Consider the following 91,647-nt stretch of genomic DNA (forward strand, 5'->3'; position numbering starts at 1 on the left):
CCTGAGTCGTCGCCAAGCCCAGTATTTGGTACGCCAGGTGTGATTTGGTCTGCATTAACGCTCGCAATTTTAACGCTGCCTGTTGTTATTGTTTCGACAGAAGAAGGTTTATCACGTATACCAAGTACGGTTCGTCATGGTTCATTAGCACTTGGCGCAACAAAAGCAGAAACGCTATGGCGCATCATCATTCCGATGGCAAGCCCTGCGATTATGACAGGTTTAATCCTAGCGGTTGCACGTGCAGCCGGTGAAGTAGCACCACTAATGCTTGTTGGTGTTGTTAAGATGGCACCAACACTGCCTCTTGACGGTAACTTCCCATACATACATTTAGATAGAAAATTTATGCACTTAGGTTTCCATATTTACGATGTTGGTTTCCAAAGCCCTAACGTAGAAGCGGCTCGTCCGCTGGTATATGCCACGGCATTCTTACTGGTATCAGTAATTATCGCCCTGAATATCACCGCGATTGGTATTCGTAACCACTTACGCGAAAAGTTTAGAGCTCTTGAGCATTAATACAGAATTTTTATAGGTAGACAGAGATGATTACAGTTGCACCACAAGTAAACCAAGCGAAAAGCGCGGCAAAGCTAGATTTAGATAACCTAACTGCAGAGCAAACAGCGTTAGAGATTAAAAACTTAGATCTATACTACGGTGATAAACAAGCGCTTAGCGGCGTAAATATGAACATCCCGAAAGGTCAGGTAACAGCATTTATCGGTCCATCGGGTTGTGGTAAATCAACACTTTTACGTTGTATCAACCGTATGAACGACCTTGTTGATAGCTGTCGTATTGATGGTGAGATCTTACTACATGGTCACAATATCTATGATAAGAATGTAGATGTTGCTGCACTACGAAGAAATGTCGGGATGGTATTCCAACGTCCTAATCCATTTCCAAAATCAATCTACGAAAATGTCGTTTATGGCCTACGCTTACAAGGTATTAAAGAAAAGCGTAAACTAGACGAAGTGGTTGAACAATCTTTACGTGGCGCGGCGTTATGGGATGAAGTTAAAGACCGTTTACACGATAGTGCATTTGGCCTATCGGGTGGTCAGCAACAGCGTCTTGTAATTGCTCGCTCAATTGCTATCGAGCCTGAAGTACTACTTCTGGATGAGCCTACATCGGCACTAGATCCAATTTCTACTTTAGTTATCGAAGAGCTAATTAACGACTTAAAGAATAAGTTTACCGTGGTAATCGTTACTCACAACATGCAACAGGCTGCTCGTGTATCAGACCAAACTGCGTTTATGTACATGGGTGAGTTGATTGAGTATTCAGATACCAATACGTTATTTACAACACCAAGCAAGAAGAAAACAGAAGACTACATTACAGGCCGTTACGGTTAGTTAATAAAGTTACTTGGTACCGTAAACGAAATTTATAGAGGTAGACAATGGAACATAATATCAATAAACACATTTCGGGCCGCTTTAATGAAGAGCTTGAAAATGTGCGTAACCATGTATTAAACATGGGTGGTTTAGTTGAACAACAATTAAACAGTGCACTGGATGCTGTTAGCAATGGTGATGCAGATCTTGCACAGAAAGTTCGTGAAAACGACTATAAAGTAAATGCAATGGAAGTGAATATTGACGAAGAATGTACACGCATTATTGCTCGTCGTCAGCCGGCAGCGAGTGACTTACGTCTTGTCATTGCCATTGCAAAAACAATTGCCGATTTAGAGCGTATTGGTGATGAAGCTGAGCGTATTGCTAAAGTTGCGCTAGACTCATTCACTAAAGATCAGCAAGACTTACTGGTAAACATTGAAAACATGGGTCGCCAAGTATCGAAAATGCTTCATGATGTACTTGATGCATTTGCACGTATGGATGTGCAATGTGCGTTTGAAGTACATAAAGAAGACGCTAAAGTTGATCGTGAATACGAAGCAATTACCCGTCAAATTATGACATATATGATGGAAGATCCACGCTCAATCCCGAAAATTATGGATTTAGTGTGGTCAGTACGTTCATTAGAGCGTATTGGCGATCGCTGCCAAAATATTGCTGAATACATCATCTATTTTGTTAACGGTAAAGATATTCGTCATACATCTCAAGCAGATATAGAAAAGTCGCTGTAATTAAGCCGCTACTTTTCATTATTAAATCGAGCGGCCCTAGGGCCGCTTTGTGTTTTATTGCTGATGTAAGGCAGAAAAAGCGTTCACAATCGAACACAATGCTGTAAAATTCGCAGCTGCCAAAGCATACTAATTTATAAAGGGTCAGTTATGCCTACAAATGCATTTTTAGGGGTTTTTGCTAAATCACCTATTAAGCCTATGGAAGATCACATTAAGAAAGTACATCAAGCAAGTAAAGCATTGATCCCTTTCTTTAATCACGTGTTTAAAGAAGAATGGCAAGAAGCGGAAGAAATCCGTTTAAACATTCGTAATTTAGAGCGTGAAGCTGATGAAATGAAACGTAACATCCGCCTTCAACTACCTCGTGGCTTATTTATGCCAGTTGAGCGTACCGATTTGCTAGAGCTTGTTACTCAACAAGACAAAATTGCTAACAAAGCAAAAGATATCGCAGGTCGTGTAGTTGGTCGTGAGATGATCATACCTACCGAAATCCAAACAGATTTCCTTGCTTATGTAACTCGTTGTGTTGATGCGACTAAACAAGCGTCAAAAGCAATCAATGAGCTAGATGAGCTGCTTGAAACGGGCTTCAAAGGTCGCGAAGTGACTTTAGTTGAAAAAATGCTCGTTGAATTGGACGCTATTGAACAAGACACGGATGACATGCAGATCAAAATTCGCCGTCAATTGCGCGCCATCGAAAATGAACTTAACCCAGTCGACGTGATGTTCTTATACAAGATCATTGAGTGGGTGGGCGAGCTTGCAGATATTGCAGAGCGCGTAGGTTCTCGTCTTGAGCTGATGTTAGCTCGTTAATTAAAAATCAGTTCAAACACGAAAAAAATTAAAGGTTCACACAATGGATATCATTGCAAATTACGGCACGTTATTGGTTTTAACTGCCGCCGCAGTCGGTTTCTTTATGGCTTATGGTATTGGTGCAAATGACGTTGCCAATGCAATGGGTACATCAGTAGGCTCAAAAGCACTTACAATTAAACAAGCAATCATCATCGCGATGGTGTTTGAATTCGCTGGCGCATACCTTGCCGGTGGTGAGGTTACATCTACAATCCGTAAAGGGATTATCGATGCCACGCCATTTATGGACATACCTGAGTTAATGATACTCGGTATGATTGCCGCGTTATTCGCTGCAGGTAGCTGGTTATTAATTGCCTCTTTCTTAGGCTGGCCAGTATCTACGACTCACTCAATCATTGGTGCCATCATTGGTTTCGCATTGGTTGCAGTAGGTAGTGAAGCAATCCAATGGAACAAGGTAATGGGTATCGTAGGTAGCTGGATTGTTACCCCTGCTATCTCTGGTTTTATTGCTTATTTGATTTTCATGAGTGCGCAAAAGCTAATTTTTGACACTGATGCACCACTTAAAAATGCTAAGCGTTACGTGCCTATCTATATGGGTCTAGCGGGCTTCATCATGTCACTTGTAACAATCAAGAAAGGCTTGAAGCATATCGGTATTAACTTAGGTGCTGTTGAAGGTTATGCGCTTTCTATCGCGATTGCTGTTGTAGTTGCTATCATCGGTAAGATTGCGATTGCTCGCCTTAAAATCGATCCTAAAGCTGATAAGAAAATGCAGTTCAACAACGTTGAGAAAGTGTTCGCAGTACTTATGGTACTAACAGCATGTTGTATGGCATTCGCACACGGTTCAAACGACGTTGCTAACGCGATTGGTCCATTAGCTGCTGTTGTAAACATTGTTGAGCACAACGGTGAAATCGCTAAGAAAGCGGCTATCGCATGGTGGATTTTACCACTAGGTGGTTTAGGTATTGTTGCTGGTCTTGCTATCTTAGGTAAGAAAGTAATTAAAACAATCGGTGAAGGTATCACACACTTAACACCAAGCCGTGGTTTTGCTGCTGAACTTGCTGCTGCTTCAACAGTTGTTATCGCATCAGGTACTGGTTTACCTATTTCTACTACGCAAACACTTGTAGGTGCGGTACTAGGTGTTGGTATGGCACGCGGTATTGCGGCTCTTAACATGGGTGTTGTAAGAAACATTGTAGTTTCTTGGGTAATTACATTGCCAGTTGGCGCAGCCCTTGCTATTGTTATTTTCTATGTACTGAGAACTGCCTTCGGGGTATAAAAAGTACTAAAAGACTTTTAGCTTGAAAAGATCTCAATGCCTTAGGTATTGGGGTCTTTTTATTTGCAGGTAGAGAATGAATAACTTACCAAGTATTAAACAACTACAGTATTTATTAGCAGTCCACCAACATCAACACTTTGGCCGCGCAGCAAGCGCTTGTTTTATCGGTCAATCAACCTTAAGTAGTGCAATTCAAAACTTAGAAGAAACCTTAGGTTGCCAACTTATAGAGCGTGAAAACCGCAGCTTAATGTTTACCGCAATTGGTGAAGAGGTTGTCGAAAAAGCACGTAAGATTATTGACGACACCCTTAGCCTTAAAGAGCTGACAAAGAGTTTTTTAACGCCTTTGAGTGGCACTCTCACGCTTGGTGTGATCCCGACGATTGCCAGCTTTATTGCTGCACCTTTATATCATTTCTGCAAACAGACCTTTACCGAGTTAGAGCTAGTGCTAGTTGAAGACACCAGTGACAAACTGCTCGACAAACTTGAACATGGGCAAATTGATATGGCATTGCTGGCTTTACCGTATGACACTGAAAAGTTTCATACACAAGTACTTGCTAAAGACCACTTCAGTCTAGTGCATCATAAAGATTATACTCCAGCAGATGGTGTGGAAGATTTTAATCTTTTACCGGATGCGAGTGTGTTCTTACTAGAACGTGAGCACTGCATGACTGGCCATGCACTAAGTGCTTGCCATTTGAATCGCTCAAGTTGTATTAACCCATTTGAAGCGGCAAGCTTACATACGCTATTAAGTATGGTTGAACACCAGCTTGGTGTTACTTTTTTACCACAAATGGCTATCAATGCGGGCATTTTAGATAAAAAAGAGATGGTCGCAACACCATCGCAAAATGATGCATACCGAGATATTGGTATCGTGTGGCGTAAAACCACGGGCCGGATCAGAGACTTTAGGCTATTTAGCCAGCAGCTAGAGCTGTTTCTCAATAAGCAATGTAGCTTAGACGGTCAATGAACAAAAAACCCCAAATAAAAAATATTTGGGGTTTTTTATAATTTAAGCAAACTATTTTTTTCCTTCCCTCGACTAACATAATAACAAAACCATTAAAGGCAGATCAGATGACGAGGCTAGCGTGTTTTTTCAATCACTTGAGACACTAATTGCTAAAGCGCAACAGGGTAATAAACGGGCGTGGTTGAAATTAGTCAAGCAGCACGAAACACAGGTATATAACTATTGCCTAAGGATGTTAAGTCACCCTGATGATGCAATGGATTTAATGCAAGAAGTGTTTATTTCTGTTTATAAAAGCTTACCGAGCTTTCGTGGTGAATCGAGTTTCAATACTTGGCTCTATCAAATTGTGCATAGGCGTAGTGTTGAATATTACCGCCGCCGTAAGCTGCATCAAGGTTTAGACGATATACCAGAAGAAAGCTGCGAGCATAGTGAGTTAGAAACCAATCAACTGCAATCTGAGCAGCATCATGAACTCAAAGCAATGATGAACAATTTACCCTGGGAGCAACGCTTGGTGGTGGAGTTAAAGTTTTTTCAGCACTGTACATTTGAAGAAATAGCTGAGCAATTGGGTATTTCAACCAATACAGCTAAATCAAGACTATACAGTGCGCTTGGTAAGTTAAAAGTGCATTTGGAGGCCGTAGATGGCTAATTTAGATTCATTATTTACCGCATGGTTAGAGGGTGAAAGCCTAACTGATGAGCAAATTGCGTTGCTACAAGCCAATGCTGAGTATGCATCAATGATGAACAATGCAATGCAGTGGCAACAACAAAGTCAACATTATGAAACGGTACCCGTACCAAATTGGGATCGAGAGTCTACGATGCCCAAAGTACAAAAACAAAGTCTGTTTTTTGGTGCTGGGGTGTGGGCAGTGGCTGCGTCAATAGTATTTTGCGCGTGGGTTTTTGTTAGTAATCCGCAGCAAGGAAACCAGCAGTTACTAGAGCAAGTGGCTAAGCAAACTAATTTATTAGAGTCACAACAAAAGCAAATTGATCAGTTACAAAATATCATTACTGCGCAAAACGAAGTGCAGCAACAGCAGATGTACCAACTGGCCAAAGAAGCGATTAAAACCGGGCGAGTAGAGCGCCAAGAAGATATTGCCAGCGTGCTGGCTTATATCAAAACACAGCGTGCCCAAGACCAAGCATACTTACGTATGCAGTTAAATGATTTAGCAGAGCAAGTGGAAGGCGGACCATTGCCAACCGTTGCCAACAATTTGGAGTATTAAGATGTCAAAATACAAATCAACTACGGCTGCATTATTGCTTTGCGCAGCAGTAAGTGTGCAAGCACAAGCAAATGATGAATTGGATAAAATTCAGCGTGAAGTCGGGATTATGGAAAAGATTCTCTCAGCGGCGTTAAAACAAGATACTGATAACAAGGTAAGGAATGTCTCTTCGAGTTATTTGCAGCATCAAGGCGTGGTGTTTAGCTTTGATGTACGAGGCAGTTCACGCTGGTCTACAGTATTTGCCTCTGTGCCCGATGCGCCGTTGCCACCCATGCCTGATATTGATTTTGAAGAACTCACTGAAATAGAAGTACTAGGCGAGCATGTGCAAGTGATCAGCGATGCGGTGGTAGTGAAAACGCAAGAAGCCTACCAACAAGCTATGGAAGTGATGCGCGAAAGTGCAGAGCGAGTACGTGAAGTGGCTGAGCAAGAGCGCGATGTAAGCCGTGAAATTCGTGATCTTGAACGTGAAAAGCGCGACCTTGAATTTGATCGTCGTCACGATAAGGATGCCAAAGAGCAAGAGCTCGAAAAACGTAAACAAGCATTACAAGCATCGATTAAAGAGCTTGAAAAGCAACAGCTAAAGTTATCACAAAAGCAGCAGCAAATGCGCAAAGAGTTAGCTGAGAAAAAACAAGCCCGCGTAAAAGAGCAAAAGCAACAGCTAGCAGCCCTAGCACAGCAAGTAGATAAAAGCTTATCTCTGACTCTATGTGATTATGGTAGCGGTTTAAGAAGCCTGCCTAACGATGAACATGTGAGCTTTATCATCCGTGGTGTTAGCGAAGGTAAAACTGAAAAAGTAAAAGTGTTTAAAAAGTCTGACATTAAAAAGTGTGTGGTTGGCGATATAAAAGCCGCGCAATTACTCGAAAAAGCATCAACTTATAGTTTTTAAAGTCTCCCAACTAAAAAAGCAGCCTAAAGTGGCTGCTTTTCATTCATTGAAAATGGTTTTAAGTCGGGTAAAAACAACAAGTAAACCCACACGACTAAGTTAAAGTAAGGTACTAAACCTAACCCTGTAAAGGTTTTTACCGGATACCCTTTTAAGCTCGCATTACGGTAACATTGATACGCTATCCCTAGATTTACAATCAGCAACAAAACGATTAGTTGTGTCATCACTTTTCTCCATTATACCGCCAATACATGGACTTAACGATGTTAAGTTATGCTTAGTATGTTTAATATAATAAGTAATGTCATGTTTATTATAGATAATCACCATAAAAACACGACATTTAACCTTGCTGTGGATTTAAGTATAGATGAGTATTGTCAGTATGGAAGCAAAATTTCTTAGAAAAAATGTTTAAAAATGTATCAAGCTTTGCTCTAAATAGGCTAGATAATTGTTAGTTAAACAGATTATTTTCAGATATTTTTTTAAGTTCAGCCGTTATTTTTTCAACAGGCATCGGGCGAGCAATGAAGTAACCTTGCCCATAATCTACGCCGATATCTTTTAGCGCTAAAAATATCTCTTGATTTTCAACATATTCAGCAACAGAGCGTTTATCAAGGGAACGGCTAATATCATTAATTGCTTTTACCAGCGCTAAATCGATTGGGTCGTTCAGCATGTCGCGAACAAATGAACCATCAATTTTTACATGTTGAGCCGGTAATTGTTTAAGGTAGTTGAAGGTACTAAAGCCTGTACCAAAGTCATCAATTGAGAAGTGACACCCTAAGCCGTTCAAACGCTCGATCATGGCACGGGTTGCAACCAGGTTATTAATACTCGCAGACTCTGTGATCTCAAAAATGATACGTGTTGGTTCAACAGCATATTCTTTTAAGCTCGACTCAATATGAGGCAGTAAGCGTTCATCTAAAAACGACTGTGCTGATAAGTTAATTGCTATTTGATTGAGCTCCGGGTACTCGGCAACACTCTTAATTGCATTACGAATAACACATTGATCCATTAAAAATGTATCGTTTAGAAGTTCAAGAGCTGGGATAAATTGATTTGGGTAAACAATTTCATCGTTTAATTTTAAGCGTAATAGCGCTTCAAAATAGGCAACATGGCCGCGCTTAAAGTCCCAAATAGGCTGATAGTGAAGCTCGATAGCATCGTGCTGTAATGCCTGACGAATACTGTGCCCCCACTCTAAACCCGCTTGTAAGCTATTGTGGCTGGAGTCTTCTTTAGAGTAGCAATGAACGAGGTTACGTCCTAAGCTTTTTGCTACATAAAGAGCGATATCAGCTTGTTTTAAGCATTCACTTGGATCGTTATTTTGCTCAGTGATTTGTGTTAAACCAATTGAACAGCTAATTGAGTACTCTTGGCCTTCTGAATGAAAACGGTGTTTTTCAATCGCCATGCAAATGCTTTCTGCAACCAAGTGTGCATCGAGTAGGTTCGTATTTTTTAAGATCACGGCGAATTCATCACCACCGATGCGGCACACCAAGTGCTCATCACTGATATTCGCTGTAAATAACTGAGCAACTTCTTTTAGAACGATGTCGCCTTGTTGGTGACCTTTACTGTCGTTGATGATTTTAAAGTGATCTAAGTCGATATAAATCAGGGCATGCTCTGTATCGTTACTGGTGTACTTGGCTTTACAAATACGTTGTAATTGTTGGTCAAAGTAATAACGGTTATGCAGCTCTGTGAGCGTATCGTGCAAGGCTAAATGACGAAGTTGTAGCTCTGCCTGTTTACGCTCATGAATGTTATCGATAGTGGCGGTAATAGTCGCTGAGTTTTGGCTATTTTTTATTAGTTGTAAGCGACATTCAACCCAAATGGCATTACCATTTTTATGTTTTAGCTGGATCTCTACCTGTTGCTGTTGCTCACCACCAAGCAAAATACGCTGAATGGTATCTTGTAGCTTTGTTTTGCACTCAGGTAAGCAAAAGTCTGTTAGTGACTTTGCTAAACTAGATTTAATGCCATAGCCCGTTAAATGCTCCCAAGCAGGGTTAATAAAGCGAATATTACCCTCTTGGTTAAACTCAAGTACCACCGTATTTAGGTGTAATAAAATACGTTGGTGGGCAGAAAACAGCTCTTTATAACGGCTTTGACTTTGGCTTAGTTGTTCTACTTTTTGTGCAAACTCTGCGTAGCTCACCATGAAATCTTCACGACGAGCAGCGTGGTCACACACTTTGCTTAATAACGAGTGATCGTAAGGGGCGCGAATAAAATCAGTAACGCCAGAAAGTAACAACTGCTCCGCGTAATCTGCATCATTGTTATCAATGATGGTTACAATCGCTTGTTTTGGGTTGTGTTGTAATATTTCGCTAATTAACCCAGCTGCGGTATCAGAATGAGACTCGGTGGCGTCAATCAATACAATGGCAAATTTTTGTTGTAAAAAAGTAGCTAGCGTCGCTTTTGTAGACGTGGTGTGAGTAATAGCAAAACTGAGTTTAAGCTGCTCGCTAATATCTTTTGCTTTGCGACTATCGGTTTCAAGTAGCAATAAATTAAGGCGACTACTTTTCTCAAGATGGGTTGATAACACGTTGGCTAACATTTGCGGCAGCATATCTTGGCGTTCAAATGGCAATACGGCATCAATGCCATAGCTGCGAGCCGTGGTTTCGGCTATACGTTCACAATAAATTGGTGGAGTAAGTAAAATAGGTGTGTTTTTTGGTGTTTTTAATAACCCTGAACGGATCATGCGCGAAAAACGCCAACCATCAATCTTACCAACCTCAAGACCGGTAATGATAATATCCACTGGGTGGCTTTTAAGAATTTTTAGCGCATCTTGAGAGTCACTGGCTTCGATAAACGTGAAGACATTAAGTTTGTTTAATGTGGTCTTAATTGTTTCACGCTCAGCAACGCTTGCGTTTAAAATTAGCAGTTTCAACTGCTTTGCCATGGCGCTACTACCTCTTACCTAACCCATGTTTATTGAATAGGCTAGAATAATGACATTTTGCCTAATCTACAAGCAAACTTTACCTAAAAGCGGTTAATAAGCACTTAAGTGTGTAAACCTGTAAACGGCCATTCACTTGGCCTAGGGCTTTGCTTGAGGTAGTAGGCGTATCAGAGTAAACTTGGCGCGTTTTTATTAATGAGAGATATGCTCTATGCGCGTAGCTGATTTTAGCTTTGACCTTCCTGATGAATTAATTGCTCGTTTTCCGAAAGCAGATCGAACTAGCAGTCGTTTACTGACGCTTGATGGCCCATCAGGGCAAGTTGAGCATAAAGTATTTAGTGATATTTTATCGCTCGTTAATGAAAATGACTTATTAGTTTTTAATAACACCAAAGTGATCCCTGCTCGCATGTTTGGGCAAAAAGAATCAGGCGGTAAGCTTGAGGTGTTAGTAGAGCGTGTACTTGACGAACACCGTGTGCTTGCGCATGTACGAGCTAGTAAATCGCCAAAACCAGGCTCAAAAATCATTCTAGAAGGTAAAGCAGAAGCAACCATGGTTGCGCGTCATGGCGAGCTTTTTGAGCTTGAATTTGCCAAAGACGAAAATGTACTCGATATCCTAAACGACATCGGTCATATGCCATTACCACCTTATATTGACCGCCCTGATAATGAGTCAGATCGTGAGCGTTATCAAACTGTTTATGGTGAAAAGCCAGGTGCCGTAGCCGCGCCAACAGCTGGCCTGCATTTTGATGATAAATTAATGGCAGCCTTAAAAGACAAGGGCATTAACATGGCCTTTGTGACCTTGCACGTGGGCGCTGGTACATTCCAGCCTGTGCGCGTTGACTCAGTTGATGAGCATGTTATGCACTCAGAGTACATCGAAGTACCAGATGAAGTGGTTAAAGCGGTAGCCGAAACGAAAGCAAAAGGTGGTCGTGTAATCGCTGTAGGGACTACATCAGTCCGCTCATTAGAGTCAGCAGCTAAAGTGCACGGCGGCAAACTAGATACTTACTTTGGCGATACCGATATCTTTATTTATCCGGGTTATCAGTTCAATGTGGTTGATGCCATGGTGACAAACTTCCATTTACCTGAATCAACCTTAATCATGTTAGTAAGTGCCTTTGCAGGTCAAGAGAACATAATGGGTGCTTACCATACGGCTATTGAGCAGAAGTATCGCTTCTTTAGTTATGGTGATGCGATGTTCTTAACGCGCAAATAACGTTAAAAAGCCCAGTTTTTGAACTGGGCTTTTTATTTTCGAATTTAGCTCAATTAATAGTAATAAACCTGCAAACAGGGTAGAATCGAGCGGTTAAATTATAGCTTGTTGGACTGTTTTTCCGACACTGAGGATAATATGAAATTTGAATTAGACCGCACTGACGGTAAAGCGCGCCGCGGCCGCTTGATTTTTGAACGTGGTGTTGTAGAAACGCCAGCATTTATGCCGGTAGGTACTTACGGTACTGTAAAAGGTATGACGCCTGACGAAGTGAAAGATACTGGTGCACAAATTTGCCTAGGTAACACTTTCCACTTAATGCTGCGTCCTGGTACAGAAATCATTAAGCAGCACGGTGACTTACACGACTTTATGAATTGGGATCGTCCAATCCTAACTGATTCAGGCGGTTTCCAAGTATTCAGCTTAGGCGCAATGCGTAAAATCACAGAAGAAGGCGTGATGTTCAGCTCACCAGTTAATGGTGAAAAAATCATGCTTTCGCCAGAAAAAGCGATGCAAGTTCAGCGTGATCTAGGCTCTGACATCGTGATGATCTTTGACGAATGTACGCCATACCCTGCGACTGAAAAAGAAGCGAAAGATTCTATGGAGTTGTCACTTCGTTGGGCTAAACGCTCAAAAGAAGGTCATGGTGATAATCCAGCTGCGCTGTTTGGTATTATCCAAGGTGGTATGTACCCTGAGCTTCGTGCACAATCGCAAAAAGGCCTAGAAGAAATCGGCTTTGATGGTTATGCATTAGGTGGTTTATCGGTTGGTGAGCCGAAAAACGAGATGATCAACATTCTTGACCACTGTGCTTACAAAATGCCTGAAGACAAGCCTCGTTACTTAATGGGCGTTGGTAAACCAGAAGACTTAGTTGAAGCGGTTCGCCGTGGTATCGATATGTTTGACTGTGTGATGCCTACGCGTAACGCCCGTAATGGTCATTTATTCGTAATTGGCGGCATTGTTAAAATTCGTAATGCAGTACATAAAACAGACACCGGTCCATTGGATCCTGAGTGTGATTGTCATACGTGTAAAAACTATTCACGTGCATACTTGCATCATCTTGATAAATGTAATGAAATCTTAGGCGCACGTCTAAACACGATTCACAACTTACGTTATTATCAACGCGTGATGGAAGGCTTACGTAATGCCATCAGTAATGGCAAACTAGAAGAATTTGTTGCAGATTTTTATGCACGCCGCGGCCAAGAAGTGCCAGAGCTTGCAGATACATCAGATTAAATTTTTAGAAAAATTAAAGAGGAAGTGAAATGAGTTTATTCATCTCAAACGCCCACGCAAGTGCGGCAGGTGCAGCACCAGCAGGTGGTGGCATGGAAATGCTAATCATGTTGGGTATTTTCGGTCTGGTATTTTATTTCTTAATCTACCGTCCACAAGCTAAGCGTGTAAAAGAGCATAAAGCCCTAATGAGCGCAATGGCGAAAGGCGACGAAGTACTAACGCAAGGTGGTTTAGTAGGTAAGATTGCTAAAATCGCTGATGACAAAGACTTCATCGTGATTTCATTAAACGACCAAGCAGAAGTAACAGTACAAAAATCAGCTGTTTCTGCAGTATTGCCAAAAGGCACTATGAAGTCGCTATAACAATAAAAATAAGGACTCACACGTGTTAAACAAGTTTCCATTATGGAAGTATTTACTTGTTCTTGTAGTGTTAGTCGTTGGTATTTTATATGCCTCTCCAAATTTGTATGGCCGAGATCCGGCCATACAAGTATCGGGCACTAAAGGTACTGATGCTGACCTCAGCGTACTCGATAAAGTAAATGCGACTCTCAAAGAACATAACGTTACTGTTAAATCAAGCAAACTTGAAGACGGACAAATCCTCGTTCGTTTTAAGAATGTTGAAGATCAACTAAAAGCGCAAGATCTACTGCGTGATTCCCTTAGTGAAGATTATATCTCTGCAATCAATATGGCGCCTGCTCAACCAGAGTGGTTAAAGTCATTGGGTGGTAACCCAATGAAACTAGGCCTAGATTTAAGCGGTGGTGTTCACTTTACTATGGAAATCGACATGGCGACGGCGGTTGATACTCAGCTTGAGCAAATGGAACAAGATTTCAAAAGTGACTTACGTGAAGAAAAACTGCGTTATCGCACCATTCGCCGTGTAGCGAACAGCGAGCGATTACGTGTTGAAATGCGTAACGAAGAAGATAAAAGCGCAGCAGAGCGTTTCTTATCAACTCGTTACCCATTAAACGTTTACGTTGATGATAGCAGCAGCGACAATGCTTTTTACGTGAGCATGAGCGAGCAAAAGCTAAAAGAAATTCGTGACTACGCTATCAAGCAAAACGAAACAATTATCCGTAACCGTATTAACCAAATCGGTGTTGCAGAGCCTAACGTACAGCGCCAAGGTGCTGAGCGTATCATCGTGCAACTTCCGGGTGTACAAGATACAGCGCGTGCTAAAGAGATTCTTGGTGCAACAGCAACTCTAGAGTTCCGTGAAGTTGACGAAAACGCAGATGCAAGTGCAGCCCTGCAAGGCCGTTTACCGCCTGGTACAGAAATGATCATGGCGCGTGAAGGTTACCCAGTGGTTCTTAAGCAGCGCATCATTCTTGAAGGTAGCCACATCACTGGCGCGCAATCAGGTATGGATGAGTATCAACGTCCACAAGTTAGTATTACGCTAGATAGCAAAGGTGGCGCAAAAATGAATGCGTTCACTAAGCGTGCTATCGGTAAACGCATGGCTACAGTATTTATCGAATACAAGCCATCAGGTAAAACAGATGAAAACGGTAAAGCACTTCCGCCAATTAAAGTTGAAGAAGTGATTAACGTGGCGACCATTCAAGCGCGTCTTGACCGTTCATTCCGTATTACAGGTATCGATAACCCAGCTGAAGCACACAACCTTAGCCTATTACTTCGTGCTGGTGCACTGGTTGCGCCAATTCAAATCGTTGAAGAACGTACGGTAGGTCCAAGCCTAGGTCAAGAGAACATCGAAGCGGGTATGACTGCCGTTGTGCTTGGTTTCGTGTTTGTACTGGTATTTATGCTTGTTTACTACAAAGGTTTCGGCATGGTGGCGAATATCGCTCTGGGTGCCAACCTAGTATTAATTGTTGGTGTGATGTCGCTTATTCCGGGTGCTGCGTTAACGTTACCGGGTATTGCTGGTATCGTATTAACCGTAGGTATGGCGGTTGATGCCAATGTACTTATCTTCGAACGTATTCGTGAAGAACTTGCTGATGGCCGTAGTCCACAACAAGCCGTTCATTTTGGTTACGACAGCGCGTTTAGCACCATTTTAGATGCTAACATCACAACGCTTATCGCAGCAGTGATTCTATTTGCAGTGGGTACAGGTCCTATTGCTGGTTTCGCAGTAACGCTAGCGATTGGTATTATCACCTCTATGTTTACAGCCATTGTTGGTACCCGTGCGGTAATCAACTTGTTCATTGGCGGTAAGCGTATTGATAAGTTGTCGATTTAGGAGTCAGCATGCAAATTTTAAAACTCGGTGGTAAAACACTCCCGTTTATGAAGTTAAGAAAGTTTGCCATGACATTATCAACTTTGTTGATTTTGGCTTCTTTCGTGTCGTTTTTTACTAAAGGCTTAAATTTTGGTCTCGACTTCACTGGCGGTACCGCTGTTGAGGTAGGCTTTACACAAGCACCTGATCTTAAAGAAGTACGTGATGCAATCACTGAAAGTGGCTTTGAAGATTTCTCAGTGCAACTGTTTGGCTCAAGTAAAGAAATTCTAGTGCGTCTTGCTCCGCAAGGTGCTGGCGTAAAAGCAGAAGTAATTGGCAACCAAATCATTACGGCATTACAAAAAGTTGAGTCGACAGTAGAAATGCGTCGTATCGAATTTGTTGGCCCAAGTGTTGGTGAAGATCTAAAAGAGCAGGGTGGCCTTGCCATGTTAACTGCGCTTATCTGTATCTTGATTTACGTGGCGTTTCGTTTTGAATGGCGTTTTGCGGTAGGTGCTGTATCAGCACTATTACACGACGTTATCATCACACTAGGCTTATTCTCTGTACTTGGCCTAGAGTTTGACTTAACGATTCTTGCGGCGATTTTGGCGGTAATAGGTTACTCACTCAACGATACCATCGTTGTATCTGACCGTATCCGTGAAAACTTCCGTAAAGTGCGCATTGATGACACGATTGAAATTATCGATATTTCATTAACGCAAACGTTAAACCGTACCCTAGTAACATCAATCACCACTATCCTAGTATTGATTGCGTTATTTGGCTGGGGTGGTCAAACGATCCACGGTTTCGCAACCGCATTACTATTTGGTGTGTTCATCGGTACTTATTCATCTGTTTATGTTGCTTCAGCTGTAGCAATTGCAATGGGTGTAAGTAAAGAAGACTTAATTCCTGAAGTAATTGAAAAAGAAGGCGCGGATCTCGATCCTATGCCTTAATCAGTGATACAAAAAGAAACCGCCCTAGGGCGGTTTTTTTATTTTTAAACTTACTCTGCCTGATACTACTTGGCCTTATAACTACTTAACACCGCCTCCATAATCTGCTCAATTGCCACTCCCGCATAGAGTTGGCTGATGTAATATTTATATTCATTACAAAATGACTCGTTCTCAATAATTGAGCCGAAAATGCTCGGTTGCTCAAGAAAAGCAAGTGGTGAAATGCGTGATGCATGAGCAGCCTGCTGTAATGTTTCAGCCATATCATCGATAACCTCTAAAGGCTGACCTTGTTGAGATGAATGCGTGTCGCTGTATAAGCACCAAGCTGCAATTACTAAATTAGCAATCGCACCATTCTCACCAATTTTAAGGTTCTCTACTATCGTAGGTACTAAAAAGGTGGAGACTTTACTTGCGCTTTGAGAGCAAATTCGTGCAAGGCTATCCTTGATGTTAGGGTTTGCAAATCGAGCTATCAGTGTTCGCTTATAATCACTTAGATCAATACCAGGTACGTCATCTAAAATCGGTGTTACTTCGTTATCCATGAAGTTGCTTACCACTGTAGCAAATAAGGGATCTGAAATTGTTTGCTCTATGGTTTGATAGCCACGCAAAGATCCGAGTATTCCCATAACAGTATGGCTTGCATTTAATAAGCGAATTTTCATGGTTTCATAAGGCGTTACATCATTGACTATTTGCGCACCTACTTTCTCCCAAGCTGGGCGTTGTTGACAAAATTTATCCTCGATGACCCATTGGTGAAAAGGCTCACACGTGACAGGCCATGAATCAATCACTCCCAGCTGTTCTGCTAGAGCCATATCTTTATCTGTGGTTGCAGGCGTAATACGGTCGACCATTGCATTAGGAAAGCTAACTTGATTTGCGACCCAATCAGCAAGCTCTGAGTCATATGAACTAATGTAAGTAACTAACATTTTTCGTATGACATCACCGTTGTGTTGAACATTATCACAAGACTGAACTGTAAACGGTTTTTGACCACTCTTTCTGCGGCGATCTAAAGCAGCAGCAAGGTAGCCAAAAATCAGCTTTGGCTTGTTTGGGTTTGCTAAGTCATGTTGTATATCGGGGTTTGAAAAATCGAACTCGCCGGTTGATGGATCATAGTTATAACCCCCTTCGGTTATTGTTAATGAAACAATCTGGGTTTCCTCAGCGGCCATTTTATTTATAACAGCTTCTGGATCATCTGGCGCTAAGAGAAAATCGGTTAAACAGCCAATTATTTGCGTATCAGTTTTGCCATTTGGGTGCTTTACCAATAGGGAGTACAGATAATCTTGTGCTTCTAAAGATTGCTTTATAGCCCGATCAGCCTCGCGTAAGCCTATACCGCAAATGCCCCAACTTAGATCGCCAGTATGGTTGATGTAGTTATCAGTATAGAAAGCTTGATGAGAGCGGTGAAACCCGCCCACACCAACATGGACAATCCCAGCTTTTAGTGATTGTCGGTTATAACGCGGCACTGATATAGATGTAGGAAAAGAGCCCAGTGTTGAGTTATTTAAAGAAAGTGCGCTCATGTTTTGCCCCCGAGCAGTTAAACGGCTGAAAATTGTTTTTTACGCTGCATAGCCCAATACGCACTCGCGAAGTAAATGATGGTACAAGCGAATCCACTATTGAAAAATAACGTTCTATTATGTTCATAGGAAGCAACATCTGGTGAGTTGAACATGGCATTTGCTGCTAGCACCACAGTAACACCTAGACTTAACCAAGCAACCGCAGTGAGTACTTTGGTTAACAGGCGCTGATCAAGAATAAATACTGGCTCATTGGCTGCTTGTTCGGCGTGAAATCTTTCTACTTTTTTATCAAAATTAGCTAGCTCTGCTTCTTCTTCAGGATACTTCTGCGCAGCGCCATTGCGTTTTGCTAATAAAATATATACGACAATACTGAATACCCAAGTTGGTAAGAAAAGGTAGTAGAATGGGATTATATTGATCGCGTTTAGTGTAAATCCGAACACTAGGCCAAGTGCCCACGCAATAACAGCCGCAGAGCTATGCTCAAGCTTTTTGTAGGTGACCCAATAACGAGTTAGACCTATCTTTGGAAATAAAAAATGTTCAGCAAAAACGATAGCGCCAACAGGTACGACTAAAAGTCCTGCGTATGTAAGAAGTGGCAGTAGCTTAGTAAATACAAATGGAAAGCAAGCAATTAAAACAGTAACAATGCCCACTAAAAATGTCGTTCTGGTACGCGAAAGGTTACTAAATATAGCTTGTGCAGCAAGACCAGCTCGGTATAAGTTTGCATTTGCTGTAGTCCAACCTGCAACAATAACAATAACTAACCCAGATAACCCAAGTGCATGGAACGCAACATCGCCAGGATCTAGCTCAGTAATCGACTTTTTCACCAAAACTGCTGTACCCGCACCCATAATGCCTGCAGAGATCCAAGCGATATAGTGACCAAATAACATACCGGCTGATGTGCATAAGCCATAGCTTTTTTTCTTCGCGTAACGCAGCAGAGCCATGTCTATTAAACCAAAGTGAGTGATGGTGTTTGCTGCCCAAGAGAAACCAATGACTTCTAATAGCCCTATGCCTGGCTCACCATTGGCATCTAACCCAGTCCATACAGAGACACTGCCAATGTGCATGAAGTCTCCCCAACTCGAGACAGAGGTTTCACCAATGACCGAATTGGCAAGTTCAGGCATGAGTACTAATGGACCGCTGATGAACATAACAAATAACCACGGAGCACAAATACCTGAGAATTGCGATACAGCGTTAAAACCATACATAGCAACCAATACAACGATAATGCCTACGGCAAGAACGACCATGACAAACCATGCGTTTGTTGGATACCAATTTAATTGCGCGGGAATATCAAGTGCAAAGCGAACAGCCGTTGCAGAAACGGTGATCATAGCAGCAGAAATAACCGTAAAGATTATGACGTTCGCCCAGTTATATAACCGGGTCATTGAGTTTCCTGCTATTTTTTGAAGGTAAGTATATAGACTCAGGCGTGTTTCAACAGCAATTGGGGTGGTGATTAGTGTCCAGCTTAGCACGGCGAGAATATTACCAATTAGCAAGCCAAGCAGAATATCCGTCATGGTTGCGCCAAGTGCGACAAAGGTTGCGCCAAATACAAATTCAGTAGCAGCAACATGCTCTCCTGCGTATAAACCTAAAAAATGTCTCCATCCTTTGAGCTTATGTTTTGCAATAGGTAATTGCTCTTCTTCTATATGGTTTAGGTCTTTATGATTAGTATTCATAAGTAACGATCCCAGTACTTTTTAGGCATGCTGATTTGTAAGCAAATAGCTTAACTGCATCTTTATTTGTGTGTTCATTGTTTAACACTAAAACTTTTTATTAGATAAATAGAAAATTTCAAAAATCAACACGCCCATGATTGTTGTCATTGAGTATTTACATAAAGTAAATCTTCCTGTTTGGGCAAATGGGTTGCACGTGGGCATAATCCTATTTTGATTGCTGTTTGTCAATGTTAATGAATCAGTCTATTTAACCGGCTGATTGTCATTAATAAGTCGAAGTAATTGCTCTTGTTCTGGAATTAAAGCTTCATTAAATCAATCTTGATAAAGTTGTTATTTTTTAGTTGGTTATGCTGGTTTTTGATTTTTCATGAAATGGTGTTCATATGAAAGAGGATTAGTTTTATCCATTTTAATTTCTCTTTCACAGATTCTAATTTCTTTTAATTAGAATTTGAGCTCTATTTTTTGATGTTGACAAATATATTCTGTGTTAGGAATATGCTCATGTTTATGTCATTTGCTCTTTCTTGGGCGTTGAATACTAAGATGTTGATCAGCTAGGGCAAATTAAAATGGAGAACACGCATATGAACACAAATCAACAACCAAAGTTTTGTCGTACATGGAAAGGGGAAAGTGAACGCTATTTAAACGTCGCTCGGCTTAAATCTATCGCAGCCATTATGTTGCTGTATTCTCAGTCAGGTTATGCAGATGAAAGTTTTGATGTTCACAGCCATCTAAGTGGCGGTTGGTTAGGGGCAAGAGATAAGCTAGCAGAGCAAGGTGTGGATGTTCGCTTAGGCTACTTCAGTCAAACAGCTCACAACTTAAAAGGGGGAGAAAGTACAGAAACGGCTTATGCCGATCAGTTTTTTGCCGGTGGCTACTTTAATTTAGAAAAATTGCTTAATTGGTCGGGTGCCGAATTTAAGGTGGAGCTTACCAACCGTAATGGCGAGCTTATTAATGAAAAAGCAAACCTGCCAGTTTTGCTGCAGTCGCAACAAATTTATGGTCGTGGCAATGTAACGCGTTTAACTCAATTCTCTCTAACTCAGCATTTATTTGAAGATCAACTTAGCATTAAAGTGGGTCGAATTTACCCAAGTGCTGATTTTTTTGCCATGAGTTGTGCCTTTCAGCACCTAACATTTTGCAGTGGTGGCTCATCCAATTATTTGAGTAGTAGTTGGTATGGTGACCCCCTTAGTGCACTAGGCGTGCAACTAACATACAAAGTCACTGATAATTTGCTTTTTAAACTAGGCAGTTATGATGCAAACCCTGCAACCATGTCATTAAATCAAGGGTTAAAATTAACAACATCAGGAGAGGTTAACGGCACGACCTTGGTAGGTGAGTTGGAATATAAACGCCAATACAAGAATGGGTTAGATGGAGATTATCGATTTGGCGTTGTCCGCAGCAGTTTAGATAAAACTAAACTAGTCAATAATGCGGGTTACCCTGCTGGCACGACAAGTGATATGGCCGCTATAGAAGATACTGATAATGCATTTTATTTTAATATTGAACAACAGCTAACTCGAAATAGTTCTGGAGGTGGCTTACGTATCTTTGCGAGTATGATTCACGCAGATCAAAGTGTCAGCGCTATAGGCGAAGTTTTGGCTTTTGGCGGATATATTGATGCACCTTTAGTTAGTAGACCACACGACCGTATTGGTTTTGCTGTGGGCCGAAACAGTGTCAGTAATGAGCTTAGTGACGCTCAGCGCTTTTATAATACGAATTTTTCAGATGATGAAGTACTCGTAAGGGATCATGAGTACCCGATTGAGTTAAATTATAACTATGTTGTTACCCCAGCAATACAGTTAATGCCTAGTATTCAGTATATCATCGACCCTAATGGTGATAATGATGCTGAGAATGCAATGATTGCAGGTTTGCAGCTAAGTTTAAATTTTTAGTTAAAGCTTAAACCGACGTTATTTGGCAGCGAGTGCACGACTTTTGTTGTGCCGCTGAGAAGGGCTTGCGGTTATTGTCTCTTTGTGAAATACATAGGCACCTCACTAATATTTAACAAAATTTAGTAAGGTGTCTTGTTAGTTTAGAGTGTGAACCCTAAAATTGTTATTCATGACAGATTATGTATAAAATAGCCGCTGAATAGCTGATTTTTCTAATCATTTACCTCATTTATTGTTCAAACAGGCGTATAAAATGGCTTCAATTCCTAGCAATGATAATCAAAAATTAGAGGAAGCAGCGAGGGCTGGCTGGCTCTACTATGTTGCTGGTAAAACACAAGATGAAATAGCTAAGCAACTTAATACGTCTCGCCAATCTGCGCAAAGGCTTGTTGCTTTAGCAGTATCTCAAGGGTTAATAAAAGTACGATTAGAACATCCAATTCGACGCTGTATGGAGCTTGCTGATGCGCTACAAAATCGATACGGTTTGCTTAGTTGTGAAGTGGTGCCTAGCGAGAGTAACGATATTAATTCTACCATTGGTTTGGCTCAAGCGGGTGCCGCAGAAATTGAAAGACAACTAAAGCAGCGCCATGCAAAAATCATTGCGTTTGGTACTGGAAGAGTGTTGCGCGCATGCGCAGAAGAGCTACCTACGATGCAATGCCCACACCATCGTATTGTATCTTTAGTTGGAAATATTGCTCAGGATGGCTCAGCAAGTCGCTATGAAGTAGCTATTCATGTTGCAGAAAGGGTTGGTGCGCAACATTTCCCTATGCCAGTTCCAGTTATAGCAGAATCTGAAGCTGATAAAGCAGATTGGCAGCAATTAACGCATGTTAAAAATGTACATCAACTGGCATCACAAGCGGATGTTTCATTTGTTGGTGTTGGAGATTTAGGAATAAATTCTCCCCTTCATTTAGACGGCTTTGTTACTCGGCATGAACTAGCTGCGCTTGACGCTATTGGTGCAACAGGTGAAGTAATTAGCTGGATTTTCGATAGTGAAGGTCATCTCGTCGAATCAGAAATAAATAATCGCGTGACGAGTGCGGTACTTTCTCCATCAAATGATAAACGTGTTATTGGGATTGCTGCGGGTGACAGTAAAGTGCCAGCCATTGCAGGAGCGATCGAATCAGGAATGATCAATAGTCTCATTACAAATGAACTAACAGCAGAAGCACTGTTGCTGAGGTAAGTCTTGGTATGACTAAACTGACTAAATTGGTAACAAGTGACAGTTTTACAGCTGTTTATGATTTTTAAAAACGAGTCTAACTATACTCTCGGAGACATTATGAAACACCTGATGTTTAGCGTGTTTATACTTTTAATGCTCAGTGCTTGTGAAGATAAGCCAGAGCCAAAACAGACAGAAGTACAGCAAACACCTGAGGTAACACTTCAGCAGCAGTTCGACAGCTACCAAGGTTTAGCTTGGCAAGTTGTAGAGGCACTACAAAACCAATCAGCTGCTCAGCAATTACAAGACCTGACGTTCAAGTTAATTACTTCATCAACAGGTTTGTTTTTAAACCTAAAAGCACAATTGCCAGAGTGTGAGGCAAGTTTGCATGCGCTGGCAGACGCAACAGAGTTTCAACAACAAAGTGATGACGCAGATGCATTGCAGAATGAAATGACAATTAATGTAGAGCCAGAACTACCTGAGTTTGCTGCACCAAGCTGTTATCATGCACAAAAGTTATTACTTAATCCACTTGCAGTTTATAAATTAGCGCAACAAGCTGATTTAGCTACGAGTGATTACCAAAATGCTAAATTAAAAATGACTGATAGTTTTGCCCGCATTAAGCAACTTGAGCTCATCACCGCTATTGAGTAGTCTGCACTCGTCATAGCCTTGCCATAAAATTGTCATACAAGGTTGATAATTTACCCACCTATTTGTATTACTAACGCTAGGTGTAAGGTGAACGCACAACTACAGCAGATCTTAGATAACAGTGCAATTGAGACCTTGTTTCAACCTATCTTTGATATTTCTAATCAACATATTTTGGGCTATGAGGCATTAAGCCGCGGCCCAAAAGGGTCTGAATTAGAAATGCCGAGTGCATTATTCAGCGCAGCAATTGCTTGCCATAAGATCTCTGAATTGGAGCTACTTTGCCGCAGTAGAGCAATTGAGAACTTTGTGAAACTCAATTTACAAGGCAAGTTATTCTTAAATGTAAGCCCTAAAACCTTACTCGACCCTTGCCATCCTAAAGGTGAAACATTACACCTAGTTGAACACTTTGGCCTTGCAACTAACCGGGTAGTAATTGAAGTTACAGAGCAAGAAAAAGTCGATGATGGCTTTTTATTGTTAAAAACCATTGCTCATTATCGTGAGTTAGGTTTTTCGATTGCCATTGATGACTTAGGGGCTGGCTATTCGGGCTTAAAGCAGTGGTCTGAGCTATGCCCTGAGTTTGTAAAAATAGACCGCTACTTTATCGACCACTGCGATCAGAGTGTGGTTAAAAAAGAGTTTTTAAAGTCAATTATAGAGCTTGCAAAAGCCACCAATACGCAAGTTATCGCAGAAGGCATAGAACGGGCAGAGGAGCTTCGTTTACTCGAAAGCTTAGGTGTGCAACATGCACAAGGCTTTTTACTTGAAAGGCCGAGCTTACAGCCAAGTTACGAAATAAATATTCACTGCTTAAAGCACTTAGAGTCATCAGATAATAGCAATACTTTTGAGCAGTCTATGGCGATTGGTTGGTTGGCGGTCGAGCACGCCAGCATAGAAGCAACAACCCGCTGTAAAGATGCCCACAGTATCTTTGAGCAAGATAAAACGCTAACTAGTCTTGCCGTATTAGAGCACAATATTCCTGTTGGTTTATTACACCGAGATCAACTCACTGAAGTGTTTGCTGCTCCCTATGGCCATGCACTTTATGATAAGCAGCCAGTTACTTCTTTAATGGATAAACAGCCGTTAATCGTTGACGAAAACGAGTTACTCGATACGGTGAGTCAGCAAATTACCGAGTTTGAGTTTGATATTCGACGCCATATTGTGATCACTCGAAATGGTGAATACTTAGGTTTGGCGCCATTGCGTAATATCTTAAAACACATTACCGAAGAAAAAATCCGCCATGCACAACATGCCAACCCGCTGACTATGCTGCCGGGTAATGTCGCGATTAACGAAGCAATTGAGCTGAGACTTCGTAATAACTATCCGTTCTCACTCGCATACGTTGATTTAAACCACTTCAAACAATTCAATGACCTGTACGGTTATGCCAGTGGTGACAGCGTTATAAAATTACTTGCTGAAGTCATCGTCGAGGCCTGTAGTACTAGCAAAGGGTTTGTCGGGCACATTGGCGGTGATGACTTTATGGTGGTGTTTGATAAAAATGATGCAGAGCAAGTTTGCCATAACATTATTAGTAAGTTTGAGCTGCAGTCTCGGGCCTTTTTCACACCAGAACATATTGAGCAAGGGGGTTATTGGGCAAGCAATCGAGAAGGTAAAAAGCAGTTTGTGCCACTGCTTACATTATCAATCGGTTTAGTTAAGCCTGATTTAGAGCTATGTATTAACAGCCACCAAGTCGCAGCGCTGGCAACTGATGCGAAAAAAGAGGCCAAACGTTATCAGAGTAGCCACTTGTTTGTATGTAAACGTAGCCGGCCAGCCCCCGCAGTGGTACGTTTAAGCAGCCATAAAGATGAAGCGATATCTGCCCGCTCATGAAGAAATTTTAAGTTTGCTTAATTTTACTTGTGTCCCTGTTTAACTGGGTGTAGCTTAAAAAAAACACAATAAACAAAATAACAATGAAGCGACTATGTAGTGCAATCCTAGTATTGCTAAGCCTAGGATACAGCCTTACCACAGAAGCTAAAAATGTGGTCAATTTAGCGATTGAACAACGCCCACTTTATAAACGCGATTATTACCTTCATGAATTGCTGGCAGCGGCTTTACGCGCCAGTAATTATCAAGCAGAAATCAACGAAGTTCTGGTTCACCCTCATCAACAGCGCACTTTGCTGATGCTCGATGAAAAGCAGGCCGATGTGTTTTGGAGTATGACAAGCCCCGAGCGAGAACACCTTGCAATAGCAGTCAAAGTATCTCTGTTTAAAGGCTACATTGGTAAACGCGCATTACTCACTAAACGAGCGTTTCTACCGCGTTTTAAAGATGTAAAAACGAAACAAGATTTAGCGCAGTTTAGTGCCATTCAAGGCCATGATTGGCCTGATACAAAAATCCTTGCGCAAAACGGCTTAACAGTCAGGCCACTGGCAAATTATCAAGCGATGTTTAACTTAGTGATTAGAGGGCGAGTAGATTATTTTCCACGTTCGTTTATTGAAGTCATGTCTGAAATTGAACAAATCAAAAGTGACGAGCTGGTTATAGTGCCTAACCTTTATATTAGTTATCCAACAGCATTTTACTTTTTTGTCAGTAACCACAAGCCTGAACTAGCTGAGGTATTATTAAAAGGGCTCAACACGATGAAAAGCTCGGGCGAATTTGAGCAATTATTTGCCAGTTACTTTGCTGAAGACTTAGCTAAGTTGCCATTTAAAGAAGGTGAAGTCATAGAGATAAAACTCGACAACGATTATTTTCAGCCACAAAAAAAGGAGCCTTAGCTCCTTTTTTGCATTTTTACATTACAACCGCTATTAGCGAAGTAGTGACTCAGTTAACACTGGGCGAATTTCACGAATGATCGCTTGAGTTAACTTAGGTGCACCACAAATGATGTTGCCGCTTTGGTTATAGTTAATACCACCTGCGAAATCAACAACCATACCGCCAGCTTCTTTAACTAAAAGCTCGCCTGCTGCTGTGTCCCATGGCTTAAGGCCAATTTCAAAGAAACCATCAACACGACCCGCTGCAACATAAGCCATATCTAATGCAGCAGAACCTGCACGGCGGATATCAGCAGTGTGCACGAAAAGTGCTTTAAACGCTTCAGAGTATGCGTCTAAGTGGTGCTTTTGTTTGAATGGGAAACCAGTTGCGAGTACAGAACCAGCTAATTCGTTAGTTTTAGTTACGCGTAAACGCTTGCTGTTAAGCTGTGCGCCTTGACCACGAGAAGCAGTGAATAATTCACCACGGATAGGGTCATAGATAACAGCTTGGTCTAAACGACCTTTAACTTTAAGTGCAATAGATACTGCGAAATGAGGGATACCCTTGATGAAGTTAGTAGTGCCATCAAGTGGGTCTACAATCCATTGGTAATCTGCATCTTTACCTTTATGTTCACCAAGCTCTTCACCTACGATAGTGTGATCAGGGTAAGATTTTAAAATGGTATCACGAATTGCGGCTTCAGCTTCTTTGTCGATGTTAGTCACTAAGTCGTTAGTGCCTTTTTGTTGTACATCAACTTTTGATAAGTCTTCACTTGCGCGAAGTAAAATTTTGCCTGCGTTACGCGCAGCGCGAACCGCAATGTTTAACATTGGATGCATAGCATTACCTTTGGGTTGTAAAAGAACGAATATATTTAAGCCGGCGTATTCTAGCGATTTCTAGCGTAAAGTAAACAATAAACTCGAATAAATTAGTTTGTTTTTTATACAGTTCTGATTTTGTTATTGATTTAATTTCAGAAGAAGGGGTTAGTGGTCAGCCGTCAGCCGTCAGCCGTCAGCCGTCAGCCGTCAGCCGTCAGCCGTCAGCCGTCAGCCGTCAGCCGTCAGCCGTCAGCCGTCAGCCGTCAGTTTGAAATTTGCATTCTGAAAAATTCGTGCCTATATAAAGTTTTTATACTTAAAAGGATGCAAGTATGAATTTTGAGAAATTAGAGGTATGGAAGCGATCAGCAAGATTAAGTGCTGAAATCTACAAAGAAACGACAGATCTAAATGATTTTGGTTTTCGCAATCAACTCACACGTTCTGGTTTATCAATACCGAGTAACATCGCAGAAGGTATGGTGAGAATCAGCAAAAAAGAACGGGTGCGTTTTTTAGATATATCAAGATCGTCCATAGCAGAAACACGAACGCAAATTTATATCGGAATTGAGATTAAATATATTGATGCTGCCATAGGTAGAGCTTGGGTGAGTGAAACGGAAGAGCTATCAAAAATGTTGACATCTCTTATGCATAAGATCGAAGCTGATAGCTGATAGCTGATAGCTGATAGCTGATAGCTGATAGCTGATAGCTGATAGCTGATAGCTGATAGCTGATAGCTGATAGCTGATAGCTATGTTATAATCCCCGCAATTTTTGACTTTCAGTAAGTAACAACGCAATGACACTTGATGATATTCGTATCGTATTAGTTAACACATCACATTCTGGTAATATTGGCTCAGCGGCACGTGCTATGAAAACGATGGGCTTATCAAATTTATATCTTGTTGATCCTGCTTGTGAAATTGACAGTCATGCGAGTGCGCTTGCAGCCGGTGCAACAGATGTTTTAGGTAAAACAGTGGTTGTTGATACACTGGCAGATGCGATTGCTGATTGTGGCTTAACAATTGGTACCAGCGCACGCTCACGTACTTTATCTTGGCCTATGGTTGAGCCGCGTGAATGTGGTGAAAAATTAGTGGCTGAGGCTGAACAGGGTCCTGTTGCACTCGTGTTTGGTCGTGAAAATAGTGGTTTAACGAACGAAGAACTACAACAATGTAACTACCACGTATGTATTCCTGCAAACCCTGAATACAGCTCACTAAATCTAGCAATGGCCGTGCAAACGCTGTGTTATGAAACACGTATGGCGTATTTAAACAAACAGCCAAAAGCACAAGAAGAAGACGAAGCAACCTATCCAAATGCAAAGCAAACTGAGCTGTTCTACGAGCACTTAGAGCAAACGCTAAACGACACAGGTTTTATCATCAAGCAACACCCTGGCATGGTGATGACTAAACTACGTCGCTTATTTAACCGCGCACGTCCAGAAGAAGCTGAGATGAACATTTTACGCGGTATTCTTACCTCTATTAATAAGTCTATTAAATAATCACAGGTTATAAGTATAATACTTGACTAAATTACTCAGGTAATTACAATGTACCCAGTACTTGACTGTTTTTGTCAAGTATTCGGTTTTATCAATGGCAAGTATCAATTTTTATCAAGTGATAATACTTGACTATTTTGGTCTGGTAATTAAAATTTGCACACCTTAGCGTGCAGTAACATCGGGGGCTCCATGAAGTTAACATCAAAAGGCAGATACGCAGTAACCGCCATGTTGGATGTTGCACTACATACAAATGTGGGTGCAGTGCCTCTTGCCGATATTTCTGAACGCCAAGAGATTTCGTTATCTTACCTTGAACAACTATTCGCCCGTTTACGTAAAAACGGCCTTGTGACCTCTGTGCGTGGCCCAGGTGGCGGATATTTACTAGGTCGAGAAGCGAACGAAATTTCTGTCGGCGATGTGATTAACGCCGTTGATGAGTCTGTTGATGCAACACGTTGCCACAATGCAACGGGTGGCTGCCAAAGCGGCATGCGTTGTTTGACTCATACCTTATGGTCGGACTTAAGCGCACGTATCGAAGAGTTTTTAAATAGTATTACCCTTGCTGAATTGGTGGAAAAGTCAGATGTGAAAGAAGTCGCATCGCGCCAAGATAACAGCATCAACAATGCAATTAAGCAACTGGAAAACATTCAAGTAAGCTGTCAACTGTAGCTTGACGAAAGCGGAGAGAGAAATGAAGTTACCGATTTATTTAGATTACGCAGCAACCACGCCTGTTGATGAACGTGTGGCAAAAGAAATGATGCAATGCCTGACTATGGACGGTAATTTTGGTAACCCTGCATCACGCTCACACCGTTTTGGTTGGCAAGCAGAAGAAGCCGTTGATCAAGCACGTACAGACATTGCTGATCTGATCAACGCTGACCCACGTGAAATTGTTTTCACTTCAGGTGCTACAGAATCAAACAACCTAGCAATTAAAGGCGCTGCGCAGTTCTATAAAAAGAAAGGCAAGCACGTTATCACGGTTAAAACAGAGCACAAAGCAGTGCTTGATACGTGTCGTGAACTAGAGCGTCAAGGTTTCGAAGTAACCTATATGGACGTTGAAGAAAACGGTTTACTTGACCTTAAAAAGCTTGAAGCTGCAATGCGTGACGACACAGTACTTGTGAGCGTAATGCACGTAAATAACGAGCTAGGTGTTATCCAAGATATCGCGACAATCGGCGAAATGTGCCGTGAGCGCAAAATTATGTTCCACGTAGATGCTGCACAAAGCGCAGGTAAAGTACTTATCGACGTGCAACAGTTAAAAGTAGATTTCATGTCGTTTTCTGGCCACAAAGTATATGGCCCGAAAGGTGTCGGCGCACTTTATGTTCGTCGTAAGCCACGTGCACGTTTAGAAGCGCAAATGCACGGTGGTGGTCATGAGCGTGGTATGCGTTCAGGCACACTAGCTACTCACCAATTAGTTGGTATGGGTGCGGCATTTAGAATCGCTAAAGAAGATTTCGAAAAAGACCATGCACACATCAGCGCACTTCGTAAGCGCCTGATCGATGGCATCATGGCTGATATGGACGAAGTTTACTTCAATGGTGAACCAAGTCACTCAGTTCCAGGTATTGTAAATATCAGCTTCAACTTTGTTGAAGGTGAGTCGTTATTAATGGCTGTTAAAGACATTGCTGTTTCATCAGGTTCTGCCTGTACCTCAGCAAGCTTAGAGCCTTCTTATGTACTACGTGCATTAGGCCGTAATGACGAGTTGGCACACAGCTCAATTCGTTTCAGCATTGGCCGCTTTACGACTGAAGAAGAGATTGATTACACCGTTGAACTAATCAAAAACTCGATCGGCCGTTTACGTGAGATGTCTCCTCTATGGGAAATGCATCAAGAAGGTATTGATTTAGATTCAGTTGAGTGGGCGCATCACTAATCAGTGATCGCCGCCGCTAGCAGGTAGTGAGGATAGTATTATGGCTTATAGTGATAAAGTAATCGATCATGTTGAAAATCCACGCAACGTGGGTGCTTTAGACAAAAATGATCCGTCAGTTGCAACAGGTATGGTGGGTGCACCAGCATGTGGTGACGTAATGAAATTGCAAATCAAAGTATCACCAGAAGGTGTAATTGAAGATGCAAAATTCAAAACATATGGTTGTGGTAGCGCAATTGCTTCTTCTTCACTTGTAACTGAGTGGGTAAAAGGCAAAACATTAGATGAAGCTGCAACAATCAAAAACACTGATATCAGTGCTGAGCTTGAATTACCGCCAGTGAAAATTCACTGTTCAATTTTAGCAGAAGACGCGATTCAAGCAGCAATTGCTGACTACAAAAGCAAACAAGCGAAGTAAGAGATAAATTCATGGCAGTGACATTGACAGATGCGGCAGCAAACCGCGTAGAATCATTTTTAGCAAATCGCGGCAAAGGCATTGGCCTACGCGTTGGCATTAAAACGACGGGCTGTTCAGGTCTTGCTTATGTTCTTGAATTTGTTGATGAGTTAGCAGACGGCGACGAAATTTTTGAAAGCCGTGGTGTGAAAGTGATCGTTGATGCCAAAAGCTTAGTCTATATTGATGGTACTGAGCTTGATTACACCAAAGAAGGTTTGAACGAAGGGTTTAAGTTTAACAACCCGAACCAAGCCGATGAGTGTGGTTGCGGCGAAAGCTTCACCGTTTAAGCTTATAAAACTTTCTTTGCTTGAAGCCCTGCCTATGTAGGGCTTTGTTCTTTCCTGTTTACCGAGTTGGATTATGTAATGCGTTACTTTGAGTTATTTGCAATTCCAGTAGATTACAACATTGATTTAGCGACTATTAATAAACACTACCTTGAGCTGCAACGCGCAGTTCACCCTGATCGCCACGCAAGCTCTAGCAGCCGTGACAAATTACTTGCTGTGCAAAATGCAGCAGAAATCAATGATGCATTACAAACTTTAAAACACCCGGTAAAACGTGCTGAGTACATGCTAAGCGAGCTTGGTGTTGATATTCGCGCCGAGCAACAAACATTACAAGACCCGCTATTCTTAATGCAGCAAATGGAGCTGCGTGAAGAATTAGAAGAACTTGAAAATGCCGCAGATCCTGATGCAGCAATTGCCCAGTTTGAAGCGCAAATTAAACAACTCGATAAGCAATACAGCAGCGAATTAGCCGCTCAGCTAGCAAGTAATGATGAGCAACAATGGCAAGCTGCCGCTGACAATATTCGTAAATTGAAGTTTGTTTATAAGTTACGCGATGAACTAGAGCGTATTGAAGACAGTTTATTTGATGATTAATCGTTAGTTGTTACACAACAGCTATTTAAGAGTTTAAAAAGAGCATTATGGCATTATTGCAAATTGCTGAGCCGGGGCAGAGCGCGGCACCACATGAGCACAAATTAGCAGTCGGTATTGACCTTGGTACAACTAACTCGTTAGTTGCAACAGTGCAAAGCGGCGAAGCGCGCACACTGACTGATTTAGCAGGCAATGCGATGCTACCATCGGTTGTTCAATACCAAGCAGATAGCATTGTGGTTGGTGAGCGAGCGGCTGCAGCCGCTACTCAAGACCCTGCAAACACATTAATCTCGGTTAAGCGTTTTTTAGGTAAAACTCAGGCTGAAATCGAAAAAAGCTATGGTCAACTACCGTACGAATTTTGTGAGCATGATGGCTCATTAGCAATCAGCACAGTTGCAGGTGCAATTAGCCCTGTTACTGCATCGAGTGAAATTTTAAAAGCATTAAAACTGCGCGCAGAAGACAGCTTTGCAGGTCAAGACATCTTAGGCGCGGTTATTACAGTGCCAGCTTATTTTGATGATGCTCAGCGTCAAAGCACTAAAGATGCCGCCGAGCTTGCTGGTATTAAGGTATTACGTTTATTAAACGAGCCAACGGCTGCGGCTGTTGCTTATGGCCTTGATTCAGGCCAAGAAGGCATTATCGCCGTATACGATTTAGGTGGCGGTACCTTCGATATTTCTATTTTACGTTTACACCAAGGTGTATTCGAAGTGCTTGCGACTGGCGGTGACTCAAGCCTTGGTGGTGACGATTTTGACTCGCTATTAGTTGAATACTTTAAAAAACAAACGGGTGTGAGCGAGCTTTCTGCATCGGTATTGCGTTTATTCATCAATAAAGCAAAAGCGTGCAAAGAAGCACTAAGCCAATACCAAACTGTGAATGTAGGTTTAGAGTTTGACGGGCAAAGCCACAAAGTTGAAGTAACCCGCGAAACGTTTGATGAGCTTGCTCTTAGCCTTGTGAAGAAAACGCTACGTTCTTGCCGTCGTGCGGTTAAAGATGCGGGTATCGAGAACGAAGAAGTACTACAAGTTGTAATGGTTGGCGGCTCGACTCGTATGCCAATTGTACGCTCTCAAGTTGCTGCATTTTTTGATAAAGAGCCACTGACTTCTATCGACCCAGATCGCGTAGTTGCACTCGGTGCAGCACTGCAAGCAGATGTATTGGTTGGCAATAAGCCAGATTCAGACATGTTGCTATTAGACGTATTGCCACTGTCGCTAGGTCTTGAAACCATGGGTGGCTTGGTTGAAAAAATTATTCCACGTAACACCACGATCCCTGTTGCACGTGCACAAGAGTTTACTACTTTCAAAGATGGTCAAACTGCTATGTCACTGCATGTATTACAAGGTGAGCGTGAGCTAGTTGACGATTGTCGTTCATTGGCTAAGTTCAGCTTAAAAGGTATTCCGGCCATGGCAGCCGGTGCTGCGCATATTCGCGTAACCTTTAAAGTAGATGCTGATGGCCTATTAAGTGTATCGGCAATGGAAAAATCAACGGGTGTGCAAGCTGAAATTCAGGTCAAACCATCGTTTGGTTTATCGGACGACCAAGTTGCAAACATGCTTAAAGAGTCAATGACTAACGCTAAAGACGACATGCAAGCGCGTATGCTTAAAGAGCAGCAAGTTGAAGCGTTACGTGTTGTTGAAGCACTTGAAGCATCACTGGCAACCGACAGTGCATTACTTGACGAACAAGAATTAGGTGCGTTAAAAGCAGAAATTGCTAAACTTGTTGCCGTACGCGAAAGTGCAACAACACCTGCAGAAATTAAAGCAGCGATTGAAGCTGTAGACAATGCAAGTAGCGAATTTGCTGCTCGCAGAATGGATGCATCAATCAAAAAAGCGCTGCAAGGGCAGTCAGTAGACGAAGTTTAACGAGGTAAGGTATGCCACAAATTATTTTTCTTCCACACGAAGAGTTATGCCCAGAAGGCGCTGCTATTGAAGCTCCTACAGGTGAAACTGTATTAGATGTTGCACTAAAAAATGGTATTAGCATTCCACATGCTTGTGAAAAATCATGTGCATGTACAACATGCCACTTAATCATTCGTGAAGGCTTTGACTCTTTAGATGAGAGCGATGAGCTTGAAGACGATATGCTAGATAAAGCATGGGGTCTTGAGCCTGAGTCACGCCTTGGTTGCCAAGCGGTGATCAAAGATGAAGATTTAGTGGTTGAAATTCCAAAGTATAATCTCAATATCGTTAATGAAGAGCATTAATTTTTAACGGCTTTGATTTCGTAAAAACCGCTGTAGTTGCTTGGTCTCTACAGCGGTTTTTTGTTTTTAGAGCTGATAGCTGATTTTGGAGGTTCTATGTCTGATTTGGTTTTTTCTGATTCGTTTATCGACGGTGACTTTTACTCTACGAGCCAGCGTTTTAGTGTAGATAACCCCGCAACCGCAGAGGTGATTACTCAGGTCTCTGATATTGATGAAGCTGGGGTTGAGCAGGCTTTAAAAAGTGCTGACGAGGCATTTAGTAAGCTAAAGCAAACAACTGCAACCGAACGTAGTGAAACGCTGCGCCGTTGGTATGAGTTGGTTATTGAGCACAAGCAACAGCTTGCTGAGTTAATGACTAAAGAGCAGGGTAAGCCTTTAAAAGAAGCCTTGGGCGAAGTGGAATACGGTGCAGGCTTTATTAAATGGTTTAGTGAAGAGGCAAAGCGTAGTTACGGCGACACAATTCCTGCTACTGATAGCAAACATCGTTTAACAACGATCAAGCAGCCCATTGGTGTGGTGGCTGGTATTACCCCTTGGAATTTCCCGATTGCCATGATCACCCGTAAAGTGGCACCAGCTTATGCCGCGGGTTGTAGTTTTGTAATTAAACCTTCGGAACATACGCCATTATGCGCTATTGCCTTAGCCTACCTTGCTGATAAAGCAGGGTTTGTAAAAGGTGCGCTGAACGTAGTGGTCTCTGAAAACGCCAAAATGGTGGGTGAGATCATGACCGAGTCTCAGCGTGTGCGTAAGTTCACATTCACAGGCTCAACCGGTGTAGGTAAGCAGTTACTATCGCAGTGCGCTTCAACAATTAAACAAACGTCTATGGAACTTGGCGGTAATGCCCCGTTCATTATTTTCGATAATGCCGATTTAGATGAAGCCGTTGCTGGCCTTATGGGGGCTAAATTTAGAAACGCAGGACAAACCTGTGTTGCCGCTAACCGAATTTTTGTTCAGCGCTCAGTGCTCGAAACGGTGCTCGAAAAACTCACAGACAAAGTGGCTGAGTTAAAGGTAGGCAATGGACTTGATGACGGGGTAGATATCGGCCCATTAATTTACCCTAAAGCAAAAGAGAAAGTTCAAACGCTTGTGCAAGATGCAGTTGATAAAGGGGCGTCGTTAATCGGTGACAACAGTGAGCTTGAAGGCAGTTTTCAAGCGCCATTAATTTTAACCGATGTGACCCCAGAGATGGATATCTATCATGATGAAGTGTTTGGTCCTGTAGTCAGCATTATCGCTTTTGATGATGAACAAGAAGTACTTCAGCTAGCTAACGACGTACCTTATGGTTTAGCTGCGTATTTTTATAGTGAAAACATAAAGCAAGTTTATCGCGTAAGCGAAGCACTTGAATACGGCATGATAGGTATTAACGAAGGCCTTATCTCAAACCCCGTAGCGCCATTTGGCGGTGTTAAACAGTCTGGTTTAGGCCGAGAAGGCGGCCACCAAGGGTTAGATGAGTACCTAGAAGAGAAGTATCTTTGTGTTAAGGTTTGAGCGATAAGCTATAAGTGCGCGTGAAAAAAATTTCACGCCTACAATACCTCGCACCTCGTAGGAACGGCTTTAGCCGTGAATAGGTCAGATCTATTCGGCGTTAAAACGCCTCCTACCACGTAGGCGTCACGCTTGCTTGGCGCGTCTTACATTCAACACCCTTTCGATGGATTTACGCCTTACTAACAAACAACACAATTCGGCTTCAAACTTACAGCTTATGGCTTAAAGCTTCAAACTCCTCGCCTTTATTTTTCACAAAATGATAGCGCTGTCATTTTAGTTTTTATATGATAGGAACGAATTATTAACAAAAATGAAAAATAGTACGCAGAAATACCGTACACTCAGGGCTTAAACGAGGAGAAAGTAATGGATTTTAAGAAGTCACTATTCGCGGTAATGCTAGCGACTGCGCCTTTAATGGCTAGTGCAGCATTAACTCAATCACAAGTTGATCAGTTTGCGAAAGGTACCGAACTGTTGTTTTCGGTAGAAGATAACTTTCGTAATAAAGATGCGGGCTTTTTAGGAAAAATTACCCTCAATAATGGCTCTGATGTCGCGTTACCTGCAGGCGAGAGCGACTGGCAGCTATATATTCACTCTGTTCGTAAAATCTCAACCGAGCATGTCGCAGGCCTGAATATTGAACACGTTAATGGTGACTTGCACCGCATCGTACCAACGAGCTCATTTAAAGGTTTAGCTGCAGGTGAAAGCTTAGAGCTACCGTTTGATGCGCAAGTGTGGATTGTTGCTTACAGTGACTTTATGCCACGGGCATTTTTTGTTTCAGGTAAGAATAAACCAGCCGTATTTGCTAATACCGACACAGAAGACTTTAAACAGTTTGTGACGCCATTTACCCGTGAGAATCAGTTACGCCGTTACAATGAGCCAAAAGATTTATCGGTTTTAGCAACGGCAAAAGTACGCTTCGAGCGTAATAGCACTGATAAGGTGTCGATCAGTAAAGACGATGCCTTAAAGCGTATTATTCCGAAGCCTCGTAAAGTCGATTTTAACCGTGGCAGTGCGACGCTAAACAATAATTGGCAAATCAGTTATCAAGGCCAGCTTAAGCACGAAGTTATGGTGTTTATGCAAGACTTACAAGATGACTATGGCATTAGCCTTAAAGCACAGCCTGATCATATCAATGTCGGCAAAGACAAAGTAATACGCTTAAAAGTTGACCCTAAACTCAATAATGCAAAAGCTGAAAGCTACACTCTAGAGATTGATGATGAAGTGATCACCATTGTAGGTAGCGATAACGCCGGTGTGTTTTATGCGATGCAAAGCTTATTAAACCTCATTCCTGCAAATAGCCAAGGCAGTGCCAGCTTACCGCAGTTAGAACTTGAAGACTCACCGCGCTATGGTTGGCGTGGTATGCATTACGATAATGGTCGTAACTATCATGGCAAAGAAGCAATGTTCAAGCTGGTTGAGCAAATGGCTCGCTATAAAATGAATAAGCTACACTGGCACTTTTCAGAAGATGAAGGTTGGCGACTTGAGATCCCAGGTCTACCAGAGCTTACCGACGTTGGCGGCTATCGCTGCTTTGATTTAGAAGAGCGCGAGTGCTTATTAACTCAGCTTGGCACAGGGCCATTTAAATCAGGCTCTGGCAACGGTTATTTGAAACGTGATGAGTTTGTTGAGCTATTAAAGTTTGCGAAAGACCGCCACATTCAAATCATCCCTGAAGTTGAAGGGCCAGGCCATGCGCGTGCCTCAATCAAAGCGATGGAAGCGCGTTATCACAACATGTTAGAAGAAGCTGAGAAAGCCGCTAAAAACAACATTAAAACGCGCTCTGCAAACAAAGAAATTCAACACATAGATATGGGACCAGCAACGCAATACTTGCTTACCGATCCTAAAGATACCTCTGTGTACATGACGGTACAAAACTACAAAGATAACTCAATGAATGTGTGTATGGACTCTACCTACGCATTTTTAGATAAAGTAACTTATGAACTTCAGCAGATGTACCGCGAAGCAGGTGTGCAGTTAAAGAACTTGCATATTGGTGGTGATGAAGTTGGTGCTGGTTCGTGGATAGGCTCGCCAATCTGTCAGGCGTTATTTGCTGATCCTAATAACGGTGTAGCTGGCCCGGCTGATTTAAAACCTTATTTCACACAACGTGTTGCTACCTTACTTGAAAAACGCGGTATTTCTCCGGGTATTTGGGAAGATGGCATCATGTATGACCGCGAAAATTCGTTTAAACGTGATGAGTTCCCTAATAAAACCTTTACCGTTAATACTTGGGATAACATTTGGGAATGGGGCGTTGCCGATAGAGCATACCGCCTAGCAAATGCCGGTTACCAAGTGGTGTTATCACACGGTACGCATTTGTACTTTGACCACCCATACGAAGCAAGCCCTGAAGAGCGCGGTTATTACTGGGCAACTCGTTACACAGATACTAAAAAGGCCTTTAACTATATGCCTGATGACGTGTATGCCAATGCTGATTACACCCGCACTCGTGAGCCAATTGTTAATTTAGAAGCGTTGGTGGGCCGCCCGTTACCTAAACTTGAAAAGCCAGAGAACATTCTGGGTATGCAAGGACAGGTATGGTCAGAAACAATCCGTACTGAAGAGCAAGTATTAGCAATGATCTTCCCGCGTATTTTGTCAGTGGCAGAGCGTGCTTGGCATAAAGCCGATTGGGAAGGCGAAAGTGTCGATATTAAAAAACAAGCAAAAGACTGGGCTGAGTTCTCAAGTGCAGTCGGTTTAAAAGAGCTTGAGAAACTAGCTAAAGATGGCATCAATCTGCATTTACCAGTACCTGGCGGTGTGATTGAAAATGGTAAGTTGTATGCCAACAGCGCATTTGCTTATTTGAGCATTGAATACAGTCTAGACAACGGCCAAAGCTGGCAAACTTATGCCGAGCCTGTGAAGGTTGATAACAATACAAAAGTTGCGCTACGCACCCGCTTAAACGCACAGCAAACCAGCCGCGTGACCGTTGTGGGTGAGTAATGTTTTTGCGATAAATAAATGTGACGCCTATAGAAGAATGTAGGCGTCATGTTTTGCATTAAAACTACTTCTATTCACAAAGAGGATAAGAGGGCGCTTCGCTTAAGAGAAGTAATATTGAGGTTCCCTCATTCTCTTCTCATTTACTCCTCTTTGTGCAAAGACATATTGAACCACAGAGAACACAGAGGCGCTGCGCGCTACACAGAGAAACCAAATTATCACAATGAGGGTAAGAGGGCACTTCGCTTAGAAGAAAACAAAAAAGCATTATTATTACTTCCTCATTTTCTTCTCATTCACTTCTCTTTGTGAATATATTTTCGCGCGAAATAAATTTCACGCCTACAATACCCTGCACCTCGTAGGCGTCACGCTTGCTTGGCGCGTCTTACATTCAACACCGTTCGCTCAAAACTGATAGCTGAAAGCTGACGGCTAATCCAAACTCATCATGCGAAATAAATTTCACACCTACGGTATTTAAAAGAAATATGTCAGCGCTGTCATTTTTGTTGCGATAGTGTTATAAATATTTAATATCTCTTTTATATAATCATCTGAATGAGCAGCGCTGTAGAGTCGAACTGTGCTGTTATAGGAAATGTTATGTCTGAAATAAATAAACAAAGCAGTGTTGTGCCTATGGCGATTGTTGCCACGCTGTTTTTTATACTGGGTTTTGCTACATGGTTAAATGGCTCACTGATGCCATTTTTACAGCAAATTTTGCAGCTATCACCTTTTCAGGCATCGCTGATTATTTTCTCGTTTTATATCGCGGTAACTTTTACGGCTTTACCTTCGGCGATGATCATCAGAAAGGTAGGTTATAAAAACGGTATGGCGCTGGGTATGGCGACCATGATGGTGGCAGGTTTGCTATTTATTCCTGCCGCAAAAACACAAGTGTTTGCACTGTTTTTATTTGCGCAGCTTGTTATGGGGGCAGGGCAAACATTGCTTCAAACAGCGGTTAATCCATACGTAGTAAGAATTGGCCCAGAAGAATCAGCCGCGGCTCGCGTTAGTATTATGGGTATATTAAATAAAGGGGCAGGTGTTGTTGCACCGATTGTATTTACCGCACTGATACTCAGCGATTTTGAAGGCTTTGTAGGTAAAGAGCTTAGCCAAACTGATATTGATGCCATGGCTAATGGCTTAATTTTACCGTATTTAGGGATGGCTATTTTTATTGGTATACTCGGCTTTGCGGTAACTAAAATGCCATTGCCAGAGTTAATTGATGACGACGTTGATGAACAGAAACCGGGGCAGGTAAAAGAAGCATTAAGCCATCCGAGTCTTGCCTTAGGGATAGTGGCACTTTTTGTTTATGTAGCTGTTGAAGTAATTGCCGGCGATACCATTGGTAGCTTTGCGTTGTCGTTAGGTATTGAAAAATACAGTGTTATGACATCGTACACCATGGGGTGTATGGTACTAGGTTACTTTTTAGGGATTTTACTTATCCCTCGTGTGTTATCACAACAAACAGCACTAACTATTTCAGCGGTATTGGGCTGTGTGTTAACGCTAGCGATAGTTACAGGTAGCAATGAAACTGTATTTATATCAACATTGTTTGGCCTAAAATCGGTACTGCCTGATACCTTATTGCTCATTGCTGTGCTAGGCTTTGCTAATGCGATTGTTTGGCCTGCAGTTTGGCCGTTAGCATTATCTGGTTTAGGTAAGCTAACTAGTGTAGGCTCTGGTCTGCTCGTTATGGGTATAGCTGGTGGCGCATTCGGCCCATTATTTTGGGGCCTAGCAAGTGGCGGCGTAAAAAGCGCAGAAGCACAACAAATGGCTTATATTGTGATGTTGCCTTGTTATTTATTCATACTTTTCTATGCTGTTAAAGGCCACAAGATGAAAAGTTGGAAGTAATTATGAGTTTGAGGTTGGGCGTAAAATGCACCGCCTTAAACTTTGAAAAGCATTTCTAGTAAATAGAAATAATCCCGTGTGTAATGCCACCGAAAGGTGGCATTTTTTTGTTTGAAATTTAAGGTTCTCGTTACACAGAGTAAACCACTTTTATTCACAAAGAGGATAAGAGAGCGCTTCGCTTAAGAGAAAGTAATATTGTGGTTTCCTCATTCACTTCTCTTTGTGCAAAAGAAATATTGAACCACAAACAAACCCGAACAGCCAAAGCTGACGGCTTTTAGATCTGAAAACAGGTTTTAAAGATAAATCTTGAAATTCAAAATAAAAAATATTTAGGAAAATATAGGGATTTACTAAGGGGGAGAAGTGGGGCGACTGATGGGGCTTGAACCCACGACAACCGGAATCACAATCCGGGGCTCTACCAACTGAGCTACAGCCGCCACTGAGATACACCTCGTTTGGTGTGGCGCGCATATTACATAATTAACTTAGGCTTGTGAACCCCCTAAATTAAAAAAAGTAAAAAAAACTTACTTGCTTCAGAAAATTCAGAAAAGCAGGTTTAGTCAGTTAGTGTTCAGTTTCGGTATTTAGACTTGCGACTTTTGCAATTGAGCAATTACTCATTTTTTAGTTTGGCTGTAATTTAATGATTTTTTAACCAAAGATCATATATAATTTGAACAGCGTTATGCTAAAAATGAACTTCAGGAGAGAATATGGATACTATAATGAACTGGATCAATGAGAATTCAGGTTTAATCATACATTACGCCGTTCAGGCTGTTCTTGCGCTAATCATTTTCTTCATCGGTGGTCGTATCGCAAAATTTTGCGAAGGGATGACTGAAAAAGCATTTGATAAAAAGAAAGTAGACAAAGCCGTAGGTTCATTTGTAGCAAGCATTGTTTATGCTATTGTTTTTGCAGCAACTATCTTAATGGCACTATCTCAACTTGGCATTGAGACAACATCATTCATTGCTATTTTAGGTGCGGCTGGTTTAGCTGTAGGTCTAGCACTTCAAGGTTCACTGTCTAACTTTGCTTCAGGTGTTTTAATCATCCTACTTCGCCCTTTCAAATCAGGTGACTATGTAGAAGCCGGTGGTAAAGCGGGTACTGTTAAGAAAATCGAAATTTTCTCTACAGAATTACGTACACCAGATAATAAAGTAATTATCATGCCTAACTCATCAATCATGGGCAGCCCAATTACAAACTTCTCTCGTGAATCAACTCGTCGTATCGATTTAGTAATTGGTGTGGGTTACGATGCAGACCTTAAAGAAGCAAAAGCAGTTCTTAAATCAGTATTAGATAAAGAAACTCGTTTATTAAAAGATCCAGCATACACAGTCGCTGTATCTGAGCTTGCAGATTCAAGTGTGAACTTTGTAGTTCGCCCGTGGGTTAATTCATCAGATTATTGGCCAACGTATTTCGATCTAATGGAAAACATTAAGATCGCATTAGATGACGCAAATATCACGATCCCATTCCCGCAAATGGATGTTCATTTGCATAAAGAAGATTAATCATAAGTAGTAAAGGTTATTTTTTAATGAAATTAAAAGCTTTATCAATTCTAGTTGCAGCAAGTGCTGCAACTAGCGCATTCGCAGCAGATGAAACTAAAACTTGGGATGTAACCAGTGAACTAGGTGCCATTATTACAAGTGGTAACACTGAAACAACAACACTAAAAGGTGGTGTTAAGGTTTTACATAACCTAGAAAACTGGAATAACGAGTACAAGTTAGACGGTCTTTATAAAGAAGATGAGATCGAAAACGACGACGGTGTTAAAGAAACACAACGTACTAACGAAAAGTACTCAATCTCTGCACAAGGTAACTACAAGTTAAACGAAAAGCACTCACACTTATTCATCTACGGCTCGCACGTATCTGATTACTTTGGTGCATATCGCAACGAATCAGTAATCTCAGCAGGTTATGGTTTACGCGTAATCGACCGTTCTGATATGTGGTTAAACGCTGAAATCGGTCCAGGTTATAAGTATTTCCAATACCCTGATGACAGCACTGAAGTTGATGAAAACGGTAACTCACTTGCCGGCGAGCGCGAAGGTGAAGTTATCGCGTTAGGTAAAGTTGATTATAACTGGCAGATTTCAGACAGCGCACGTTTTACTCAGTTAGTATCAGTTGAATATGGTGATACCAATACTAAAACACGTTCAGAGTCTGCAATTCTTGCCAAAATCAACGGCTCACTACAAATGAAAGTAGCTTACAACATCACTCACAACTCAGACGTTGCGGATGATAAAGAAAACACAGATACAGAAACTTCATTAACACTGGTTTACAGTTTTTAACTATATAAACCGTTTTGTTGACATTTTAATGACAAAAAGGGACGAAAGTCCCTTTTTTATTTCTTTTCATTTCAGGTAGAATACACAATCTTTTTTGACTGTAGAACTATGGATATCCCTACTTGTGATGTTTTTTAAAAGACTATTCCTTACTTTTTTATTTCTTACCACTTCATCGGTATTGGCATTTACTCCTACTGCAGCTCAAATAGAGCAATTCAAAAAATTACCAAAAGCGCAACAGGAAGCGTTAGCAAGACAATATGGAGTCGATTTATCTAGTATTGGAAATCAAGGGGCTTTAGGTAATGACATTGCTGAAGAGCCTGTTGCTACAGTCAAACCTCGAAAAAGTATTGAAGCGGAACCTCTTACAGATGAGCAAAAATTCAATCCTGAATTGAATAAAGTTATGCCTTTTGGTTATGACTTATTTGCAGGCGAACCAACTTCATTTATGCCAAGTGAGAATGCCGCTGTACCAGATACTTATCTTGTAGGCCGGGGAGACACTCTTGATGTTAACTTCTATGGAAAAGAAACTCAAAACTATAACGTAGTTGTTGATAGAGAAGGGCGTATAAGTATCCCTAATTTATCACCTGTACAGGTTGCTGGGCTTACTTTTGCTGAAGTAAAAGAGCTTATCAAAGCTAAAGTTGAACAAGAAATTATTGGTGTTAAAGCATTTGTTGCAATAGGTCAACTACGTAGTATTCGAGTAATGGTATTAGGTGAAGCTTATATGCCTGGTAGTTACAGTGTTTCATCACTTACAACTGTATCGCATGCACTATTTGTTAGTGGTGGAGTGTCTGATATTGCTTCATTACGTAATATTCAAGTTAAGCGTGCTGGCAAAGTTGTTGCTAATTTTGATTTATATGATTTATTGATCAATGGTGATAGTAGTAACGATATCATTCTTAAGCCAGGCGATGTTGTTTTTATTCCACCAGTTGGTGCGCAAGTAGCTGTTGAAGGGTTAGTTAAACGACCTGCTATTTTTGAGCTGAAAAAAGGCGAAACAGCAGCACAGTTATTAAAAATGGCGGGTGGTTTAAAACCGCAAGCTTATGCGAAAAAAGCAACTGTTGAACGCTTCAATAACAATAATATGAAGGAAGTGTTGTCGGTTGATTTTAGTGGAAATGAAATAGACTATACCCCTCGTGACGGTGATCGAGTTCGATTTAATCCCATAAGCTTACAATATCAAAATAGCATCAGCTTGATTGGTGCTGTTGCACGCCCTGGGCATTATCAATGGCATCAGGGTAAACGAATTGCTGATGTATTAACTTCGGTACGTGGTGATTTACTTCCTCAAGCTGATCTAGCTTATGGTTTATTGATACGAGAAGTTAATATTTCGGGTGATATTGAGGTGCATCAGTTTGATATTGCACAAGCAATAGTTAAAGTGCCAGAGCATAACTTAGCCTTAAAAGCTAATGATAAACTCATGGTATTTAGCCGCTACGAAAGTAGATTTGATGAAGACATTGCATTAAAGAACATGGCGCTGAGCGAAGAGCAACAAATTCAGCAAACAAAAGTAAAGCAGTGGCACTCATTTCAGCAATCAAAATTTGAAAAGTTTGTTGGTTTAAAATCGACAGAAGTTAAACAAGTTGATGAAACAGAAGAAAAATCAGTTGCTGAAATCTCTAAAAAGAAAGCAATAGAGAAAAAAGAAGGCCTTCAACCTGAAGATTATGCATTATTTAGTCGAAATAACTTATTAAAACCAGTTATAGCAAAGCTAAAACAACAAGCATCTGTAAAATCAGCTATTCAGCTTGTTGAAATAAATGGTCACGTAACATATCCAGGAGTTTACCCGTTAACAGTTGGAAGTGAAGTAAATGAATTAATAGCTGCTTCAGGTGGGTTACTTGAATCAGCATATTTAGAGCAAGCAGAGATAACTCGAGTGGTATCAACTGCTAATTCTGAAATTGAACATATTAAATTTAACTTAAATGATGCAATGCAAGGGAAAGTCGCTGCCAATAAAGTACTGAAAAGTAAAGATAGCATTAATATTTTCGCAATACCTAACTGGCAAGAAAATGTGAAAGTAGAACTCAAAGGAGAAGTAAAGTTTCCTGGCGTTTATACAATTAGAAGAGGTGAAACGTTAACAAATCTAATTGAGCGTGCCGGGGGGTTCTCTGAATTTGCTGAATTAAATGCCGCTGTTTTTACACGAGAAGCTATACGTAAACAAGAGCAGCAACAACTGACAAAGCTTTCTGAAGAGCTTCGTCGAGAAATTGCATCTAAAAGTTTCGAAAACTCAGCTAATAATAAAACTCCAGCATACAGTGAGATGACAAAGTTACTAGATGACATTGCGAATGTAGAAGCCGTTGGTCGATTAGTTATTGATCTGCCGTTAATAGTTAAGAATAAGCAAAGACTAATTTTACAGGATGGCGATAAGCTATATGTGCCTAGTAAACGAGACTCTATAAGTGTCATTGGTGAAGTGAATTATGCAACATCACACTTATACAAAGATGGTATTTCTGTAGACGATTATATTGACCTTAGCGGCGGCTTAAAACAAAGAGCCGCGGAAGAGCGCGTATATATAATAAAAGCAAACGGCTCGGTCAAAATACCGGGTAATGGTAGCTGGTTTGCTGTGAATAATTCAGATCTACTGAGTGCTGGTGACACTATTGTTGTACCTCTCGATTCTGGCTATATGAACGATTTAACTCTTTGGAGCACAGCTACTCAGATTGTTTATCAAATGGGTGTTGCTGTTGCTGCAATTAGTAGTATTTAGGAATCTTTAAAACTGAAGCTGAAATTATGGAACATATAGAAACAGGATTAGGTACTAAACAAGCTCCTAGTGATGAAGTTGATCTAAAAGCATTGTTTATTTATCTATGGAATAAAAAGTTCATTATTGCATTTATTACTATGCTTTTTGCTGTCACATCGGTTGTGGTTGCGCTTAATTTACCAAATATTTATCAAGCTGAGGCTTTATTAGCACCTGCTGAAGACGAGCAAAATGGTGGTCTAGCTTCGCTTGCAGGTCAATTTGGTGGCTTGGCCAATTTGGCTGGTATCAGTGTTGGTGGTTCAGGTAATAAAGAAGTAAAACTGGCATTAGAAGTTTTAAAGTCAAGGCAGTTTAGTAGCCAGTTCATCCAAAAGCATGATGTTCTTAAGGAGTTAATGGCTACAGAGAGTTGGGATCTAACTACAAATACTCTTTTATTTGATCCAACTATCTACAACCAAACAACAGGAGAGTGGGTTAGGGAAGTTACTTTACCGTTTAAGCCTAAGCCTTCAATGCAAGAGGCTCATGAGAAATACTTAGAAAAAGTGGTAATTGAAGAGGATCAAGAAACAGGGATGATAAAGCTTGCAGTTCTTCACCACTCGCCTTATGTGGCAAAGCAGTGGGTTGATTGGCTAATTGATGATATTAACTTAGTTATGAAAGCCAGAGATGTCGCTGAGGCAAACAAAAGTGCTGAGTTTTTAACTCAACAAATTTCTAAAACTGATGTATTTGATATTAAGTCAGTGCTTTATAAGTTATTAGAAGAGCAAGCAAAAACAATTATGTTTGCCAACGTCAGAGAAGAATACATTTTCAAAACTGTTGATCCTGCAGTTGTTCCAGAGAAAAAGGCAAAACCAAGACGCGGATTAATTTGTATCGTAGGTACCGCCTTAGGAATGTTTGTTTCGATTTTCTTTGTTTCACTTGGTTACTTATTTAGAAATTAATTCGATCATATTTCTTATTTTTATTATTAGTGAATTAAAGCGTATTTAGGATGAAAAAGAAAAATGTTTCAGTATAAATTCAATGAAGCTGAAGATGGCTCATTGCTTTTTGAGCAGTTAAAGAAAGGACGCTCTGTAAAAGCACCAAAGTATGCATATTGTTCAGATACTGTTTATGTATATTGTCCTGAGAGTAAGCTTAACTTATTAAAAAATTCGCTGAAAGAGTATAATGTTAACTTTATTTTTAATGACTACTCTTTAGTTAATTTAGATAAAAAAATTATTACTCACTTTGATAACTCAATGTTATCTGAGGAAAAAAGAAGTTTTTTAGTTACTGCTACTGAGTTAGGGGCTTGGGTAGAGCCTCTTGTAAGTTATTTAGATAAAAGAATGGGTTACACTGAAGTTACTTTGTTACAGAGTAGCTACTTTTTACACCAAAAAGCATTCTCTATATTAAATAATAAAAGAACTCAGGTATCTAAACGTATAATAGATCTGCTTTTAGCTACATTTTTAATTTTATTGTTTTCACCAATAGCATTAGTAGTTTACATATTAATAAGGCTTGATAGTCCTGGTCCTGCTATTTATAAACAAAAGCGAGTTGGTCAATATAATGAAGAGTTTAAAATCATAAAATTTAGATCTATGCGTATTGATGCTGAGCACGATGGGGCTAAATGGGCAAAAGAGAATGATGATAGAGTGACCAAAATTGGACATTTTATTCGTAAGACACGGATAGATGAAATACCGCAACTGATAAATGTTATCAGAGGCGAAATGTCTATGGTTGGCCCGAGACCCGAGCGAGAGGTGTTTATAGAGCAGCTTGAAGAATCAATACCTTATTATCGCTTTAGACATGCAGTCAAGCCAGGAGTGACAGGGCTTGCGCAAATTCGTTACCCGTATGGTGCTTCTTTAGATGATGCCATTTGGAAGCATAAGTACGACATTCATTATATTAAGCACCATAGCACCTTGCATGACTTAAAAATTATATTTAAGACCATAAAAGTCGTTATTTTGGGTATGGGCCGCTAATGCAACCTTTAGTCTCTATCATTATGCCTGCTTACAATGGGCAAAAGTACATTGCACAAAGTATTGAATCTGTTTTGGCACAGACCTATACAAATTTTGAGTTGTTAATAACTGACGATAGATCCACTGATCAAACTATTGAAATTATTAATCGGTATATGGATCAAGATGCCAGAATTGACTTAGCTATTTTGCCTAAGAACTCAGGTGCGGGAGTAGCTAGAAATAATAGCATAGAGCGTGCTAAAGGGCGTTATATTGCATTTTTAGATTCGGATGACCTATGGGCAGTAGATAAGCTTGAAAAGCAAATATCATTTATGATTGCTAGCAATGTGGCGTTATCTTTCACGGGTTATCAAAAATTCGATGATGACAAATTGTTAGGTGTCGTAACCCCGCCAACTTACACAACTTACAAAAAATTATTAAATGGTAACGTAATTGGTTGCTTAACAGCAGTCTATGATAGCCACCTTATTGGTAAGCAGTACATGCCAAGTATTCGTAAACGACAAGATATGGGCATGTGGTTAAATATTCTTAAGAAGGTACCGAAGGCATATTCTTTACCGCAAAACCTTGCAAAGTACCGTGTTAGTGTAGGCATGAGTAGCAATAAGTTAGAGATACTAAAATGGCAATGGCGACTTTATAGGGAAGTAGAGAAATTACCTATATTTGCTTCTATCAAACACTTTTTACTCTATGCACTTAACGGCTATGTAAAATACAAAACTTAAGTTTATTCTTAAGTTTTAACAGCTAATACATGTAGTTTTTCCTCTTTCATATATGGAACATATTTTTTAAATGCCTTTAATATCAGTCATCATTCCTTTCTATTCAAAGATTCAGGGGTTATTAAAAAACTCTGTATCAAGTGCGCTTAGCCAATCAGTGCATGATATCGAAGTTATAGTTGTTGATGATTGCTCACCTGTGAGCGCTGTTGATGAACTTGCTGATATTAAAGATGAGCGTTTGAAAGTTGTGAAGCACTCAAAAAATCAACATGGTGGTATTGCTCGTAATACCGGTGTTAAAGAGGCTGAAGGTAAATTTATTGCGTTCTTAGATTATGACGACGTTTGGTACGCAAACAAGCTTCAAAAGCAATATGAATTATTTATATCTGAAGACAATGAGCACAACTCTAAAGCGGTAGTTTACTCAAAATGTAAAATTATCGATGGTAAAAGGGAATTTACTCGACCTAGGCGAAAAATTGAACATGGCGAACGTATTGGTGATTATTTATTTTGTGCCCAAGAAATTATTCAAACAAGCGGCTTATTTCTTACTCGAGAACTTGCATTACTAACTCCATTTGACAACCTTAAGCGTCACCAAGACTATCAGTTTTGTCTAGCACTTGAAGCTGCTGGCGCTAAGTTCGTTTTATTAGATGAAATAGTCTACGATTTTATACAAATTCCTAAACAAATTGATTACAACTTTGCTCTTTCTTGGTTAGAAAGTTATAAGCAATTATTATCTGCTGATGCAGTAAAGGGTTTTAAATACTTGGTTGTAATAAGGGCAATGATATCGGCAAAAGACTATAGAAAAGCCATGATGTTTTCTTATAGAAATAAGCTGTTATTATTATTTTTTAAGGCTCTAATAAAGAGAGCTGCTAGGTTAACCCTTAAGCAGTTAAAGGTTGTTAAGTAGTATGGATTGGCACGTTAAAAAAACAGACTATTACCTGTTTTTTTTAAAAGTTACATTACTATGTATTTTGTTCATGGTAATGAATTTTGATAAGTCATTAAATGCTGATTACGGTAATTACTTAGCGAACTATGAGCACGATTGGTGGCAATTCGAACTGGGATTCGAATTTATCTCTTACCCCTTTAAACTAGTTGGAGCTGACTTTTTAACATTTTGGATTTTTTCACTAGTTTTAGAATCAGTACTGATAGCCATATTATTTAGAAATAACATGATATTTCTATTTGCGTTTCCAAATTTACTTTTTATTTCACAAGGTTTTTTAGGGACGCAAATACGATTCGGTATTGCAATAAGTTTGTTTTTAGTAATTTTTTCTTTTTTTTACAAAAAAAAGCAATTTTGGTTTATTTCGGCTTTTAGTATTTTATTCCACAATGCAGCCGTAGTTGTGTACTTTTTAGCAAACTCTGTACGTTATTTACTTAACTCTGAACGAAACATATTTTTAAAAAAGAATTTATTTTGGCTTTGTGGGTTTGTCATATGTACAGTTTTTCTGAGCTTACTTATGGACTATATGTTGACGTCGTTTGGTTACGATTATTATGTAGGAACAAAATATCAGGAAGGTAAATCACTAAGTTCAATTTTGTATTTGTGTATGTCTTTTTGTCTTCTACTTTTTTTGTTGTGCAGAAAAGTAAATCAAGAATACTCCGAGTATGTTTATTTAGGTTTTGTTTTAGTTGTTTTTAGTCTTATTTTTTCTAAATCTTCTATTATATCAGGACGCTTTACGCTTGTTTATTCAATCGTTGAGCCATTTGTATTGTATTATTTCTATCATCATATAGGTAAGAAAAAATACTTTTTTCCTATATTCGTTTTGTATTGCTCATTCTGCTACTTAAAATTAATAACATTCAACCCTAAGGCATTTTTGTGATGAAAATTGTTGCATTCGTTGGCGAAACTTTTTATTCGAATAATGGTAGTTATTATACCAAACAGACCTCTGCAGCTTTTATTCAAGATGCTATAGGCAAAGAGTCTGTTTATGTTTGCTCGCCAAGCCAGCCTGTAGATATGCCACCTAAAGGATTTAGTACAGTTGTTCAAGAAGAACATTTTTACTCGTTTCCTAGTTATTCATCAACTAAAGATTTTGCACTTAAAAGCATCTTCAATCGTGATTTCATTAATAGTTATAAAGCTAAAGCTGATAAGGTAATTAATGAGCATAAAGGTGCCTATTTTTGGATCCGCACTCCATCAATTGGTAGTATCATTTTTGGGATTCAAGCTTTAAAGGCTGGTGAAAAAGTTATTCATCATATGTGTGCGAATGCTTCTAGTACCTGGCGAGATAACAAATACTCGTTACCAGAAAAACTTTTTGGATTTTTGTTCTCACGCTATTTACGTTTTAAATTAGGGCAAATCTGCAAACACAAAAATACGATCAATTTATGCACAGGTGACGTGTTAGAAGATTTTAGTGCACAGTATTCACCTGCTAATACATTTCAGTTTGTTGATCTTATGGCTAAAGCTCCTAAGTGTGGTGATGTAGTCGAATCACAAAGTAAACCGCTAAAGGTACTCTTTTTAGGAAGAATAGTTAAAGACAAAGGTGTTTTAGATCTCATATCTGTTGCAAATAAATTAAAGGGTTTAGTAGAAATAACCATTATCGGAGATGGCCCTGATCTAATTGAAGCTCAGCAAGAAGTAGAGAAGCTTTCTCTACAAGAATCCGTTCATTTTACGGGGCAATTATCACACAGTCATTTAGGCCAATATTTTAAAAATACTTCATTAGTGGTTGTTCCTTCAAATAATCATTATGAGGGTTTTCCGAGGGTGATTATGGAAGCGTGGGCTCATCAAAAACCGGTTATCGTTTCACATGTGGGTGGGATAAAGGCATTCGTTAAGCATGGTGAAAATGGCTTAATCTTTAAACCGGGGAGTCAAAGCGAATTACATGATTCTCTTTTGAGCCTAGTTGAAAACGAAAACTTATACTCACATTTAGAGGTTGGGGCTCAAAATATGGCAAAATATTCGAACCAGCAATATTGGCTAGATAGATTATTAACAATAATTAAAGAAAAAAAATAAATTAAGCTACCTAGTAATGTATTATTGGTTAAATGGATGAAAGCTAAGTGAAAAAATTTTTTTTAAACGTTTTATTACCTTTGTTTAAATTAATTCCGCTTGCCGTGAGAATTAAGCTTTTCTATTTCATAAAGTTTAAAAGATTCCCTAAACTGACTGAACCTACGCTTTATACAGAAAAAATACAACGTAGAAAGTTTAATATGAAAGATGAATTTAGCTTGTTGTCTGATAAATACCAAGTAAGAGACTTTGTTAAAAAGAGAGTTGGAGCTCAATATTTGGTTAAACTGTATGGTTCATTTAATCAGTTTAGTGAAATAGATTTTAATTCATTACCCAATAAGTTTGTAATTAAAACTAACTTCGGGAGTGGCTCAAAACATTTAGAGATCGTTACCAACAAAAAAAGCATTAATTGGCCTAAAATTGAGCAAAAGTTCAATGAAGCTATGGCATCATCATACATAGGTGCAATTTTGGGTGAAACTCAATATGACGCGATACCTAAAAAAATAATAGTTGAAGAGTATATTGAAACAAATGATGACGATTTGCCTGATTTCAAATTCCATTTGTTTAAAAATGGAGAAGGCTTTTTGCAAATTGACTTTGATCGTTTCTCAAGCCACAAGCGAAACTTATATGACTTATCATTTAATAAATTAGACGATGAGTTACTATTTCCTTCGGGAGATTATGTGCTTCCAGCACATGAGTGTTTAGTTGAATTAAAGCAGGTTGCTAATCAGCTTGCCAAAGGTTTTGACTATGTAAGAGTGGACTTATACCTTGCTAATAACACAGTTTTATTTGGTGAAATGACCTTTACTCCTGGTAGTGGTTTTGAGGCGTTTTCATCTGCACAAACTGATTTGAGGTATGGAGATTACTGGTGTTAGTTTATAGCAAATTAACCTAGGCAAAAAATACACTACTGAAAAATTTATAGACGAAACCTATTCGGTAGTAATTAATTACAATTACTTACTTCTCTAATTGATTATTTTTAACTGTATCCTGGAACATAATGAAAGCATTGATAAAAAATCTCTTACGCCCAATTTATCGAATTTACCTATCACGTAAGAAAAAACGCGAGTTTGCACAGAACTTAGAAAGAATAACCCAAGAGTTAAAATCGCCAGGTAAAAAAATTATCTATGCGATCACACCGCCAAGCCGTTTAAAAAATATTGGTGATCAAGCACAGTTTGTGGCTATAGAGGCGTGGCTAAAAAGACATTTTCCAGATCATGCGATTGTCGAAGTAGATAAAGATGAAGCAACTTGGCTTACAAGTAGCTATAAATCACTTGTAGATAGTAGTACGCCTATAGTTCTTCATTCTGGTGGTAATATGGGCGACCGTGCTATGTGGAGTGAGACATCACGTCGAATTATGATAGAAAGCTTCCCTGAAAATACAGTGCTTAGCTTACCGCAAACAATCTATTTTCATGATACAGACTTCGGTAAGTTACAAAAAGCAAAAACAGAAGCTATATACAATAACCACAAAAACTTAACAGTGGTTGCTAGAGACAATAAATCGTTTGATATCGCTAATGAAATGTTCCCAAAATGCAAGCTGGATAAAGCGCCAGACTTTGTACTTTCTTATAACGAACAAAAAGAGCCTGAGCAAACAAACGGCAAAATACTTTACTGTATGCGTAAAGATTCAGAATCGGCCTACACGCAAGCTGATTTAGAGCAATTATTCGCATCTGCTGATAGACCTTATGATGTATTTGACACAACAATTCCTGAGGCAATTACTAAAGAGCAAAGAAAAGCAGTTCTTGATGATACTCTTAATATGTTCAGTCAATATGACTACATAGTAACTGATAGGTTTCATGGCTTAATATTCTCTGTTTTATGCAAAAAGCCAACAGTTGTTCTACCGACGGTAGATCACAAGTTAACCTCAGCATTTGACTGGTTTGATGAAGTTAAATTCGTAAAGTTTGCGCATAAGATTCAAGATGTGCCAGCAGCTACTGAAGAAGTTCTTGCAATACAAGAGAGAACCACGCCAAGTTGGAATGAACTGCACTTTGATAAATTAGTTAAATACATAAAATGAAAAAGTTGTTAAAGAAACCACTTAAAAAAATATTGATTAAAGCAGGATTAAAAATAGATCCTGCTAAGCAGTATTTATATTCTTCGGTACCACCTTATAAGTTGATCACAAACTTAACCGAAGAAGAACTATTATCTTTAATGCGCCATGAAGCGCATAGAATCGAAAAGTCGATTTATAACGACATATTCGACAGTAAATTTAATATTTATAATGAAAAAGCGAAACGCATAAAAGAGATTTGCAAAGAACTTGAACGCCGCGATACTGATAAAGGTGAGCCAACTCTCGTTTGGGCAAAACAAATTTTAGCTGCCTTTAATGATTTGAAATCTAATTTTATTGAGCCGTATAGCAAAGCGCCACAAAGTTATGATTTGTCAAAAGCGCAAGAATATGTAGATTTTGTGCAGCAGCGACGAAGTGTTCGAGTGTGGCACGATAAACAGCCTTCTAAAGATGAGCTAGAGGCCCTTGCTGATCAATGTATAGACGCAGCAAGGTGGGCACCAAGCTCTGGTAACAGGCAGCCTTGGCAATTTAAAGTGCTTACAGAGCAACAAGATAAAGATCTACTCAAAAAGATAAAAGAAGAGCATTGTACATCAGCGCCATTACTTATTTTTATTGGCATGGATCGCCGCCTTTACGGCTCATTATCTCTAAAGCAATTTGAAACAGCTTTATATATTGATGCGGGTGCAGCCATCATGAATATGGTTGGAACAGCACAAAGTACCGGAATGGGGACGTGCTGGAATCACTTTGGTCGCGACATGATCGACTCAAGAGAAGTAAATAAAAAGATTTATCTTAACTTTTGTGAGCACATGGCCATTCCAGACTATATAGAACCGGTGGCTATTTTAGCGATTGGCGCGCCCGCTTATATGCCGCCGACACCTGCGCGAGTAAATGTGCAAAGCTTAAAAATAGTATGATCATATCTGCTGCAAAGTGGCAAACAGGAGCCACTTTTATCACATTTGCACTGAGTTTGCTGCAGTTAACTGTATTAGCAAGAGTGTTTGATGCAAAAGCATTTGGTTACCTTGCAATAGTCATGGTTAGTGTGAATATTTATCAAACACTTTCAGACTTAGGCATGGCCAATTATTTGGTTTTTGTACAAAAAGTAAGTGACGCCTTAAATTCAACAGTATTTTGGATTTGTGCTTTTGCTGGGCTTGTACTTTGCCTGTGTATGCAGCTAACTTCAGGCTTGATTGAAAACTATTATGATATGCAAGGCTTAGGGCAGTTGCTTAATATTGCTGCTCTAGCATTAATACCAGTTTCATTGGGGGCGCAATTACAAGCTCGTTACATGCTTGAGTTTAAATTAAGTGCTCTAGCTAAGTTTGATATCATCGCAAAATTAATTTCAACAAGCTTTGTCGTTATTACCGTAACAACACTTGGTTTTGAGTTAGATGCAGTTGTACTAGGGGTTGTTCTTTCTGCATCAGTTAAGTTATTGCTATTGTGCTCTTTTTCAGAAAAAGGGTGGCTTCCAAAGTTCAAGTTTAGTAAATATGATGCTCAACAAGCTTGGGGGTATGGCAAGTTTCAGGTTGGCTCCCAGGTGTTAAATAAGCTTAGAGAAGAGCTCGATATTATTATATTGGGTATGTTTATTGATGCAGCTAAGCTAGGTTTGTATAGCTTAGCAAAGCAGTTAGCACAAAAAATAGCGTCGCTTATAGTACCTATAGTAAGAAAGCTAGCCTTACCTCTAATTGCAAAAAGCAGATCTAACCAAAAAACTTTAACGTCGGTTGTATATAAGTCACATTGCATATCAACCGTGATGCTCGTTTTTCCGCACATATTGCTATTGTTTGTTGCTCAGCAAGTGACAGTCTTGTTTTACGGCGAGCAAAAGCTAGGTGTGGCTGTGTATTTAATACCCCTAACTATTTTTTACATGTTACGTTCTGTTGGTGGAGCATTAGCTGGGAGCATCTGCCAAGGTTTAGGGAAGACCAATATTGACTTTTATTGGAATGTGAGTGTTTTTTTTATTTACGCAATAATTGCCTTCATCAGCGCCCAATTTAGCGAGCTATATACTGCATATAGTTATGCAATTATTCAGTTGCTGTTGCTCAATGCTGTGTATGTTTTGTTTTATAAGAACACGGTAGGTTTAGCTTTCTCGCGTTACATAACTCCCATAATAACAAGCTTGCTGATTTCTCTACTCATATGCGTAGGGTTTATGTTTACCCTAAATACAGCGCAGCTAGCTATAAGTAATTCTCTAACTGCAAGTGCGATATATGTTCTGTTATGTACCGGCGCTTATGCTGTTTATTGCGTGAAAAAAATAAGGATCTGGAGTCGTCATGACTAAAAAAGTCACCTTTGTTGTAAATGAGTTTCCGGTACTATCAGAAACATTTGTGATTGAGCAGGTGTGTGCCTTAATAGATAGAGGTTTTGATGTAAACATTCTTGCCTGTAAAAAAACGAGTGATGCGAATCTGACTCCTAAGTTTAAAAAGTATAAGTTAGATCAAAAGTTAACTTACTTAGATACATTTGCGCGTGGAGCAAAAGGCAAGTTGCAAATGTTAATCTCTTTGATTAAAAACTTTCATTTAATCAAGAGCAAAAACGACTATGTGAAAGCGTTGTTTTACAGCGTTAAAAATAAAAACCTGTCGTCGCTTAGGCAGCTAGCAATATGTGCGCAGTATGCTGAAACACGCTTTGATTCTGATTTTGTTATTTGCCACTTTTTACCAAATGGCCACTTAGCTTATGCGTTGCGAAAGTTCAGCGCACTACACTGCGATACTATAGCAACCATTGCTCATGGTTATGATATTAGTTTGTATAAAGTTCTCAGTAAATGGCACTACGAATATTCGAAACTAGTGGCAGGTACTGAGTTACTTTTACCAATTAGTGACCGCTGGGCAGATCTACTCATTAATAAGTTCAACGCAGAACCTGCCAAAGTAAAAGTTCAACATATGGGAGTGAATATTAATCATTTTAACTTTTCTCCTCGTAATATTAGCCCCGAAAGCGGCCCTATTAAGCTTATTGCTGTTGGTAGAGCAACAGAAAAAAAAGGCTTAGAGTATGCGATAAAGGCCGTCTCGCGAACTGAAAACACACACTTGTCTATTGTAGGCGGGGGAGAATTATTAACTGAATTAGAGCAACTGGCTTATAAGCTTAATGCAACAGATAAGGTTACGCTGCTAGGCCCTTTACCACACGAAAATGTACTTAAATTGCTCGCTGAATCACACGTGTTTATTTTACCATCTGTAACAGCAAAAGATGGTGATATGGAAGGCATACCGGTTGCGCTAATGGAAGCAATGGCATCAGGAATGCTCGTTTTGTCTACTAACCATTCTGGTATACCAGAACTAATAGAGCATAAAAAGTCAGGCTTATTGGCTGATGAGCGTTCTGTTGAGCAGTTAGTACATAACATTAATTATGTAGTTAATAACTCCAGAAGTATGGAAAAGCTTATTGAAAATGCACGGCAAAAAGTTGAGCGTGACTTTAACAACAAAGAGTTAAATGAAAAGCTTGCAAACTTAATTATTAATTCGTAACCAAAGGTCTGTTAGCTCCTGCAATAGCTTTAAGAGCTAGGTTTTATTAAATAATATAAATTGTCGTACTTTATAATAGACACACCTAACTTCTCTGCGTATAATCGCTGGCTCATAAAAACCAGTCCTTTTGGATTGGTTTTAAGGAACATGAGTATTTTAGGTGTGGCTATGGAAAGTTGGTACTTACTTTTTTGTAAATCAAAACAAGAACAAAGAGCTAAAATTAACCTTCAAAACCAAGGTTTTGAAGTCTTCATTCCTGAACACCAAATAGAGCGCATTGCTAAAGGGCGCCGTACTATTCGAATATCACCTCTCTTCCCTAATTATATATTCATAAAGTTATGCACGAAAAACTGTAACTTTTCTGCGGTAAAAAATACTCGAGGCATAAGTGGCTTTGTAACATACGGCCAGCAATTTCAGCTTGTCTCAGAACAGTTGATTGCGCAACTCAAATCTATGAATGATATGTGTGAGATAACTTCTGCGTTACCAAAAACGGGGGATGTTGTTTATTTGAATACAGAGTCATTTAAAAACGTACAGGCTATTTACCAAGAGCCAGATGGCGATATGCGCAGCATACTTCTCATTAATTTGCTGAATAAACAAATAAGCGTAAGTGTAGAAAATAAAGAAATCAGTTTATAAATCGTACTCCAGCGCGACGCTTATGTAGGAACGGCTTTAGCCGTGAACATGCTTTAAATGTTCGGTGTTAAACCACCTCCTACAGAACGGGTAATACGTAGGAACGGCTTTAGCCGTGAACATACTCAAAATGTTCGGCGTTAAAACATCTCCTACAGTGTAGGCTTTGTGCTTTAACATGAAAAAATAACAATAAAATCAGTACGTAGGAACTGCAACCTAGGGGCGGAAGCGTGCCCGAAGGGCTAGACAAGCAAATAGTTTTGTTTTCAAGCTGGAGCGAGAGGAGCTCTGCGACGAACTGGAACGGAAGCGTGCCCGAAGGGCTAGATAAGCAAATAGTTTTGCTTTCAAGCTGAAGCGAGAGGAGCTCTGCGACGAACTGGAACGGAAGCGTGCCCGAAGGGCTAGATAAGCAAATAGTTTTGCTTTCAAGCTGAAGCGAGAGGAGCTCTGCGACGAACTGGAACGGAAACGTGCCCGAAGGGCTAGACAAGGCGTAGGCGTCACGCTTGCTTGGCGCGTCTCAAACACGGCACTGCTGCGAACATGTCGCGCGAAACAAATTTCACGCCTACATCAAAGACATCTAATCGCACAAAGAGGCTATGAGACACTGCGCTAAAGAGGAGTTATTTAGGTTTTCTCATTTACCCTCATTCATTTCTCTTAGTGCAACTAGAAACTAGTAAAGGATATTCACAAAGAGACTATAAGACGCTGCGCTGAAGAGTAAACAAAGAAATATTTGGTTTTCTCATTTACCCTCATTCATTTCTCTTAGTGCAACTAGAAACTAGTGATGAGTATTCACAAAGAGGTTAAGAGGCGCTGCGCTGAAGAGTAAACAAAGAAATATTTGGTTTTCTCATTACTCTTATTCACTTCTCTTTGTGCTAAAAAGAACTAGTAAAGGATATTCACAAAGAGGCTATGAGACACTGCGCTAAAGAGTAAATAAAGAAGTTTTGCCTTACTCATTTACTCTTATTCACTTCTCTTTGTGCAACTAGAAGCTAGTGATGAATATTCACAAAGAGACTATGAGGCGCTGCGCTGAAGAGTAAACAAAGAAATATTTGGTTTTCTCATTTACTCTTATTCACTTCTCTTTGTGCAAATTAGGTTTTAATGATTTACTAACAGAAGGCTTAAAAGTCATTCATTAAAATGAAGCGGGATGTTTTATGATAAATATGGATATTGATCATCTAACGCAAACAGTTATCGGGTATGCAATTGAAGTGCATAAACAATTAGGCTCTGGCTTGTTAGAGTCAAGTTACGAGGCTTGCTTGATGTACGAACTTCAGCAAGCAGGTATAAAAGTTGAACGTCAATTAACTTTACCAATTCGTTATAAGAATTTAGAGATAGAAGCTGGCTATAGATTGGACTTGTTTATACCTAATAAATTAGTTATTGAACTGAAATCTGTTGATAAATTATTGCCAATTCACTCTGCACAGATTCTAACATATATGAAGCTCTCTAAAGTCAACGCGGGGCTACTTATAAACTTTAACGCGCTTAAGCTTGTTGATGGAATAAAAAGGTTTAATTTAAGTTTATAAAAAAACAATAATGAATTAATAAGCCTTATTCACTTCTCTATGTGCCAATAGGAATTAGTAAAGGATATTCACAAAGAGGCTATGAGACGCTGCGCTGAAGAGTAAACAAAGAAGTTTTGCTTTACTGATTTAATCTCGTTTACTTCTCTTTATGCCAATAGGAACTAGTAAAGGATATTCACAAAGAGGCTATGAGACGCTGCGCTAAAGAGGTAAAGCAAGTATTTTGATTCTCTCATTTACTCTCGTTTCCTTCTCCTTGCGCCAATAGGAATTAGTAACGGGTATTCACAAAGAGGCTATGAGACACTGCGCTGAAGAGTAAACAAAGAGGTTTTGTCTTACTCATTTACTCTCGTTTACTTCTCTTTGTGCTAAAAAGAACTAGTAAAGGATATTCACAAAGCGGCTATGAGACGCTGCGCTAAAGAGTAAACAAAGACGTTTTGCCTACTCATTTACTATCGTTTACTTCTCTTTATGCCAATAGGAATTAGTAACGGATATTCACAAAGAGGCTTTGAGACGCTGCGCGGAAGAGTAAGCTAATAAGCAAAGAAGTTTTGTCTTTCTCATTTACTCTCGTTTACTTCTCTTTGTGCTAAAAAGAACTAGTAAAGAATATTCACAAAGAGACTATGAGCTGCTGTGCTGAAGAGTAAACAAAGAAGTTTTGTCTTACTCATTTACTCTCGTTTACTTCTCTTTGTACTAATGAAAACTAGTGATAAAGCCTTAATTAGTAGGCAGCTTAGAAGTTAACATACAAATTGTTAAGTTAAAGCTTCTTAGTTTCTCGTTTATACAAATAGGACTTCTAGACTAGTACTAAGTGAATGAGCCAGGAAGTACTTATTAACTATTTTGCAAAAAACTGTCACAAGTGAGCGTTTACTAAACACTCAGTCTTGCGAACATCTAGTTGCCATGCTTTAATTAGGCAGCAAAAAAATAAACAGATATGGTTTTATTTAAACTGGACGTTTTAAGAAAAATTATTTGGGAAATAACAATGGCGCTTAGCTGTAAAACAATTGTGACGTCATTTGCGTTACTAGCAATGACAGGCTGTACAATCATCCCCGGCAGCCATTTCGAAGGAATCGAGTCGGGCGAACAAGTAGATAATGTAGAGAAGGAACTCGAAAAGGTTAATATTCAAATCATTGACTCTTCTTTAATAAATCAACAAAAGCAATCTCAAGTTAAAAACTTCACGCCTTCCAGTTTAGATGGCATAGATACATCTAATTATCAGTACAAATTAGGTGTAGGTGATGTACTTACAATTGGTGTTTGGGATCACCCAGAGTTAACCATTCCAGCAGCAGTGCAACGTACAGCTGAGTTTGATGGCTTTCGTGTACAAGCCGATGGCACAATTACCTATGCATATGCACCTAATATTCAAGCCGCTGGTAAAACAGTACAACAAGTTCATAAAGAGCTTGTAAAGCGCCTAAGCCGAGTAATTGAAGAGCCACAGGTTGATGTTAAAGTGGTTGGGTTTAGAAGCCAAAAAGCGTATGTAACAGGCGAAGTAAACAAGCCAGGTGTATTACCAGTTACAGAGATCCCTTTAACTTTAATCGATGCTCTAAACCAAGCAGGCGGCCTAACAGAAAGTGCTGACTGGCGTACCGTGACATTTACTCGCGGTGATAAAACAGAAATTATTAAGCTAGATGACTTTTATGCCCATGGCGATATTTCGCAAAACCGCTTATTGCAGCATGGTGATATTGTGCACGTAAGCCGAAACGATATGCAAAAAGTGTTTGTACTTGGCGATGTAAAGCGCGCTGGTACAGTGGGTGTTAATCGCTATGGTTTAAATTTAGCAGAAGCATTAAGCGATGCTGGTGGCCTTAACGAAAATACAGCCGACGCTAATGGTGTATTTGTTCTTCGCAAACGCAATTTAAACACTGATGGCGTAATTGCTGATGTATACCAACTTCATGCTAAGAATGTTGCTGCATTAGTGCTTGCTGAACAGTTTGAGCTTGAACCGCACGACATTGTATATGTAACGTCAGCGCCGCTTGCACGTTGGAATCGTGTAATTAGCTTATTACTACCATCAGTAAGTACGGTTGATTCAATCAACGACGTTGCAAACACTAACTAAAGGTAGGCTGTATGTTTGATTCTGTATTAGTAGTTTGTGCAGGTAATATATGCCGAAGCCCTACTGCCGAATATGTATTAAAAAGTAAGCTAGAAGGTAAAAATGTAGCCGTTTCATCAGCAGGATTGACTGCCCTTGAGGGTAAACCTGCTGATGCACAAGCAAAGCAAATTGCCAACGCACATAATATTGATATGAGCGAGCACCAGGGTAGGCAAATAACCTCAAATTTGGTGGCAAATAATAGCGTTATTTTAGTGATGGAGCAGCGCCACGTTAACGATTTGTGCGCACGTTACCCTCAAGCACGCGGCAAAACATTTTTACTAGGTAAATGGATTGGCGATAAAGAAATCCCCGATCCTTACCGCCAAAGTCAAGAAGCCTTTGAGCATGTTTACGCATTAATCGATAGCGCATGTAGCGCTTGGCAAAAGTATTTATAAGGAAAGGCTAGTACATGAATGCTCAGCCCACTGCATTAGCAGCAAACAATAAACAAAATAGAACAACGCAAGACCAAACCAGTCAAGAAATCGATTTAATGGCGTTATTAGGTGCATTAATCGACCGTAAGTATTTTATTGCAGCCGTCACCTCAGTATTTATGGCTGTGGGTGTGTTTTATGCGGTGTTTGCAACACCTGTTTACCAAGCAACAGCCATGATCCAAGTTGAAGACGGCGGCGCATCAGTACCAGGCTTTGATGATATGGCCGGTATGTTCGAAAGTACCTCAGCTGCTGTAACCGAAATAGAGCTACTTAAGTCACGCTCTGTGATAGGCGAAGCCGTTGATACCTTAAAGCTCGATATAGTTGCAGAGCCTAAACTATTCCCAATAATTGGCAATAGAGCGTTTCGAAAATTTACCCCAATGGAAGTAGGTGATGTAGCGGAGCCAAGTCTTGGCGCATCGAGTTATGCTTGGGGTGGCGAGAGTGTTGATGTATTTAGGTTTGATGTACCACGCTCAGCTGTAGATGATGAGTTTGTATTGGTTGCAGGTGAAGGTACTGGCAAGAATAAAAGCTTTACCCTTTTAAATGATGAAGACGAAGTAATCTTGCAAGGTAAAGTGGGTGAAGAGCTCACTAATGGCAAGTTTAACTTAACTATTCGCAGTTTAACAGCCCGAGCTGGTACTGAGTTTACACTTATCCGTAAAGATCGCTTAAATACGATTTTAGACTTACAAGCGGCTATAGGTGCAAGTGAAAAAGGGAAAGACTCAGGTATTATTAATTTAAGCTTACAAAGCGAAAGTACACATTTTGCCGAAAAAGTACTTGATAAAGTAGCGGCTATTTATGTGCGCCGTAATGTAGAGCGTAATAGTGCAGAGGCGCAAAAATCACTCGAGTTTTTAGAAGTACAACTCCCTGAAGTTAAAAAGCAGCTTGAATATGCTGAGCAACGCTTTAACGATTACCAAATTAAGCGCCAATCAATCAATATCACCTTAGAGACGCAAGGCGTACTTGAGCAGGTAGTAGAGCTTGAAACTAAACTACAAGAGCTTGAATTAAAGCGCTTAGAATTGAGTCGTAAATTTAAAGAAAGTCACCCAACCTACCAAGGCGTACTTGAACAAATTGAAGCCGTACAAAAACAAAAGCAAAACTTAGTAGGTGAAGTGGGCAACCTGCCAGAAACACAACAAGAGCTATTACGTTTAAAGCGTGATGTAGAAGTAAGCAACCAAATTTACACACTTCTTTTAAGTAAAACACAAGAGCTAGACATTGTACGCGCTGGTACTGTAGGTAATGTACGCATAATTGACCAAGCAGAGGTAAATACCTCTAAACCAGTTAAGCCTAAAAAATCACTAATTGTTGTAATGGCAACCATGCTTGGTGGTATGTTAGCAGTAGCTATAGTGCTTATTCAAAAAGCAATCCATAAAGGGGTAGAAGACCCTAACGAAATTGAAGCTTTAGGCCTACCTGTTTACGCAAGTGTGCCTTACTCAGATTATCAAGATAAACTAACCGGTTTTAGCCGAGCGCGTAAGGGGAAAGATAAACCTAAATCAATTTTAGCCGTTGATAACCCGGCTGATTTATCGATAGAGGCATTGCGTAGCTTACGTACTAGCTTGCACTTTGCGATGATGGAAGCTAAAAACAACATAATTGCAATATCTGGCCCAAGCCCAGGTGTAGGTAAATCGTTTATATCAGTTAACTTGGCAACAGTACTGGCACAAAGTGGTAAAAGAGTACTTATCATTGATGCTGATATGCGCAAAGGTTACCTCCAAACCCAGTTCGGTATGAAGTGGGACGATGGCTTAAGTGATCTATTATCGGGCCGATTAACGCTTGAGCAAGTAACTAAAACATCTCAAGTGCAAGACCTCGACGTAATTACCCGTGGTCAAATACCACCAAATCCATCAGAGCTATTAATGCACAGCAACTTTACTAAGATGGTCGATCAAGTTAAAGATAAATACGACATTGTAATAATTGATACTCCACCAATTTTAGCTGTAACAGACCCTGCAATTGTTAGTGCTCATACAGGTACTACCCTACTTGTAACGCGCTTTGGGCAAAATCATGCGCGCGAAATTGAGCTTACACGCAATCGTTTTGAACAAAATGGCATTGATGTAAAAGGCGTGGTATTTAACGGTGTAGTTAAAAAGGCTAGTAATGCCTATGGTTATTACGGGTACTACAATTACGAGTATAAGTCGGGTGGGAACTAAGTAATGGCCCCTTACTGATGAAGTATATGGTTTAACTAACCTTAAGGAGTACAATTTTGTGCGGCTTAAGTATAAATAGATACCATAAATGCTATCTTCAGTTATTGGAGAGCTTTAGCTAATACATCATTGAAGTAGGTAAATAATTTAATTTAAAAATGTATACAAGTTGATACAACAATGTAATGCAAGAAAGTTAAACTAATATCAATTTTATATTCACCAAGGATTTTTACGTGAAAGTTTTAACAGTATTTGGCACTCGCCCCGAAGCAATTAAAATGGCCCCTCTTGTTCACGCTTTAGCAAACGATAGCCGTTTTGAGGCTAAAGTGTGTGTAACAGCACAGCATCGCGAAATGCTAGACCAAGTACTCGAGCTATTTAAAATAACCCCTGAGTATGATTTAAACTTAATGAAAGTAGGGCAAACATTACCTGAGGTAACAAGCCGTATTTTACTTGAATTAACACCTGTACTTAAAGAGTTTAAACCTGATGTAGTGCTCGTGCATGGTGATACTGCAACAACATTCGCAGCAAGTCTTGCTGCATATTACGAGCAAATTGCTGTAGGCCATGTAGAAGCAGGGTTACGTACAGGTAATATTTACTCACCTTGGCCTGAAGAAGCAAACCGTAAACTTACTGGGGCGCTTACTAAGTATCACTTTGCACCTACAGAAACATCTAAACAAAACCTATTAAACGAAAATTATGCAGGTGAAAATATCAGTGTTACTGGTAACACGGTGATAGACGCCCTGCTTATGGTTAAAGAACAAATAGAGAACGATAGCGACCTAAATAATACGCTTGCTGCTCAATTCCCAATGCTTGACTCTAACAAGAAACTTATTTTAGTAACAGGGCATCGCCGCGAAAGTTTTGGTGGTGGCTTTGAGCGTATTTGTGAGGCGTTAGCACAAACAGCAAACGAACATCCAGACTGTCAAATACTATACCCAGTACATTTAAACCCTAATGTACAAGAGCCAGTTAACCGCATATTAAGTGGTGTTGATAATGTACACCTTATCGAGCCGCAACAGTATTTGCCTTTTGTGTATTTAATGAATCGAGCACATATTATTTTAACAGATTCTGGTGGTATACAAGAAGAAGCCCCAAGCCTAGGTAAACCGGTATTAGTAATGCGAGATACCACTGAGCGCCCAGAGGCTGTTGAAGCAGGTACTGTTAAGTTAGTTGGTACGAATATTAACTCCATAGTTTCAGCTATAAATGATTTGATGACGAGTGATGTAAGCTATTCTGTTATGAGTAGAGCTCATAACCCATATGGAGATGGTAAAGCTTGCAAGTCGATATGTGACTTCCTCGCGACAAAAAAAGGCCTTCAAAAAGGGACTTGAAAAGGGCTTTAGATGATTGAAAGGTATGCTGAACAAGGGTTTTTAGGACTTGTAAAATTTTGGCACTTTTAAATTAAATGTAATTAATTATGTTATTGGGATAAATTGGATGATATCAAATTCAGAGATACATATCGCTGTAATCGGGTTAGGATATGTAGGGTTGCCTCTAGCAGTGGAGTTTTCGAAAAAATATAGTGTAGTAGGTTTCGATATTAACTCTGGCAGGGTCGCAGAACTAGAAAAAGGGCATGACTCAACGCTTGAAGTGAGCGATACAGAGCTTTCAGATCTTAAGCACTTAACGTTTTCGTGTAATAAGCAAGATTTAGCTGAATGTAACGTTTACATTGTAACAGTGCCAACGCCTATAGATGAAAGCAATGCACCAGACTTAACACCACTTCGTAAGGCGTCAGAGTTATTGGGGGAGTATGTGAAAAAGGGTGATGTTGTTATTTATGAATCAACAGTTTACCCCGGTGCAACAGAAGAGGTTTGTTTACCAATAATAGAAAAAGTATCAGGTTTAAAATTTAATAAAGACTTTTTTGCAGGCTACTCTCCTGAGCGCATCAATCCTGGCGATAAAGTAAACACGCTGACTAAAATAATGAAAATCACATCAGGATCAACCCCTGAGATTGGTGAATTTGTTGATAGTCTTTATAGTTCTATCATAACTGCCGGAACACATTTAGCGAGTTCACTTAAAGTTGCTGAAGCTGCAAAGGTTATCGAAAATACACAACGAGATTTGAATATTGCAATTATTAATGAATTCGCAAAAATCTTTAATCGCTTAGGTATTGATACAGAAGAAGTGTTAAATGCAGCTGGAACTAAGTGGAACTTTTTAAAATTCAAGCCAGGATTAGTTGGTGGGCATTGTATCAGCGTTGACCCTTATTACCTTACTCATAAAGCACAAGAAGTAGGTTATCGCCCTGAGGTTATTTTAGCGGGCCGTCGTATTAACGATGGTATGGGTGAATATGTTGCTACCCAATTAGTTAAAAAGTTAGCAAGCAGAAAAATTCATATTGATGAAGCTAAGGTACTTATTTTAGGTTTTACCTTTAAAGGTGATTGCCCTGATGTGCGTAATACGAAAATTATCGATATCGTTAAAGAGCTTCAAGATTTTAATATGTCGGTAGATGTATATGACGGTTGGGCAAACCCTGATGAAGTTAAACATGAGTATGGCGTACAGTTAATTAGCACACTAGAAAAAGGCAAATATGATGGTGTTGTGTTAGCTGTTGATCACTCTGAATTAAAAGAAATGGGCGAAGCAAATTTACGCGCGTTAGGCAAAGAAAATCATGTTTTATATGATGTGAAGCACGTTCTTAAACCAAATGAAGCCGATATCAGACTATAAAGGAATTAAATAATATGAAAAACTTTGCTCTTATTGGTGCCTCTGGTTATATCGCACCACGTCATTTAAAAGCAATTAAAGAAACAGGCCATAACTTATTAGTAGCAATGGATATTAATGATTCTGTAGGTATTATGGATAGCCACTTTCCAGAAGCGGAATTTTTTACTGAGTTTGAAGACTTTACCGCATACGTAGAAGACCAAGCAATGCAAGGAATTAAGATTGATTACATTGCTATTTGTAGCCCTAATTACCTTCACGCTCCTCATATGAAATACGCACTAAAAAATGGTATTGATGTCATATGTGAAAAACCATTGGTTCTACATTCTGAAGATATGGATATTTTAAAAGAATACGAGCAAAAATACGGTGCTAAAGTGAATTCAATTTTGCAATTACGATTGCACCCATCAATTATCGCCTTAAGAGAAAAAGTCGCTGCTGCGCCAGCAGGTACAGTTTTCGATGTTGATTTAACATATATGACATCTCGTGGTAAATGGTACATGAAATCTTGGAAAGGGTTTGATCATAAATCGGGTGGTGTAGCGACCAATATTGGTGTTCACTTTTACGATATGCTGCACTTCATTTTTGGCGACCTTAAGCATAACGAAGTTCATTATAGAGACGAAAAAACTTCAAGTGGTTACCTTGAATATGAACGTGCTCGCGTAAAATGGTTCTTGTCAATTGACGCAAATAACTTACCTGAAAATGCTGTGAAGGGTGAAAAACTAACTTACCGCAGTATTACCATAAATGACGGCAGTAACACAGAAGAGCTAGAGTTTTCGGGTGGTTTCACTGATCTACATACACAAAGTTACCAAAATATTTTAGCAGGTAACGGCTTTGGTGTTGATGAGAATCGTGTGGCAATTGAAACTGTCGAAAAAATTCGAGAAATGCCGATCGCAGTTGCGGGTGATAAAGCACACCCCTTACTATCAAAGGTACTTTAACCATGAATTATCATGTACACGATAGTGCTATTGTAGATGATGGTGCCAAAATTGGTGAAAACACACGTGTTTGGCACTTTGTTCACGTATGCGGTGGTGCTGAAATTGGTGAGGGCTGCTCACTCGGGCAAAATGTGTTTGTCGGTAATAAAGTAACCATTGGCAATAACGTTAAAATACAAAATAACGTGTCGGTTTACGATAATGTTCACCTAGAAGATGATGTGTTTTGTGGGCCAAGCATGGTATTTACTAATGTTTATAACCCGCGCTCATTTATAGAACGTAAAACAGAGTATCGCGATACGCTTGTTAAGCGAGGTGCAACACTAGGTGCTAACTGCACAATTGTATGTGGTGTTACAATAGGTGAATATTCTCTCGTTGGGGCTGGCGCTGTTATTAATAAGGATGTAAAGCCATTCGCGTTAATGGTAGGCGTACCTGCTAAACAAATTGGTTGGATCAGCAAGTATGGTGAACAGTTAGACTTACCTCTTGAAGGGAATGCTATTACAACATGTGAGCACACAGGTGAACAATACAAATTAAAAAATGGCTTTGTTTCGATTCAGTAATTTTTAGAAGTACTCATAAATGCAATTCATAGATTTAGCTGCGCAATACCAGCACTTAAAAACTAAAATAGATAAACGCATACAAACTGTGTTAAACCATGGCCATTATATAATGGGCCCAGAAGTGCAAGAGCTTGAAAATGAGCTTTCTAGCTATGTGGGCGTTAAGCATGCCATTACCTGTGCAAACGGTACTGATGCCTTAACATTAGCTATGATGGTATTAGGTATAAAAGCAGGGGATGCTGTTTTTTGCCCAACTTTCACTTTTTTTGCAACAGCAGAAGTAATCGCGTTTGAAGGGGCTACCCCAGTATTCGTCGATTCAGAAGAAGCAACATTTAATATTTGCCCAATAGATCTAGAAAAACGTATCGAAGCAGTAATTGCTGAAGGTAAACTAACTCCTAAGGCAATAATTGCAGTTGATCTATTTGGTTTACCAGCGAATTATCCTGAGATTCAAAAAATAGCTGATAAGTACAATTTAAAGCTAGTTGAAGACGCTGCTCAAGGCTTCGGTGGTAGTATTGATGGTAAGCGTGCTGGTAGTTTTGGTGATATTGCGACAACGAGCTTCTTTCCTGCAAAACCTTTAGGTTGTTATGGTGATGGTGGCGCTGTATTTACGAATAATGATGAATATGCCGAGTTACTTAAATCGTACCGTGTACACGGTAAAGGTAAAGACAAGTACGACAATGTACGCATTGGTATGAACTCACGCCTTGATACTATTCAAGCAGCAATTTTATTGGAAAAACTAGCTGAATTCCCAACTGAGCTTATTAATCGTAATAAAGCAGCATTAGATTATGAAGCTCAATTAGCATCAAAGTACAAAACGCCTCAAGTCCCTACTGGGTATGTTAGTTCTTGGGCGCAATACACGCTAGTGTCTGATAGTCGTGATGCTGAAATGGCAAAGTATAAAGAACAAGGCATACCGACGATGGTTTACTACGGTACCTGTATGCATGAACAGAGTGCATTTAGTCATTTAGGTTATCAAGCTGGTGACTTTCCTACTGCAGAAAAGTTAGCTAAATCGGTATTTAGCTTGCCTATGCATGGATATATTTAATATGTCAAAGAACTTATTGGTTACAAGAGAGAGTATTGAGAATCACCCAATACTAAGAGTTTTAGAGCAGCAAAATTCAACTTTACGAAGCTTAAACGTTAAAGAGCGGCCTTTAAATATTTTAAAAGTTTTAACTTGGAAAGGTGATTTTTTAGTAAGTGATCCAATTGTTGCGTTACTTTGCTTTTGGAGGACGTTTACATTTTATTCACTAGAAATGTTTGAGTTTCAAGTCGCTAATGTTGGAATTAGGAATAAAGTCAGGAACTTTACTTTTAAAGTTTCTCACTTTATAGCTCTGAAAAGAGCACAGAAAGTAGTTTTTCCAAATGAGATAAGGAAAGAGTATTATGTAGATAAATATAACTTAAAAAATGAAGTGAATATTTATCCTAACTATCCTAGTGAAAAAACCCTTAAAATATTAAAACAGATACATTGTGATGTTAATAACTCAGGACTGAAGCTGGGGAGTTTTTTGGAATCTTTAGGTTTTGAACATGTACCACAAAATATAGAAAATAAAGAGGTGTTTGTTTACATAGGTACAGTAAATAGCGGTAATAGAGGCATTGAAAGTATCTTAGCGGGCATAAAAAAAAGGAAAAATGCCTTTCTAATACTCGCTGGACCACAAAAGGAGAAGATTTTTGAGTCTGGTGAAATAGGGAGTTACTATATGTATGTAGGGAAACTTGAACATCAGCTAGCATTAAAGCTTCTTTTTCTAGCTAATGTTGGTGTTTTGTATTATTCAAAAAATCTTAAAAATACTGATTACTGCGCCCCAGTGAAAATATTTGAATATATAAATGCTGGTTTAGAGATAATTTCAAATCGTTGTTATGGTCTTGTTGAGTATGCTGGTGCCATTAAATTCTATCTAGAAGATGATGGTGAAATCGAAATGAATCCATTATACGATTGTGAGTTTATAGAAAAAATAAAAAATGTTAGTTTTGAAAGTAACTTTGATAGTTAGTTTATCTCATGAGTAGTTTTAAAGTTTATATAAACTTTCTTATATACAAATTCTTTAATGGTTTTTTATTTTCACTGTCAGTATTCTTTCTAGTCGAGGATAAATCTGTTGCTTCATTTATTGGAATAATGATACTGCAAGAGTTTTATTTTTCTTACTTTTATACCGCAAAAAAAAATCAAGTAATAGCAAGAGGAAGTCCTTTTCCTCTTTTTTATTTTTTCCTTTCTAGTATGTGTGTTTTTTTAGCTTTTATTGTGGTTTCAGATAATGTTGGAATATATGTGTATGCTGCTGTTTTTTTTAACTTAATTACATATTCATTCTATGCTTGGCATGCTCCAATAAACGAGAAACAGGATGTTACAAAATGGGTTTCTCTAGAAAATAAGCTCTCTCTTGTATCTATCTTTACTATATGTGCTACTTTATTATTGGGTTGTATTTTTAATGTGAATTTTGATGCCGTTATCTTGCTACGCTTAGGTCTGTTCTACTGTTTTGTTAACATTTACTATTTTCTAAAAATCGATAACTTAAATTTTGCCGGTCAAGCAGGCGGGAGAGCTTTCACTAAAACATTAGATGTAATTGTTTTACTTTTTCTCATAAAACTATTTTACTTTAATAGCAATGTACAGAAAGGTGAGATGGATGGTTTTGGCATTAAAGTCTTCTTTTTGGGGTACGATATTCTTGCTGCAATTATAGGTCTTTATCTCAGAAGAGTTATAGCCATGTCATGCGCAAATTTTCAGCATGTAAACAAAGCAACTAATCATGTTAATATTATTATTATGCTTTTTATATGTTTAGTTGTCTTGTTTCTAGACTTTTCTTCAGACTACTATATGGGTAGCATTAGTACTTTAGTCTTTGTAAGTTTAGCTGTTAATTATAATTATTTCACTTTCGATAGTGAATCAAGTGTTTGGCTACTAAAGTTTATGTATTTATTCATTCTTATTGTTTCATATTTTACTGGTTGGCTTGATGTTATGCTTTTAATTCCTCTTGTGAATTTTATTTTTTCATCATTGACTAGGTTAATGGGAGGTAAATGTTGATAGTTTTCTCTTTTTTTATCTCACTATTCGGAATTTTAAGGTCAAAGGAACAACATACAATATTTTGGATTTCTCACTCTTCAATTTTATTTGTCTTATTGTTTGCAGCTGACTTCGGTTTATATACTAACCTATTTGGGGTTTATGTATTCTTGTATATTATTTTATGTCTGGTATTTACACTTTATACGCCTACTATTTCACTTCCAGATTTAGAAAATGACATTTATTTCAGCAATGAGAGAGTTACCGCTCTGGGAGTATTGTTGGGTGTAATAAGCTTATTTCTATATATTTTAGGTGCCGGCGGGGTGGACTCGGTAACAAGGAGTTGGGTTGATATAGCTACCACAAGATCAAATTTTCAATTGTTTGTTACTAACTTATCTCAGTTACTATTCCTTCTTAGTTTAGCATTGTTACTTTCTGTTTTTTACGTATCGCGGAGTGTAAAATCAGTTGTTTTTATGTTGATAATTACTGTTGCATTTCTTGCTTTAACTAGAGTTAAAGCATACCTATTACCACTAATTTTCCCGATAATGGCATTGTATATAAATGAAAATAAGAACAAGCCTTTTAAGATTGTTGTGTTTGGCTTTTTGTTTAGTCTCTCTACTATATTCCTATATTTATTGACTACGTTTTTTAGGTGGATAGGAAGTTCAGATAAATGGGATAGTCAGCACTTTGTTGATGTTTTTCAAAATGTTATAGATAAAGGTGTTGAGAGGAATTTAATTCAGCAGTCTACAAGTATTTTTAATTATTATGTAGAAAGTGATAAGCTTTTAGGGCAAACATATTTTTCAATATTCAATCCTGTTTTTAGGGTTTTCGGTCACGAGGTTGAAAATCCTATGTATTTATATAGCAACCTTATTTACGGACAGTCTTTTGAAATGCGAGGTAGTGCACACCCAACAGTATATGTTGACGCATTTGCTAATTTCGGTCCTTTTGGTATTTTAACCGGGCCTTTTTGGTTGCTCTTAATTCATCATTTGTATAAATACTGTTCTTCCAAAGGGGTTGTTGGAATCATGATATTTTATGTTTCTATAGCTTACTCGATTCCATTGATTTCAAGAGGGAGTGTATATTATGGAACATTATATCTAGCTATATCATTATTGTTCATGCTAATTTCGCATAGAATTTTATGTCATTTTTATTTGAAAAAAATATAAGGAAAATAGGATGTTATCAAACTTTAGGGATGTTTTAGTTCTTGCTCCGCATACTGATGATGGAGAACTAGGGGCCGGCGGAACTATTTCAAAACTAATCGAAAGTGGTGCAAAAGTTACTTATGTGGCTTTTTCTACAGCTGAAGATTCAGTCCCTGATGGGTTGCCTAAAGATATTTTAAAAAAAGAAGTAGTGAAAGCAACTGCTAAGTTAGGCATAAAGCCTGAAAACTTAATTATATTAAATTACCAAGTTCGCAGGTTTAATTATGATAGGCAGCAAATTCTTGAGGATTTGATATCGCTTCGTAAAGAGTCATCTTTCGATCTTATTTTAACTCCTTCTGTACATGATATACATCAAGATCATGCAACAATATCTCAAGAAAGTACAAGAGCTTTTAAAAATACAACTATTTTAGGTTATGAGTTAATTTGGAATAATCTTACTTTTAATACGCAATGTTTTGTAAAACTTGAAGAAAAGCACATTGAAGCTAAGCAAAAAGCTTTAGAACAATATGAGTCTCAAGGGAAGCGTAACTATTTAGCCAGAGACTTCACATTTTCTTTAGCTAAAACCCGAGGTGTGCAAGTTGGTACAGACTATGCCGAATGCTTTGAAGTGATAAGAATATTTTTATAGGGGGGAATATGCAATACAGAGTTGAAGGTGAAATTACAGCATTAGGGTTGGCTGAGGCTTTAGGTTTGCAACTTAAAGGTAGTAAAACACAGTTGCTTTTAACTGTCGGCAGTTTATCAAATGAAAACTCATCGGTTTTAAAGTTTACAAATAAGCAACAAGAGAAGTACCTAAATGGAATAGTTATTGGTGATAAAGATAACAATGCAGAGTCATTAATTATTTCAGATAATCCTCGTTTAGACTTTTGCAGGGCATTACAATACTTAGTTGATGTTTCAATACTTGTAAATGACTCTATTGAATCAAGTATACATCAAACAGCTATTATAGCTGACTCAGCTGTTATTGAGTCGGGCGTTAATATAGGAAAAAATTCTGTAGTTGAACATAACGTAACCATACACAAAGGCTCTGTTATTGGTGAAAATACAATTATTCGGTCTAATACTGTGATTGGCGCTCAAGGCTTTGGCTTTGAAAAAAATGCGGATGGTTCGTGGATTCGGTTTCCTCACCTTGGTAGGGTTATTATCGGTAGTAATGTTGAAATAGGTGCTTTAAATAGCGTGTGTGTGGGGGCTCTTGAGAATACAGTTATCAGTAACGGAGTTAAAACTGATAACCTGGTTCACATTGCTCATAATTGTCAAATAGGGGAAAACTCAATTTTAACTGCCTGCACAGAGTTAAGTGGTGGAGTAACTTTAGGTGAGGGAGTATGGATGGGTCCTAACTCCTCTACAATGCAAAAAATAACCATTGGTGATTTTGCTGTTGTGGGCTTAGGTAGTGTCGTGACAAAGAATGTAGAAACGGGACATACAGTTGCTGGTGTGCCTGCTAAAGTAATAAGGAGAAGTTGATGAAAACAGTATTAATTACAGGTGGCACAGGTGGGATTGGTACAGCTTTAGTTAAAGCTTTTGTTAATGAGAGTTATCACGCTTTTGTGACTCATACCCATAAAACAAAAGAAACATTAGACAGTTGGTTATCTGAAAATGAACTTAGCTCAAACGATATCACTTTTTTACCTTTGAACCTTAAAAATAGAAATGAAGTTGAGCTTCAGTTATCGGCTTTATTGGAAAAATCCAATGTTGATGTTTTAATTAATAATGCAGGGATTACCTCCGACTCAACTTTTTTAAAGATGAAGCCAGAACAGTGGGATAACGTAATTAATACTAATTTAACTTCTTTGTTTTCTGTTACTCAACCAATTGCGCGCTCAATGGTTGAGAATGGTTTTGGTCGAATCATTAATATTAGTTCTATTAATGGTTTAAAAGGGCAGTTTGGTCAGTGTAATTATGCCGCAGCTAAGGCGGGGATTATTGGTTTTTCTAAGTCTCTGGCTCAAGAGTTAGCTCTGAAGGGCGTGACGGTAAATGTTATAGCTCCTGGCTATACAATGACGCCTATGGTTGAGAGTATGAGAGAGGATATTCTTGAAAAAATCAAAGGTAATATACCGACGAAGCAATTAGTTTTATTAGACGACTTAGCTAAAGCTGCTTTGATGATCGCTGAAAGTGGTATGTCATTAACAGGAGAAACAATCTCTGTTAATGGCGGCCAGTATATGTGTTAATTTTATGAATATTTGGTATATACACCCATATGCGGGCAGCCCTAAGTATGGGATGTCTTTCAGGCCTTATTATCTGGCAAAACACTTTAATAAGTTAGGTCATAACACAACCGTTATTTCTTCATTGAAGCACCACCTTTGTTCATTACCTTTTAAAAAGCCGGGTCTTGCTGATGTAGAGGGAGTACAATACTTTCTACAAAACTCTATCGACTATAAAGGAAATGGAGTTAAGCGCTTACTTAATATGCTAATGTTTGGCTTGGGTTTATTTAGGAAGCCTTTTAGAACTTTTAGCAAAATGACGCCCCCTGATGTTATTATTGCTTCTACAGCACACCCTTTTCATCTGCTGGCAGCAAAGTATTACAGTAAAAAATACAATGCAAAACTAATTCTTGAAGTAAGAGATATTTGGCCTTTAAGCCTCCAAGAGCTAGTTGGAATATCTAAATATCATCCTCTTAGTGTTTTGATTAATGCGTTTCAGAAGTTTGGCTACAAAAAATGTGATCACTGTGTATCATTATTAGAAAACTCTGAATCATTCTTCTTAAATGAAGGACTTAAAAAAGGAAAGTTTAGCTGTATTCCAAATGGTATTGAATTATCAAACGAACCAGAAAATAACTCAGAGCATTTATCATTAAAGTCAGAACTTACTGCTGCAGTTTCAAATTTTGATACTGTTATAGGCTACACTGGTGCATTAGGTATACCGAATAACTTAATGCCTTTAATAAATGCAGCTGAAAAACTTAAGAAACATAATATTGGTGTTTTGTTAGTTGGCGATGGAGTTCAAAAAAAGGCTTTGGAAGAGAGAGTAGCTGAGTTGCAGCTAGATAATGTAGTTTTTTTTGGTAAGGTTCCAAAAACATTTGTCCCATATGTAATAGAATCATGTGATGCAATGTTTATTAACGCTATGCCTAAAGCTATTTATAAATTTGGTATCTCACCAAATAAAATATTTGATTATATGATGCACGATAAAACAGTTTTTAATGGAATAAACTCACCAAATAACCCTTTAGAAAAAGCTGGATGTGAGATCAACTTCCTAGCAAATGATTCTTTTTCGTTAGCAAATAAAGTTATTGATTTTCATAAAAATAAAGAAAACTACTCTGTAAATTCATCCGAATTTGTTCGTTTACAGCACTCTTATGCTCAACTTGCTAAAAATTATGTATCACTGATGGAAAGCTTAGTAAGATGAATAAAGTAATCTTGACTGGTAGTAGTGGTTTTATAGGTCAGCACTTGCATGAAAGTTTGCTTAAAAATTCATCCGGTGTTTACTCTCTATCCAAAGAAGAGCTATCAGGTACCAATAAATCAATATCAGAATCAGATTTTTTTGATACTAACACACATGAAAACGCCGATACTGTTATTCACCTCGTTGGAGCCGCACACAGTCACTACTCTGACAGTGAGGCCCATTTTATAAATTTTGAGCTAACTAAAAAGGTCATTAAACGTGCTGTTTCACTTAATATAAAGAGATTTATCTTTTTAAGTTCTGCGAACATATATAAAGAAAGTAAAAACTTTATACAGGTTGATAGTGAAGTTGAAGCTAATAGCTTGCCTAATACTATGAAAAGTAAGCTTTTGGCTGAACAGTATATTCAACATGTCGCTAAAAATAATGATATTGAGGTTGTTATTATTAGAAGCCCTCTTGTTTACGGTGAAAACGTAAAAGCTAATTTCGCATCTTTAATGAGGTTGGTTGGTAAAGGTTTACCGCTACCATTTAGATTATTTAACAAAAATAAGCGTAGCTTGGTATCAGTCTATAATTTAGTTGATTTAATTAAAGAGTGTATTGACCACCCGAATGCAGCTAACCAAGTGTTTTTAGCAAGTGATGATCACGACTTATCTACAGCTGAAATGGTTGCGCTGATGGCAAAAGTACAAGGTAAACCTAATTTAGCTATACCCGTGCCTGTATGGTGTTTTAAGCTAGCTGGTAAACTGTTAGGCAAACAAGCCGTAATAGATAGGCTAACAGGCTCGCTTCAATTAGATATTACACATACAAAAAATACACTTAATTGGTCACCACCTTACTCTGTTGAGCATGGTTTTAACCTCGCTGCCAAAAAATAACTTAGGAATATTTAATGATCCGCTTATTAGACTTTTTATTCGCCTTATTCGGTTTGCTATTTGCCTTGCCATTTTTAATCATTTTATATGTTATTGGCTTATTTGATACTGGCTCGCCTATATTTACGCAAGAGCGGGTAGGGCGTAACAAGAAACCGTTTACTCTTGTTAAATTTAGAACAATGAAGGTTGATACGGCATCAGTTGCTAGTCATTTAGCAAGTACGGCTTCAATTACACCTTTTGGTGGCTTTTTACGTAAAACAAAATTAGACGAACTTCCACAATTATGGAACGTGCTAAAAGGCGAAATGAGCTTGGTAGGTCCGCGCCCAGGCTTATTTAACCAACAAGAGCTAACAGCTGCCCGTGATGCTAAAAATATTTACTCTGTACGCCCAGGTATCACAGGGCTTGCACAAGTTAACGAAATTGATATGTCTAACCCTGAACTACTTGCAAAAACAGATCGTGAAATGATCGATACTTTTAATTTAGGGAGTTACTTTAAATATATTTTAATGACGGTAACAGGTAGTGGCAGTGGCGACAGGGTTAAATAAATAGCTAATAGCATGAAAGAAAGCTTCTTGAATTTTTTACTTAAAAATCAAATGCTAATGATAATGTATTAGAGTTGTGGCTAAGCTTTATGTTATAAGCTATAATTCATAAAAATTTAACAATCGTTAAGCTGACTGTAAGCTTAGGTTGGTATCTTATTGACAAAAACAAGACAGGGAACTTGTTGTGGATAATATTATTCGCTCTATCTTAAATTCTTCACGTGCCACAAAGCGTATCATTACATTGTTAATTGACTCGCTGTTTATTATGTCGGCGTTTTGGCTAGCACTTATAGTTAGATTAGATAGTATGGCCCCTCTTAGTAAGCTTGATAATTGGATGTTACTTGCTTTTCTTGTACCTACCGCATTATTCACGTTTATTAACTTAGGTTTATATCGTGCTGTGTTGCGCTATATGAACTCTCAGGCATTGTGGGCAATTGTATTAGGTACAATTATTAGTACGGTCGTTTTGGTTCTTCTTGCTTTTTTTATTGGTGTTGAAATACCCCGTACTATGCCGTTTATTTTTGCTTGGTTATGTTTATTAACCGTTGGCGGTGCGCGAATTGTTGTACGTGCGATGATAGGCAAGTTAACTACGGCAAATAAAGAGTCGGTTATTATTTACGGTGCGGGTTCATCTGGTAGGCAACTTGCTACTGCGTTAGGGGCTGGGCCTGAGTATTTTGTCCGTGCCTTTATTGATGATGACGAAACAAAGCAAGGCTCTATTATTCAGGGTATTCCTGTAATTGCGTTTAAAGATATTTATGACCTAATAAACAAGGGTAAAGCAAGCAAAGTTTTATTAGCAATGCCAAGCGAGAGCAGAGCTCGCCGAAAAGAGATACTTGCTCAGCTTGAGCCGCTTTCTATCAAAGTGCTCTCTATACCAGGTATGGCGGATGTAATTGAAGGTAAAGCAAAACTTTCTGAATTTAGAGATGTTGAAATCGAAGACTTATTAGGCCGCGATTGTGTTGCCCCTAAGCCACACCTGTTGTCTGCAAACATTAAAAACAAAGTGGTTATGGTTACTGGTGCTGGTGGCTCTATTGGCTCTGAGTTGTGCCGCCAAATAGTTAAGCAAAAGCCAACTAAGCTTGTATTGTTTGAGTTAAGTGAGTTTGGTTTATATTCAATAGAAAAAGAGCTTGCTGAGTATGTTACAAATAACCAACTTGATGTAGAGCTTATTCCTATAATGGGCTCTGTACAGCGTATAAACCGTATTGAAACAGTAATGATGGCATTTGGTGTACAAACAGTTTACCACGCAGCAGCCTATAAACATGTTCCCCTTGTTGAGCATAACGTTGTTGAAGGGGTACGTAATAACGTTTTTGGTACGTATTACACAGCTAAGGCTGCTGTAAACGCTAAAGTTGAAACCTTTGTACTTATATCTACCGATAAAGCCGTACGCCCAACAAATGTGATGGGCGCGACCAAACGTATGGCAGAGCTATGTTTACAAGGTTTAGCGCAAAATAAAGGTAAAGGCCATAATACTCGCTTTTGTATGGTTCGGTTTGGTAATGTATTGGGCTCGAGTGGTTCTGTTGTACCGCTGTTTCGTAGGCAAATACGCGAAGGTGGCCCAATTACTTTAACCCATCAAGACATTACCCGCTTTTTTATGACCATACCTGAGGCCGCCCAACTTGTTATACAAGCGGGTGCAATGGGCAAAGGCGGTGATGTATTTGTGCTCGATATGGGTGAGTCGGTTAAAATAAAAGATCTTGCAAGCAAGATGATTCGCTTATCTGGTTTTGAAGTAAAAGACAAAAACAACCCCCATGGCGATATTGAAATTGTATGTACAGGTTTGAGGCCGGGTGAAAAGCTGTACGAAGAGTTACTGATAGGCGATAACGTTGGTGAAACATCGCATGAGCGTATCATGACGGCCAACGAAGTAATGTTACCTTTGGCCGAGCTGAATGTATTTTTAGAAGCGCTTGATGTAGCCTGCCATAACTTTGATCACGAAATCATTAGGCAGCTTTTACTTGATGCGCCTACTGGCTTTAACCCAACTGACGGTATTTGCGATCTTGTTTGGAATGCTAAAAAAATCTACAAAAACTCCAGCTCAGCCCCTACCAATAAAGTTGTAAACCTACAAGGTTAAGCAATATTAATTGTTGAACATTGATCAAGCAGCTTACCTTAAAGGCTAAGCTGCTTTTTGTATTTTAGTGTTTTTAAGTATCAAATCTATTAACTGTATAAAACACAAAGTGCTAAAATTACTTAACCCCCTTAGTTTTGAAGGTAACTTAATGAAAATTGCCGTATTTGGTACAGGTTATGTTGGTTTATCAAACGCGCTATTACTCGCGCAGCACAATCAAGTTTTCGCTGTTGATATAGACGAAAACAAAGTTGCACTTTTAAAAGATAAGCAGTCTCCTATTGTAGATACTGAAATTAGCGATTTTTTACAAAATAAATCACTTAATTTTACTGCTACAACAGATAAAACATTGGCACTTAAAGATGCTGCATTTGTTGTAATTGCTACCCCTACAGATTACGACCCAGAAACCAATTATTTTAATACGCGTTCTGTTGAATCAGTAGTTGCTGACGTTTTAGCAATTAACCCAAATGCAACTATGGTTATTAAGTCTACGGTACCCGTTGGTTATACTAAATCGATTAAAGAAGGCTTTAATACCAGTAATATTATTTTTTCGCCAGAGTTCTTGCGTGAAGGTAAAGCGCTGTACGATAATTTGCACCCGTCACGTATTATTGTGGGTGAGCAAAGTGAGCGCGCACAAGTTTTTGCTAATTTATTAGCACAAGGTGCAGTAAAGCAAAATATTGATGTGCTATTTACAGACTCTACTGAAGCAGAAGCAATTAAGCTTTTTTCTAACACCTACCTCGCAATGCGCGTTGCTTATTTTAACGAGCTAGACAGCTACGCTGAAAACCATGGTTTAGATGCAAAGCAGATCATTCAAGGTGTTGGCTTAGACCCGCGCATTGGCAAGCATTATAATAACCCTTCATTCGGTTATGGTGGTTACTGTTTACCTAAAGATACTAAACAGTTATTAGCAAACTACCAAGATGTACCTAACAATATGATCCGCGCGATTGTTGATGCTAATACTACCCGTAAAGACTTTATTGCTAATTCTATTATTGCCCGAAGCCCTAAAGTGGTTGGTATTTATCGCTTAGTTATGAAGTCAGGTTCAGATAACTTTAGAGCTTCTGCTATTCAAGGTGTAATGAAGCGCATAAAAGCAAAAGGCATTGAAGTTGTTATTTATGAACCAAGCTTAAAGGAAGATTCATTCTTTAATTCTCGTGTTATTAAATCGCTAGATGAGCTTAAACAAACTGCTGATGTAATTATTTCTAACCGCATGGCTGAAGAGTTAGAAGATGTTGCAGAAAAAGTTTATACACGTGATTTATTTGGTAGTGATTAAGCTGAAATAGCTGTCAGCTTTCAGTTTGAGCCGAATTTGTATATTCGCTGCAGAGGTGGTTGATGGCAGCGTAGGCATGAAATATATTTCGCGCGAAAATGTTTTCACAAAGAGGAAAGAATGAGAAGAGAATGAGGAAGTGAAAATAATGCTTTTTGTTTTCTCTAAAGCGAAGCACCTCTTGGCCTCACTGTGAATTTTACAGAAGATCTTTTTGCACAAAGAGAAGTGAATGAGTAAAGAATGAGGAAGTGATAATAATGCTTTTTGTTTTCTCTAAAGCGAAGCGCCTCTTGGCCTCACTGTGAATTTTACCGAAGATCTTTTTGCACAAAGAGAAGTGAATGAGAAAAGAATGAGGAAGTGATGATAATACTTTTGCTTTCTCTAAAGCGAAGCACCTCTTGGCCTCACTGTGAATTTTACCAAAGATCTTTTTGCACAAAGAGAAGTGAATGAGAAAAGAATGAGGAAGTGATGATAATACTTTTGCTTTCTCTAAAGCGAAGCGTCTCTTGGCTTCACTGTGAATTTTACCGAAGATCTTTTTGCACAAAGAGAAGTGAATGAGTAAAGAATGAGGAAGTGATAATAATGCTTTTTGTTTTCTCTAAAGCGAAGCGCCTCTTGGCCTCACCGTGAATTTTACAGAAGATCTTTTTGCACAAAGAGAAGTGAATGAGAAGAAAATGAGGAAGTGAAAATTATGCTTTTGTTTTCTCTAAAGCGAAGCGCCTCTTGGTCTCACTGTGAGTTTTACCAAAGATCTTTTTGTACAAAGATAAGTGAATTAGAAGAGAATGAGGATGCGACATTAATGCTTTTTGTATTCTCGAAAGCAAAGTGTCTCGTTATCTCTTTGTGAGTATTTGGTTTCTCTAAAGCGAAGCGCCTCTTGGCCTCATTGTGAATTTTACCGAAGATCTTTTTGCACAAAGAGAAGTGAATGAGAAGAGAATGAGGAAGTGATAATAGTGCTTTTTGTATTCTCTAAAGCAAAGTGTCTCATTATCTCTTTGTGAACATATGGTTTCTCTATGAAGCCGCTCTTCACTCTCATTAAGTCAAATGAATTGGCAGCCACCGGGCTCAATAAGATAGGAATATAATGAAATATTTAGTTACTGGCGCTGCAGGTTTTATTGGTGCAGCTACAAGTCAAAAATTACTAGCGCAAGGTCATGTTGTTGTTGGTGTTGATAATTTAAATGATTATTACGATGTAAATTTAAAGCATGCGCGTCTGGCTCAGTTTGAACAGCACGAGAGTTTTACTTTTATCAAGTTAGATATTGCAGATAGAGCCGCAATGGCAGAGTTGTTTGCGCGCGAGCAATTTGACCGTGTAATTCATTTGGCGGCTCAAGCTGGTGTGCGTTATTCAATTGAAAACCCAGATGCCTACGCTGACTCAAACTTAGTGGGGCACTTAAATGTTCTAGAAGGGTGTCGTCATAATAAAGTTGCGCATTTAGTTTATGCTTCGTCTAGCTCTGTTTATGGGCTAAACGAAAAAACACCATTTGAAACTACAGATAGCGTTGATCACCCTGTTTCGTTTTATGCTGCGACAAAAAAAGCCAATGAACTTATGGCGCACAGTTACTCACACTTGTATAACTTACCAACTACAGGCTTACGCTTTTTTACAGTTTATGGCCCGTGGGGTCGCCCAGATATGGCGCCGTTTATTTTTACTAAAAAAATGCTTGATGGCGACACCATCGATATAAATAACAATGGCGATATGTGGCGTGACTTTACCTACATTGACGATATTGTCGAGGGTGTTGTACGTGCAGCAGATGTAGTGCCTGAACGGGATGACACTTGGAAAGTAGAAACAGGCTCGCCTGCATCAAGTTCTGCGCCATTTAAGGTTTATAATATTGGTCATGGCAGCCCTATTAATTTAATGAAATTTATTGAGTCCATTGAGTCTGAACTAGGTATTGAAGCGAAAAAGAACTTTCGCGAAATGCAGGCTGGCGATGTTTATAAAACCTATGCCGATACACAAGACTTATTTGCAGCAACTGGGTATAAACCAGCGGTTGGGGTAGAGCAAGGCGTGGCTGAGTTAATCAGCTGGTATAAAGGTTTTTATAATAAATAATTGCTTCGCATTGTGTGGCATTGGGAGCGCATCTAGCAATCGCAATGCCTAAGGTAATGTAGGCGTGAAATTTATTTTGCGCGAAAGCGTATTCACAAAGAGAAGAAAGTGAAAGTAAATGAGGAAAAACTTACTGGTTTTCTCTTTAGCGTAGCGTCTCATAGCCTCTTTGTGCAATAAAATGTCTTTGATGTAGGCGTGAAATTTATTTCGCGCGAAAGCCTATTCACAAAGAGAAGAAAGTGAGAGTAAATGAGGAAAAACTTACTGGTTTTCTCTTTAGCGTAGCGTCTTATAGCCTCTTTGTTCAATAAAGTGTCTTTGATGTAGCCGTGAAATTTATTACGTGCGTAAGCATATTCACAAAGAGAAAAAAGTGAGAGTAAATCAGGAAAAACTTACTGGTTTCTCTTTAACGCAGCGCCTCTTATCCTCTTTGTGCAATAAAATGTCTTTGATGTAGGCGTGAAATTTATTTCGCGCGAAAGCCTATTCACAAAGAGAAGAAAGTGAGAGTAAATGAGGAAAAACTTACTGGTTTTCTCTTTAACGCAGCGCCTCTTATACTTTTTGTGCAATAAAATGTCTTGATGTAGGCGTGAAATTTATTACGTGCGAAAGCGTATTCGCAAAGAGAAGATCGCAAAGAGAAGAAAGTGAGAATAAATGAGGAAAAACTTACTGGTTTTCTCTTTAACGCAGCGTCTCTTATCCTCTTTGTGCAATAAAATGTCTTTGATGTAGGCGTGAAATTTATTACGCGCGAAAGCGTATTCACAAAGAGAAGAAAGTGAGAATAAATGAGGGGAAACTTACTGGTTTTCTCTTTAGCGTAGCGTCTCATACCCTCTTTGTGCAATAAAATGTCTTTGATGTGGGCGTGAAATTTATTACGTGCGAAAGCGTATTCGCAAAGAGAAGAAAGTGAGAATAAATGAGGAAAAACTTACTGGTTTTCTCTTTAACGCAGCGCCTCTTATCCTCTTTGTACAATAAAATGTCTTTGATGTAGGCGTGAAATTTATTTCGTGCGAAAATAATTGCACAAAGAGAAGAAAGTGAGAATAAATGAGGAAAAACTTACTGGTTTTCTCTTTAACGCAGCGTCTCTTATCCTCTTTGTGCAATAAAATGTCTTTGATGTAGGCGTGAAATTTATTACGCGCGAAAGCGTATTCGCAAAGAGAAGAAAGTGAGAATAAATGAGGAAAAACTTACTGGTTTTCTCTTTAACGCAGCGTCTCTTATCCTCTTTGTGCAATAAAATCTCTTTGATGTCGGCGTGAAATTTATTACGTGCAAAGATATTTGCACAAAGAGAAATGAATGAGAAGTAAAAGAGTAAACCAAAAATATTTTGCTTCACTCTAAAGCTCAGCGTCTCTTTGCTTCTTCTGAATATTCGTTTTTAACGAAAAACTGAATTAAAAACCATTCAGCTTGTATCTACTTTGGTACTGTTAGTTTGGTGTTATTGTAGATTAAATTATTAAATAAGGGACTAATTATGAAAGCTGTTATTCCTGTTGCGGGCCTTGGTACTCGTATGTTACCTATGACTAAAGCAATTCCTAAAGAAATGTTGCCTTTAGTTGATAAACCGCTTATTCAATACATTGTTAATGAGTGTGTAGCGGCCGGTATTAAAGAAATTGTATTGGTTACCCATAGCTCTAAAAATGCCATAGAAAACCACTTTGATACCAGCTTTGAGCTTGAAGCAACGCTTGAGAAACGCGTAAAACGTACCCTACTTGAAGAAGTTCATTCTATCTGCCCAGACGATGTAACCATTATGCATGTTCGCCAGGGCGAGGCCAAAGGATTGGGCCATGCGGTAATGTGTGCTAAACCAATTGTAGGTGATGACGACTTTGTTGTAGTACTGCCCGATGTTATTTTAGATAGCTATACTGCTGATCAAAAAAACGAAAACGTTGCCGCAATGATCAAACGCTTTAATGAGGTTAAAGCAAGCCAAATTATGCTTGAGCCAGTACCACAAGAAAGTGTTCATAAATATGGTATTGCTGATATTGGTGGCGTTAAAATTATTGCGGGCGAAAGTGCGCCTATTAAAACCATGGTCGAAAAGCCTAAAGCAGATGAGGCTCCTTCTAACTTAGCGGTAGTTGGTCGTTATGTGTTATCTAAAGCTATTTGGCCGCTGCTTGCTAATACCCCTGCTGGTGCAGGTGGCGAAATTCAATTAACTGACGCAATCGATGAGTTAATGAAGCATGAAATTGTTGAAGCATTTCACATGAGTGGTCGTGCTCATGACTGTGGCGACAAGCTAGGTTATTTAAAAGCAATTGTAGAGTACAGTATGCGCGATGAAAAACTTGGCGCAGAGTTTACAGAATTTGTAACAGAAATGGTTACGCCAAACACAAGGCATTTAAAAGCGGTATAACTTTTAAAACTAAATATTTAAAAAGGGTAAGAGGCAAATTCTTACCCTTTTGAGTTTTAACATAGTCATTTATTTTTGACCCTAAAGGTTTAGTTTGGCTGATAGCTTCTTGTTTTTGTTTTCTGATGTTATATTTAAAACAATGAAGGAACTTATAACTTTAACTCGGATTTCCTAATGCCAAAATTGAATTTATTGTTTTTAAGCTGTGCCGCCGCACTTAGCTTGCCAATAGCCGCCGACGAAATAAAAAGCTACCAGTCTTTTTCTGGTTATACGGGGTTGATAAACACTCCGAATGCTGAAGCGATCAGATCTGGTAGTGTTGATATCGGTTATAACAATTTATTGGATCTCAGAGGACAAAGTTATTTAGATGGCCATAATTTTATATTCTCTGCAGGATTATTTGAGGGCTTTGAAGTGAGCGGACAAGTCTCTGCTGAATCCATGCATGATAATATATTTTACAGCGAAGGCCGTGGACAAATGCGTGATTTATCATTTAATGCAAAATACCGCTTACCTTATATACCTAAAGATTGGTTTAGTGTAGCTATAGGTGCTAAAGATATAGGTGGTGCCGCTAACAACTATAAAACGTTTTATGCAGTGGCTTCAAAAGAATTATGGGATTTTCGTTTTAGTGCCGGCCTAGGTTCAAGTGATAGACTTACTGGTGAAATGAATGGCGCATTTGCTGGTATTGAGTGGCAACCGCTTGAGTGGTTTAGCTTACTCACCGAATATGATGCCGAAGCTGTAAATGCAGCAGCACGTATAACGATTCCTAAAAAGTGGCTATATGATATTGGTGAAATAACCTTTACTAGCCGTTTTTACAGCAGTACTGACTTTTCTGAAGATAAAGACACCTACTGGGGGGTAAATTTTACCCTACCATTATCTGATGAAGCTAAAACTAATTATGAGCCTGTAAAGCCTGCACCTTATGTAGCCCCAACAAGCAATACACCTGCGGCTAAAGTAAACGATTATGGTTTAGGCTTTATTCAAACGTCAGTAGCGCCCAAGCTAGCTGAACAGCCTGATGCGTTAACCGTTACTAGTGCTGAGCAAAGTCAAACACAAAATTCACAAAAAGTTGTTAGTTCTAGCTTAAGCAAACAAGCAATTACATTGAAAGATGCGCTCATTAATGATGGTTTTGAAAACGTGGTTGTTGGTTACAACTCAACTACCGTATTTGTTAACTTTGAAAACTCAGTGTTTAACCGCAACGACATTGACGCTATTGGTGTAGTACTTGGTCGCATCGCCGAAAATATAGTTAATGAAAATACTCATTATAGCGTTCAGCTTTCGAAAACAGATATCCCGTTACTAGCAATTAGCGGCAACATCGACAATTATCGTTTGTTTATTGAAAAGGGCATTAGCCCTGACTTAAATGTTCAACAAGACAAAGCCGTTATTCCCGAAGGTGTTACATGGGCTGGTAAAGCGCAGGCGAGCCCTTACTTTAAACCGCGTGTAACTTTAAGCCCTGCTATTAGTAATACGTACGCTACCGAGTTAGGTGTATTTGACTACTCTATTGCAATTAGAGCAGATGTCGATGTGCCTCTTTGGAAAGGTGCGGGTGTTATTTTAGGTGGACAAGTTAATGTTGAAAATAGTGACGACTATGATGAGCGAGGTCCATTTAGGCGTTATCGTCAAGAAACTGAATTTGATAGAGCTATGTTCTACCAAACATTTAAGCTGCCATTCGGTTTTTATAACCAAACGCAAGTTGGCTTTATAAAAGAACGCTACGATTTAACAGGTATCACTAACGAAACAACTTGGCTGAGTGATGAAGGGCGTCACAGAATTAGTGCTCAGTTGGGTTCGTATAAATACGAAGATTATCGCGGCAGCAAAACATTCCAAGCACTAAACTACCAATATAACTGGGTTGAACAAGACATTACCTTACATGCTCAAGCAGGTAATTATTGGTATGAAGATTCTGGCTATAAGTTAGAAAGCCGTTTTTGGTTTGGCGATAGCTACTTGGCAGTATATTACGAAGATACAAATACGACTAAAGCAGGTTTGGCATTTAGTATTCCACTTTCACCACGAAAAGATATGAAAGCTTATAAATTTGGGCAAATTAAAGGCACTGAATCTTACAGGCATACTGCGAGTACTGAGATTGGTGAAAGCACTAACCGTTTAGTGTTCAGTCAAGGCTTTATTCCAGGAAGTGCAATAAGCACCTACCGTACGTTCCTTAATCAGGGGCGTCTGTCTAGTGATTATGTATACCAAAATCTTGCAAGATTAAAAGAGGCATATTTAACTTATCGGTAACAATTTATGTTGGGTTAAGTATTGTACAATTAGGTAATTTAGCTATATTATTGATGGGGTGTTTTAGATAATTTAAGAGCTTTAATGCCTCGTTTTTAATTTGTAAAAAAATTATGGTGCTGACTATACTTTTTGGAAGTTCGCGCTACTATTTTATAAAATGAGTAAATTCATTTACAAATGTTGATAAAGGAATAGAAGGACTCCCTATGTTTACTAACAAAAAATCGCTACTAGCGTTATCAGTAGCATCGGCTTTCGCTTTAACAGGTTGTTTTAGCGATGATGATAACAATAAACCAGTACCAGATGACGGTGGTGATGGTGGCGATGGTGGTGTTGTAATTGTAGCACCAGAAGCACCAGCGGCTTTAGACTTTGTTATCAGTGGTTCTGTTGTTGAAAACGAAGAGTTTAATGTTTTAAGCAATGCGACCGTTAAGTTTATGGAAAATGGCATGCCATCTTCAAACATTGTAGCTGTTGATGGTAGTAATGCTCAGTCTTTAACTGGCGCTGGTAACTTTGTTGTTACACTTAAAGAGGGCGCTGACCTTGATAATGTTACCGCGATCGTTTCTGCAGAAGGTTATATCAGCAAAGTATTTAATGTTGATTTAACAAACGAAGATGACTTCGACGTATTAACTGCACAATTTATTTTATTTACTGGCGACAGCGATGAAGTTAAACAGGAAGTTGTAAAGAAAACCCTTGCAAGCGCTACTACTTCTGAAGAAATCGTGGCCGATGCAAAAATTGATACTACATCTCTTGCGACTGTAACTTTACCTAATGGTACTACACTACAAAAAGGTTCGGGCGAAACTGTTGATCCAGGTGAGTTGTCATTAAGTGTTTTAGGTTTAGATCCTACTTCTGATACTAAGGGTTCTGTTATTCCTGAAGGCTTAAATGCTAACAATACAAGCGGTAATGTTGCTGTACCAGTATCTTTGGCTGATATCACAATGACTGTTGGTGAAACTAAGGTTAAAAAATTCCTTGGTGATACATTAAAAGTTACTCTTGCTGCTCCTTCAGATTTAGATGCAGGTGAAACTCTAACTGTTAAATCTTTAGATGAAGACACAGGTGTATGGAAAGATGAGTCGTTTGTTGTAACTAAAGGCACAGGTACTGTTAGTTTTGAAACAGACCACTTAACATGGTTCTCAGTAAATAAATCAGCTGCTGCATGTAGTACTGGCTTATCTGCTACTGTAACAGGCGATGCTGTTCCGGCTGGTGGCTTACTGTTTATAGCGGCATCTAGCGATGGCTTAGGGTTATCTGTACTGCCAGAGGGTGCTACTTCTGAGGATGTATTCTCAGGTTTTGCGCTTACTCGATATGGTTTCTCAGAAGATGCAATGGCCGATGTTTATGTTTTCGATAATGAAGGCGGACTTTGGTTTGAATCTGACGGTGAAGTAGAAGTATGTGGTACTGTACCAGTTGAGCTTACTCGCCCATATGAAGTAGTAAGTAAAACACTTACTCTGTCTGGCGTATGTGCACAAGATAATTCACAATCAGTAGATGTAAGTAACTCAGTTGTGACATATAACCGTGAAAATAAACGCGAAAAATCTGTACTGAAAAACGCTGATGGTAATTTTGATTTATCTGGCTTACGCGCGGGCGAGAACTACCAGGTTAAAGTTAACTTCCGTGGTTTACCTGTTGTTGGTTCAAATACATTCACACTAGACAGTGTTGATGATTCAGATATGACACAAGAGTTTGAATTCACTTGTAACGAAGTAACAGGTTCAGGCGGCTCAGGCGGCTCAGGCGGCACTGGTGGTTAGTAACCATTTTTGTTAGTTCCTAAATAGGGATTAAATCTGAAAGCCGCATTTATGCGGCTTTTTTTATATGCGTTACGGAATTTTAATTGTTGCTGTTGCTAATCTTGTACAAAGCTCATTAGCCAATGCTTGTTTGGCTTGCTCGTCTCCGTGAACTATTTTAATTAAACTTGGCTTTTTGCGTATGCCAGTAACGAAATTTATTAACCCTTTTTGATCTGAGTGGGCGCTATAACCGCTAATGGTATGAACTTGTGCTTTAATCATCACCTTTTTATTATCGATAAAGACGTATCCGCCGCGTGGGCCATATTTTTGAATATCTCGGCCTAAGGTTCCTCGTCCTTGGTAGCCAACAAAAATGACATCGGTTGTTTTGTCTGGTAAAAACCGTTCTAGATAATTAACTATTCTGCCGCCATTGCACATTCCGCTGGCAGCTATGATTATTGCGGGCTGCGGTTTCGAGGCTAAAAAGTTTATTAATGCAAGGTGTTCTTGGTGGCTATCAATAGTGTGTAGTTGTTTAAAGTCGAGCGGGTGGCGGCCTTGTTTTACTCGTTTTTTTGCTTCGTTATCCCACAGCGCTTTAAAGTGTAAATACTCATTTGTGAAATTGGCTGCCATTGGTGAATCAACAATAATTTGCAGCTCATGCCACATAGAGCGCTTACGTGCAGAGTGAATAAGCTGTTCAAATTCATACAGCAATTCTTGTGTGCGGCCAATACTAAAAGCCGGTATGAGTACCACGCCATTATCACTTACGGCACGTTCTATAACTTTTTTAAGCACGGCTACGCGCTCTTTGCGGCCTTGATGGTTTTTATCACCATAGGTAGACTCAATAACTAATGTATCGGCACGGTAGGGTGGTTTTGGCGTCGGTAACAATGGTGTGTAAGGCGCACCTAAATCACCTGAAAATACCACTCTATGCGTGTTTGGTCGTTTACCCAGTTCAATTTCAACATAGGCAGAGCCTAAAATGTGCCCAGCACGTTGCAGGCGAATTTTATATAATGAGTTTTGATTGCTTGAGGCTGCTTTTTCGGAGTTTAAGCCCACTCCTACGGGAATGCAGTACCATGTATTATAATCAAGAGAGATAATTTGCTGTTCTAGTAACTTTAAGCAGGTGCGGATCACCGCTTCATCGCGAGTTACACCTACTTTTAAGGCATCTTCAATCACCATAGGTAAGAGTTTTGCGGTGGCAATCGAGGTATAAATTGGGCCTTTAAAACCTGCGGCAAGAAAGTAGGGTATGCGGCCAACATGGTCTATATGACAATGTGTAACAATCAGCGCTTTAACTGTTGAGATATCAAACTCAATTGCTAGATCTTGTTTACTGTCTTCCCCTTGAAATAGCCCACAATCAACAAGTACAGAATTTGTGTCATCAATAAATAGCTGGTGGCAAGACCCAGTTACGCCTTTCACCGCTCCGTGGTGTTTTATATGCATAATATTCTCCTTTTTGAAGCTAATTTCAGCATAGAGGTAAATAACTCTTAGGGCAATGGGGGCATATTTGAAGGCGTGAAGTTTATTTCGTTGAAGGTTTAATTCACAAAGAGAAGCGAATGAGAAAAAATGAGGGAACCACGGGATCAATGCCGATCAGTTAAGCAATTGACATTTGGCATAATAGGATCAAAATCCGATGATCACAGGTCATCGGATTTTTTTATGCCCCTTAATCATAGCTTCGCCAATATTTCATCATTTATCGATTCTAATATTCACAGCTTGTCGGAAATACTGGATGAGTCTTTAATACAACAAGCACTTGCAGAGTCTGGGGTCGCAACACTCAGGAAGCGCAGGCTACCTCTTGAGCTAATGGTCTGGAGTGTGA

The 91,647-nt window shown here is 39.3% G+C and carries 76 protein-coding genes, 1 tRNA gene and 1 pseudogene (1 of these 78 running past the window's edge); 71 read left to right on the plus strand and 7 right to left on the minus strand.

Annotated features, from left to right (window positions below; all coding sequences use genetic code 11):
- From pstA to AOG27_RS07955, 9 genes are all read left to right on the plus strand, one after another.
- Nucleotides 1-525 carry the 3' end of a phosphate ABC transporter permease PstA gene (gene pstA / locus AOG27_RS07915; RefSeq protein WP_054552474.1) on the plus strand. It extends 1,125 nt beyond the left edge of the window, so the window shows 525 of its 1,650 coding nt (coding positions 1,126-1,650); the start codon falls outside the window, past its left edge; its stop codon occupies nucleotides 523-525.
- A gap of 26 nt (nucleotides 526-551) precedes the next feature.
- On the plus strand, nucleotides 552-1,379 hold the full coding sequence (gene pstB / locus AOG27_RS07920) for a phosphate ABC transporter ATP-binding protein PstB (protein WP_054552475.1): 828 nt from the start codon (nucleotides 552-554) through the stop codon (nucleotides 1,377-1,379).
- 47 nt (nucleotides 1,380-1,426) lie between these two features.
- Complete coding sequence (gene phoU, locus AOG27_RS07925; protein ID WP_054552476.1) at nucleotides 1,427-2,128, plus strand: phosphate signaling complex protein PhoU; 702 nt, start codon at nucleotides 1,427-1,429, stop codon at nucleotides 2,126-2,128.
- Nucleotides 2,129-2,278: 150 nt separating this feature from the next.
- Nucleotides 2,279-2,956: a TIGR00153 family protein gene (locus AOG27_RS07930; RefSeq protein WP_054552477.1), complete on the plus strand. Its 678-nt coding sequence runs from the start codon at nucleotides 2,279-2,281 to the stop codon at nucleotides 2,954-2,956.
- 43 nt (nucleotides 2,957-2,999) lie between these two features.
- Nucleotides 3,000-4,268: an inorganic phosphate transporter gene (locus AOG27_RS07935; RefSeq protein WP_054552478.1), complete on the plus strand. Its 1,269-nt coding sequence runs from the start codon at nucleotides 3,000-3,002 to the stop codon at nucleotides 4,266-4,268.
- A 76-nt stretch (nucleotides 4,269-4,344) separates the two neighbouring features.
- Nucleotides 4,345-5,262, plus strand: coding sequence for a hydrogen peroxide-inducible genes activator (locus tag AOG27_RS07940; RefSeq protein ID WP_054552479.1), 918 nt, complete (start codon nucleotides 4,345-4,347; stop codon nucleotides 5,260-5,262).
- Between the two features lie 121 nt (nucleotides 5,263-5,383).
- The gene (locus AOG27_RS07945) at nucleotides 5,384-5,926 is read left to right on the plus strand and encodes an RNA polymerase sigma factor (RefSeq protein ID WP_054552480.1); all 543 of its coding nucleotides are present in this window, start codon (nucleotides 5,384-5,386) and stop codon (nucleotides 5,924-5,926) included.
- Nucleotides 5,919-6,518 carry a hypothetical protein gene (locus AOG27_RS07950; protein WP_054552481.1) on the plus strand — a complete coding sequence of 200 codons (600 nt, stop codon included), beginning with the start codon at nucleotides 5,919-5,921 and terminating at the stop codon, nucleotides 6,516-6,518. Before AOG27_RS07945 ends, AOG27_RS07950 begins: the two co-directional genes overlap by 8 nt.
- 1 nt (nucleotide 6,519) lies before the next feature.
- Nucleotides 6,520-7,428 (plus strand): hypothetical protein, encoded by a 909-nt coding sequence (locus AOG27_RS07955; RefSeq protein WP_054552482.1) that lies wholly within the window; start codon nucleotides 6,520-6,522, stop codon nucleotides 7,426-7,428.
- 23 nt (nucleotides 7,429-7,451) lie between these two features.
- Here the strand turns inward: AOG27_RS07955 and AOG27_RS07960 are convergent, their stop codons facing one another.
- Together AOG27_RS07960 and AOG27_RS07965 are read right to left on the minus strand one after the other, a co-directional pair.
- Nucleotides 7,452-7,655 (minus strand): hypothetical protein, encoded by a 204-nt coding sequence (locus tag AOG27_RS07960; protein WP_054552483.1) that lies wholly within the window; start codon nucleotides 7,653-7,655, stop codon nucleotides 7,452-7,454.
- A 233-nt stretch (nucleotides 7,656-7,888) separates the two neighbouring features.
- Entirely contained in the window at nucleotides 7,889-10,399 is a 2,511-nt protein-coding gene (locus AOG27_RS07965) for an EAL domain-containing protein (protein WP_054552484.1), read from the minus strand.
- A gap of 214 nt (nucleotides 10,400-10,613) precedes the next feature.
- Here AOG27_RS07965 and queA point away from each other — a divergent pair, with 214 nt between their 5' ends.
- From queA to secF, 5 genes are all read left to right on the plus strand, one after another.
- Nucleotides 10,614-11,645: a tRNA preQ1(34) S-adenosylmethionine ribosyltransferase-isomerase QueA gene (gene queA / locus AOG27_RS07970; RefSeq protein ID WP_054552485.1), complete on the plus strand. Its 1,032-nt coding sequence runs from the start codon at nucleotides 10,614-10,616 to the stop codon at nucleotides 11,643-11,645.
- Nucleotides 11,646-11,783: 138 nt separating this feature from the next.
- Nucleotides 11,784-12,911: a tRNA guanosine(34) transglycosylase Tgt gene (gene tgt / locus AOG27_RS07975; protein WP_054552486.1), complete on the plus strand. Its 1,128-nt coding sequence runs from the start codon at nucleotides 11,784-11,786 to the stop codon at nucleotides 12,909-12,911.
- Nucleotides 12,912-12,940: 29 nt separating this feature from the next.
- Complete coding sequence (gene yajC, locus AOG27_RS07980; protein ID WP_036973302.1) at nucleotides 12,941-13,279, plus strand: preprotein translocase subunit YajC; 339 nt, start codon at nucleotides 12,941-12,943, stop codon at nucleotides 13,277-13,279.
- A 22-nt stretch (nucleotides 13,280-13,301) separates the two neighbouring features.
- Nucleotides 13,302-15,161, plus strand: a complete 1,860-nt coding sequence (gene secD, locus AOG27_RS07985) for a protein translocase subunit SecD (RefSeq protein ID WP_054552487.1) — start codon at nucleotides 13,302-13,304, stop codon at nucleotides 15,159-15,161.
- Nucleotides 15,162-15,169: 8 nt separating this feature from the next.
- Nucleotides 15,170-16,117, plus strand: a complete 948-nt coding sequence (secF, locus tag AOG27_RS07990; RefSeq protein WP_054552488.1) for a protein translocase subunit SecF — start codon at nucleotides 15,170-15,172, stop codon at nucleotides 16,115-16,117.
- Nucleotides 16,118-16,182: 65 nt separating this feature from the next.
- Here secF and AOG27_RS07995 read toward each other — a convergent pair whose 3' ends face one another.
- Entirely contained in the window at nucleotides 16,183-17,679 is a 1,497-nt protein-coding gene (locus tag AOG27_RS07995) for a mannitol dehydrogenase family protein (RefSeq protein ID WP_054552489.1), read from the minus strand.
- A gap of 17 nt (nucleotides 17,680-17,696) precedes the next feature.
- Nucleotides 17,697-19,409 carry a purine-cytosine permease family protein gene (locus AOG27_RS08000; protein ID WP_054552490.1) on the minus strand — a complete coding sequence of 571 codons (1,713 nt, stop codon included), beginning with the start codon at nucleotides 19,407-19,409 and terminating at the stop codon, nucleotides 17,697-17,699.
- Nucleotides 19,410-20,005: 596 nt separating this feature from the next.
- Here AOG27_RS08000 and AOG27_RS08005 point away from each other — a divergent pair.
- From AOG27_RS08005 to AOG27_RS08025, 5 genes are all read left to right on the plus strand, one after another.
- Entirely contained in the window at nucleotides 20,006-21,355 is a 1,350-nt protein-coding gene (locus tag AOG27_RS08005; protein WP_054552491.1) for a carbohydrate porin, read from the plus strand.
- 256 nt (nucleotides 21,356-21,611) lie between these two features.
- Nucleotides 21,612-22,568 carry a sugar-binding transcriptional regulator gene (locus AOG27_RS08010; protein ID WP_054552492.1) on the plus strand — a complete coding sequence of 319 codons (957 nt, stop codon included), beginning with the start codon at nucleotides 21,612-21,614 and terminating at the stop codon, nucleotides 22,566-22,568.
- 99 nt (nucleotides 22,569-22,667) lie between these two features.
- The gene (locus tag AOG27_RS08015) at nucleotides 22,668-23,216 is read left to right on the plus strand and encodes a hypothetical protein (RefSeq protein WP_054552493.1); all 549 of its coding nucleotides are present in this window, start codon (nucleotides 22,668-22,670) and stop codon (nucleotides 23,214-23,216) included.
- A gap of 87 nt (nucleotides 23,217-23,303) precedes the next feature.
- Nucleotides 23,304-25,094, plus strand: coding sequence for a GGDEF domain-containing protein (locus AOG27_RS08020; protein WP_054552494.1), 1,791 nt, complete (start codon nucleotides 23,304-23,306; stop codon nucleotides 25,092-25,094).
- A gap of 83 nt (nucleotides 25,095-25,177) precedes the next feature.
- Entirely contained in the window at nucleotides 25,178-26,008 is an 831-nt protein-coding gene (locus tag AOG27_RS08025) for a substrate-binding periplasmic protein (protein WP_054552495.1), read from the plus strand.
- 33 nt (nucleotides 26,009-26,041) lie between these two features.
- Here the strand turns inward: AOG27_RS08025 and suhB are convergent, their stop codons facing one another.
- A complete protein-coding gene (suhB, locus tag AOG27_RS08030) occupies nucleotides 26,042-26,845 on the minus strand; it encodes an inositol-1-monophosphatase (protein ID WP_054552496.1) in 804 nt (267 codons plus the stop codon).
- A 317-nt stretch (nucleotides 26,846-27,162) separates the two neighbouring features.
- Here suhB and AOG27_RS08035 point away from each other — a divergent pair, with 317 nt between their 5' ends.
- The 12 genes from AOG27_RS08035 (at nucleotide 27,163) to nagP (ending at nucleotide 40,351) form a co-directional block, all read left to right on the plus strand.
- Nucleotides 27,163-27,510, plus strand: coding sequence for a four helix bundle protein (locus AOG27_RS08035; RefSeq protein WP_054552497.1), 348 nt, complete (start codon nucleotides 27,163-27,165; stop codon nucleotides 27,508-27,510).
- A gap of 128 nt (nucleotides 27,511-27,638) precedes the next feature.
- The gene (gene trmJ / locus AOG27_RS08040) at nucleotides 27,639-28,361 is read left to right on the plus strand and encodes a tRNA (cytosine(32)/uridine(32)-2'-O)-methyltransferase TrmJ (RefSeq protein ID WP_054552498.1); all 723 of its coding nucleotides are present in this window, start codon (nucleotides 27,639-27,641) and stop codon (nucleotides 28,359-28,361) included.
- Between the two features lie 192 nt (nucleotides 28,362-28,553).
- A complete protein-coding gene (iscR, locus tag AOG27_RS08045; protein WP_054552499.1) occupies nucleotides 28,554-29,045 on the plus strand; it encodes a Fe-S cluster assembly transcriptional regulator IscR in 492 nt (163 codons plus the stop codon).
- A gap of 22 nt (nucleotides 29,046-29,067) precedes the next feature.
- On the plus strand, nucleotides 29,068-30,285 hold the full coding sequence (locus AOG27_RS08050; RefSeq protein ID WP_054552500.1) for an IscS subfamily cysteine desulfurase: 1,218 nt from the start codon (nucleotides 29,068-29,070) through the stop codon (nucleotides 30,283-30,285).
- 40 nt (nucleotides 30,286-30,325) lie between these two features.
- Nucleotides 30,326-30,709 (plus strand): Fe-S cluster assembly scaffold IscU, encoded by a 384-nt coding sequence (iscU, locus tag AOG27_RS08055; RefSeq protein WP_054552501.1) that lies wholly within the window; start codon nucleotides 30,326-30,328, stop codon nucleotides 30,707-30,709.
- An 11-nt stretch (nucleotides 30,710-30,720) separates the two neighbouring features.
- Nucleotides 30,721-31,044 (plus strand): iron-sulfur cluster assembly protein IscA, encoded by a 324-nt coding sequence (iscA, locus tag AOG27_RS08060; RefSeq protein ID WP_054552502.1) that lies wholly within the window; start codon nucleotides 30,721-30,723, stop codon nucleotides 31,042-31,044.
- Nucleotides 31,045-31,122: 78 nt separating this feature from the next.
- Nucleotides 31,123-31,650 carry a co-chaperone HscB gene (gene hscB / locus AOG27_RS08065; RefSeq protein ID WP_054552503.1) on the plus strand — a complete coding sequence of 176 codons (528 nt, stop codon included), beginning with the start codon at nucleotides 31,123-31,125 and terminating at the stop codon, nucleotides 31,648-31,650.
- A 47-nt stretch (nucleotides 31,651-31,697) separates the two neighbouring features.
- A complete protein-coding gene (gene hscA, locus AOG27_RS08070) occupies nucleotides 31,698-33,560 on the plus strand; it encodes a Fe-S protein assembly chaperone HscA (RefSeq protein WP_054552504.1) in 1,863 nt (620 codons plus the stop codon).
- 11 nt (nucleotides 33,561-33,571) lie between these two features.
- The gene (gene fdx / locus AOG27_RS08075) at nucleotides 33,572-33,910 is read left to right on the plus strand and encodes an ISC system 2Fe-2S type ferredoxin (protein ID WP_054552505.1); all 339 of its coding nucleotides are present in this window, start codon (nucleotides 33,572-33,574) and stop codon (nucleotides 33,908-33,910) included.
- Nucleotides 33,911-34,006: 96 nt separating this feature from the next.
- Nucleotides 34,007-35,434, plus strand: coding sequence for an NAD-dependent succinate-semialdehyde dehydrogenase (locus AOG27_RS08080; protein ID WP_054552506.1), 1,428 nt, complete (start codon nucleotides 34,007-34,009; stop codon nucleotides 35,432-35,434).
- Nucleotides 35,435-35,806: 372 nt separating this feature from the next.
- Nucleotides 35,807-38,455, plus strand: coding sequence for a family 20 glycosylhydrolase (locus AOG27_RS08085; RefSeq protein WP_054552507.1), 2,649 nt, complete (start codon nucleotides 35,807-35,809; stop codon nucleotides 38,453-38,455).
- A gap of 609 nt (nucleotides 38,456-39,064) precedes the next feature.
- Nucleotides 39,065-40,351 carry an N-acetylglucosamine MFS transporter NagP gene (nagP, locus tag AOG27_RS08090; protein WP_054552508.1) on the plus strand — a complete coding sequence of 429 codons (1,287 nt, stop codon included), beginning with the start codon at nucleotides 39,065-39,067 and terminating at the stop codon, nucleotides 40,349-40,351.
- A 370-nt stretch (nucleotides 40,352-40,721) separates the two neighbouring features.
- On the opposite strand, the gene AOG27_RS08095 is transcribed toward nagP, so the two are convergent.
- A tRNA-His gene (locus AOG27_RS08095) sits at nucleotides 40,722-40,797 on the minus strand.
- A 279-nt stretch (nucleotides 40,798-41,076) separates the two neighbouring features.
- Here AOG27_RS08095 and AOG27_RS08100 point away from each other — a divergent pair.
- The 39 genes from AOG27_RS08100 to AOG27_RS08290 all read left to right on the plus strand — a co-directional run bounded on the left by AOG27_RS08100 (nucleotide 41,077) and on the right by AOG27_RS08290 (nucleotide 89,783).
- Nucleotides 41,077-41,895: a mechanosensitive ion channel family protein gene (locus tag AOG27_RS08100; protein WP_054552509.1), complete on the plus strand. Its 819-nt coding sequence runs from the start codon at nucleotides 41,077-41,079 to the stop codon at nucleotides 41,893-41,895.
- 26 nt (nucleotides 41,896-41,921) lie between these two features.
- Nucleotides 41,922-42,701 (plus strand): DUF481 domain-containing protein, encoded by a 780-nt coding sequence (locus AOG27_RS08105; protein WP_054552510.1) that lies wholly within the window; start codon nucleotides 41,922-41,924, stop codon nucleotides 42,699-42,701.
- Nucleotides 42,702-42,828: 127 nt separating this feature from the next.
- The gene (locus tag AOG27_RS08110) at nucleotides 42,829-45,501 is read left to right on the plus strand and encodes an SLBB domain-containing protein (RefSeq protein ID WP_054552511.1); all 2,673 of its coding nucleotides are present in this window, start codon (nucleotides 42,829-42,831) and stop codon (nucleotides 45,499-45,501) included.
- Nucleotides 45,502-45,527: 26 nt separating this feature from the next.
- A complete protein-coding gene (locus tag AOG27_RS08115) occupies nucleotides 45,528-46,466 on the plus strand; it encodes a Wzz/FepE/Etk N-terminal domain-containing protein (RefSeq protein ID WP_054552512.1) in 939 nt (312 codons plus the stop codon).
- A gap of 63 nt (nucleotides 46,467-46,529) precedes the next feature.
- Nucleotides 46,530-47,522 carry an exopolysaccharide biosynthesis polyprenyl glycosylphosphotransferase gene (locus AOG27_RS08120; protein WP_054552513.1) on the plus strand — a complete coding sequence of 331 codons (993 nt, stop codon included), beginning with the start codon at nucleotides 46,530-46,532 and terminating at the stop codon, nucleotides 47,520-47,522.
- Nucleotides 47,522-48,265 carry a glycosyltransferase family 2 protein gene (locus AOG27_RS08125; protein WP_054552514.1) on the plus strand — a complete coding sequence of 248 codons (744 nt, stop codon included), beginning with the start codon at nucleotides 47,522-47,524 and terminating at the stop codon, nucleotides 48,263-48,265. The genes AOG27_RS08120 and AOG27_RS08125 overlap by 1 nt, the downstream gene beginning before the upstream one ends.
- A gap of 70 nt (nucleotides 48,266-48,335) precedes the next feature.
- Nucleotides 48,336-49,199, plus strand: a complete 864-nt coding sequence (locus tag AOG27_RS08130) for a glycosyltransferase family 2 protein (RefSeq protein WP_054552515.1) — start codon at nucleotides 48,336-48,338, stop codon at nucleotides 49,197-49,199.
- A gap of 1 nt (nucleotide 49,200) precedes the next feature.
- Nucleotides 49,201-50,151, plus strand: coding sequence for an EpsG family protein (locus tag AOG27_RS21970; RefSeq protein ID WP_054552516.1), 951 nt, complete (start codon nucleotides 49,201-49,203; stop codon nucleotides 50,149-50,151).
- A complete protein-coding gene (locus AOG27_RS08140; RefSeq protein WP_054552517.1) occupies nucleotides 50,151-51,329 on the plus strand; it encodes a glycosyltransferase in 1,179 nt (392 codons plus the stop codon). The genes AOG27_RS21970 and AOG27_RS08140 overlap by 1 nt, the downstream gene beginning before the upstream one ends.
- Nucleotides 51,330-51,376: 47 nt before the next feature.
- A complete protein-coding gene (locus tag AOG27_RS08145) occupies nucleotides 51,377-52,231 on the plus strand; it encodes an ATP-grasp fold amidoligase family protein (protein WP_054552518.1) in 855 nt (284 codons plus the stop codon).
- A gap of 128 nt (nucleotides 52,232-52,359) precedes the next feature.
- Nucleotides 52,360-53,421, plus strand: coding sequence for a polysaccharide pyruvyl transferase family protein (locus AOG27_RS08150; protein WP_054552519.1), 1,062 nt, complete (start codon nucleotides 52,360-52,362; stop codon nucleotides 53,419-53,421).
- Entirely contained in the window at nucleotides 53,418-54,362 is a 945-nt protein-coding gene (locus tag AOG27_RS08155; RefSeq protein ID WP_054552520.1) for a nitroreductase family protein, read from the plus strand. Before AOG27_RS08150 ends, AOG27_RS08155 begins: the two co-directional genes overlap by 4 nt.
- Nucleotides 54,359-55,777, plus strand: a complete 1,419-nt coding sequence (locus AOG27_RS08160; RefSeq protein WP_054552521.1) for an oligosaccharide flippase family protein — start codon at nucleotides 54,359-54,361, stop codon at nucleotides 55,775-55,777. Before AOG27_RS08155 ends, AOG27_RS08160 begins: the two co-directional genes overlap by 4 nt.
- Nucleotides 55,770-57,005: a glycosyltransferase gene (locus AOG27_RS08165; protein ID WP_054552522.1), complete on the plus strand. Its 1,236-nt coding sequence runs from the start codon at nucleotides 55,770-55,772 to the stop codon at nucleotides 57,003-57,005. The genes AOG27_RS08160 and AOG27_RS08165 overlap by 8 nt, the downstream gene beginning before the upstream one ends.
- Before the next feature lie 150 nt (nucleotides 57,006-57,155).
- The gene (gene rfaH / locus AOG27_RS08170) at nucleotides 57,156-57,662 is read left to right on the plus strand and encodes a transcription/translation regulatory transformer protein RfaH (RefSeq protein ID WP_419177726.1); all 507 of its coding nucleotides are present in this window, start codon (nucleotides 57,156-57,158) and stop codon (nucleotides 57,660-57,662) included.
- Between the two features lie 1,187 nt (nucleotides 57,663-58,849).
- The gene (locus AOG27_RS08175) at nucleotides 58,850-59,236 is read left to right on the plus strand and encodes a GxxExxY protein (protein ID WP_323741553.1); all 387 of its coding nucleotides are present in this window, start codon (nucleotides 58,850-58,852) and stop codon (nucleotides 59,234-59,236) included.
- 1,012 nt (nucleotides 59,237-60,248) lie between these two features.
- Nucleotides 60,249-61,367 carry a polysaccharide export protein gene (locus AOG27_RS08180; protein WP_054552523.1) on the plus strand — a complete coding sequence of 373 codons (1,119 nt, stop codon included), beginning with the start codon at nucleotides 60,249-60,251 and terminating at the stop codon, nucleotides 61,365-61,367.
- An 11-nt stretch (nucleotides 61,368-61,378) separates the two neighbouring features.
- Nucleotides 61,379-61,813, plus strand: coding sequence for a low molecular weight protein-tyrosine-phosphatase (locus AOG27_RS08185; protein ID WP_054552524.1), 435 nt, complete (start codon nucleotides 61,379-61,381; stop codon nucleotides 61,811-61,813).
- A gap of 14 nt (nucleotides 61,814-61,827) precedes the next feature.
- On the plus strand, nucleotides 61,828-64,086 hold the full coding sequence (locus AOG27_RS08190) for a polysaccharide biosynthesis tyrosine autokinase (protein ID WP_054552525.1): 2,259 nt from the start codon (nucleotides 61,828-61,830) through the stop codon (nucleotides 64,084-64,086).
- A gap of 236 nt (nucleotides 64,087-64,322) precedes the next feature.
- Nucleotides 64,323-65,462, plus strand: coding sequence for a non-hydrolyzing UDP-N-acetylglucosamine 2-epimerase (wecB, locus tag AOG27_RS08195; RefSeq protein ID WP_054552526.1), 1,140 nt, complete (start codon nucleotides 64,323-64,325; stop codon nucleotides 65,460-65,462).
- 109 nt (nucleotides 65,463-65,571) lie between these two features.
- The gene (gene tviB, locus AOG27_RS08200; protein WP_054552527.1) at nucleotides 65,572-66,849 is read left to right on the plus strand and encodes a Vi polysaccharide biosynthesis UDP-N-acetylglucosamine C-6 dehydrogenase TviB; all 1,278 of its coding nucleotides are present in this window, start codon (nucleotides 65,572-65,574) and stop codon (nucleotides 66,847-66,849) included.
- A gap of 14 nt (nucleotides 66,850-66,863) precedes the next feature.
- Nucleotides 66,864-67,820, plus strand: coding sequence for a Gfo/Idh/MocA family oxidoreductase (locus AOG27_RS08205; RefSeq protein ID WP_054552528.1), 957 nt, complete (start codon nucleotides 66,864-66,866; stop codon nucleotides 67,818-67,820).
- Between the two features lie 2 nt (nucleotides 67,821-67,822).
- On the plus strand, nucleotides 67,823-68,398 hold the full coding sequence (locus AOG27_RS08210) for an acyltransferase (protein ID WP_054552529.1): 576 nt from the start codon (nucleotides 67,823-67,825) through the stop codon (nucleotides 68,396-68,398).
- A 19-nt stretch (nucleotides 68,399-68,417) separates the two neighbouring features.
- Complete coding sequence (locus tag AOG27_RS08215) at nucleotides 68,418-69,482, plus strand: DegT/DnrJ/EryC1/StrS family aminotransferase (protein WP_054552530.1); 1,065 nt, start codon at nucleotides 68,418-68,420, stop codon at nucleotides 69,480-69,482.
- Nucleotide 69,483: 1 nt separating this feature from the next.
- A complete protein-coding gene (locus tag AOG27_RS08220; protein WP_152967126.1) occupies nucleotides 69,484-70,464 on the plus strand; it encodes a hypothetical protein in 981 nt (326 codons plus the stop codon).
- A gap of 8 nt (nucleotides 70,465-70,472) precedes the next feature.
- A complete protein-coding gene (locus AOG27_RS08225) occupies nucleotides 70,473-71,531 on the plus strand; it encodes a hypothetical protein (protein ID WP_054552532.1) in 1,059 nt (352 codons plus the stop codon).
- A complete protein-coding gene (locus AOG27_RS08230) occupies nucleotides 71,525-72,721 on the plus strand; it encodes an O-antigen polymerase (RefSeq protein WP_054552533.1) in 1,197 nt (398 codons plus the stop codon). The genes AOG27_RS08225 and AOG27_RS08230 overlap by 7 nt, the downstream gene beginning before the upstream one ends.
- Nucleotides 72,722-72,731: 10 nt before the next feature.
- Nucleotides 72,732-73,367 (plus strand): PIG-L deacetylase family protein, encoded by a 636-nt coding sequence (locus AOG27_RS08235; RefSeq protein ID WP_054552534.1) that lies wholly within the window; start codon nucleotides 72,732-72,734, stop codon nucleotides 73,365-73,367.
- 8 nt (nucleotides 73,368-73,375) lie between these two features.
- Entirely contained in the window at nucleotides 73,376-74,233 is an 858-nt protein-coding gene (locus AOG27_RS08240) for a UDP-3-O-(3-hydroxymyristoyl)glucosamine N-acyltransferase (protein WP_054552535.1), read from the plus strand.
- A complete protein-coding gene (locus AOG27_RS08245) occupies nucleotides 74,233-74,964 on the plus strand; it encodes a 3-oxoacyl-ACP reductase (protein ID WP_152967127.1) in 732 nt (243 codons plus the stop codon). The genes AOG27_RS08240 and AOG27_RS08245 overlap by 1 nt, the downstream gene beginning before the upstream one ends.
- Nucleotides 74,965-74,968: 4 nt before the next feature.
- Nucleotides 74,969-76,186, plus strand: a complete 1,218-nt coding sequence (locus tag AOG27_RS08250) for a glycosyltransferase family 4 protein (RefSeq protein ID WP_161804345.1) — start codon at nucleotides 74,969-74,971, stop codon at nucleotides 76,184-76,186.
- Entirely contained in the window at nucleotides 76,183-77,088 is a 906-nt protein-coding gene (locus AOG27_RS08255; protein WP_054552538.1) for an NAD-dependent epimerase/dehydratase family protein, read from the plus strand. The genes AOG27_RS08250 and AOG27_RS08255 overlap by 4 nt, the downstream gene beginning before the upstream one ends.
- A gap of 14 nt (nucleotides 77,089-77,102) precedes the next feature.
- A complete protein-coding gene (locus AOG27_RS08260) occupies nucleotides 77,103-77,651 on the plus strand; it encodes a sugar transferase (protein WP_054552539.1) in 549 nt (182 codons plus the stop codon).
- Between the two features lie 187 nt (nucleotides 77,652-77,838).
- Nucleotides 77,839-79,797, plus strand: coding sequence for a polysaccharide biosynthesis protein (locus tag AOG27_RS08265; RefSeq protein ID WP_054552540.1), 1,959 nt, complete (start codon nucleotides 77,839-77,841; stop codon nucleotides 79,795-79,797).
- A 151-nt stretch (nucleotides 79,798-79,948) separates the two neighbouring features.
- Complete coding sequence (locus tag AOG27_RS08270) at nucleotides 79,949-81,115, plus strand: nucleotide sugar dehydrogenase (protein WP_054552541.1); 1,167 nt, start codon at nucleotides 79,949-79,951, stop codon at nucleotides 81,113-81,115.
- Nucleotides 81,116-82,223: 1,108 nt separating this feature from the next.
- Nucleotides 82,224-83,231 (plus strand): NAD-dependent epimerase, encoded by a 1,008-nt coding sequence (locus tag AOG27_RS08275; protein ID WP_054552542.1) that lies wholly within the window; start codon nucleotides 82,224-82,226, stop codon nucleotides 83,229-83,231.
- Nucleotides 83,232-84,738: 1,507 nt separating this feature from the next.
- Nucleotides 84,739-85,647 (plus strand): UTP--glucose-1-phosphate uridylyltransferase GalU, encoded by a 909-nt coding sequence (gene galU, locus AOG27_RS08280; RefSeq protein WP_054552543.1) that lies wholly within the window; start codon nucleotides 84,739-84,741, stop codon nucleotides 85,645-85,647.
- A 177-nt stretch (nucleotides 85,648-85,824) separates the two neighbouring features.
- Entirely contained in the window at nucleotides 85,825-87,969 is a 2,145-nt protein-coding gene (locus tag AOG27_RS08285) for a YjbH domain-containing protein (RefSeq protein WP_054552544.1), read from the plus strand.
- Between the two features lie 209 nt (nucleotides 87,970-88,178).
- Nucleotides 88,179-89,783: a hypothetical protein gene (locus tag AOG27_RS08290; RefSeq protein ID WP_054552545.1), complete on the plus strand. Its 1,605-nt coding sequence runs from the start codon at nucleotides 88,179-88,181 to the stop codon at nucleotides 89,781-89,783.
- 72 nt (nucleotides 89,784-89,855) lie between these two features.
- Here AOG27_RS08290 and AOG27_RS08295 read toward each other — a convergent pair whose 3' ends face one another.
- On the minus strand, nucleotides 89,856-91,253 hold the full coding sequence (locus AOG27_RS08295) for an MBL fold metallo-hydrolase RNA specificity domain-containing protein (protein WP_054552546.1): 1,398 nt from the start codon (nucleotides 91,251-91,253) through the stop codon (nucleotides 89,856-89,858).
- A gap of 282 nt (nucleotides 91,254-91,535) precedes the next feature.
- Here AOG27_RS08295 and AOG27_RS21575 point away from each other — a divergent pair.
- Nucleotides 91,536-91,647 (plus strand): annotated as a pseudogene (locus AOG27_RS21575) (transposase domain-containing protein); the annotation flags it as partial.

The organism is Pseudoalteromonas lipolytica (assembly GCF_001306915.1).
GTDB lineage: Bacteria > Pseudomonadota > Gammaproteobacteria > Enterobacterales > Alteromonadaceae > Pseudoalteromonas > Pseudoalteromonas simplex.

Coding starts and splice junctions, on each gene's coding strand:
- nagP (WP_054552508.1), top strand. CDS start 39,065: ATGTCTGAAATAAATAAACAAAGCAGTGTTGTGCCTATGGCGATTGTT.
- AOG27_RS08025 (WP_054552495.1), top strand. CDS start 25,178: ATGAAGCGACTATGTAGTGCAATCCTAGTATTGCTAAGCCTAGGATAC.
- AOG27_RS08255 (WP_054552538.1), top strand. CDS start 76,183: ATGAATAAAGTAATCTTGACTGGTAGTAGTGGTTTTATAGGTCAGCAC.
- AOG27_RS07930 (WP_054552477.1), top strand. CDS start 2,279: ATGCCTACAAATGCATTTTTAGGGGTTTTTGCTAAATCACCTATTAAG.
- AOG27_RS08175 (WP_323741553.1), top strand. CDS start 58,850: ATGATAAATATGGATATTGATCATCTAACGCAAACAGTTATCGGGTAT.
- AOG27_RS08230 (WP_054552533.1), top strand. CDS start 71,525: ATGTTGATAGTTTTCTCTTTTTTTATCTCACTATTCGGAATTTTAAGG.
- AOG27_RS08115 (WP_054552512.1), top strand. CDS start 45,528: ATGGAACATATAGAAACAGGATTAGGTACTAAACAAGCTCCTAGTGAT.
- AOG27_RS07995 (WP_054552489.1), bottom strand. CDS start 17,679: ATGAGCGCACTTTCTTTAAATAACTCAACACTGGGCTCTTTTCCTACA.
- AOG27_RS08015 (WP_054552493.1), top strand. CDS start 22,668: ATGAAACACCTGATGTTTAGCGTGTTTATACTTTTAATGCTCAGTGCT.
- iscR (WP_054552499.1), top strand. CDS start 28,554: ATGAAGTTAACATCAAAAGGCAGATACGCAGTAACCGCCATGTTGGAT.
- iscU (WP_054552501.1), top strand. CDS start 30,326: ATGGCTTATAGTGATAAAGTAATCGATCATGTTGAAAATCCACGCAAC.
- AOG27_RS08215 (WP_054552530.1), top strand. CDS start 68,418: ATGCAATTCATAGATTTAGCTGCGCAATACCAGCACTTAAAAACTAAA.
- yajC (WP_036973302.1), top strand. CDS start 12,941: ATGAGTTTATTCATCTCAAACGCCCACGCAAGTGCGGCAGGTGCAGCA.
- AOG27_RS08180 (WP_054552523.1), top strand. CDS start 60,249: ATGGCGCTTAGCTGTAAAACAATTGTGACGTCATTTGCGTTACTAGCA.
- queA (WP_054552485.1), top strand. CDS start 10,614: ATGCGCGTAGCTGATTTTAGCTTTGACCTTCCTGATGAATTAATTGCT.
- AOG27_RS07950 (WP_054552481.1), top strand. CDS start 5,919: ATGGCTAATTTAGATTCATTATTTACCGCATGGTTAGAGGGTGAAAGC.
- AOG27_RS21970 (WP_054552516.1), top strand. CDS start 49,201: ATGGATTGGCACGTTAAAAAAACAGACTATTACCTGTTTTTTTTAAAA.
- iscA (WP_054552502.1), top strand. CDS start 30,721: ATGGCAGTGACATTGACAGATGCGGCAGCAAACCGCGTAGAATCATTT.
- AOG27_RS08220 (WP_152967126.1), top strand. CDS start 69,484: ATGTCAAAGAACTTATTGGTTACAAGAGAGAGTATTGAGAATCACCCA.
- AOG27_RS08140 (WP_054552517.1), top strand. CDS start 50,151: ATGAAAATTGTTGCATTCGTTGGCGAAACTTTTTATTCGAATAATGGT.
- trmJ (WP_054552498.1), top strand. CDS start 27,639: ATGACACTTGATGATATTCGTATCGTATTAGTTAACACATCACATTCT.
- AOG27_RS07940 (WP_054552479.1), top strand. CDS start 4,345: ATGAATAACTTACCAAGTATTAAACAACTACAGTATTTATTAGCAGTC.
- AOG27_RS08035 (WP_054552497.1), top strand. CDS start 27,163: ATGAATTTTGAGAAATTAGAGGTATGGAAGCGATCAGCAAGATTAAGT.
- hscA (WP_054552504.1), top strand. CDS start 31,698: ATGGCATTATTGCAAATTGCTGAGCCGGGGCAGAGCGCGGCACCACAT.
- tgt (WP_054552486.1), top strand. CDS start 11,784: ATGAAATTTGAATTAGACCGCACTGACGGTAAAGCGCGCCGCGGCCGC.
- phoU (WP_054552476.1), top strand. CDS start 1,427: ATGGAACATAATATCAATAAACACATTTCGGGCCGCTTTAATGAAGAG.
- AOG27_RS08185 (WP_054552524.1), top strand. CDS start 61,379: ATGTTTGATTCTGTATTAGTAGTTTGTGCAGGTAATATATGCCGAAGC.
- AOG27_RS08005 (WP_054552491.1), top strand. CDS start 20,006: ATGAACACAAATCAACAACCAAAGTTTTGTCGTACATGGAAAGGGGAA.
- AOG27_RS08105 (WP_054552510.1), top strand. CDS start 41,922: ATGAAATTAAAAGCTTTATCAATTCTAGTTGCAGCAAGTGCTGCAACT.
- AOG27_RS08050 (WP_054552500.1), top strand. CDS start 29,068: ATGAAGTTACCGATTTATTTAGATTACGCAGCAACCACGCCTGTTGAT.
- AOG27_RS07955 (WP_054552482.1), top strand. CDS start 6,520: ATGTCAAAATACAAATCAACTACGGCTGCATTATTGCTTTGCGCAGCA.
- secF (WP_054552488.1), top strand. CDS start 15,170: ATGCAAATTTTAAAACTCGGTGGTAAAACACTCCCGTTTATGAAGTTA.
- AOG27_RS08205 (WP_054552528.1), top strand. CDS start 66,864: ATGAAAAACTTTGCTCTTATTGGTGCCTCTGGTTATATCGCACCACGT.
- AOG27_RS07935 (WP_054552478.1), top strand. CDS start 3,000: ATGGATATCATTGCAAATTACGGCACGTTATTGGTTTTAACTGCCGCC.
- AOG27_RS07965 (WP_054552484.1), bottom strand. CDS start 10,399: ATGGCAAAGCAGTTGAAACTGCTAATTTTAAACGCAAGCGTTGCTGAG.
- galU (WP_054552543.1), top strand. CDS start 84,739: ATGAAAGCTGTTATTCCTGTTGCGGGCCTTGGTACTCGTATGTTACCT.
- AOG27_RS08290 (WP_054552545.1), top strand. CDS start 88,179: ATGTTTACTAACAAAAAATCGCTACTAGCGTTATCAGTAGCATCGGCT.
- hscB (WP_054552503.1), top strand. CDS start 31,123: ATGCGTTACTTTGAGTTATTTGCAATTCCAGTAGATTACAACATTGAT.
- AOG27_RS08130 (WP_054552515.1), top strand. CDS start 48,336: ATGCCTTTAATATCAGTCATCATTCCTTTCTATTCAAAGATTCAGGGG.
- AOG27_RS08295 (WP_054552546.1), bottom strand. CDS start 91,253: ATGCATATAAAACACCACGGAGCGGTGAAAGGCGTAACTGGGTCTTGC.
- AOG27_RS08160 (WP_054552521.1), top strand. CDS start 54,359: ATGATCATATCTGCTGCAAAGTGGCAAACAGGAGCCACTTTTATCACA.
- AOG27_RS08150 (WP_054552519.1), top strand. CDS start 52,360: ATGAAAGCATTGATAAAAAATCTCTTACGCCCAATTTATCGAATTTAC.
- AOG27_RS08110 (WP_054552511.1), top strand. CDS start 42,829: ATGTTTTTTAAAAGACTATTCCTTACTTTTTTATTTCTTACCACTTCA.
- rfaH (WP_419177726.1), top strand. CDS start 57,156: ATGAGTATTTTAGGTGTGGCTATGGAAAGTTGGTACTTACTTTTTTGT.
- suhB (WP_054552496.1), bottom strand. CDS start 26,845: ATGCATCCAATGTTAAACATTGCGGTTCGCGCTGCGCGTAACGCAGGC.
- AOG27_RS08080 (WP_054552506.1), top strand. CDS start 34,007: ATGTCTGATTTGGTTTTTTCTGATTCGTTTATCGACGGTGACTTTTAC.
- AOG27_RS08250 (WP_161804345.1), top strand. CDS start 74,969: ATGAATATTTGGTATATACACCCATATGCGGGCAGCCCTAAGTATGGG.
- AOG27_RS08155 (WP_054552520.1), top strand. CDS start 53,418: ATGAAAAAGTTGTTAAAGAAACCACTTAAAAAAATATTGATTAAAGCA.
- AOG27_RS08235 (WP_054552534.1), top strand. CDS start 72,732: ATGTTATCAAACTTTAGGGATGTTTTAGTTCTTGCTCCGCATACTGAT.
- AOG27_RS08225 (WP_054552532.1), top strand. CDS start 70,473: ATGAGTAGTTTTAAAGTTTATATAAACTTTCTTATATACAAATTCTTT.
- AOG27_RS08270 (WP_054552541.1), top strand. CDS start 79,949: ATGAAAATTGCCGTATTTGGTACAGGTTATGTTGGTTTATCAAACGCG.
- AOG27_RS08240 (WP_054552535.1), top strand. CDS start 73,376: ATGCAATACAGAGTTGAAGGTGAAATTACAGCATTAGGGTTGGCTGAG.
- AOG27_RS08260 (WP_054552539.1), top strand. CDS start 77,103: ATGATCCGCTTATTAGACTTTTTATTCGCCTTATTCGGTTTGCTATTT.
- AOG27_RS07960 (WP_054552483.1), bottom strand. CDS start 7,655: ATGACACAACTAATCGTTTTGTTGCTGATTGTAAATCTAGGGATAGCG.
- fdx (WP_054552505.1), top strand. CDS start 33,572: ATGCCACAAATTATTTTTCTTCCACACGAAGAGTTATGCCCAGAAGGC.
- AOG27_RS08120 (WP_054552513.1), top strand. CDS start 46,530: ATGTTTCAGTATAAATTCAATGAAGCTGAAGATGGCTCATTGCTTTTT.
- AOG27_RS08245 (WP_152967127.1), top strand. CDS start 74,233: ATGAAAACAGTATTAATTACAGGTGGCACAGGTGGGATTGGTACAGCT.
- AOG27_RS08010 (WP_054552492.1), top strand. CDS start 21,612: ATGGCTTCAATTCCTAGCAATGATAATCAAAAATTAGAGGAAGCAGCG.
- AOG27_RS08165 (WP_054552522.1), top strand. CDS start 55,770: ATGACTAAAAAAGTCACCTTTGTTGTAAATGAGTTTCCGGTACTATCA.
- AOG27_RS08125 (WP_054552514.1), top strand. CDS start 47,522: ATGCAACCTTTAGTCTCTATCATTATGCCTGCTTACAATGGGCAAAAG.
- AOG27_RS08275 (WP_054552542.1), top strand. CDS start 82,224: ATGAAATATTTAGTTACTGGCGCTGCAGGTTTTATTGGTGCAGCTACA.
- AOG27_RS08085 (WP_054552507.1), top strand. CDS start 35,807: ATGGATTTTAAGAAGTCACTATTCGCGGTAATGCTAGCGACTGCGCCT.
- AOG27_RS08100 (WP_054552509.1), top strand. CDS start 41,077: ATGGATACTATAATGAACTGGATCAATGAGAATTCAGGTTTAATCATA.
- tviB (WP_054552527.1), top strand. CDS start 65,572: ATGATATCAAATTCAGAGATACATATCGCTGTAATCGGGTTAGGATAT.
- AOG27_RS08190 (WP_054552525.1), top strand. CDS start 61,828: ATGAATGCTCAGCCCACTGCATTAGCAGCAAACAATAAACAAAATAGA.
- pstB (WP_054552475.1), top strand. CDS start 552: ATGATTACAGTTGCACCACAAGTAAACCAAGCGAAAAGCGCGGCAAAG.
- AOG27_RS08210 (WP_054552529.1), top strand. CDS start 67,823: ATGAATTATCATGTACACGATAGTGCTATTGTAGATGATGGTGCCAAA.
- AOG27_RS08000 (WP_054552490.1), bottom strand. CDS start 19,409: ATGAATACTAATCATAAAGACCTAAACCATATAGAAGAAGAGCAATTA.
- AOG27_RS08285 (WP_054552544.1), top strand. CDS start 85,825: ATGCCAAAATTGAATTTATTGTTTTTAAGCTGTGCCGCCGCACTTAGC.